This is a genomic window from Collinsella sp. AM16-21, assembly GCF_003471905.1.
Taxonomy (GTDB): domain Bacteria; phylum Actinomycetota; class Coriobacteriia; order Coriobacteriales; family Coriobacteriaceae; genus Collinsella.
The window spans coordinates 350-115692 of record NZ_QRKJ01000006.1 but is presented as its reverse complement, the minus strand read 5'-3'; the positions used below and the strand labels follow the sequence as shown (position 1 = coordinate 115692).

Genomic DNA, 115343 nt, shown 5'->3' with positions numbered 1-115343 from the left:
CCCGGCGAGCTCGTGGGCATCGTCGGCCAGAACGGTGCCGGCAAGACCACGCTCACCAAGCTGCTCACAGGCCTGCTTAAGCCCGCCTCGGGCAGCGCGCGCGTTACGGGGCTGGATACCGCCGCGGTCCCCACGAGCCGCATTGCCCGCGAGGTCGCAACGCTCTTCCAAAACCCCGACCGCCAGATCTGTAAGGATACCGTACTCGACGAGGTCGCTTTTGGCCTGGAGCTTGCCGGCATCGACCGTGCCGAGGCTCTGCGTCGTGCTCAACTTGTTATCGACCGCTTTGGCCTGCCTGCCGATGAGGCACCTTTCTCGCTTTCGCGCGGCCAGCGACAAATGGTGGCGCTTGCCTCCGTCGTAGTGGTTGAGCCCAAGATCGTCGTGCTCGACGAGCCCACGAGCGGCCTTGATTACCGCGAGTGCATGACCGTCATGGAAACAGTGCGCACCATGGCCGAGCGCGGTTGCGCCGTGATTATGGTCTGCCACGATATGGAAGTTGTTTCCGACTTTGCCGAGCGTATCGTAGTAATGGCCGACGGTCACATCCTCGACCGCGGCCGCACGCACGAGCTATTCTCGAACATCGATCTCATGCGGCGTGCCTACGTGGAGCCTCCCCAGGTTATTGAACTCTCGCGCCGTCTGGCATCCTCCGTCTCTCCCGTCTTTGCACAGGTGAGCGAGGTCACCGATATCGTTCGCATTACCGAGGAGATGGTCCACCGTGGTTAACGTCATCGACTATATGCCGGGCGACACACTGCTGCACCGCTTGAACCCGGTCGTCAAACTGGGCCTTGCCGCCGCCATCATCATCGGCATCTTCCTGTCCGACACCTACGTGGCGCTGTTGGGCTTTTTGGCACTCACCCTCGCACTGGGCGCCTATGCCGGTGTCGTCGACCGTCTGCTCTCGCTACTCAAGCTGCTGATTCCGCTCGCGCTTATCATGCTGGTGCTCCAGCTGGCCTTTATGCGCGACGGCAACATAGTGTGGGGCTTTATCACCGACACGGGCCTCATTACCGGATCGAAGGCCTGCCTACGCCTGTTGGGCGTGGCGTTACCGCTCATCCTCATGCTTATGGTGACCAAGCTCAACGACCTCGCCAACGCCTGCGTCGAGGTGCTGCACGTGCCGTATCGCTATGCCTTCACCTTTACCACGGCGCTACGCTTTGTGCCGGTGTTTGGTCAGGAGATGAACGCCATCATGGAAGCGCAGACCGCACGCGGCGTCGAGTACGACACCAAGAACCCCATCAAGAAGCTTAAGCTCATGCTGCCACTGTGCGTGCCACTGCTCATCTCGAGCGTGGGCAAGACCGATGCCACAGCCTTGGCGGCAGAACAGCGCGGCTTCTATCTGCGTACACGCGCCAGCTCGTACAAGCGCTACCCCATCAAGGTCCTGGACATCGCCGTGCTCATCGTCAGCATCGCCCTCATCGCCATCGGCTTCCTGTTCTAGTTCGCCACCGGCAGCAACCGCCCAACGCAAAAGGCCTCGGCTCGCACCAAACGAGCCGAGGCCGTTACTGTTTCACCAGATAAAACCTACCAAAATTAACCTGTCCCTTTTTGACAGGTCGGAAGCTAGAGGCGGTAGGGGGCGCCGCTGCGGATGATGGATTCGCGCACCAGGACATCCATGGCATCGAGGGTGATCTCGGGCATCTCTCGATACTTCTGCAGCACCGATAGCTCGGTGCAGGCCAGAATGACACGGTCGCAGCCGCTACGGGCGAACTCCCACATCACGCGGTCGAACTTATCCATATCGGGCTCACGTCCGGCCTTCACATCATCGTAGATAAGCGACATCACATCGTTCTGACGTTTCTCGCTGGGATAGACAACCTCAACACCCGCGGCCTCGCATTCGCGGCCGTAGACGCCCGCGCCCACGGTTCCGTCGGTGCCCATGATGCCAATCTTGCGCACCGGCTCGGCCGGCATACTCAGGTTGGGGTCGAACTCGCACTCCCCCATCACCGCACCCGCAAGGGCATAGCGCACCGACTCACGCGGCATGTGGATAATCGGCACCTTCGTAAACGACTGGATCTGGTCGTAGAAGTAGTGTGACGTGTTGCAGGGAATGGCAATGTGCGCACAGCCCAGCGACTCGAGTGCCTGGGCACACTCTTTCATGGTCGCCAGCAGCTTGGCATGCTCGCCGGTCTTAATGGCAAGCGTGCGGTCGGGCATGGTCGACTTGGAGAGCACCACCATGTCGATATGTTCCTGATCGCAGGCAGCAGCCGTATGGCGCACCACCTGGTCGTAGTAATACGACGTGGCCTCGGCGCCCATGCCGCCGATAACCCCCAGCTTTTCCATCGCCGCCTCCTTGGTGACGCTTGCGCAATTGCGCGTATCATACCCGCGCCCGCCCGATGTAAACCGGACGGGCGCCGCACTCATCTACTTGTAATACGTCTTGAACAGCTTAAAGTGGCGCAGCTTGGTGTGCCACATGCGCAGCCAGCGGTTAAAGACAAAGTCGCCCTTCATAAACGAAGGGTCGGCGCCCTTGCCTTCCTTGTCCAGGCGATGCACCTTAGCGCGCAGCTCGGGATCCTTGACGTACTTGTCGACGACGCCCATGGGAACGACCATCCACAGCGCCTCGTCCTGCGCCGTCACAAACTCCGGCTCAAACGGGCGGTTGAACACATACTCGTCCACCACATACTTGGCAACGTTAAAGCCGCTGTTGGTAACGTAGTAGTTGCTGCGACCTTGGCGCGTGTTGAAATCGAAGAACTTAAACGAGCCGTCGCGTTCGTCGTACTTAACGTCAAAGTTGGAATAGCCCACAAAGTGAAGGTCCTCGAGCAACTTGCGCACGCCATCCATAAGCTCGTCATTGGGCTCGGTGATGATGCAGGCGTGGTTGCCGACACCGTGAGGCTGATGCTCCTCGAGCAGCACGTGACCCAGGCACATCATGCGGACCTTTCCGTTGCGGTCGGAATAGCTGGTGAGCACGCGCATGTACTCGTCGTTGCCGGGCACGCGATCCTGCAAGATCAGGTCGTCGGTGTAGCCGCTGGCATACGAGTCGCGAATGACCTGTTCCAGCTCGGCACGGTCGGCAATCTCATAGGCCTTTTTCTGGCCCTCGAACTCGTGCTGCCACCACATGATGCCGTCGGAAGGCTTCAGGATCATCGGGTAGGGAAAATCGATCTGGTCGAGCACTTCGGCAGGTGCCTCGCCTTGGGCATTCAGCATCGCCATGGTGAAAGTAAAGGTATGCGGATAGGGCACGCCGTGCTTCTCGCACAGCTCGTAGAAGATCTCCTTCTTCTGGCACTGCTCAAGCATGCTATAGGGAGCGTAAGGCGCGACGATGTTATCCGCCAACTCATGGGCATCCTTGGCCTGAGCCACAAGGGCAACATAGTTATCGCCACAGCCCACAAGGACAATCGTCTTATCGGCATGCGCTTGGGCAATGCCGTTGACGGTCCTGAGCATCACGGGCATGGTATCGATATCCACGTTGGGCGTGTAGTCGATAATCTGGCTGCGGTACGCGGGACCCGTCTGATACTTGCCAAAGACCAGACTCTTGACCTGGTACTCCTCGTAGAAGGCACGCGCCACCGAATAGGCGTTGATGTCGCCACCGAGCAGCACGGGAATGAACTCGCGCTCTGTAAATTGCAATGCCATGGAAACTTCCTATCATGAACTGCCCACACAGCGGGCGGTCTTTGCGCAACTGATTTATTCTAGCGTGACGAGCCGCCGGTGCCCAAAGCTCCACCGTATCTATGGCAATCAGCGCAATTATCCAGCATGAAATCCGCCCTCGCCGTGATGGGACCCTGTAGTTGCAAAACCCCACATGAGGCGACTTTTGATAAACAAAAACCCTCTCGACAGGGTTCCGTAACGTTAAAGTTGAACTCTATGGTTTCTCAACAATTCATCATAACTGCAGGTCAAAGCCAAAGCCTCAAGTTCAACTTGACCCTTTGGAACCTTTAAGGTTCAAGTTGAGGTCGAAAGCAGTAGTAGAATACCGTTCGAACCATAACCTACGATTGATTGCAGAGGGACTGGATGCAGCATTCGAATCATCGCGCCGCAGCGCTCATTGCGTCGAAGCCGGCTCGTATCATCACGAGCGCCGCGCTCGCCGTTGCGCTGACGGCCACGCCGATGCTCTCCCCCGTTGCGGCGTATGCCGCCTCGCAGGCAACGCAGGACCAGCTTTCCGCAGCCCAGCAGAAGATCGAAGCCGCCACGAGCGCCTACAACGACGCCCGCACCAAACTCGATGACCTGCAAAAGCAGATTGACTCCAATGAGGCAAGCATCGAGGAAATCGAGGCTAAGCTTCCCGAGCAGCAGGCCAAGGCAAGCTCCGCCATGCGCGATCTGTACAAGTATCAGAAGGGCACCAACCCCATCGTGAGCTTCCTGGTCAACGCGCAGAGCCTGGGTGAGTTCATCACGACCTGCAAATACACCAACCAGATCACGAGCTCGAGCGTCGACGAGATCGAACAGCTCAATAACATGCAAACCGAACTCGAGCAGAACAAGGCTGAGCTCCAGCAGGCCAAGTCTCAGCTTGAGGCAGAGCAGAAAAACGCCGAGGATGCGTTGGCTCAGGCCCAGCAGCTCCGCAGCGAGGCACAGGCAAAAGCCGAGCAGGAAAATGCCGCCGAGCTTGCCAAGCTTGAGGCCGATAAGGCCGCTGCCGCCGAGAAGCTCTCGGGCGAGGGCGTAAGCGGCAGCAATTCCAGCAGCCAGGCCACCAACACCAACACCACCATCGACACCACGGTGAACAACGCCAATACCGGTAGCTCCGATTACGATTCGTTCATTAATGAGTGGACGGGCCGCATCGACAATTATCTCGCCGGCTCCCCCATGGCAGGCCAGGGCTATAACTTTGCCGTCGCCGCTTGGAATACCGGTGTCGACCCCCGTTGGTCCCCCGCCATCGCCTGCATCGAGAGCACCAAGGGTGCTTATTGCGCCAATTCTTACAACGCCTGGGGCTGGAGTGCCCGTGGCGGCGGTTGGCGCAGCTTTGGCAGCTGGAGCGAGGGCATCTCCGCTCACGTTGCCTATCTGGGCGCCAACTACGGCTCCACCCTTACCCCGGCCGCGGCCAAAAAGTACTGCCCGCCCACGTGGCAGGACTGGTACAACAAAGTCGCCGCTCAGATGAACCGCATCTAAGTGCAACTGCAAAGGGCCCCAATGGGGCCCTTTTCTTTTAGGTAGCGGAAGTATCGACGACGCCGGTCGCATTGGCAACCGCGACTACGACGATCATGCATAGGAGCAGCACGCCCAATGCCTTGAGCCAGAGTTTCGCGAGTTTCATGCCGCGATAGCTGTCGAGCAGTGCAAATCGCCGACGAAGACGGCGCTTATCGAGCAGCGCAAAATGCATAAGCGCCATAAGGCCATCGACAAAGAAAAAATACTCGATTATGAGAAGCCACGTCGGGTAGCTTTGGTTTGCTCCCGTGGGGTGAAAGACGGCAAAGTGACTTCCGGCAAAGAACACAAGCAGCGAGAAACAGACAAGCGTATTCCAAATGCGGCCCAGAGACTCCGGAACGCGAGAGAGCAGGCCGCATGCAGCGGAGGCGGCGGGCCTAGGAAGCCCTGCGGGGTTCTGGAGCCCTTGGAGCGTCAACACCGTCTCCGAGGCCGGAGTACGGACAGGCGCAGGTGTAGGAGGCCGCACGGGGCGGCTCAGATCGTATGCCGAGCGCGTCGCCCGTCCCAACGCTTCCGCACTCGCAAAACGCTTGGCCGGGTCGAGCGCCATCGACATGCAGACGGCATCGGCAAGTGGAGTGGGAATGCCATGCGCCTCGCATTGCTCGCGCATGTCGAGCCCTGGTTTAGGGTCGACTCCCGTCAAGCAGAAGAACAACAGGGCGCCCAGTGCGTAGACGTCGCTGCGCACACTCGTCTGCCCAAACCCATACTGCTCGGGCGGCGCATAGGGTCGCGTGCCGAACTTGACGGTGTCGGCATCGGCGCCAGCGCGCCACACGCGCGCGATCCCCAAGTCAATAATCACCAGCGATGAAAACGTCATGCCGTTATCAGACGTATAGTTGGCACCCGTCACGATGATATTCGACGGCTTGAGGTCGCGATGGATCACCGGCGCCGACGTCTCCCCCGCCATTGCAAAACCGGCATGGAGCTCGCCCACGGCATCGCATAGGGCAGGATACATTTCGCGCGCATAATCGGGGGTAGCTCCCAGACGGTCCACCAGCACCCCGAGCGTCTCCCCTTCGATGTATTCCATAACCACGTTGAGCTCGTCGCCCACACGACGACAATCGACGATTCTGGGCAGGTGCTCAAAACGCCTGCCTGCCCGCTGAGCGGCAAACAGACGCTCGTATGCCCCGCCGATTTGAGCCGAGGCATCGATGCGTTTACGGACAAAGGGGCCGAGCGAACCACCACCGGTTCCTTCAAAGTACACGAGCTCGGTTGTTTCAACGGACGAGCGCTTAAGTACACGCTCCACGCGATAGCTGTCGTCGCGATCGAGCGACGCCAGGTGCTCGGCAAGCGCTGCGGTCAGCTCGTCATCGAAATATGTTGGGGTCTGAGTATCCATAGCCTCCATCATAGCGCAGGGCGCAGACACCCCATGGCATCCGCGCCCCGTTCGTTTGCATCCTTGTTCGGCAGCTCCGCCGGCTCAGATATCAGCCGCTAACTCACCGTCTCCTCGCCAAAGCGATACAGCTCCTCGTTGACCTTTTGGAGGCTGCACCCGCGATCGATGCAAAAGATGATAATCGCATCACGACGATCCTTGCAGTTAAGGACGCTTACCCCGGCAGCCGTCAGTGCACGGTTGGCCTCTTTGAGCGTCAGCGCCATCGCAAAGGCAATCTGCAGCACCTTATTGCGGCTCGGGTGACGCGCACCGGTAAAGATCTGATAGCCAAAGGTCTCATTGAGATCGGCCATACGAACCACGCGCGAGCGCTCCAAGCCCTTTTCCTGCAGCAGCTGCTTCAGGTAGTCCGAAAGCGACGGGGCGACAAAGTCGTGCTCCCTGATATAGCCATCGATGTTCGGCGCATCGAGAAGCTCATTGAGCAGCTCCTCGGTCAGCTTTTTATCGGGCATACGACTTCACCTCCCCCAGTGCATGCAACATGCTAGAAACCGCTTACGTCCGAACGCTCCCAGCTAGCAACCTGGTCGGGAGACACCGTACCCAGCGCCTCGAACTTCCAGGAGCCGCCCGCCTTCAGATGATTGGTGTTTGCAAGAGCCGTTCCAACCTGGTTGCCATCGGCATCATACAGAACATACTCAATCTGAATGTAGCTCTTTTCCTTGTCCGTGTTATTGGTCAGTGTGCCCGTGATCTTATAGGCAAACTGATTGGAGGTGTCTTCAGCCTCGTCAGCAATGGTATACGGTTCTTGCGGTTCTTTTTGCTCCTCAGCCTGCTGTGTCGCCTCGGCAGGTTTTGCCGAATCGCTCGCAGACGAATCGGTTGAATTGCCACCCATAGAGCCCACGGCACCGACGATAACCAGCACCACGATGACGCCTAGGACAATCTTGCCGATCGGCTTCTTTCCCTCTTTTGCCATTATTCATCCTTCCTACAATCCGGCTACCGTGCCGGCACACAGCACATCGTAGGAAGGATTGAATTTGAATTCATTAGCTGAGAGCTAAGGTTGCGGTAAACGGCCAATGCAGTTATCCAAACGCCGAGCAAACGCACTTTGCACGACCGTCTGCTGGCTGTGTATCAACCCAACGTGACGGATTCCCCGGTAAAGGTACTCGCAAGCAACAGGATAAAGAAAACTAAATAGCTGATGCTCAATAGGTAGGCGACGACTAAAAAGATGGTCCATCCAACATTGGTCTTACCATCGGTACGACGTTGCTCGCGAGAACGGCACAGCCAGACCGTCACGCCAATGGCCACAATCAGCAGCACGAGCGCCGCCGCGGCCAACCCGGCAAGCGCAAACATCACGCCAATGCTCACAGCAATAACCGGAAGCAGCAGCAAGCCACACCCGCATCCACCCGGACTATATACGGAAGACTGTCGGCGCTTCATCGTCACTCCAAGTTAAGCAATCGTTTGTAGACATCGAGGCCCTTGAGTAGAATTTCCTCGTCAAAGAGCATGGTATCGGTATGCAGAGCGCTCGTGGCATAGGCGGGACAGCCATCCGAATCGATCGGATTATCTTGTCCCTCCGGCACGCCCGTACCCAGGAGGAAGAACACGCCTGGCAGATGGCGCTGATAGAAAGCGAAGTCCTCGGCAATCAGCAAAGGCTCATCCACGAGTTGCAGCTCGGACAAGACAGGCGCAATGTGGGCGAACAGCTCGGGATCGTTATCGACCGGCGGATAGCCCTCGGCAAAATCGAGGTCATATGTGCAGCCCGTTGCGACGCAGGCATCGTCCAGCACGCGGCGCACGCCCTCGCGCGCGCGGTCGAACATGTCGTCCGTAAACACACGTAGGCTGCCGGCAACATGGGCCTCCCCCGCCACCGCATTGCAGACGGTGCCGGCCTGCAACAGGCCGAACTTACCAATGCAGGGCTCGTCGGCACCCAACTCGTCCATGAGTTCGCGCTCGGCAACCAAGAACTTGGCAGCCGCCAGCGCCGCATCGTGCGACTCCTCGACCGGAACGCCATAGGTCTTAGCGATATGGATGCTCGTCCCGTGAATATGGATATGCGTCTCGCTCGAACGCGCCAGCAGCGGACCGGAACAACTCGCCAACGCGCCGGCAGGCAGATCGGGCCACACATGGAAGCCAAAAATGCGGTCGGCCCCATAGCGCTCGAACACACCACTCTCGCATACCGTCTTGGCACCACCGGTCGTTTCCTCGGCCGGCTGGAACACAAAGAGAACGTTGCGCCTAATGGCGCCCGGCTGTTCGCGAATCGTACGGTCAACATACGTCGCGGCGGCAAGCGCCATGGCCATGTGTCCGTCATGTCCGCAAGCGTGCATCTTGCCGGGATGGGTTGAGGCAAAGGCCGCTCCCGTCGCCTCCACGATGGGCAGCGCATCCATATCGGCGCGAATCGCCGTGGCATGCGCGGCATCAACACCGGCGTCGAAGAAAGCACAGACGCAGCTGGGGCACGGATGGGTCACCTCGCAAGCGAGCGGTGCCAGCACGCCCTCGATATAGGCAATGGTTTGCGGAAGATCGAAATCGAGCTCCGGAATGCGATGGAGATCGCGGCGATAGCGACGGAGTTCTTGGAGCTCGGTCATAGAGGATCCCTTCGTGAGGCACATCTGTTGCAACTTATTGTGATACAGGATTGTGGCGCACATGTTTCCAGCATATCCCTGCATTTTTTAAACGTTATATACGAATACTCTTGTTTGGTAAAGTGCAACGTGATAGGGTCTTTACCACTTGATAGAGGCGCGGGCACGAAGAGCCGCGGGCGAGCCGGCAGGCTTTGACCCCGTGGGGAGGCGAAACCCGCCGAACTGGGTTTTTCGGGCACGAACAACCTGGTGGGCCTGTGGGAAACACCCACAGGACTGTCTGCAGCAATGCGGGAGCGCTATCCGGACATTGGGTCCACGCTATGCGGATTCGATGCGCAGATGGCGCCGTCTGGATAGCGAGGTTTACGGGACATGGCATTGACCCCCAACGAGGCATATGCGGCCAAGCAGCCGTTTGTGGACAAGGAGACACTCGAGCATATCGTCGAGCAGTTCCCCACGCCGTTTCATCTATACGACGAGGCGGGCATCCGCCGCAACATGCAAGAAGTGCGCGACGCCTTTGCATGGAACCCGGGCTTTAAGGAATACTTTGCCGTCAAGGCCAACCCCAACCCGGCGCTCATCTCCATTCTCAACGAATACGGCTGCGGCTGCGATTGCTCGAGCTATACCGAGCTCATGATCGCCCGCTCGCTGGGTATCACGGGACACGACATCATGTTCTCGTCCAACGATACGCCGGCTGCCGACTTTGAGCTCGCCGACAAGCTGGGTGCCATCGTCAACTTTGACGACATCAGCCACATCGAGTTCTTTGAGCGTGTTGCGGGACCCATCCCCAAAACGGTCAGCTGCCGCTTTAATCCAGGCGGCCTGTTCCAGCTCTCCAACGGCATCATGGACAACCCGGGCGACTCCAAATATGGCATGACCACCGAGCAGCTCTTCGAGGCCTTCCGCATACTCAAGGCCAAGGGCGCCGAGGACTTTGGCATCCACGCATTCCTTGCCAGCAACACCGTCACCAACGACTACTACCCCAAGCTCGCGCGCATCCTCTTTGAGCTTGCCGTACGTCTGGAGCGCGAGACCGGCGCACACGTCGCCTTCATCAATCTGTCTGGCGGCGTCGGCATCCCCTATCTGCCCGAGCAGCAGGCCAACGACATTCACGCCATCGGCGAGGGGGTGCACGCGGCATACGACGAGATCCTGGTTCCCGCCGGCATGGGCGATGTGGCCATCTGCACCGAGATGGGCCGCTTTATGATGGGCCCCTACGGCTGCCTGGTCACCAAGGCCATCCACGAGAAGCAGATCTACAAGGACTATATCGGCGTGGACGCCAGCGCCGTCGACCTCATTCGTCCCGCCATGTATGGCGCTTACCACCACATCACGGTGATGGGTCAGCCGGACGGTCCCGATAAAACCGCAGCCCCCGTCACGAACACGTACGACATCACGGGTAATCTGTGCGAGAACAATGACAAGTTCGCCATCGATCGTGAGCTGCCGCATATCGACATAGGCGACCTGCTTGTGATCCACGATACCGGCGCACATGGCTACTCCATGGGCTACAACTACAACGGACGCCTGCGCTCCGCCGAGGTCCTACTGCGTCCCGATGGCTCGGCCGACCTCATCCGCCGCGCCGAGCGCCCGGTCGATTACTTTGCCACACTCGACGTGCTGCCGTGCGGCCGAGAGTTGCTGGCCAAATCGCGCGCCGATGCCGCCCGCCGTCGCGCTCAGGACGAGCGCCTAGCAGTCGCCGCCCAATGGAACAAACGCATCCAGATCGCGGAAGCGAAGGAGAAGGACATGGACATCCGCAATCTCGAGGGTTCAATCGTCGCCCTTGTTACGCCGTTTAAAAAGGACGGCAGTGTCGACTTTGACGCGCTCGAGCGCCTTATCGATTTCCACCTGCAAAACGGTACCGACGCCATCCTCACCCTGGGCACCACCGGCGAGAGCGCCACGATGACCGACGACGAGGACAACTCCGTTGTCGCCGCGGTGGTCAAGCAGGTTGCAGGCCGCGTCCCCGTCATCGCCGGCTCGGGCTCCAACTCCACGCAGACCATGCTCACCAAGTCGCTCACCTATCAGGGCCTGGGCGCCGACGGTCTGCTGCTCATCACCCCCTACTACAACAAGTCCAACGAAGAGGGTATCTATCAGCACTTTAAGACCGTCGCCGATGCCGTGGACATCCCCTGCATCCTGTACAACATCCCCGGCCGCTGTGGCTGCGGCATCAGCGAGCGCAACGTAGAGCGCTTGGCCGCGCACCCCAACATCATGGGTATTAAGGAAGCCTCGGGCAACGTCGCCTACGCGGCCAAGATCGCCCACCTGCTGTCAGACGACTTCCGCATGTACTCGGGCGAGGACGCGCTGACCGTGCCGCTCATGAGCCTGGGCGCCTCGGGCACCATCAGCGTGTGGGCAGACGTTCAGCCGCAGCTCGTGCATGACATGTGCCGAGCCTATTTGGACGGTGACGTGGCGCGTGCCCGCGATATCCAAATTGCCGGCCAGCCGCTCATCAATGCCCTCTTTAGTGAGGTCAACCCCATCCCCGTCAAAGAGGCGCTCGCTCAGATGGGTATGATCGAGGCAAACTACCGCATGCCGCTGTGCCCCATGGCCAACGACACGCGCTCTGCACTTACCGATGCCCTGAAGGGAGCTGGTCTGCTTGATTAAGACCGTCATTATGGGAACGGGCCGCATGGGCTCGCTCATCCGCACCACCGCCGAGGGCGTTGTCGACGCCGCCGGTCAACCCGTTTTCGACATCGTCGCCCAGATTGGCTTCGATTTGAGCGAGCTCGAGAACGCACCGGCCGCCGATGTGATTGTCGACTTCTCGAACGTCGTGACCTTCGATGCCGTCGTCGCCTATGTCGAGCGCACGGGCGCGGCGTTGGTCTCGGGCACCACAGGCTACACCCCCGAGCAGATGGACCGTCTGCGTGAGCTGGGCCAGAACACCCGCGTTATGCACTCGGGCAATTACTCCATCGGCATCGCAGCCCTACGTCATCTAGTGACCCAGGCCACGCGTGAGCTGCCCGGCTTTGACTGCGAGATTGTCGAGACTCACCACAACCAAAAGGTCGACGCCCCCAGCGGCACCGCAAAGCTGCTGCTCGACGCCGTAGTCGAGGCCGAGCCCGAGGCAGGCTACCACCCCGTCTATGGCCGCGAGGGCATGTGCGGCGCGCGTGACCCCAAGGAGATCGGCATGCACTCGCTGCGCGGCGGCACCGTCGCCGGCGTGCACGAGGTGAGTTTCTTTGGCCAGGACGAGGAGGTCACGCTCACCCACCGCGCCACGAGCCGTCAGATCTTCGTCAACGGTGCCTTGGCAGCCGCGCAGAAGCTCATCACCCGCGAACCCGGCTTCTACACCTTCGACCAGGTCATGTTCGCCTAACTAGTTATCAACCATACCCCCTCAAAGGAGAGACAGCATATGAGCAACGCAGCCGAGATGGACGCACAGGAGATTATCAACTATATCGCCACCGCGCCCAAAAAGACGCCCGTCAAACTGTACGTGCGCGAGAAGCCGGGCATGAAGGTTGCCTGGGGCGACGCACATGTCTACGGCGGTCGTCGTGGCAAGACCGTCTTTGGCGACTGGGATGAGCTTAAGGCCATCCTGGACGCCAACGCCGATTCCATCGATTACTACGATGTGGAGAACGACTGCCGCAACTCCGCCGTGCCCATGCTCGACCTTAAGGGCATCAACGCCCGCATCGAGCCGGGCGCGATCATCCGCGACCGCGTCGAGATCGGCGACCGTGCCGTCATCATGATGGGTGCCATCATCAACATCGGCTCCGTTATCGGCGAGGGTTCCATGATCGATATGGGCGCCGTGCTGGGCGGTCGCGCCACCGTGGGCAAGAACTGCCACATCGGCGCCGGCACCGTGTTGGCGGGCGTCGTGGAGCCCGCGAGCGCTACGCCCGTCATCATCGAGGACGATGTCATGATCGGCGCTAATGCCGTGGTCCTGGAAGGCGTGCGCGTGGGCAAGGGCGCTGTTGTCGCCGCCGGCGCCGTGTGCGTCGAGGACGTCCCCGCCGGCGCCGTCGTGGCCGGTGTCCCCGCCCGCGTCATCAAGATGCGCGACGAGAAAACCAACAGCAAGACCGGTCTCGAGGAAGATCTGCGCCAGCTTTAATAGTTACGCGGGTTTACCAAACCGCGTAACGGCTCGACGCTGCAAGCGCCCCTAGGCGGCAATCTGACGTTCAATCGTCGGTCGCGTACCAAAGTACGCTTCCTTCCTCTTTCACGTCACCTTGCTCGCCTAGGGGCGCTTTCGCTGACGTAGGCTCAACCCGCAACGTAATTCAGCCCCAAGCAAAAAAGGCCGAAGTCCCGAGGGGCTCCGACCTTTGTTTTTCTGCAGCGTCCAAGCGCAGTTTATCGATTCTCAATTGACCCGATATTCTTGAGCTCGATGGAGATGAGGCCGTTGGGCTCGTTGACGAACTCGATGTACTCGGAATTCGAGCCCATCTCGGCCGGAAAGCTGATCTCGATACCCGTGTCGGTACGGATCTTGTGATTGCGCACCGCCGCACGCTCGACCTGCTTGCGCTCCACGGGCACACGCTCGGGCACCTTCTCTTCGGTCAGCGCCGCACGTACGCTCTCCTTGATGACCGGCTCGTCCTCAAAGACCTCATCGACGATGTCCCAGGGCGGCAGCTCCTCATCGTCCTCAACCTTCTCGGCAACGGCAGCCTTGACCTTAGCAAGCGCCACAGCAGTGTTGGCGCCGTGTTCCTCGGCGACTTCCTCGACCACGCGCGTCACGGTGTCGATGACCTCCTTGCCCGACACGCCCGTATCGCACTGCAGCAGACCGTCGGGAATGAGCATACGGTCTTCGCCGGCAATCTTGCGCTTCTTGTCCACATAGCCGATCTCCATGGTGCTCGCGCGCACGATGGCATAGCTTGGCACCTTTTGGGAAGGATTCGGCAGGATAGCATAGTGGCGTGCGATGTCGTTGCGTACCTCGCCCTCCTCGCGGCCCACCTCGTGCATAAAGGCCTGTTTGGAGCCCAGCAGCATCACGGCAAACCAGCGGGCATCCTCGTCGTCGTCAAAGTCGGCCACGAGCACATCGGTGGACTCGGCTTTTTCGGCCTTGGTAAGCTCGGAGGAAATGAACTCCGCAATCTGCTGCGACAGGTCTACGAACTCGCGCTCGCCAAAGAAATAGCCCTTGAGCTCGCCGCCAAACGCAGAGTTCTCGGCAAACGTGGCGCGCTTATTGTCGGCCGAGGTTCGTGCGCGGCGCAGATGCGTGGTCACAAAGTTGCGCACGGTACGGCTCTCGATATCGAGCTCGCGCTGGCTCATGACGTTGACGGCAGAGTCAAAGTCCAGGATATGCAGAATCGCGTGATTGATTTTCATATACGGCATTCCGTTCTAGATCGATTTCGGCACGAACCAGTATAGCGGTCGAGCCCGCCCCAGGCGCATCGAAGCTTGATGCATCGGGGACAGGTTGCTTTGCACCAATGGTTAGCGCAGGAGCTCGGACTGCCAAGCCTCGAGCTGTTCTGCCAAACTCTTGCCGGCAGCGGGCATGTCAATCTGGGGTCGTTTGGGCAGCAGCGCACATTTTAGGATTGCCGCGATGGTCTGCGAGACAAAGCGTCGCGTATCCTTGTCAAAGCCTTGCGCAGCCTGGAGCATCACGGGCAGGCTCTCGCGCAGATTCCCAGCGATGTCCGCAAACCGCTCAGCACACGTTGCCTCAAACACGGAGAACAACGCATCTACAAAACGCTCGCGCTCGCTAGGTGACACTGCAAGCAACATCTCGCGAATGGAGCCATCAACGTATCGAGCACCGGCGGACAGGCGCTCACAGTACACGAAGTCGCGACCATCAACCACCCAGCTAAAGGGATTATGCTGCAGCAGGCTGAACTCGGTGCTCTCAACGATGGCATAGTCCTCCTGTGTCTCGAACATCATGCCAAAGATCGACGACCGAGGTAGCGTCTTGTCGATTCGACCGGAAATATCGGCAAAGGCGTTGCCGTTCAGAAACTCCTCGACGAAGCCCGGACCATCATGGGAATACACCCGTTCAATTCGCTCACGGGCGACATCGGAGCACATCGCCGCACCGTACACCGCAAGGTTTCCACCCTTGGAATGACCTCCGCACAAAAGTGGCCCGTCAATCGCATCCACCGCCTCGTCCACATAACGCGCCGCGGATTCCTGGGCCGGCACAGGACACCGGAATGCCATGTTAAAGTCCTCTTTCCAGCCCACAATCGTACTGTCGGTCCCCCGGAAGGAAAGATAACTAAACCCCGCCGGAAACCGGAACGCCATGGCTGCAAACTGCTCTGTCGCTACCACATCGCTCACGGCACGATAGCCGCAAACGCGCACGCCACGGTAACGAGGGCTTGCTGCCACGGCCTCCAACAAGGCCCTGCTCCCCTCTGGGTCCCACAAGTCACCAATCATGTCCCGGTAGCACTCGGCACGCAGCAACTCGCGTACGTCTAGGCCCTGCCAGTTCGTCAGCTCCGCCATATCACCCGGCAAACGCAAATAGGACAACCACGCAAAGACCAGGCTATCCACCGCACAGAACCGCTGCTCCTCAAACGGATAAAACGCCGTCTGGGCATAGGTCAAAAAATTAGGCGAATCCGACATGGCCCTCCCATCAACTATGCTGCATTGGGGTCAGGTTACTTTGCACCAAAAAGGCGCCCGGGCCGTGTGGACCCGGACGCCTTCATTGTAGCTTTTCGCTCTAGCGAGCTTGATTTAGCAGGAGAAGTCGACGCTGTCGATGATGTCCTTGAGAGCCTTTGCGGAGGCGGTGAGCTCATGCTGCTCGTCATCGTTCAGCGGCACGGGGACGCGGCAGACAACGCCATCGCGGCCAACGACCGTCGGCATGGAGATGGCAAGATCGGACAGACCGTACTCACCCACCATGAGCGAGGAAACGGGCAGAACAGTCTGCTCGTCGCGCATAACGGCAGTGCAGATGCGCTTGACGGCCATGGCGACGCCGTAGTAGGTGGCGTGCTTCTTCTCGATGATGGTGTAGGCGGAGTTCTTGACATCCTCGGCGATGCGCTTCTCGGCAGCCTCATGCTCCAGATGACCGTGAAGCTCGCAGAAGGTGTTCAGCGGAACGCCGGCAACCTGAGCGCTGGACCAAGCAACGAACTCGGAGTCGCCGTGCTCACCCATGACATAGGCCTGGACATCGCGCGGGTCGACCTCAACGTGGGCACCAAGCATCTGCTGCAAACGACCGGTGTCGAGCACGGTACCGGAACCGATGACGTGGCCCTCGGGCAGGCCGGACATCTTGATGGCGGCGTAGGTCAGAACATCGACCGGGTTGGAGACGATGAGCAGAATGCCGTCGAAGCCGGACTTCTTAATCTCGGGGATAATGGACTTAAAGATGCTGACGTTCTTGTTGACCAGGTCCAGGCGAGTCTCACCGGGCTTCTGGGCAGCACCAGCGGTGACGACGATCATGGCGGCGTCGGCGACATCGGAATAATCGCCGGCGTAGATCTTCATCGGCTCGGCAAACGTCATGCCGTGCGCGATATCCAGGGCCTCACCCTCGGCGCGGTTCTTGTCCACGTCGATGAGGACCATCTCGGAGAACAGACCACTCTGCATCAGCACGAACGCCGAAGACGAACCAACGAAACCGCAGCCGACAATAGCGACCTTCTTCTCGTTAACCATTAGAAACTCCCATCTCTCTCCACAAGCAAGCCGCCCGGGAACGACCCGAGCGGCTTGCCGTAATCCCAATACATCCAATCGGGACTTTGATTATGCTCCTATTCGCAGCCAAAAATCGACCGTTTACCGAAATTGTTTGCAGTATTCGTAAAATAACTGCACGAAATCGGTTTCGAGCTATTGACGAGTCGAAATAGGTTTCTAATACAGGCCCGCCTCGCGAATGGCCTCGACAGCCAAAGCGATCTGATCGGGCGGCAGGACCAGTGCCATACGCACGTGCCCCTCGCCCGAAGGGCCAAAGCTCGCGCCCGGCGTCACCACAACGCCGGCCTTCTCCATGAGCTCCTCGCAAAACGCCATGGAATCGGTGCGACCACCGGGAAGCTTGGCCCACACAAACATAGAGCCATGCGCGTTGGGACGCTCCCAGCCCAGGCCCTCAAGACCGTCGCACAGGGCATCGCGGCGCTCCTGGTACTTCAGACGCTGCGCCTCGACCTCATCGCGCGGACCGTTCAAGCAGGCGATAGCAGCCTTCTGGATCGGGAAGAACATACCAAAGTCGATCTGGCCGCGCAGCTTGGCAAAGGCCGAGACCACATCCTCGCGACCGACCAAAAAGCCGATACGCGCACCGGTGACGTTAAACGACTTGGAGAGCGAGAAGAACTCAACGCCCACCTCGAGCGCGCCGGGATACTGCAAGAAGCTGCCGCCCGGCTCGCCGTCGAACACGATGTCGGAGTATGCGTTGTCGTGAACGATGAGCAGGTCGTGCTCGCGGGCGAAAGCGATGATCTCCTCGTAGACCTCGGGCGTGCCCACCGAGCCCACCGGGTTGGCGGGCAGCGACACAATCATGTACTTGGCACGATCGGCCACCTCGGGATCGATACCCGCCACATAGGGCAGGTAATTGTGCTCCGCCACCAGCGGATAGTACTCGAGCTTGGCATCGGCGATCTTGGCACCTGCCTCAAAGACCGGGTAGCACGGATCGGGAACCAGAATGGTGTCACCCGGATCGAGCAGGGCAAGGCCCAAATGGCCAACGCCCTCCTGCGTGCCGTTGCACGACTGCACCATAGACGGCGTAATGCCCGAAACGCCAAAGCGACGCTCGTAGTAATCGCACACGGCTTGCTTGAGTTCGGGCAGGTCGCGCAGGGCATACTTCCACATCTCGGGGTCCTGGGCCGCTTGCGTGAGCGCCTCGACCACGTGGTCGTACGGCTTAAAGTCGGGCGTGCCCACGCTCATGTTGTAAATGGTCTTGCCCTGAGCCTTCAGCGCAAGCAGTTTGTTGTTGAGCGAGGCGAAGACCTCCGCGCCAAAGCGGTCGAGACGCTGCGATGCCTGCATGGTGCCACCTTTCGATATGAAAAACGCGGCGCTCCGACAAGAGCGCCGCGCGATACGGGCCATCAGATTGCAAAAGTGTAACGCTTGCACCCGCTGTTTTGGTTCAATTTGGCAACCTTAGTCCATCGGATTGAGCGCGTCAATCTGGGCGAGCCACAGGCGCGAGCTGGCGTCACTCGGCATGCGCCAATCGCCGCGCGGGCTGAGCGTGACCGAGCCCACCTTGGGGCCATCGGGCAGGCAGCTGCGCTTAAACTGCTGGGCAAAGAAGCGACGGTAGAACGTGCGTAGCCACGTGTGAATGGTCTTGACGTCGTAGACGCCCTCGAAGCTCTTGAGCGCCATGCGGTAGATCTTGCCCGGCTCAAAGCCAAAACGCAGCAGGTAGTAGAGGAAGTAGTCGTGCAGCTCGTACGGGCCCACCAGGTCCTCAGTCTTCTGCGCAATCTCGCCGTCGCCCGTGGGCGGCAGGAGCTCGGGGGACACCGGCGTATCGAGGATATCGAGCAAGACCTCGGCAATACGCCCGCCAAAGACATCGGCCGCATAGCGCACCAGATGGCGCACAAGCGTCTTGGGCACGCTCGCGTTGACGGCGTACATGCTCATGTGGTCGCCGTTATAGGTAGCCCAGCCGAGCGCCAGCTCCGACAGGTCGCCCGTGCCGATGACAAAACCGCCAGCCTGGTTGGCCAGATCCATCAGAATCTGCGTACGCTCGCGGGCCTGGCTGTTCTCGTAGGTCACGTCCTGCACGGTCGGATCGTGCTCAATGTCCTTGAAGTGCTGCTCCACGGCCGCGTGGATCGAAACCTCGCGGAAACTCACACCCAGGTCGCGAGCAAGCGACTCGGCATTCGACTTGGTGCGATGCGTCGTGCCAAAGCCGGGCATGGACACGGCCGTGATACCGGTGCGCGACAGCCCCAGTGCATCGAAGGCGCGAACTGTCACAAGCAGCGCGAGTGTAGAATCAAGGCCGCCCGAAAGACCGATGACTGCGGCCTTGGTACCCGTATGGGCAAGGCGGGTCTTGAGGCCGGCGGTCTGCAGGTCGAGGATGGTCTCGCAACGCTCGGCCAGGTCGCCATGGTCAGCCGGCACAAAGGGCGCGCGGGGGAAGACACGGTCGATGTCGCAGGCGTTGCGCAGGGCGGGAGCCTCGGAGAGCGTGCCCTCAAAAGAGAACTCAACGGTCGTGGCCTCCGGCGCATCGTCCGCGCGCGTCCACGTCGTCGAGCGACGGCGCTCGGCGACCAGGCGGTCAAGATCGACGTCGGCGATGGCCATGTCGCAGGTAAGCAGTTTGGCCGCGGCGAGCTTGGAGCCGTTTTCGTAGACGAGGTTCTCCCCCGCAAAGACCATGTCGGTCGTTGACTCACCCTCGCTCGCATCGGCGTAGACATAGGCGCAGTACAGGCGCGCACTCTGATTGGAGATAAGGCTGCGGCGGTAGTCTGCCTTACCGATAATCTCATCCGAGGCCGACGGGTTGAGAATCACCGTCGTACCGGCAAGCGCCATCTCGGTCGAAGGGGGTGCCGGCACCCACAGGTCCTCACAGACCTCAACGCCCAGCACCAGGTCCTCGGCGCCTTCATCACAGCAACGGTAGACAAGCCCCGAACCCAGCGGGACCGGACCCTGACCGGCAAATTCAACCCACACGGGATCCGCAGGCGCCGGAGCAAACCAACGGCGCTCATAGAACTCGCCATAGTTGGGCAAATACTTCTTGGCCGTGAGGCCCAAAAGCTCGCCCGCGCAGCACACGGCGGCGCAGTTGTAGATATTCTCGGCAACTGCAACGGGAAGACCGATGGTAAAGACGACCGGCAACTCACGGGTTTCATCGAGGATGTGCACAAGTGCGGTCTCGCAGGCATGCAGTAATGTGCGGTTATGGAACAGATCAGCCGCGGTATAACCAGTCAGGTTAAGCTCGGGCAGCACGAGCGCACGAACGCCGCGCTCGGTAGCCTCGCGAACAGCCGCCAGCGCAACCTCGGCATTGCCCTCAACATCGGCCACGCGAATCTTGGGCGAGGCCGCTGCCAGGCGCAAAAAACCGTCGTTATCAACTTGACCGTTTAGAAAATCGTTCATGCGAGCTCCAGCACATCCGTTAGCCGCAACGAGCGGCGGCGATATAGTCCGCCTCCATTGTACTGTCAAGTTCAATCAGCACAGATGGGACAAGCTCATGATTAAAATTGGAAAAGAGAAGCCGGGATGACGTTTAGCAGTAGAACGAGATCTCGTCCACAAGGAAAAATGCCTTCCATTTAGAGCAAATCAATTCATGCTGAGCGGCGATGATTTCACAGAGGTCATCAAGCGTGCTCCGGGGGATCTTCGCTTTGTTATTAGCGACAATGCAGCCACCTCTTCGAGTCAGCCAGATTTTGGCCGAGTTATCTGAAGGCGCCCCCTTGCAAACATGGACATGGATTGGCTCGCCCGCTTCATTGGACCAAAAGAAGACCCGATAGCCGCCAATAAGAAAAAGGCTAGGCAACTTTAGCTCCTCCGTTTGCGGCGTAGCGATACAGCAGATGGGCGTTATTGCCCAGAAAAGTCTCAAAACCTCGCTTCTCCTCGTCGGTAAAACGCCCCTCCCACATGGTCCAATTGTAAGAAGGCAGCTCGCAACGAGCGGAGTCGAAACCCTCTGCCGTCGGTCGTTCAAAATGCACGATGACCTTTTCGATATCGCCATCTGTGATCAGGTCAGAATGAATGACCTCGGTACCATCTTCGAATGTCATATACGGGTACATCACGTAAACCACCTCGCAATCATTAATTCAGTTTAGCATCAAGCTAGTGCACCAATGATAGCAAGCCCCCTTGATGAGTTGATGGCATCTGTTGCCAGCACGATCGACGGCGGTCCGGATTGTTGGGCCCCGGCCATAATCGACCGCCACGAAGCGTTCATCCGCAGGTGCATGGCATAGCGCCTAGAACACTAGCTGAGACAAGGACACTATCGCTGGCATAGTGAACATAGACAGAAGGGTGGTAACACAGACTGTTCCACATGCATATCGATAGTCCTTATTATGCTGCTGGGCAAAGATGGCTACATTCGCGCCGGTGGGGGTCGCAGCCGCAATCAGCAGCGCCATCTTAATTGACCTATCACATGGAAAGAGACATAGGAACAGGAGCGAAAGAATCGGAATAACAAGCAGCCTGACCGATGAGACGGCAAACAAGCTTTTCGCCCTCAGGAGCGCCATCAAATCAGACTGAGCAAGATAGATACCGAGAGTCATCATTGCTAGCGGAGTGTTGAGCCCCGAGATATACGAAAGCACTGACTGTGCCAGAGGGACCGTTGGGACACGAAGGATAAAAATCAAGAAACCGCCCAATAAAGCCATGACCATTGGACTTGTCAGGATCGCTTTAGGACTCATACATTTTTTAGACCCCGACAGCAGATACTGCCCGTATGTCCATTGCATGGCATTGAGAAGAGCGATCGTGCACGTGATGAAAAACACGGCATCTTTTCCAAGCGCCGCTTCAACAAGGGGTATTCCCACAAATCCAGCATTCGAGAATGCCGCAGCAAAAATGTCGATGGGACGGCCCCTGAACAACAGGCGGGCAACAACGCAAGCGAGCAACAACATCGCCGCCGACAGCATTAAGGTCATTCCCAACTCATACATCCTCTGAAACGAATACTCGATCCAAAATGATTTGAGAATGATTGCGGGAATCACAAGGTTGATGAGCAACTTTCCGAATTCTATTGCAGCCTGCTCGCTCAATATGCCCAAGCGGTTTAGAGCGTAGCCCATTCCCATGAGCAAAAACATGATAAGGACTTGTTGGATGAGAGGTTCAATGATTGACACAATACATGCTCCGTATAATCCTGACCGGTTCATCTACCACGATGGTCTATAGCGCCTGCTATAGCGCGGCACCGACCGCCTGAATGATTCGCGCAACGAACGCATCGGCAACCCCGCGCGGCGTTCGCGAGTTGTAGGTTTCAAAATACTTGCCGTAGTCTTCCTGAGGCACAAGGTAGTTGCAGTACGTGTTCGCATAGCCGATAACAAAGACGTTGTATTGGCTAAACGCCCTCTTAAAATCCAAGCCTAATGTGCTACACGTATCGCATGGCATCGTGATAAAAATGCAGTTACCAATTACCGCAAACTGGCTCGGAAGCTCAAGCTCGATTTTCCCCATCGAGAGCTTAAGCTGTTGCCGCTTAAGGAGAAAGTCTCGCATCGGGCTCGCATCCATAGCCTCTATCCGATTGGTCATCTCGATCCAATCCGGATCTGTTTTTGCATCGTAGACACTCTTCATGCTGATAGAGCCCCAACGCGGAGTATCAACTCTGAGTGCCGCGCGCTCACGCTTGGATTCGATTTGAGCGCAAAGTTCGTTAGCCGTACGCTCGAGTTCGGCAACTCCCTCCCCTTGCCGATAGAAACGCGTCGACACATCCCCGCACGTTCCGTTGACGCAAAGTACAGGACAGCCATATTTCCTCTCCAAACGCTGCCTGACATGCCCAATCAAATCAGCAGAGAGGACGGCGCTTTTCCCATTAAGGATGGTAGGATGAGCGGACATGAACAGCATTTTTCCAATTGGGCGACCACCTTGAGCGTCCTCAAACGAGAAAATACTTACCTGTTTATCGGCCGGACCGCCCTGAACATTTCGATTCCCGTACAGTCCCTCGATGCCTAACATCTCCATCGATACGGTCGCCTTCGACCTGGACGCCCATGCAGATACCGCCGCCTCGGTAGCCAAGCCAATCAAATCACTCGTCAATTCGGTTTCAGGTAACGTGTCCTCGTAGGCAAGCTTAAAATAGCATGGTGCAGAATGGGTATGAATGCATGCGACGACGATATTGCTCGAATCGATGCCCGTTTTTGACGATACGGCGTTCTTGACCGAAAGGGAAAAATCTTTCGACACCATCATTGAATCGAGCTCGATAAGAATAAACGGGACAAGATCAACACAGACAGCGCTAGCGTTGACCTCAATAGGATCAAGAACATCCGTCCAGGCACCTTTTCTGTTGTAGCCGCCCATGCGGCAAGGAGACTGGGGTGTTACGTCAATCTTCGAGATTCCAAACTCTATGTTCATTCCAACTCCAACTCTTCGCGGCACACGCCGCCCAAACATCGGAAATAGAAATACAAAAAGAGAAGGGCGTCATGGACGCCCTTCCAATGCGTCCTGCCACACGCAGGCCGTAGAAAACTTAACGCTCGGAAACGGGACCATTCTCGAGCTCATCCGCCGTAAAGCCCAGGAAATACGTGCCCAAGGCGCTCACAAGGAAGCCTGCACCAGCAGCGATTCCAAAGTTGATGAGATTCTGGGTCCCGCCGCCCGCAAACGCGAGGAACTCCAAGAAGTTAGATGCCGCGCCGGCAGTATAAACCGTGGCTCCGAGAGCGATTGCAAGCGCACCGGCAACAAAGGATCCGATAATCTTCCAGACAAACACGCGGCGATAGCGCAGCATCATGCCGTAGATGAAAGGCTCGCCGACGCCTCCGACAATGTTTGCGACCAAATAGCCGAATGCCATGCTCTTCTCGTCTTTATCGCACAGCTTGAGCCAGGTCGCCACCTCGCAGCCGAAGGTCGCCCAAAGGCTAACGCCCGTCGCAACCAAAACAAAGCTGTCGGTTCCCACAGTCATATAGTTAGCGATGGCAATCATCGCAACCGCCACATGCATGCCGGTAATAATCATTGGGCACCAAAGACCCGCCAGAATACCTCCTCCGAGAATGGCGGCGATACCACCGGAAGTACCAAGGAACTCAAAACCGGCGGCGAGGGCATTACCGGCCCATGAACCAACAGGGGCGAGAGCGCAGAGAGACACAGGAACAGCGACGACCATGGTAAGGAAAGGCGCGAAAACCGTTGAAAGGGTATCTGGCACATATTTGCGGAAGAAGCGCTCGATATAACTCATCGCCCACACGGACAGAAGAATGGGAAGGACCGTCTTTGTGTAGTTTGCGGCGACGCAGGGAATGCCATAAACGGAGAACTGAGCTCCATCGGTCGCAAGCTGAATCATGGTCGGGTCGATAAGAATGCCGCCCATAAAGGCACCGAGGACAGGCGTTACGCCAATGTTCTTAGCCGCATTATAGCCAAGGTAGATGGGGATAAAATAGAACGCTGCGTCATAAACCATGTTCATCAGAACATAAAGGTCGCTTGTGTCGGACAGCACGCCCGCCATCGTAGGTCCCAGCACCACCGCTACGGTCTTGAACAGGCCAGCACACATTAGGACGGGGATCATAGGCACCATGGAGCTTGACAGGTAGTTGAGGATGTTATTGCCAATAACCTTAGGTGTGAGCTTCTGCTTAGGAGCATCAAGGTTCTCGTCGATGGCGTCCTGCTTGGCAAAGCCGCCGATCTTGCAGAGCTCGTCATAAACCTTGGGCACGTTTTGGCCCACGATTACCTGGAACTGCCCTCCGGAGATTTGAGCACCCAACACACCGCCAATCTTCTTCACTTCTTTGATATCGGGGGCATCGATATCTTTGAGGTTAAAACGCAGGCGCGTCATACAGTGCGCAACAAACGTCACGTTCTCCTTGCCACCGACGGCCTCGAGCACGTCCGCGGCGATTTTCTTATTGTCAGTCATAGCTGAACTCCCTTGCTTTTCTGTCTTCCCGTTTGCGCACACGCGAAGAACCGATTACGGCAGGCCTGACACGAGGCAAATCGAGAAAAGCAAGAAGAAGACAAAAACAGAAGAGCCCCAAAGCACAAAGCGGACAGGGAACTGTCTACGTCATGCTTCGAGGCTCTTCTCGAATAACACCTTATGTGACTATGAAACTACATCCAACAGTTGCTTTTACGAAAGTCGAAACCGGCCAACGGTCAAACTTCAGCGGCGAGCGGTCGATTAGGACCTAGATCCCGCGCAGACGCGATTGACGTGGAGCATCAGGTAGACCTTCTCTTCATCGGCGAGCCCGGCGTCAAAGCGCTCTTCGATAAGCGCGGCCATGCGGTCGACGCACACGGCCACGTCGGGATGCTGCTCGCAGAGCGGTCCGTAAAGCGCGCCGTTCTCCGTGTTGAGGGGCTCTCCTGTCTGCACGCGTTCTAACAGGTAGCGCACGTGCGTGGCATAACGGCAAAAGTCAAAGCCGTCGCGGTCCACGCAAACCCCCAGCTCGGATTCGATAATCTTGGTGAAGCTCTCGAGCATCACCTCGTCCTTACGCACCGTATTGGATTTGGCCTTTGAAGACGAGGCGACCACGCTGTTGACGATACAGAGCGCGATACCGCTCGCCTCCCCCCGCGGCATCTTGACGTTGAAGCCGCGATTGATGCCCTCGATCGCGAACTTGGCGATCTTGTACTCAATGGGGTACATCTGCTGCACATCATAGGAGAGCGGCATCTGCACAAACATATGCTCGCGGCAGCGTTTGATGGCAAAGGCGATATGGTCAGCCATGGTAAAGGGAAGGTTTGCCGAGAGCTCGCGCGAGATGTTGGAGCGAGCGATATCGGCAATCTGGGCGGAGAACTCCATCACCTGAGGATCGATCTCGTCGAGCAGCGCTAGGTAGCGCGAGTCGACACCGTAGAAGGTTCGCTCGATCTTATCGAGTGTGACCTCATCGGGGCCATTGGGAAACCCGATACCGCGGCCAATTGCCACGAGTTCACGGCCCTTGGCGTTTACGCAGATAACCGTATTGTTGTTGATCCGCTTAAGGATTTTCATGACGCTCCCTACCCGGCGCAAGCAACAGCGCCGCGAGCCCGATTATTCCACGGGATTTCAAATCCGGTCAACCTTCCTTTCGACATCCGAACGATTCGCCCCGTCTTCATTCGATCAGCCTGAGAAGAAATTTCGCGCTTTGGTGAGTTGATGGTGTTGCGGGCGAATCCATCTCCGGTTCACACCGACTGGGTACCCTGAGGGCTGAACAACCTGTCGCAGCACTAAACGAACCGGAAGGACCCCGTATGACGACTGAATATACCGACGCGCCGCGCACGCGCGTCATGACGCCGGCATCGCTCAACAACGGCGTGCACGAGAACCATTCCATCGGACAGACCATGGCCATCGCACCCAAAAAGGGCCTGTTTGACGACATTTCCATTCCCCAGATCATCGCCGGCGCCGCAGCTGCCGCCACGAGCGTCGCGCTTGCCTCCAAGATTGGTATCGCTGGTTCAGTAATTGGCGCCGCCGTGAGCTCGGTCATCACCGTTGTGTCCTCGCAGGTCTACCGCCACTTTATCTCTGCCAGCGCCGAAGCAATCAAGGGCACGCATGCCGCTGTCGACTACCCTGCCGGCGCCTACGAGCCCGTTGAACCCGATGTCGAGGAGCACCTAGGTGGCGCCGCGACCACGCAGGAAATGCGCCAGGTTGCGGGACGCGCGACCACGGCGCGCGTCGCCCCTAACAGTCTGCGCGCCAAGGCGGCGGCAGAGCGCAGCCAGACGCAAAAGAAGGTCATCGTCTTCTCGATCGCCATCGCCATCGTCGCGGTCATCGCCTGTACCGGCGCCATCCTTATTACCACCGCCGGTGAGGGTCTGGGCGAGCGCCCCGAGCCAATCCTTTCGTCGCGCACGACCGAGAGCGATGCAAATGGCAACACCCAGTCGCAAGATCAGCAGGCACAGGCGGACGGCACGCAAGACAGTTCTACCTCAGCCGATTCGTCCTCGAACACCCAAAGCCAATCGCAGGGCACCGATTCCTCTACGGCCAACAGTGGCGCGCCGTCCGGCACGACCGACTCAAGCCAAACGACTGACGGTTCGCAGCCGAGCACGGGCGGCCAGACGAGCGACACCGCTTCGGGAACGGGCACAGCAGACAGCAGCAACACCAACAGCTCGAACAGCTCGAGCGGAACCGCGTCCGGCACGGCATCTGACAACTCGAGCCAAGGCACGGCATCGGGCAACTAAGCACATTTGCCTCTCATAGATAACCGACCTGTACAACGGGCGCGAATCGAAAGCGGTTCGCGCCCGTTTGCCTTGGGCGCCGCCATGGCGAACGCTATGCGATGGTAAGATGCTTTACATGTGTAAAGAGGAGATTTGCCATGAGCAAGACAATAGTTAGGCCCACGCTTTCGCTGGGCAACCACATCTATCTGTATCGCCTGCTGCGCGACGCGATTGGGTGCGGCAAGCAAACGTTTATGACACAGGTCGAGGAGGCGCTCGCCGCCGGCGACATGACCGCTTATGACCTGGGCTTTGAGTCCACGCGTGAGCTGCTCGAGGAGCTCGACGACTGCATTAAGCTGACCGTCTTTAAGGGCGGTCGCCTGTATGCCACCGTCATCGCCAACGAGGCTTGGGATGCCGCCCTTGCCAAGGGCGAGGACAAGCCCAAGGCAGCCAAGGGAGCCAAGCAGTCCTACAAAAAGAAAAAGCGCGGCGAGAAGGACCTCAAGGCCGTGCGTCCCAAGCACGTTAAACATCCCAAGCCAGAAACCATGGTTGAAGCCGTGCCGGAGCCCGAGCCCGAGGCAGAGATCGAAGTCGCTATTGAGGTAACAGCAGAAACCGAAATCACCGCCACGACCGATCCCGAAGTCATATCTGAGCAGGAAACCACTGCGGAGCTCAACGAAGCTCCCAAGTCGACAACCGAAGAAGCCGCTGACCAGCCCGAGACGTCTGCATTCCAAAACAGCGATGTCTTTGGTGACAAGGCCGAGGACGATCAGTCCGACGAGCCCGCAGATCAAGACGCTACCGAGTCGACGCCGGAGCCCGAGGCACCGCAGCCCGCCATCTCGCTCACGGTCGTCTATGACCCCGAGAACGCAAACGCCGGCATCACCACCATGGCATCCACGCCGGTCGAGACAAAGCCGAGCATCGAGAATCAGAGCGCTCCGCAAGTCGAGTTCGACACCGCGACCGCAGACGCACCTGCCATCGTCGAGCCCGCAGATTCCGCGGCGATGCCGAAAGCGGACACCGAATCAGTACTCGGCGCCGAACCCGCGCCCGTCATCGAGGTGACGCCCGTCAATGAGCAGGCCTTCGCACCGACGATGGTACCGGCCCTCGCACCCGTAGCGCCCGCCATCCCCGAGGACTTCCCCGTCGATTTCGCAACCGAGGTCTTCTGCCCCGGTCCGTTGCTACACCAGCTGTCGACCTATCTCCCCTACGGCGCCGACACCCTCGGCATCGTCGGCGAGTACTACTGGATCGCCCGCGAGCGCGGTACCATCGAGGCCGCGCGAAACCGCGCAAGCTTCCCCCTGCGCTACACGCAGGCCGGCGAGCGCCACGAAGTTACCGTGCGCGTCCGCCGCAACACCACCGGTGGCCTCGGATCCACCTGGGCCATCGATAAAGTCGAAGAACCCGAGCAGTAACGACAAACGGCTCAAATCCAAATCAGGATTTGAGCCGTTTTTATTTGTTGATGTTGCGTAACCAACAGCGAGCGGGCCGCAAGTGCCCCAGGTTGCCGTGAAAGAGGAGCGACGCGTACTTCGGTACGCGAGCGACGGCTTGAACGGCAAGATGGGGTGCTTGCGACCCGCGCAGCGTCGAGCAGTTACGCGGTTTGGAAAACCGCGTAACGATCTAGTCGCGCGTCAGCTTACGGTGGATACGATGCGGCTGGGCCGCGTCCTCGCCCAGGCGCTCGATGCGGTTGGCCTGATAGGCCTCGAAGTTGCCCTCGAACCAATACCAGTTGCCCGGGTTCTCGTCGGTGCCTTCCCACGCCAGAATGTGCGTGGCGACGCGGTCCAGGAACATACGGTCATGGCTAATGACCACCGAGCAGCCCGGGAACTCGAGCAGCGCCGCTTCGAGCGAGGACAGCGTCTCGACGTCGAGGTCGTTCGTAGGCTCGTCGAGGAGCAGCAGGTTGCCGCCCTGCTTGAGCGTGAGCGCCAGGTTCAGACGGTTGCGCTCGCCACCGGAAAGTACGCCAGCGCGCTTCTGCTGGTCCTGGCCCTTAAAGCCAAAGCTCGCCACATAAGCGCGGCTCGGAACCTCGGTCTCGCCGACCATCATGTGGTCCAGGCCGTCCGAGACGACCTCCCATAGGTTCTTATCGGGGTCGATGCCGGAACGGTTCTGGTCGACATAGGAGATCTTGACGGTCTCGCCCACCTCAAGCTCGCCCGAAGTCAGCGGCTCCAGACCCACAATCGTCTTGAACAGCGTGGTCTTACCGACACCGTTGGGGCCGATGACGCCCACGATGCCGTTGCGCGGCAGGGTGAACGAAAGGTCATCGATGAGCACGCGGCCATCGAACTCCTTGTGCAGATGATGGGCCTCGAGCACCTTGTTGCCCAAACGCGGGCCCACAGGGATGCGGATGTCGGTCCAGTCGAGCTTCTGGCTTGCGCGGGCCTCGGCCTCCATCTCCTCGTAGCGAGCCAGACGGGCCTTGTTCTTTGCCTGGCGAGCCTTGGGAGAGCTGCGCACCCACTCGAGCTCGGCCTCCATGCGCTTGGCGAGCTTGGCGTCACGATTGCCCTGTGCCTCGATACGCGCGGCCTTGGTCTCCAGATACGTGGAGTAGTTGCCCTTGTAGGGATAAAGGTGACCGCGGTCGACCTCGCAGATCCACTCGGCAACGTTATCCAGGAAGTAGCGATCGTGCGTGACGGCAAGCACCGCGCCCTGGTAGTTGTGCAGGAAGTGCTCGAGCCACAGGATCGACTCGGCGTCCAGGTGGTTCGTGGGCTCGTCGAGCAGCAGCAGGTCGGGAGCCTCGAGCAGCAGCTTGCACAGGGCCACGCGACGGCGCTCGCCGCCGGAAAGCACGTTGACCGGCATGTCGGAATCGGGCAGCTGCAGGGCGTCCATGGCCTGGCCGAGCTTGGAATCGATATCCCAGCCATCGGCGGCATCGATCTCGTCCTGGAGCTTGCCCATCTCGGCCATGAGGGCATCCATGTCGCAATCCGGGTCGCACATCTCCTCGCCGATCTTGTTGAAGCGATCGACCTTGGCGATCATATCGCCAAACGCCATGCGCACGTTCTCGATGACGGTCTTGTCATCGTCGAGCGGCGGCTCCTGCTGCAGGATGCCCACGGTGTAGCCGGGGGTGAGCCTGGCATCGCCGTTGGAGACCTCCTCGATGCCGGCCATGATCTTGAGCAGGGTCGACTTGCCCATGCCGTTGGGACCCACGACGCCGATCTTGGCACCGGGGTAGAAGCTCAGGGTCACGTCGTCAAGGATCACCTTGTCGCCATGGGCCTTGCGAGCCTGATACATCTGGTAGATAAACTCCGCCATATGTCTGTTCTATCCTTTCTACCTGCTGTTTCCCTATTCTTGATTCGCTTTAGTGGAAACGAAATGAGGGAACCAGCTCTGAAACGTAACGAAAAAGGGGCATGGTTGCCCACACCCCCTAATACTACCTGGGAAAAGTCCCCCGGAACATACTATGAACTGCGTACGCTAGTTTTCCGCAACCTTAACGAGCGGCTCGCTGCGATTTGCGCCACAACAGATACGAGTAGACGTAGACGGCTCCAACCGAACCAAACGCCAGAACCGCAATCACCGCGGCGACGACTTCACTCGAAAGCACGCTGCCTGCCACGCCCATCACAATCAGGCCAATACCCAGCACCATAAAGCAGGCGCCGCCAAAACGCTGCGTACGGCGCCAGTTCTCGGGATCGGCAAGCGCCCAAGGTGTCTTGATACCGAGCGTATAGTTCTGCTTCACACGCGGCAAGTAGTTGCCTACGCCGATGAACAGCAAACCGACAACACCGGAAATCAGCACGTTAACCGAACCGACCGCCGGCACCACGCCCCAGACCGTAAGCTCTCCCAGCCAGCTTATGGCGCACATGAACAAGGTGAAGGCGATTACGAAGCCCTGATAGAACTTGCCCGAGGTTCGATATGCCTCACCTTTGGGGTCGATGCGCGGCACCACGCAGAACATTGCGAGAAGCGCCAGAGGCAGCACGCCGAGCGCGGAGGCCATCCAGCTAGGACCCCAACCGTCGACGGCGCCGTTCGCGCCCCAGTGCGTGGGAATCTGCGCAGGCAAGCTCGGCATCACCATGAGGTGCGCTACGACATTGGCGACGCACAGAGCGACCAGCACAATCCACACGCGCGACGATACCCCCGTGGGGTGAATGCCCTTGTTTTCGTTATTCATCCTTATCACCTTCCGTGTTTGTAAAGCCCATAAACCAGCCAATTAAATCCTGCATGACGGTGGTGTTTAAGCTGTATACGATGTTTTGGCCATGGCGCTCGTCGGTCACCAACCCGGCGTTTTTGAGCGTCGCCAAGTGATGGCTTAGCGACGGCTTACTGATATCGAAATGCTCGGCAAGCTCCCCCGCCGTGCAATTGCCCTCGCGCAGCAACTCCAAAATGCGCCGTCGCGTTGGATCGGCAAGCGCCTTAAAACCCTCTCCCGGCATAAGACCTCCTCTCATCATCTCTCATGACGCGCACACTATACTTGATATTTAGATGTTTGTCTAATTATCTAATAGCAATGTTATGTATAGAACATTCGTTCGTTTTTAGATACAATGGGTCCAGAAGCAGATGGGCCAGCTCCCTCTTCCCAAGAAGGAGATGGACTATGAGTATTAACGATGTCCTGACGTTGTTGTTGCTTGTAATCGCGGCTGTGGAGCTCGGCATCCACATTGGAGGTCGAATGAAATAGCCGCCCCCGCGTAATGCGAAGACGGCCACTTCTCACGCTACAAACGTGTTTGGGAGTTGGCTAACCCGCTGCAACGGGTGCCATCTGCTTCATCTTATGCGAATCCCTGCCTCATTTCAACAAGCCCCTAGGGCTCAAATGGAATCGCGATAATACCTATAATGGCGATAGCTAAAACACGATTCGCTTCCCCATCGGAGGATGTCTATGACCGAAACTGCTGCACTCGTCGAGACACGCGACACCAAGCTCGAGATCATCATGGGCCGCGAGGCACTCGACAAGCTCGCCAACACCACGGTGCTGATACTCGGCTGCGGAGGCGTGGGCTCTAACTGCTGCGAGGCACTTGCCCGCGGCGGCATCGGGCATTTTGTGATTCTGGACAAGGACATCATCGCGCCCAGCAATATCAATCGCCAGTCCATCGCCTTTCACAGCACCGTCGGCAAGCGCAAGGTCGATGTTATGGAAGCCATGATCCACGATATCAATCCCGCCACCACCGTCATCAAGCGAACTGAATATCTGCTGAGCGACAATATCGACGAGTTCTTTACGAGCGTTTTTGAGCAGACGGGCGGCAAGCTCGACTACGTCGTCGACGCCATCGACACCATCTCGGCCAAGCTCACCATTGCCAAATATGCTCAAGATCACGACATTCGTTTGGTTAGCTCTATGGGCGGGGCCAACAAGCTGCATCCCGAATGCTTGCGTTTTGCCGATATCTTTGACACCGTGCGCGACCCCATGAGCCGCATTATGCGCAAAGAATGTAAGAAGCGCGGAATCAAGAGCCTGCACGTGCTGTTTAGCTGTGAGGAATCGGTTAAAACCCAACCCCGCGACCCGTCCAACATCCACGAGCGTACCGAGTTGGGAACCGCGAGCTTTATGCCGCCCATCATGGGCCAGATGATCGCCGGCGAGGTTATCCGAGAGATCAGCGGACGCGGCACCGAGCACGTGCGCGCCGACGGCCAGCGCTTGGACTAGCAGGGATGCCGCGATGGAGCCGCAGTTGTTTGATGCACACTGTCATCTTGATTTGATGGCCTGCCCGGATACCGTTGCCGATGAGACGACGGCACTGGGCCTGGGTCTATTTGACTGCGGCGTCGACCCACGCGACTTCGCGGCAGCAAAAACACGCGCCAGTCACCACCCGAACATCATCGCGGGCGCCGGCCTCCATCCCTGGTGGCTCGCCGACGGCCGCTGCGGTCCTGCCGAAGTCAATCTGCTTTGCGAAGTTGCTGACCAAGAGCGCTATATCGGCGAGGTAGGACTCGACTTTTCCGCGCGCTTTGCCGGAAGCGAACCGCTTCAAATACAGGCACTTGACCGTCTCTGCGATGCACTCGTGCAGTACCCTCTCGCCGGGCGCGTGATATCAATTCACGCTGTTCGTTCGGCAGGAACCGTACTGGACGCCCTTGAGTCATATGGATTACTCACCCCAAGCCCCAACTCCCCCGCCATCATCTTCCACTGGTTTAGCGGCACCTCGGACGAACTCGTCCGCGCGCGCGATGCAGGCTGCTATTTTTCCGTCAGCGAGCGCATGCTCGCCACCAAGCGCGGTCGTGAATATGCCCGACAGATTCCACTCGACCGCCTGCTGTTCGAAACCGACGCTCCGGCCGAGCCGCAAGCGGATACAAGCGCACGGCAGCTCATCGCATCGCTAAAAAGCGTCTCCCGGCGCATCGCCGAACTTAAAAACTGCGCTGTGGAGAGCGTCGAATCGATTGCTTTGGGGAATTCGCACTCCATTTTTGACTTCCGCTGACCCCGGTGGGCAAAAAATGCCAAATATGAGTACTGTTGCAAAGCTAGTCACATTATTTTGCAACAAATTAGCGCCTTGTTAATGTACATCAGTTCATTAACAAGGCGCTTTAACATGGGCAAAGCCATATCAAGCAGACTTTAATCATCCCCAGACACTCAACTAGGGTCTCAAAGGCTTGATTTTGCTGTTACCAAAATAGTGACAGTACTCATATTTGGCATTTTTTGCCCACTCGCTCCCAGAAAGGCCCCAAAGACCCCCTAAGAAAGCTCAAGCAGCTCCGGCAGCTGGTCGATAATCTTGTCCGCGGCATCCTGGCTAAAGCCAAAGCGCTCCTCGCGCTTGGCAATGACCGTCAGGCCGGCTCGCTTACCCGCGGTAATGCCCGGAACGGAATCCTCAACGCAGCAGCAGCGATTCGCGGGCAGCCCCAGCAGGTCCAGCGCATGCAGGTAGATATCGGGCTCGGGCTTGCTCTCCTTAAACTGTTCGCCGCTCACCACGTACTCAAAGGCATCCGACAGACCACATGCATCGAGTACTTCCTCGATGCTGTCCATGGGAGACGAACTCGCCAACGCCACGCGAACGCCGCGGCGCGGCAACTCTCGAATCGTATCCACAGCGCCCGGGTTAATCAAAGCCTGATAGTCGCGCGGACGCTTATGCGCCCACTCGTCCCAACGGGCCAACGCTTCCTCGCCAGTGAAGTGCCCTTTACCGGCGCGCTCAAACCAATCGACCAGCATATGCAGGAAGAACTGATGCGAGGTACCGACCTGTCCATTCAACTCCTCTTGAGTCAGATTCAACCCAAGCTCCTTGGCAAACGCGGCAGTCTCCCCCAGGTAGTAATACTCGGTATCGACGATGACGCCATCCATGTCAAAGATAACGGCGTCGAACGGAAATGCGGACACGGCACCCTCCCTAACAAAAGGGCGCCCGCAAGCGGACGCCCGAACCATGCACTATCGGCGATTCTAACCCAGCAGCTTATCCAACGCCACCGCAATGCCATCTTCGTTGTTATTGGCGGTCACCATCTGGGCAACTGCCTTAACCTCATCGACGGCGTTGCCCATGGCAACACCGGTGCCGGCCCACTCAATCATGGACTTGTCGTTCTGGCCGTCGCCAAACGATACGACCTCACTGGCGTCGATGCCAAGCTTGGGCAGGGCACCATCGAGCGCACGGGCCTTGTCGATACCGGGCGCCGTGTACTCAAAGTACCAGTCGGCCGTAAACATGCCCGAAAGCGTCTGGGTAAAGGGCGCATACATCTCCTCGTAATGCGCCTGCAGATAGGTCGGATCGCCCGCCGTCAGCAGCTTGTCCACGGGATAAGTATCCACGACCTCATGCAAGCTCTCGACCTCACGGATCTTAAGGTCGCAGGCATCGCGCTCGTATTTGACGATGTTTTTCTGCGAGCCGTCAGGCAGCGTGACCATGCAATGGTACGAGTCCTCGACGTGCAAATCGCGACCGAGCGAAATCATAGGGATCACGTCAAAATTGCGCAGATGATCAATCAGACGGTGCAGCTCGTCAGCCGGCATGGCTTGGTCAAAAAGGACCTCATCGGTCTGAGCGTCGACCACATGCGCGCCATTAAAGGCAACTAACAGACCGTCATGGTTTTGAAGGTCGAGCTCCTGCGCCAAGGCGTGAAGACCCCAGGCGGGACGACCCGAAGCCAAGATGAGCTTAATACCCGATTCCTGCGCCGCGAGCAGCTTCTCGCGCGTACGCGGGCTGATCACCTTCTGGTCGTTGGTGAGCGTACCGTCGATATCCATTGCGATGGCCTTAATTGCCATATGCGCCTCCCTGTCATTGAGCAACCTTGTCTGAGCCATCATACAGAACACCCACGGCGGCGCTGTTTGCAACGGGAAAAATGTCATATTGTCCCGAACATGGCCGGCGCGCCTTCGACGATTGCGATGCCCGTCGAGGCGCCTCCCGATACATTCCATCCTATCCAAATAGCAAAGGGCCCGCATCCCAACGGATACGGGCCCTTGTCGGCTATGCGTTAGTTTTCGCAGCGAATCCTACTTGCGGTGAGCGCGGTAGAACTCGATAAGCGCCTGGGTCGAAGCGTCCTGCTCGGCCTTGGCGGCATCGTCGTGAAAGGCAGGGGTGATCTGCTTGGCAAGCTGCTTGCCCAACTCAACGCCCCACTGGTCGTAAGAGTCGATGCCCCAGACCGTGCCCTCGACAAACGTGATGTGCTCGTACAGGGCGATGAGCTCGCCGAGTGCGAACGGGGTCAGCGTGTCGCCGAAGATCGAGGTCGTCGGGCGGTTACCCTCAAAGCAACGAGCCGGGACGATCTGCTCGGGCGTGCCCTCGGCACGAACCTCGTCGGCTGTCTTGCCAAAGGCGAGTGCCTTGGTCTGGGCCAGGAAGTTGCCCAGGAACAGCTCGTGCACGTCCTGACCGCTATCGGTCGCAGGGTTGGCGGTATTGGCGAAGGCGATGAAATCGGCCGGGACCACCACGGTGCCCTGGTGCAGCAGCTGGTAGAAGGCGTGCTGGCCGTTGGTGCCGGGCTCGCCCCAGAAGATCTCACCGGTGTCGGAGGTCACGGCGCTGCCGTCCCAGCGGACATGCTTGCCGTTGGACTCCATGGTGAGCTGCTGCAGGTAGGCCGGGAAACGATGCAGGTACTGGCAGTACGGCAGCACGGCGTGGCTCTTGGAACCGAAGAAGTTGACGTACCAGACGTTGAGCAGGCCCATCAGCGCAACGACGTTGTTCTCGAGCGGCGTGTTGCAGAAGTACTCGTCGATGGCGTGGAAGCCCTCGAGGAACTGCTGGAAGCGCTCGGGGCCGAGCACGACGATCAGCGACAGGCCCACGGCGGAGTCGACGGAGTAGCGGCCGCCGACCCAATTCCAGAAACCGAAGGCGTTAGCGGGGTCGATGCCGAAGGCCTCGACCTTCTCGAGTGCGGTGGAAACGGCGACGAAGTGCTTTGCCACGGCCTCGGCGTTCTGCTCATCGGAGCCATCGATGGCGCCCTGAGCCTTGAGCTGCTCGAGCATCCAGGTCTTGACCTCGCGAGCGTTGGTGAGGGTCTCGAGCGTGGTGAAGGTCTTGGAGACGATGATCACGAGCGTGGTCTCGGGATCCAGGCCCTTGAGCTTCTCTGCCTGGTCATTGGGATCGATGTTAGAGATGTAGCGGCAGTCGATACCGGCGTCGGCATAGGGGCGCAGAGCCTCGTAAGCCATGACCGGGCCCAGATCGGAGCCGCCGATGCCGATGGACACCAGGTGCTCAATCTTCTTGCCGGTAACGCCCTTCCACTCACCGGAGCGCACGCGCTCGGCGAAGGCATACATGCGATCGAGGACCTCGTGCACGTCGGCGACGACATCCTGGCCGTCAACGATGAGCTGCCCCTTCTCGCTTGCCGGGCGGCGAAGCGCGGTGTGCAGGACGGCGCGGTCCTCGGTGGTGTTGATGTGCTCGCCGGAGAACATGGCGTCGCGGCGCTCCTCGAGCTTCACCTCGCGGGCAAGATCGCACAGCAGCTTGACGGTCTCATCGGTCACCAGGTTCTTGGACAGATCGAAGTGAAGGTCGCCGGCGTCAAAGCTCAACTTATTCACGCGGTCGGCGTCAGCGGCGAACCAGGCCTTGAGGTCGATGCCCTCGGCCTCAAGCTTCTCCTGATGAGCCTCGAGTGCCTTCCAAGCGGCAGTCGACGTAGCATCGATAGGTGCGGCAACAGTTGCCATAGAGTCCTCCTCAGCATACGGGCGCACGCCTCCATGCGCCCGGACATTCAGATGCCACTATTCTAGCGCAGGTCAAGACTACAATCAGCGAGCGTTGCCAATCGGCCCCCAAACGGCAACCGAACAAAAAGGGACAGGTTTATTTTGGCAGGTCAAACGCTTTACCAACCAAAAATAACCCGTCCCTTTATGGCAAATATTAGGCCGCAGCGCAGACGCTACCGAGCAACTCACGCAGAGGAGACCCGATGTCCTCCAGCAGTTCGGGCGCGATAATGGCAAAAACGGGGACCTCGCCGGTGCCCACGACAGCAGGCACCTTGCCCTCCGAGACAATGCATCCATAAGGCACAAAGCCGTCTTCGTCGGCATCGAGCGCCGCCATGCGACGCGCGAGCTCGCGCGCAAAGCCAGCAGTATCGGCATCGCCAATCGCCAGGACAAAGTTTACGCCTTCGTCGGTCGCCAGGGCCACGGCTTCGTCGATCAGCTCGTCTCCCCCGTCGCCCTCAAACGAGCCGCAGCGGAAAAGCACACGCTCGAGTAGGGCTCGATCAAGCGAGCCAAGTGCCGCCGAGACAAGCTCATCGCGCGTATGCTTGTCACCGCCCAGCACAACCAGCGCCTTGGTGCCACCGTAGTGAGCGACCAATCGTCCGCACCAGCGAGCCACATCCCCATCCGCAACCAAGCGCGTCGGCATACCAAACCCATAGTTGACCATTATCCCCACAACCCTTCCGTGCGTATAGGCGGTATCAATCGTTAGGCTCATGCTACGAAGCGAGGTTTTCCGAGCTGTTTCGCTCTCTTTAGAGCTGCGTTAAAAAACCCGATGCAACCGCACGACCATACCCGCCAAAGAGGGACAGGTTTTGACGATGTCCGCGCAAGCAGGTATTATCGAACATGTATTCGATAAGAACATGTGTTTGATGGGAGGACGCGTGGGACACGAGCGTCACACCTATATCTGCATCGACCTTAAGACGTTTTACGCCAGTGTCGAGTGCGTCGACCGCGGACTCGACCCACTCACTACGTGCCTGGTCGTTGCCGACGAATCGCGCGGGCGCACGACCATCTGCCTCGCCATCACACAGGCTATGAAGGACCTCGGGATACACAATCGCTGCCGTCTGTTCGAGATTCCCGACGGCATCGACTGCATCAAGGCCGTACCGCGCATGCAGCACTACATGGAGGTGTCGGCGAAAATCTACGGCATCTATCTGGAATACGTGAGTCCGCAAGACATTCACGTCTACTCCATCGACGAATGCTTTATCGACGTGACGCCCTATCTGGACCTCTATCACACCGATGCGGAAGGGTTCGCCTGCATGTTACGCGACGAAGTCCTCGCGCGCACGGGCATCACGGCAACGGTCGGGATCGGCCCCAACCTATTTCAGGCCAAGGTGGCGCTCGACATTACCGCCAAGCACGTACCCAGCCGCATCGGCATACTCGACGACGAGACCTTTCGCAAAGAGATCTGGCCTCATCGTCCCATTACCGATATCTGGGGCATCGGCCCCGGCGTGGCAGCCCGCCTCGAAAAGTACGGCGTCTACGATCTGATGGGCGTCGCCGCGCTCGACGAAAACCTGCTTTACGATGAGCTCGGCGTCAATGCCGAATATCTTATCGACCACGCCTTTGGGCGCGAGCCAACGACCATCGCCGATATCCAAGCCTATCGCCCGCAAGCGACCTCGACCACCACGGGGCAGGTGCTCTCGAAGGGCTATGCCTACGAGCAGGCCTACACCGTCTTGCGCGAAATGGTCGATGCCGCCGTGCTGGATTTGATCGACAAGCACGTGGTGTGCGACAGCATCTCGCTCTTTGTGGGCTATGCAAGCGAGCGCGCCGACATACGCCGGCTCAACGCCAGCGGCACGGCGCAGTATATAGACGGCTGCGGACACCTGCGCTCGAGTACCTCGGGCATCGAACCCGCAGCGACCGACGGCTCCGAGCTCGCGCCCCGTGCTCCCAAGCCCGTCCAGCGCGATGACGAAAGGCGTCGCCTGGTGCGCGAAGCGCAGGCAATCGATGGCATCTTTGTGGGAGAGCATGGCGGCAAACCGCGTGGTGGCTATGCCGCACTCTTTGCGCACTCCAACGCCTCGCGAAAGCTGCCCGAGCGCACTAATTCGTTTAAGAAAATCATGGGGTATTTCGATGACCTTTGGGCACAAACGGTCGATCCCAAACGACCGGTCAAGCGCATCAACCTGGGATTTGGCAACCTCATGCCCGAGGAATTTGCCACCATCGATCTGTTCAGCGATATCGAGGCCGATGAGCGCGAGCGCGATCTGGCGCGCGCCGTCCTGGCCGTGAAAGACAAGTACGGCAAGAACGCGCTCGTCAAGGGATTAAGCTTTACCGCCGGCGCCACCGCGCGCGAACGCAACGATCAGGTAGGAGGACATCGTGCCTAAGTCCCAACAACAGCCGATGCGGCCACCGACGCCTTTTGAACGTCTAGCGGACCCCGAGGGAAGACGTCGATCCGCCGACCCCAAGCTCACCGCCAACGGCGCCGTCCGTGCCGGCCGTGCCGCGCAGTTTATGCCCTTTGCCGCCCTCACGGGATACTACGAACTCGTGCGCAAGCAGGAAATCACCGTCGAGCCAAAACGTGAGCTCACGGAAGAAAAAGCCCTCGTGCTCTCTAAAAAACTCGAGGGTCTCAAACGTAGCGACTTGGTTCGTGTCACCTATTACGATACATACGGCTATCGCAGCCGCACCGGCATCCTCGACGAGGCGCTCCCCGCCTTCAAGCTCCTCAAGCTCCGAGACATCGCCATCGACTTCGACGACATCCAAGACATCGAGCTGCGCGGACGAGCCTAGCCAAGGAAGCGCACCCAGAGCGACGCTTACAGCGTCATGACGTAGTAACCCGCATCTCTCACGGCAGTCTCAAGGACACCGCGATTGATCGGCCGCTTGGAGCGCACACGCGCTGTGTGGTCCGCGTACGTTACCGTAGCCCACACACCATCCAGCGCATTGAGGGCATTGGCTACGTTCTGAGCGCAGCCGTCACAGCTCATGCCGCCGATGAGCAGCTCATCGCTATAGGGATAGTGTGACGCATCGGTATCCACCACAACAACCTTTTTGGCCTTCTTGCCGCTCGCACCATCGCTGCAACAACTCTTCCCGTGTGTCGAAGCGGCAATGCGACGCAGTCCAAAAAACATGCCGACGGCAATGACGGCCAGCACGATGAGATTCGCAGGGTTGAGCAAGTCACTCATGCGCCCCCCTTTCAAGTAGCACTATCTAGATACCCCCATGGGGTGTCCCCATCTTAACCCAAAATCATGTCTGTTCGGTCAATTAGTTTCCCTCTTCAAACTTTTTTGTTGACCATGGCTTACTTTCGTGTATAAGTTTTCCTAGGCTAACAGTTTAGATCCGTAAGGAGCGCCGTGACTCGAACCATAGACATCCCAACGTTTCAGGCAGCAATCGTGCGCAACTGCTCTCCCACGCTCGCGGGCATCAAGCCGGCATCGCTCTTTACCTATCCCGGCGTCTACGCAAGTCAAAACGGCAAGCCCGGCAACCCCCATATCGAAGTGCGTCGTACACATCTCCTTGCCGTCATAGCTCAATGCAACCGAGAACTCCAACCGTTCGGCATCCACACGAGCGTCTTGGTCTGGCGCCCCTGCGGAGCGCTCATCTATGTGTACCGCCCTGCGGACCTCATGCGATACCTCTCCGACCCCCGCGCCACGACGGCGCTTGCCGCCGAAGGTTACGATGTCCACAACCTGCCCGCATCCCTGGTGCATCTCGCCGCGCGCATCACGCTGGCAAGCAGCAATGCCACGGAAAGCGCCTGCGCCGACGGACCATGCGTTCTTGCGCAGAGCGAACCTTGCGGCGACGGCTGCACCTGCGAGTTTCCTCACGAAATTGGCTATTTTTTGGGATATCCCTACGAAGATGTGCGTCAATTTATCGTCCAGCATGGCGAGAACTACAAGGTCTTTGGACCTTGGAAGGTCTACACGAATGTCGGGCAAGCGCTTGCGACGTTCGAATCCTACCGCGCTTGCACGCAACACCTCACCCATGTCTATCAGCAGGGCCATAGCCTGGCAAAACTTGCCCAGGCAACCCGATAGAACATACAAACCGCGGCCGCACGCCGCACAACCGAAAGGACAACACATGAGCAAGATCGCGGTCGTCTACTGGAGCGGCACGGGCAACACCGAGGCCATGGCAAACCTCGTTGCCGAGGGCGCGACGTCAGTCGGCGCCGAGACAGATGTCATCTCCTGCGCCGACTTCTCCGCCGACAAGGCCACCGGCTATGACGCCTTCGCCTTCGGCTGCCCCGCCATGGGCTCCGAGGAGCTCGAGTACGATGAGTTCCAGCCGATGTGGGACGAAGTCAAGGAAACCCTCGGCGACAAGAAGGTCGTCCTCTTTGGCTCTTATTCGTGGGCCGAGGGCGAATGGATGGACAACTGGAAGGCGGATGCCGACGAGGCAGGTGTCAACGTCGTCGATTCCGTCATTTGCTACGACGCCCCCGACGATGAGGGCGAGGCGGCCTGCAAGGCTCTGGGAGCGGAGCTGGCCTAACGAAGCCGGCATAAAGTCTCAAAGCAGCTGACAGCCGAGCACCGCACAACAACAGTCGCTCATGCCCAAACAAAAACGGGGCCGGATACATATCCGGTCCCCGTTTGTTATATCGACAACCTCGAGGCGCCGCTACGAGATATTGCCCAAAAACGCCTTGGTGCGCTCGCTCTTGGGATGGTCAAAGACCTCGCTCGGCGTACCCTCTTCCACGATAACGCCGCCGTCCATAAAGACGACGCGATCGGCGACGTCACGGGCAAAGCCCATCTCGTGCGTCACGACGATCATGGTCATGCCGTCGCGGGCCAAGTCGCGCATAACGCCCAGCACGTCGCGGACGAGCTCTGGGTCGAGCGCGGACGTGGCCTCGTCAAAGAGCATCACGTGCGGGTTCATCGATAGGGCACGGGCGATGGCCACGCGCTGCTGCTGGCCGCCCGAAAGCTGACTCGGCATAAAGTCGATGCGCTCGGCAAGACCAACCTTGGTCAGTTCCTCGACGGCGATCTTCTCGGCCTCTTCCTTGCTGCGCTTGAGCACCTTTTGCTGCGCGAGCATGACGTTCTTTTTGACCGACAGGTGCGGGAACAAATTGAACTGCTGGAACACCATGCCCAAATGCGTACGCACCTTGTTAAGGTCGACGCCCTTGGCGCACATGTTCACGCCCTCAACGACGATCGAACCGCTCGTGGGGTCCTCCAGGCGGTTGATGCAGCGCAGCATCGTCGACTTGCCCGAGCCCGAAGGACCCAACACAACGACAACCTCGCCCTTATGCACGTCCAGATCGATATCGCGCAGAACTACGTTGTCGCCAAAGGCCTTCTGAAGGTTCTTGATGCTGACGACAACCTCGTTGGAATTCGTTTCACTCATGCCAGGACCTCCTTACAGACCGGCGATATGATCGGCGGGCGTGGCGACAACCTGCCCAGCGCTCTTGTTGGGACGCTTTTTCTTGGTCTCGGTCGTCCCCAAAAGCCTCGCCTCAAGACCGCTCACCAAGCGCGCAAGCGGCAGGGTAATAACCAGATAGAACAGGGCGGCAACCACATACGGCGTAATGGAGCCCGTCGTGGCCACGATGGTACGGGCGTTCATGACGATCTCGACCACGCCCACGGCGGCGAGCAGCGACGTATCCTTGTAGAGCAGGATAAACTCGCTGGTCAACGTAGGCAGAACATTGCGGAACGTCTGCGGAATCATAACGTAGAGTAGTGTCTGGAAGGCATTCATGCCCAGCGAGCGAGCAGCCTCGTTTTGACCCTTAGGAATCGACTGAATACCGGCACGGAAGATCTCGCACAGATACGCAGACGAGTTCATGGCCATGACGATGACGCCCAGGACATAATCATCCACCTTGACGCCGGCCAGTGGCAGGCCAAAGAACGCGATATAGATCTGCAGGAACGCCGGCGTGCCGCGGATGATATTCACGTAGATGCCGGCAAGGCAGCGCAGGATGCGCGACTTGGAGATGCGCATGAGCGACAACGCAAAACCGAAGGGAATTGCCAACGGGAACGCCACAAGCACGATCGAGAGCGACATGAGGAAGCCCTTGAAGACGATCGGCAGGCTCTGGACCAAAATAACCGGGTTCAGGAACAGGCGGAGGAACATATTTGAGTTCCACGCCTCGATCCACGGCTGCTCCTTAAGGTCGGCCAGGAAGTTATCGAATGCCGTCACGCCCTTGATCTCCACCGACGGAATCTTGGAGATCTTCTTGGTCGAGCCGTCAGCCAAGATGTAGGTTCCGCTAAAGGCCTCGTCGCCGCCCTCGACGGGGAAGGTCACGCCGTAGACCTCGACACGGAAATAGCCGCCGGCCGGAGCCGTCTCGCCAAAATCGATCTTGAGCGTCTGGCCGTCGACCTTGCACGTAGGCTTCATGGGCGTACGGTCCATGAGGTCATCGCCCGAGAGCATCGTCAATCGCGTGTCATCGGCACCAAACGTCGTGCCGTCGACAAACGTCAGCGAAAGACCGCTCAGCTCCTCGTCGGCATCGGCCTGAACTTCCCAGGTAATTCGCGTCTCGGTGCCGCCGACCACAGCGCTGCCCGAACCGGTATTGGGTCGGGCGGTGATCTTTGCGGTCTCAAGCGCCTGGGCGGTCGTGGGCGCATATGCCCCCGCGCACACCAGCGCGAGCGCCACGGCCATGACGCAGGCTAGCTTTTGGAGCAAGGCGGGCAGTGGAAAACGCTGCTCCGCGGCTCCTTTGTTCAGTCGAGACAAGGTGGCTCCTATCGTAGAAGTTGCCGGCAAAACGAGACGGAAACGCTCTCCGTCAAGAAAAGCGCAAAGGCCCTCTCCGCAAAACGGAAAGGGCCCGCGCGCAATCAAGTGACTATTTTACTTGATGTTGTACTTAGCCATGAGGGCGTCAACGGTACCGTCATCGGTCAGGTCCTTGATGGCCTGGTTGATGTCGTCCTTGAGCTTAGTGTTGCCCTGGTTGATGGCGATGGCGTACTCCTCGCCGGTGCTGATCTGCTTGATGGTCTGGCAGGTGTTGAACTGCTCGGCGGTCAGCTGGCTGGCGACGGAGCGGTTGGTCACCACGGCGTCACCCTTATCGGACTGCAGGGCGCTGAAGCACTCGGTGGCGTCCTTGTAGGGAACAATCTTGGCCTTGGGGAAGTTCTCCTGGGCAAAGGCCTCGGCGGTCGAGCCAGACTGGACGATGATGGTAGCGTCGGCGTTGTTGAGCTTCTCGCTGTAGTTGTCGGCCGTGATGTCGGTGTTATCGACCTTGGTCACGATAGCCTGATCGTCCATGTAGTAGGAATCAGAGAAAGTGACTTCCTTCTCACGCTCGGGCGTGTCGGTGATAGCCGCGATGGAAACGTCATACTTGGCGCCCGAAGCGACGCCCGGAACCAGCGTGTCAAAGTCATTGTTGACATACTCGACATCCAGGCCCAGCTTGTCGCCGATAGCCTTGATGAGCTCAAGGTCAAAGCCCTGATAATCGCCGTTGTCATCCTTGTACTCAAACGGAGCGTACTCGGCAGAGGTGCCGACGGTGAGCGTACCGTCCTTGACGAGTGCATACTCCTTGGAGCCGTCGACCTTCTCGACCTTCGCGTTGTCAGAGCTGCTGGAACCGGCATCGGAACCAGAGGTGGCGTTGGACGAACCACAGCCCGTCAGTGCAAGAGCGAGCGCCATGGCGCCCGTGGCTGCAAACGCGCCAAGCTTCTTGAGCTTCATAATCAGTCTCCTTCCAGTGACCCCGTTTGATTCAGAGGTCTGCAAAAACTGTTGGCTATTATGCACCCGGAATTACGAATCTGCAATGAGAAAACTGATTGAAACAAACCCATAACGTGAATGGAATACTCCACTTAGCAACAGTCATTACTGCTGCAATGACCTTAACAGTTTGATTTCAGCTGCATAACCTGCAAGTTCGTTCGGCGTCTCCAAAATAAATGGAAGTGCACGCAAGCGGCTATTCGATACAATATTCTGCATAACCTGCATACCGCCACCAAACTCTTCACTACCCAGGTAGCCCTTGCCAATGCACTCGTGGCGATCCTTATGGGCGCCGCAGGGGTTCTTGGAGTCATTGATATGCACGGCGCGCAAGCGCTCGATACCCACCACGCGGTCGAACTCGTCGAGTACGCCGTCCAGATCATGGATGATGTCGTAGCCGGCATCGCTCACATGGCAGGTGTCCAAACAAACGCCCAGCTTATCGGATAGCTCTGGACACTTGGCGGCAACGCCCTCGATAATGCACGCCAGCTCTTCAAAGCTACGGCCCACCTCGGTGCCCTTACCCGCCATGGTCTCGAGCAATACCGTCGTCTGCTGTCCCTCAAACATCACCTGGCACAGCGTGTCGACAATCATCTGAATGCCGGCGTCTGCCCCCTGTCCCACATGCGCACCGGGATGGAAGTTGTAGTAGTTGCCGGGCAGTGCTTCCAGACGCTGCAAATCTTCCGCCATAGCCTCCAAGGCAAACTCGCGCGCTCGCTCCTTAGCGGAGCAGGGGTTATAGGTATACGGGGCATGCGCCACCAGCGGTCCAAAGTCGTTTTGCGCCATAAGCTCGCGCAGAGCCGCCACGTCATCCATGTCAAGGTCTTTTGCCTTGCCACCGCGCGGGTTGCGCGTAAAGAACGCAAAGGTATTGGCACCAATGGACAACGCCGTCTCCCCCATTGCCCGATAGCCCTTCGTCGTCGAAAGATGACACCCGATCGTTAGCATCTCCAGCTCCCCTCATCAGTTGCGGTGAAATACGGTCTATTGGTGCCTTATTTTGGCGCAAACAGACCGTATTCCACCGCAAGATATAAAAGGGGCATCAGGGGCACGGTCCGCCGAGCCCCCTTGAGCAGCAGCACCGCAGCCTAGAGCGTCAAGCGAATCGCATCGATGATCTGCGCGCAGCGCTGTGTGGCGGCAAGGGGCATGACGGGACTCTCGAGTTTCCCCGCCCGGATGAGCTGAGTCGCATGCGAAGCTTCGCCGTAAAAATCATCGACCTCAAATGGGGCGTCGATTTCGAGCACTCGACCGTCGGAGTACTTCACATGGGCGAGCTCGGGGCGATGGAGGCGCTCGATTTCCAACGAACCCCGTTCGCAGGCAATCGTTAAGCGGCTTTCATATGCTGCTTTGCCGTCGCACACCATATGAATGGGTATACCGCCGACACTCATATGAATCTCATCGGCCCAATCCACGCGGCCGCCCGATACGTCACGCCAGCGAACTTCACGAGACGAAACATCGCACGCACCCGCAAGCAAATCCTCAAACCACCCGACCGCATAGCAGCCCATGTCATATAGACAGCCGCCCTGCAACGGATCGAGCAGATAACTCGAAGGGGACTCACCATAATCGAGTTTTTGCACGCTTTCGATCGAGACGATACAGCCGAGCTCGCCCGACGCAAGCAAGTCCTCCACGCGAGTGCGCATCGGGCAAAACCGATTCTTCATCGCCTCCATAAACAGCACGCCGCACTCGCGAGAGGCGGAGGCAATCGAGAGAGCCTCTTCCTCACTCAAAACGGCCGGCTTTTCGCACAGCACGGCCTTTCCGGCGCGCAGCGCGCGACAGGCCCAACGCGTATGCATACCATGCGGAAGAGCCAAGTAGATTGCGTCGACATCGGGGTCGGCAATCAGCGCATCATAAGCCGCATCGCCGCCATCGTCAGCCGTGACATAACTGTGCGCAGCATCGATCGAAAACGCCCTGCAAAACTCCTCAACATGCGAAGGAGTGCGACCGGCGGCAGCCACAAGCCGTGCCCTGTCGACCTTCTTGAGCGACGATGCAAATCGATGCGAAATGTGCCCAGCGCCCAAAACGCCCCAACGAACCTCACGCAAATCATCACATGAATCCCGATGGCCCACGACAGCTCCCTTCAGTTGCGACGAAATAGTTCCTGCTATCGCCCTATTCTGCCGTAAACAGGAACTATTCCATCACAAGATATAAAAGGGTCATGAGGAGCGAGTTTTGCTGAAGACTTTAAGCGCGGCCGTTACGGGGCCAGGCTGGAAACGTCGGCGCACATCGTCGAGACGCTCGGGAATATCGATGTGCTGCGGGCAGTGACGTGCGCATTTGCCGCACTTGACGCAATTGCTCACGAGCTTGGGCTCGCTCGTGCGCACCGCGCTCGCCGTAAAGTATTGCGACAGCCCCGTAAACCAGCTGTGCGCATAGCTCGCGTTGTAAGCGGCAAAGCAGCCGGGAATGTTAATACCCTTGGGACATGGCATGCAGTAGCCGCATCCCGTGCAGGGCACGCGATTCGATTTTTCAAACTCCGCCAGCACACGTGCGATGGTATCGAGCTGCTCTGTCGTCATCGAATTCGGCAGTGCGCGATCCGCCAATGCCGCGTTCTCGTCCACCTGTGCGGTATCGGTCATGCCCGAAAGCAGCATCGTGACCTGAGGATGGTTCCACACCCACGAAAGTCCCCAGGCGGCAGGAGTGCGCAAATGCGGGTCACGGGCGCCATCGAGCGCGGCGCGGGCCCGCGGAGGCAGCTTGCCCGCCAGGCGTCCACCCAAAAGCGGCTCCATCACAAACACCGCGAGCCCGCGCTCCGCAGCCGCCATGAGTCCCGCCGTTCCCGCTTGGTAGCGCTCTCCAGCGTAGTTGTACTGGATCTGGCAAAAATCCCAGTCATACGCGTCAAGCATCGTGAGGAAGTCCGCGGCGCTGCCGTGGTACGAAAAACCTATCTGGCGAATACGCCCCGCAGCCTTTTGGTGCGCAATCCAGTCCTCGATGCCCAACGCCACCACGCGCTCCCACTGGGCGGGCGAGGTGATGTTGTGCATAAGGTAGTAGTCAATATGGTCGGTCCGCAAACGGTGCCGCTGCTCGTCAAAAAAGCGGTCGAAATCCTCCGCACATTTGCACGAAGCGTGCGGCAACTTAGTCGCCAGCAACACCCGGTCGCGCAGCCCCAAGCGCTCAAGTGAGGCGCCCACGCACACCTCGTTACCGGGATAGAGATACGCGGTATCCAGATAATTAATCCCCTGCTCCACCGCACGGGAAATGATGGCATCGGATGTCTTCGCATCGGGGTGTCCCGGCGCACCGGGAAATCTCATGCAGCCCAGACCCAGAGCGGATATTCGGTTACCACTTTTGGGGTCAACGCGGTATTGCACGGCCCCTCCTTTCGCCATCAGCACCCCGGCAAGACGAAACACAATGGTCACGCGGCCGAAACATCGTGGAATCGCAATCGAGAACGTATCGTAACGCAGCAGAAATCGAGCTGTCACGGCACCGCTTTAACATCAGCAAAAAGCCCGATGAAAGGAACCGCCCATGCCCGCGCTCGACCTTTGGAACCTCGCCTCCCAGCTCAAAAGCAACGATTATCGCTGGGTCGACCTCACCCACACGCTCTCATGCGACACCCCGCACTGGTTTGGCTTTAAGCCATTTGAGTCCACCAAGCTCTTCGACTACCTGCCCGGCACGCCCGAGGACATGCTCGCGCCCATGCGTTGCTTCCAGTATTCGGTCGCCTCGCAGTACGGCACCCACGTCGACGCGCCGCGCCACTTCCATGTCGAGGGTCGTTCCCTTGGCGAGATTGAACCCATCGAGTTTATGCATCCGCTCTGCGTGATCGACAAGCATGAGGAGTGCGCCGCGAATCCCGACTTTATCCTGACCATCGAGGACCTCAAAGCCTGGGAGGATGAGCACGGTCGCATTCCCGAGGACGCTTTCGTCGCCTTCCGCTCCGACTGGTCCAAGCTCGCCGACCTCGAGAACAAGGACGAGGACGGCCAGCCCCACTACCCCGGCTGGGACCTCGGCGCCATCAAGTGGCTCGTTGAAGAGCGCGACATCGGCGCCATCGGCCACGAGCCGGCTGACACCGACCCGGCGAGCGTGACCACGCGTGAGGACGCCTACCCCTACCCCGGCGAACAGTACATCCTCTCGGTCGACCGCTATCAGATCGAGGTCATGGACCATCTAGACGAGCTTCCCGCCACGGGCGCCGTCATCTTCTGCACCTTCCCCAAGGTGCGTGATGGCGTCGGATATCCCGCACGTGTCTTTGCGGTCTGCCCCGCGTCATAAGTTCCCATGCGTTTGTTCTTCTAAATACGGCCATCCGGTGCACGCGACATGGCCCGGCGGCATACAATCCATCAGGCGCCCCATACGCGGGCGCCTTTTTATGGGGAGATGATTCACATGCAGATCAACAAGGTCGCCTTCATCGGCAAGGGCGGCGTGGGCCTGCTCTACGGCAGCATGATCGCCCAAGCGCTCGGCAACGACGCCGTCGAATACGTTATGGACGACGCGCGCTTTGAGCGCCACGCAGGTGATGCGCTCACCGTCAACGGCAAGCCCTGCGCGCTCAAGTCCGTCCGCGCGAGCGAGGCGACGCCCGTCGACCTGGTCATCCTCACGGTCAAGACAACCGGGCTCGATGTGGTGCTCAAAACCCTGGAAAGCGTCGTGGGACCCGACACGCTGATCGCGTCGCTGTGCAACGGCATCACGAGCGAGCAGAAGATTGCCGAGCGCTTTGGCTGGGAGCACACCGTCCTTGGTATCTGCCAGGGCATGGACGCCGTATTCCTCAACGGGGAGCTCACCTATACCAATGCCGGCGAGATCCGCTTTGGTGCGGCAGCGGGCACCGACCCCGCAACCGTTATCGCCATCGACGAGCTCTACACGCGTTGCGGCATCGCCCATACCGTCGAGCACGACATCGCACATCGCATGTGGGCCAAACTCATGCTCAACGACGGCATCAACCAGACCTGTATGGCCTACGGCGGCACCTACGGAAGCGCTACGGAGCAGGGCTCCGAGCAGCTCCGCAGTTTTGTCTCCGCCATGCGCGAGACGCTTGCAGTCGCCAATGCCGAGGGCATCGAGCTCACCGAGGCAGACCTAACGCAGATGGTGCGTCTCATAAAAGGGCTCGATCCCGCCGGCATGCCCTCGATGGCGCAAGACCGCATCGCTCAACGCAGAACCGAGGTCGAGGAATTTGCGGGTACCATCTGCCGCCTCGCGGCCAAGCACGGTATCCAGGTGCCGCAAAACGAATGGCTCTATTCGCGCATCCGCGAAATCGAGGCCAGCTGGTAACGCCGCCGCACCGCATCCAACAGTCTCAATAGCAAAAACCGCCGCAAAGGGCACTCCCCTTGCGGCGGCTTCCTTCTTCATCTATGGGCAAAACCAGCTTCACAACGGCTAGCGCCGCACCTGCGGCGTCTCGTCCTCGTCATCGCGGCAAAGGGTCACGCCCGCACTTCCCAGCAGCGCTGCTGCGATGAGCGCGCCGACCACAATAGGAGCAGCCCCGCACGAGCCCTGCATGCCTACGACAAGCGCAGCTGTAGGGCCAAGACAGCCAAGTACCAATGCGACGGCGGCGATAGCGATATCTCGAGCGTTCATGAGACCACTTCCTCCACGGGAAAGACTTTGTTTCTCATGACTTAGTGTGCCCCGCGCCCATATGCCCAACGTAGTGCCACGGTAAGGGCTCTGTTAACCCAAATACAAATATAAAACGAGCGCCTTTACGTTGCCCGAAAGCTCGATAAAGACGCCCGCCCATCATGTGCCTATTTTGCTCTGATGGCAGATTACCAACCGGTGTAGTAGTCGGTGGTTCCGGCGGCGCAGCCGGAGTCATAGACCTTGCAATCACCCTTGGAGCCCGTAAAGGTCGAGCCCTGGGCCATATCGCCCGCGGCAACAACGTAATAGCCGTCGGAATCGCGCCAGAAGCCCTCAGAATCCTGCGTCCATTCGCCCGTGCGGTGGTGATACAACACGTTGCTGCTGTAATAGGTCTCACGGCGCCCGTTGTAGTTATTGACACCCGCAGAGCGCGTCAGGCCCGATCCGTTCGCGTAGGACGCGGCAGACGCGTAGGACGGAGTGTAACCGGCGTTGTAGTACGAAGCCTGGGCGGCCTCGGCAGCCTCCGCCTCGGCTGCGGCGGCCTCGAGCGCTTCGCGCTTGGCATTCTCAAGCGCAGTGCGCAGCTCATCGAGCTCGGTCGACTTCGCGTCGACCTCCCCCATCGTCAACAGACTACCCGCACCGTCGATACAACCCTGCAGCACAGCGCGCTCGTCATCGGTAGCATAGTCGCCATACATATTCATAATGATCTGAGCGCGCATCTCAAGGGAATCGCGCTTGGCCTCCATCGAGGCGTTCCACTCCTGCATGGAACCATAACCATCGCCGCGATAATCAACGGGCTGTACCAGCGTCGCCTCGGACGGCGTAGATCCAACCGTATCGGACAGTGTTGCCGCGTGGGCATCAGTTGCGCCGGCGCCTGCCAAAAGTGCCACGGTCAGAGCGGCGGAAAGGGCAGCGGCTTTCGGTTTTCGTGAATCGATCCTCATGTAGCTGGAAACCTCCGTAGTGCGTTTTTGCTGCGTTTGAGCTGCGTGTGATTCGATCGCGCTGCATAGTACCTCGAGCAAATCGCGACCTGCGGTTTTACTCAAAAGGCGCACGTCAATTGCGTAAAACTCACATCCTCTCAACAGGAGTTTTCCACAACTCAAATGCATAAAGCATGCCAAAAACCCTGTAATAGCGCCCTTCCTATGCAAAAAAGACGCCTGCGCAACCATTGCTTGCGCAGGCGCCTTGAGCAGGCATTTATGCAGTTATACCTATCGAGTCGCAAGGGGTCCTTGCACAAGTCGCCTTACTCGTCCAGCACGGCGAAGGCCTGCTTCAGATCCCAAATGATGTCCTCGGCGTTCTCGGTACCGATGGAAAGACGGATCGTGGAGGGCGTGATGTTCTGCTCGGCGAGCTCCTCGGCAGAGAGCTGGGAGTGCGTGGTGGTAGCCGGGTGCACGACGAGCGACTTGACGTCGGCCACGTTGGCGAGCAGCGAGAACACCTGCAGATGATCGATGAACTTCCAGGCAGCCTCCTGGCCACCCTTAATCTCAAAGGTGAAGATCGAAGCGCCGCCGTTGGGGAAGTACTTCTGATAGAGCTCGTGATCGGGGTACTCAGGCAGGCTCGGGTGGTTCACCTTGGCAACGTGGCTGTCGCCGGCAAGGAACTCAACGACCTTCTTGGTGTTCTCGACATGACGGTCAACGCGCAGCGACAGGGTCTCGGTGCCCTGGAGCAGGACCCAGGCGTTGAACGGGCTGATGCAGGCACCCTCGTCACGCAGCAGGATGGCGCGGACATAGGTTGCGAAGGCGGCGGGACCGGCAGCCTCGGCAAACGAGACGCCATGGTAGGAGGGGTTGGGCTCAGCGATCTGGGCGTACTTTCCGCTCGCCTTCCAATCGAAGTTACCGCCGTCGACGATCACACCGCCCAGCGAGGTGCCGTGGCCGCCGATGAACTTGGTTGCGGAGTGGACAACGATGTTGGCGCCATGCTCCAGCGGACGGAACAGATACGGGGTGCCGAAAGTGTTGTCGACGACAACCGGCAGACCGTGCTTCTTGGCGATCTCGGAGATGGCGTCGATGTTGGGGATGTCAGAGTTGGGGTTGCCGAGCGTCTCGAGATAGATGACCGTGGTATTGTCCTTGATGGCACCCTCAACCTCTTCCAGGTTGTGGGCATCGACAAACGTGGTCTCGACGCCAAACTGGGAGAGCGTATGCTCGAGCAGGTTGTAGGAACCGCCGTAGATGGTCTTCTGAGCCACCACGTGGTCACCAGCCTGGGCAAGAGCCTGCAGGGTATAGGTGATGGCAGCGGCACCGGAGGCGACGGCAAGACCGGCCACGCCACCCTCGAGCGCGGCGATACGGTCCTCAAAGACGCCCTGGGTGGAGTTGGTCAGACGGCCGTAGATGTTACCGGCGTCGGCAAGACCAAAGCGATCGGCGGCGTGCTGGGAGTTGCGGAACACATAGCTCGTGGTCTGGTAGATAGGCACGGCGCGGGAGTCGGATGCGGGGTCGGCGCTCTCCTGGCCAACATGAAGCTGCAGGGTATCGAAACCAAAGGTGTGCTCGGGGTTGTTGATGAACTGGCTCATGATGATCTCCTTGATCGAACGAAAGTAAATAAAAAAGAGAGAAGTAAGATGCTGTCTCCTGATCACGCCGACGGGCGCAAACAGGAGCCCGGCATTCGTCTTGGTAAGCAGTTCATATGCGGTCCTCCTTTTGACATCCCGGTTCCGTGGTCGGCTTAATTACCTACCGCCTTTGTGTGTTTTGAATAGTACGAGCATTGTTTCGCTCGGTCAATCACTTAAAAGCGCTAACCTGTTATCGGTTTTTTAGATAGCTATCGAAAGGACGGGCACCGATGACACTCCAGCAGCTTCGTTTTCTTATCGCCGTGGCAGAGTCCGGCTCAATCAACGCCGCAGCTCAGCGCCTCTATACCGCTCAGTCCAACATCTCAAACGCCGTCAAAAGCCTAGAACAAGAGCTCCATCTGGAGATCTTTACGCGCTCCAGCCGCGGCGTCACGCTCACCAACGACGGCACCGAGCTTTTGGGCTATGCGCGCCAGGTCGTAGAGCAGGCCGACATGCTCGAGGCACGCTACGAGGACGGTGGCACCCCGCAAGCCCGCCTCGCCATTTCCGCCCAGCACTACGCCTTTTCGGTCGAGGCCTTTGTCAACGTAGTCGAGCGCTGCCGCGACAGCAAGTTCGAGTTCATCATGCGCGAGACCACCACATCGCAGATCATCGATGACGTCCGTGCGTTTCGCAGCGATATCGGCATTCTGTATCTGGATGACTTTAACGCCCGCGTTCTGCAGAAGGCCTTCGCCGATGCCCGCGCAAGCTTCCATCCCCTCTTCGACGCGACGGTCCACGTCTTCGTTAGCGAGCGCCACCCGCTCGCACGCCGCCCGCAGCTGTCCCTTGCCGACCTCACGCCCTATACGCGCTACAGCTTTGAGCAGGGAACCTCAAACTCCTTCTATTACGCCGAGGAACCTTTTAGCTATATCCCTTGCGACCGCAACATACGAATCTCGGACCGCGGAACACTTACCAACTTACTTATCACGTCGAACGGTTACACCCTGTCGACCGGTGTCCTCTCCAATGAAATGCAATGGGGCATGGCATCGATCCCGCTAGCAGACGCCCCAACGATGCACGTTGGCTACATCATGCACGACGAGCGCAAGCCCTCTCTCCTCTTGCAGCAATACCTCGACGAGCTCAACCGCATCATCCATGCCAACTAACAGTCGGAAGACGGGGTAGAAATCGTAGATTGCTGGCCCCCGGCGGGCATGGCGCTACAATGGTCACTCACACGAAACGTACCCAACGAAAGGAAGCCCGTGAAGGTCATCATCTATACCGACGGCTCGGCCCGATCAAATCCGGGACGCGGCGGCTACGGCGCCGTGCTCAAATACACCAACCCCGCCGGCAAGACCTTTACCTCCGAGCTTTCGCGCGGCTACGCCAAGACCACCAACAACCGCATGGAACTCATGGCCGTTATCGTGGCGCTCGAGGCGCTCAACCGCCCCTGCGAGGTCGAAGTCCATTCTGATTCGCAGTACGTCGTCAACGCCTTTAACAAGCATTGGATCGACGGCTGGAAAAAGCGCGGATGGAAAACCGCCAACAAGCAACCCGTCAAGAACCGCGACCTGTGGGAGCGCCTACTCACCGCCAAAAGCAAGCACAAGGTTGAGTTCATCTGGGTTAAGGGTCACGCCGGTCACGAGCTCAACGAGCGCTGCGATGAGCTCGCCACCACGGCGGCCGACGGTAGTAACCTCGATATCGACGCCGGCTTTAACGAGAGCGATCTGTAACGGCGTTTTCGCACGCTATTTCCTGCCTCCTCGCGCTACACTCATCCTGTAAACCGAACGGCACGAGGGGGATACATGCTGCGTATAGCGACCATCGGCACATCCATGATCACCGACGACTTTATCCAGGTCGTCAACGCCAACGACCAAGCTGCGTTTGTGGGCACGCTCTCGCGCGATGCAGATCGCGGCGCCGCCTTTACCGCCGAGCGCGGTGGCGAGCGAAACTTTACTTCACTCGATGAGCTCGCGGCAGCCGCCGACGTCGACGCCGTCTATATCGGCAGCCCTAACGCACTTCACTACGAGCAGGCCCTTGCCTGCATCGCCGGTGGCAAGCACGTCATCGTCGAGAAGCCCTTCTGCGCCACCGAAGCGCAGGCGCTGGAAGTCTTCCGCGCTGCCGAGGCAGCAGGTGTCGTGGCCCTCGAGGCCATGCGTCCCCTCCACGACCCCGCCTTCCACGCCATCGAGGACGCCCTAGGCGAGATCGCCCCCATCCGCCGCGCCTCATTGCGCTTTGGCAAATATTCCTCGCGCTACAACGAGATTCTCGCGGGACGCGCCACCAATATCTTCGACTGCAATATGGCATCGGGTTCCCTCATGGACATTGGCGTCTACACCGTCGAGCCCATGGTCGAGATTTTCGGCATGCCCTCCGGTCTCACCAGCATGGCCACGCTGCTCGACCCCTCAACGCAAGAGCTCACCCATGGCCCCATCGACGGTTGCGGCTCCATTCTCGCCAGCTATGGCGGAGGGCGTATCTCCGTCGAGCTCGCGCACTCCAAAATTACGAATGACCTGCTGCCCTCGCAGATCGAAGGCGAACGTGGCACTATCCAGATCGACCATCTGTCCACGCCCCGCAACGTCCGCATCGACTATCGCGGCGACGTCGTACGCGGCTCGGCGACCGAGGCACCGCGCGAACAGGGAGACAACGGCCGCGTGCTCGACCTGCCCAAATCGAGCAACACTATGGAATACGAACTCACAGACTTTATCACCGCCATCGGCGGCATCGATAACGTTAAGGAAGAGATTTGGGAGACCCCGGCGGGACGCCACGAGCTTGGCCACTACCGCGATGTCACACTCGTCTCACTGCGCATCATGGATGCCGTGCGCCAGCAGGCCGGCATAACCTTTCCGGCCGACGCAGGCAAGCAGGCATAGCTATGGGCCTCTTCGATACGTTCTTCTCCAGCGTCACCGGCGGCAGTCGAGAGCCTCAAAAACCATCAAACGTCGAGCTCGAGCTGCGCCGCAGGCTTACTGTGCTCGCAAGCGACGAGGCCACTCAAGACACTCCCCTGCGCTATTTCCTGCGCTGGGCGGGGCAAGTCCAGGGCGTTGGCTTTCGCTTTACCAACACCAACCTCGCGCAGGCACGCGCGCTCACCGGCTGGGTGCGTAACATGGAAGACGGCTCAGTCGAGATGGAGATACAGGGAGCTCCGGCAAATATCCTATCTCATCTCGAGGCGCTTCATGCCTCCTACGAGCGTATGGGAACGCGTTTTCGCCTCGTAGACGCCCAGGCCCGAGCCCCACTTGCCAATGAAGACGGTTTCACGCCTCGTTATTAGTATTGTGTGCTAAATACGGTATCATTTACCTACGACCGTTGATAGAAAAGAGGCGAGGCGCATGGCGGTGCAAAGAAGGAATACCAGGCAGCGAAAGCTGGTTCTTGACGCCGTGCGCCAAAGCTATAACCATCCCACCGCCGACGAAATCTACAACGTCGTGCGCGCGCAGGATGACAAAATCAGCCGCGGTACGGTCTACCGCAATCTCAATCTCTTGGCCGACGCCGGCGAAATCCTCTCCATCAAGACGCCGGGCGGCAGCCGCTTCGATCGCACGATCGAGCCGCATGCGCATATCATCTGCACCTCGTGCAGCCGCGTCATCGACGTACCACTCCCCTTCGATGCCCAGCTCGACGCCAAGGCGTCCGAGCAAATCGGCTGGCACGTCACGTCGCACTACACCATCTTCGAGGGTCTCTGCCCCGACTGCCGGTAGATGTTTGGGACATGCCTACTCGGCAAGCAGGCGACGCAGTTCTTCTTCGACCGTGTACACATAGCGGACGCGGTCGTTGATGCCACGCATAGAGGGATTGCAGCTCTCCATTAGATAAGGATGGCCCACTACGTTGAGCATGTCGCGGTCGTTCTCGTTATCGCCAAACGCCATCATCTCATCGGGCGAAATACCCAGGGCACGACCGTAATCGGCAAGCGCGGAACCCTTACCCGAATCAAAGCCGATAAAGTCCGTCCATTCGGTTCCCGATGTCATGACATCGACTCGATCGCTAAAGTGGCGCTCAAAATACTCCAGCGCCGCCGGCTGATTCACCTCGGGCGTCTGGAAGGCAATCTTAATGACGTCCTCTTCGATGTCCTCGGGACGGTCAACCACCGCCACATCGCAGTGGACCTCATAGCGCAAATGGTCGACGAACGCATCGTTGCCGCTCATGGTGTAGAGGTGTCCCTCACACGAAAGGGTCACGTCGGCATGGGGATACGCAACCACGGCATTCGCGATATCCATAGCAAGGCTACGCTCCATGGAGCGCTTGACAACGGCACGCCCCTCGCTCATCACCAGGGCTCCGTTTTCGCATACATAGGCGAGCTCATCGGCCACCGGGGCAAACAGATGGCGCAAGCTCGCATATTGACGGCCGCTCGCCGGCATAAACACGATACCGCGACGATGCAGCTCATCAATGAGCTCAAAGGCCTCGGAACGCGGCTCGCGCTCCCCCGGATGCAGCAACGTGCCGTCCAAATCGCATGCAATCAGCTTGATTCCCTCAAGACCCATATGCTTCCCCCAAAGCCTCCTATCAACAGCAAGACGGACTTTGATTGGTCGCCCCTCAAAGCCCGTCTTGCGCATACGCACGCTTAGCCGCGCGTCTTTTTTACGATGGTAAAGTCGGGAGCCATGCTCACGACGACATCCGCCGCGCTCGATGCAAAGCGTCGGTCCGCATCGAGTTCGCGGGTAACCACCGAGAGCCGAACACCCTCGACACCCCGGAGCATACGGCCCAAAACAGGCTGCACCGGCGTATACATGCGCACGGTATGCTCGTCCGAGTCGCCCCGGAAGAGCGGCGCATGCATGTTGCCGATCTCCCAGCACGCATGCGCGAGCGCAATCGGATCCATGCGGTCGACTTCGACCAAATAAACCTCGGCGCTGCGCAGGCGCACGACAACCGCCACGGGCACCATGCCCGAACGGTCAATGGCGAGCACGTCGCCATCGGCAAGACGACCGCCGTCGGTAGCATCCAGCCGAACATCAATCGTGCGCCCCAGCTCCGTCACGCCCACAAACGCGCATACATCGGCCTGGTCCCAATCGAGCAGCAGCTCGTCAACTTCAAAGACGCCGCCCAACTTCCGGCGAAGCAGGAGTTCATAGGACGGATCGTTGAGATTTCCCAAGCATGTCGTCGAAACCAGGCGTTCAGACATACTCTAACCCTCGACCTCAACGAGCTCGATATCAAAGTTGAGGTCCTTGCCGGCCAACTCGTGGTTGGCGTCGAGCGTCACAGCCTCGGGCGTCACGTCAATGACGACGGCGGGAACGGGCATGCCGCTCGGCGTGGACAGGAAGAGCTTCATGCCCTTCTCGATCTGCTCGATGTTGGGAACCTGCTCGGCCGGGAAGGTCAGAACCATCTCGGGATTGTGCTCGCCGTAGGCATCGGCAGCAGGAATGTGCACGGTCTTCTTCTCGCCCACCTGCATGTCGACAACAGCGGCGTCGAAGCCCTTGATCATCTGGCCGGCGCCGCAGGTGAACTCCAGCGGCTCGCCGCGATCGTAGGAGCTATCGAACTGCGTGCCGTCGTCGAGCGTGCCGCGATAATGAGTCTTGACCTTCTTGCCCTGGTTGGACATGGTAACCTCCGTGATAAGGGCGGCGCACAACGCGGGCCGCCGTGAACATATGGCGCTAACTATACCCTAGTCATACAATTCAAGGACAGTTTGCAAAGAAACGCTGCAACCGGAGGAACCATGGCATATCCCGTATTTGACCTACACTGCGACACCGCCGACCGCATCGGCTGGGCCACGCTCGATCTCGACCTGCGCTTTACCGCCGGCACCGACGGTTATTTCCCCGGCGACGAAACGCATCCGCAAGATTTCGACCTCATCGAGGGCAACGCCTGCGCCATCTCGCTCGCAAAGATCGGCAACACGCCGTGGGCACAGTGCTTCGCCACGTTTGTCCCCGACGAGATTCCCACCGCCCACGCCGCGCGCTTCCAGGCGCAGATCATGGCACACATGAGCGGCCAAGCAATGCTCAACCACGACCGCATGGTCAACGTACGCAACGCCGCAGACATTCGCCCCGCGCTCAAAGACGGCAAGGTCGCCTGCATCCACACCATCGAAAACGCCACGTTCTTTGCCGAGGACCCCGCGCTGATCGAGGTGCTCAAGAGCCTGGGCGTACTCATGTCGTCACTCAGCTGGAATGCGCAGGGACCGCTCGCGAGCGGCCACGACACCCACGCCGGTCTCACCGCCGCCGGTATCGAGGCGCTTACGCAGATGGAGCACGCCGGCATGGTGCTCGACGTCTCCCACCTCAACGATGAGTGCTTTGACGAGGTTGTCGCCCATGCCACGCGCCCCTTCGTCGCCAGCCACTCCAACTCCCGCACCGTCTGCGGCGTCAAGCGCAACCTCACCGACGACCAGTTCCGCACCATTCGCGACATGGGTGGCATCGTCGGCCTCAACTACTGCAGCGAGTTCCTTTCCAACGACGCAACCGACAAAACCGCCGCAGACGTCACCTTCGACCAGCTGGCGGCACATATCGAGCACTGGCTCGACCTGGGCGGCGAAGATGTCATCGCACTCGGCGGCGACTGGGACGGCGCCAAGGTACCCGACTTCCTCTCTGATGCCAGCAAGATGCCCGAATTCCAGAACATGCTCTCCAAGCACTTTGGCAAGACCGTGATGCAGAAGCTCTGCAGCGACAACGCGCTCGCCTTCTTCGAGCGCTATTAAGAGCGCAATTAATTTCGCATCCCTTGAGCGGGCCGGCATGCCGAGCGGTCGACATGCCGGCCCGTCCCCAATCTGAAGGATCACATTTGACGCAGCAATTTACGATTTCCGTACCCCGACCGGATGGAACGCTCATCCCCGTCGTCGTTACCAAAAAGCGCGTCAAGAACTTTAACCTACGCGTCACATCGAGCGGCGAGGTCCACGCCAGCGCACCGCTCGGCGCCAGCCACGAGCGCATCGAAGCGTTTGTGAAGCGCAACAGCGCCTGGATTATCAGCCGACTTGCCCAACGTGAGCAACGTCAGGCGACAGCGCGAGAGCCGCTCAGCCCCTCGTCCATCATTGCACTTTGGGGCAAGCCCATCACGGTGCAGGACGCACTCGATCACAACTTTGCATCGCCCGCACCGCGACCCAAGCAGGCCACCTTCGCAAGTTTTATGGGTACCGACGAATCGGACGAAAGCCCACAGGCCAAGCGGCGCGCAATCCTCGACGGCCTAACGTCCGACGAGCTCCAAGCCCACATCGACCAGCTCTACGCGTCCGAGGTCACCGCAGCGCTACGCGACATCGTGCACGCGTACGAAATCGCAATGGGCGTCACCGTGGCCCGCGTCTCCGTGCGCAGCATGAAAACGCGTTGGGGCTCCTGCACACCCAAAACCGGCGCCATTCGCATCGCGCGCGAGCTCGCCGCCTACCCTGTCGAATGCCTCGACATGGTTGTCGCCCACGAGCTCGTCCATCTGCTCGAGCCGAGCCACAATCAGCGCTTTCACGCCCTGCTCGACACGTACTGTCCCAACAATAGAGCACTGTCTCAGCGGCTCAAGCAGCCACCCCTCAACAAGCTCTAGCGTCGACTAGCGCACGCGCTCGATCTCGACGCCGCAGCTTGCCAGGGGCAGGCCAACAGGAGCCCACGGCTTATCGAGCTTTATGCGCACACCAAGCAGCGAGGGATAACGGCGCAGCAGCATCTGGGCTGTCCCCTCGGCTGCCGCCTCGATGAGCTTAAACGTATGCTCGCGCAGATAGCCATCGACATCGTGGCACACCGAGCCGTAGTCAATCGAGGCGTCCAGGTTATCGTGCTCCCCCGCCGCGCGCAGGTCGGCATAGAGCACCAGAGAAACGATGAACTTCTGACCCAGCGCGTTCTCCTCGGGATACACGCCATGGTTGGCAAAAACCTCCAGGCCGTCAATGACAATACGATCGGCATGGCGCAAATCGTCATAGCTCACGTGAGGCACCGCCGTTGCGGTGGATATTTCGCCCCTTCCACGGCGGGCGAGCTCGGCGCCTTCGGTCTTGGTTGCATTCTCGGGCAGTTTCTTGTTACTCAACGCGATCGTCTCCTTCGTTTAGAACCCCGACCGCGCAAACTAACTACACGCGAATCGACAGGTTCTTTTTATCATCGCTCCAGTTGCAAGCGTTGCGCGCGGGGCATGCAAAGCAGGCACGCGACGCTTTGTCGGCTGCATAGAGCAGACGCTCAAGCGGTTGGCTGTTCACGCGCAGCTTTCGATGGCCCAGAATGGCCGTCTTAATGGCTGCGGCATCGGCCGGCTCAAACGCCACGTCATCGGGCATGCCGCCGAGAATCGCATCAGCGACGCGTTCGCTTGCAACATCATGGGATATACCCGATTCATACTGTTCATCTTTGCCGATATCGTGAAGAAGTGCCGTGGCGTAGATGACCTCGCGGTCAAATTCGAGCTGCTCCTCGAGATTCTTGATCCACATAATGCGAGCGACATCGAGCAGATGGTCAATACCGTGGCGGCAGAAGATGCGCCCCGATTCCAACTGTGCAATGTTGCCCAGGTGCCGCCGGAACAGCCCGTTGGTACAAATGTAATCAATGCGAGGCATGGCGCCAAAGGGGGCCAGGCCCGAAGCCATAAAGCCGCGACGCGACGTCCCCTCATCGGTCTTCGATGTAAAGTCGTTGACGACTCTCATGGTTAACGGTCCAGCATCCTAAAGAAACGCTCCTCGAGCGCGGGATCGGTCTCAAAGACGCCGCGGCGAGCGAGCGTCACGGTCTTGGTGCCGGGCTTTTGCACGCCACGCATCGTCATGCACATATGCTCGGCCTCCATCAACACAATCGCTCCCTGGGGAGCGAGATACTCCATGAGGGCATCGGCAACCTGCGCACACAGCTGCTCCTGCAGCTGCAGACGGCGGGCATAAACCTCAACCGTGCGAGCAAGCTTGGAAAGCCCGGCCACCCGACCGTTAGGGATATAACCAATGGCGGCCTTGCCATAAAACGGCAGCAGATGATGTTCGCACAGCGAGTAGAACGTGATGTCGCGCTCGATAACCAAATCGTTCGAAGCGACGGCAAAGGTTTTGGACAGGTGCTCCTCGGCACTCTGGTCCACACCGCCGGCGATCTCGCCATACATACGGGCAACGCGCGCCGGGGTCTCCAGCAGGCCCTCACGAGTTGGATCCTCGCCTATGCCCTCAAGCAACAGCTTAATGGCGGCCTCGACTTTTTCCTGATCGACCATCTGGGCCTCACTTTTCCGATTTCACGTTCGCGCTATGGTACCACGCCCTCCGGCATCGACCACAAGCTACATAGTATGGGTCGAATAGACCGGATCATCGCGCCAAAGTTCAACCGCATCACAAAGTGCAACGCCCTCGCGCTCAGCACGGGCGCGCGTAGCGTTCATATCGATCACGCGCTGGTTGCTCGAGCCCCTAAAGCGCAGCGTGATATCGTACAGGTCCTGAACAAACGGGCCGTCCACCAACATGTCGAGGCAGGCAAGAATGCGGTCCGTCACCTCGGTATGATGACGACCACCCGGCATAAGCTCCTCGAGCACGTCACCGGTAAAGCACCAAATGGTCTTCCCCGACCCCACTGGATAGGCCGCGCGAACACGCTCAATGAAATCAACGAGCCCCGCCTGATTCTCGGGCTCCATGGGCTCGCCGCCCAGAATCGTCAGACCATCGATAAAGGGATGATCGAGACTCTTGATAATCTTGTCCTCGACGGCACGATCGAACGGCTCACCCGCAGCAAAGTCCCACGCAACAGAGTTAAAGCAATTCTTGCACCCACGACGGCACCCGCTTACAAACAGAGAAGTACGAACGCCTTCTCCATCAGCAATGTCGAAATACTTAATGTTCGCGTAGTTCATAGGTAACTCTCCCGGGAGGCCGGGACATATCATCCCGTCCTCAAACATTCTCGGCCTGCGGCCTGCGAAACTGCGGGCGGGACGATATACTCCAGACCCCTCGCGAGCGATACTCAATGAACTCAGCGAACATCGAGTATAGGGTTCGAGGTCCAATAAAAACAATGCTGCAGCTCAACCGTTATCGCAAGCAGACCGTTGTCGCAGGTCAACTCATTTCCGCTGAGAACTTCGAGGAGTGAGCAGACCGCATGCTGCATCTCAGCTACATCAACTTGGCTGCCCCGTAGCGAGGCCCCGGACCTTTGCTCGATATGAGTTCCGCACGAACAGGAGGCGCCAGTGGCGCCTCCGTCGTGAGCCAGGACTGTCCGAAATAGCGAGTAAAGGTCCGGGGCCTCGCTACGGGGCAGCCTGGGATGGTTATTAGAGATGCAGCACGCGGTCGCGGATCTCCTCGGTTCGACCCTGGTTCCAGAACTGGGTACCGATGTAGCCGCACGTACGACGAGCGACGTTCATTTTCTCCTGGTCGCGGTTGCCGCAGTTGGGGCACTCCCACACCAGCTTGCCATCGTCCTCAACAATCTTGATCTCGCCATCGTAGCCGCACACCTGGCAGTAGTCGCTCTTGGTGTTGAGCTCGGCGTACATGATGTTGTCGTAGATGTACTGCATCACGCGAATGACAGCCTTGAGGTTGTCCTGCATGTTGGGAACCTCAACGTAAGAGATAGCACCGCCCGGCGAAAGCTGCTGGAACATGCCCTCAAACTTAAGCTTATCGAAGGCATCGATCTCCTCGGACACGTGGACGTGATAGCTGTTGGTAATGTAGCCCTTGTCCGTCACGCCCGGGATAATACCAAAACGGCGCTGCAGGCACTTGGCGAACTTGTAGGTCGTCGACTCCAACGGCGTACCGTACAGCGAGAAATCGATATCGCTTTCGGCCTTCCACTCCGCGCACTTGTCGTTCATGCGCTGCATGACGGCCATGGCAAACGGCGTGCCTTCCTTCTCGGTGTGGCTGTGGCCCGTCATGTACTTGACGCACTCATACAGGCCGGCATAGCCAAGGCTGATGGTAGAGTATCCGCCCACGAGCAACTTATCGATCGTCTCGCCCTTCTTCAGACGCGCTAGGGCACCGTACTGCCAAAGAATCGGCGCGGCATCCGAAAGCGTGCCCATCAGGCGCTCATGACGGCACAGCAGAGCACGGTGGCACAGCTCAAGGCGCTCGTCGAAGATCTTCCAGAACTTGTCCATGTCCTGATGCGAGCTCAGCGCGACATCGGGCAGGTTGATGGTCACAACACCCTGGTTAAAGCGGCCATAGTACTTGGGTTTGGTCGGGTCATAGTTCAGCGCGTTGGCGACATTGTTAAAGCCGTTGCCCGAGCGGTCGGGCGTCAAGAAGCTGCGGCAACCCATGCAGGTGTAGCAATCGCCGTTGCCGGCGGTCTCGCCCTTCGACAGCTTGAGCTCGCGCATCTTCTTCTCGGAGATGTAGTCGGGCACCATGCGCTTGGCGGTGCACTTGGCAGCAAGCTGGGTCAGGTAGAAGTACGGGGAATTCTCGTGAACGTTATCGTCCTCGAGTACATAGATAAGCTTGGGGAATGCCGGGGTAATCCACACACCGGCTTCGTTCTTAACGCCTTCATAGCGTTGACGAAGCGTCTCCTCCACGATCATGGCAAGGTCGTGCTTCTCCTGGGGCGTACGGGCCTCATTGAGATACATAAAGACCGTCACGAACGGCGCCTGGCCATTGGTGGTCATAAGGGTCACGACCTGATACTGAATCGTCTGGACGCCGCGACGGATCTCGTCACGCAGACGGTCCTCAACGACCTCACGGACCTTTTCGGCAGATGCCGAAACACCGAGCTCCTCGAGCTCGCGGGCAACCTCGCCGCGAATCTTTTGACGGCTCACCTCAACAAAGGGGGCGAGATGGGTCAGCGAAATAGACTGGCCGCCGTACTGGGAGGAAGCAACCTGGGCGATAATCTGCGTCGCGATGTTGCAGGCAGTCGAGAAGCTATGCGGCTTCTCGATCAGCGTGCCCGAGATAACGGTGCCGTTCTGGAGCATATCCTCCAGGTTCACCAGGTCGCAGTTATGCATGTGCTGGGCAAAGTAGTCGGAATCGTGGAAGTGGATCAAGCCCTCGTTGTGGGCATCCACGATCTCCTGGGGCAGCAGCACGCGCTGAGTCAGGTCCTTGGAAATCTCGCCGGCCATGTAGTCGCGCTGAACGGAGTTGACGGTCGGGTTCTTGTTAGAGTTCTCCTGCTTGACCTCTTCGTTATTGCACTCGATCAACGACAGGATCTTGTCATCGGTCGTGTTCTTCTGGCGCTTCAGGCTCTGAACATAGCGATAGATGATGTAGTGGCGGGCGACCTCGTAGCAGTCGAGACGCATGATCTCGTCCTCGACCAAATCCTGGATCTCCTCGACCGAAACGGTGTGGCCCGCGTTCTCGCATGCCTCGGCGACGTTTTGCGCCGCATAAACCACCTGGCGGTCGGTTAGACGAGAGCTCTCCTCGACCTCCAAGTTTGCGGCGCGAATCGCATTGACGATCTTATCGATGTCAAAGACAACCTCGGTGCCGCTGCGCTTGATGATCTTCATCCTCTTGCCTCTTTCGCGTCGTAGTCTCATTGCGCTTCAGAGCCAAACGATGCCCGGCAGGGCTTGCCCCTGTCTTGCGGCGCCGTCGCGCAATCTGTGTTCTCGATAAACCATAGGTCCTCATGCGGACAATCCTCGCGGCCGATCAAGCGGCTCAAAGATCTATCCAAATGGGGCAAATAAGGTCCTCGTTCTCTGTCCGCCATCTATCATACGACAAAGAGGCATCTATATCCTGTATTCTTTTTTTAGTTCAAACACAACATATAGTGTTTCAGCAGGTCAAAGCAATTGGTCATTTTGCAGACGCATTAATTATGAGGGGTTCTTGGCAAGTCGGTAAAACGTTACCAACACGGCTACCTGCATGGCAGTTATAAAACCCCCTTAGTCAAGCCGCTGACAAATCCTACCAAAACCAAGCCGCTCACGCCAAAAGAATCCAAAAGATTATGCTTGACCAACATGTTGCGGTCGTGCCTTGCCGAGCCCCATGTAACCGCGGCACGAATCCTTGAAAGATATGTGTATGCAAACAGAGAAGATGAGAGTTTTCTCGGATGACTACTGAGAAGCATCCCAGAAGATCAAAAAACTCGAAATTTGGTGACGTATTTGGCGACCCATTTGGCGAACAAAACAAAACAGCCCAGAGGCTAAGCCTCTGGGCTGCGAACATTTGGTGGGCGTTAGAAGATTTGAACTTCTGACCTCTTCCGTGTCAGGGAAGCGCTCTCCCCCTGAGCTAAACGCCCAAATGGAGCGGACAACGGGGCTCGAACCCGCGACCCCAACCTTGGCAAGGTTGTGCTCTACCAACTGAGCCATGTCCGCTTACGGGGATTAATCTTACGTGATACCCGCATCCTATGCAAGAACTTTTTTTGAAAAGTTTTGCGACGCCCTCTCGAACCTCGCGAAGACATCAGCCACCACGGAAAGCGCGAGCAAACGCAAACTCGCCGCAAGAGGCCCCCTACAACTCAGCGAGCATGATCCAGGCAGAGCTGTCCTGCGCAAGTCTGCCGTCTGCAAGCGGTGATGAGGTGAGCAGGACCTTGCCCGCCGGCAGCTCCACGGGTGCTGCACCGAAGTTCGTCACACACGCCCAGCCGTTGTCGCGGCGATAGGCGATGACGCCGCCCTCAGCGCCCTCGGCACCATCCGCAAGGCCGGTGCGCCCGTCAAGATCGAGCCACGCAAGATCGTTAGCGCACCCGCGCAGCTTGCGCCGCAGCCAGAGGGCGTCACGATAGAGCGCAAGCATCGATGTCGGGTCCGCCTCTTCCCTATCGGCAGCGTAATCGGAAAACCATGCAGGCTGCGGCAGATGGGGCGCCACATCGGCGTCCATCGGCGAAAATCCAAACGATCCGCCCTGCGCGGGATCGTCCGTCGCCACCCACGGCAGGGGCACACGACAGCCGTCGCGCCCCTTCTCGCGCTTCGATCCGTGCGTATTGGTCGCAGTGGGATCTTCGAGTGCAGCCCACGGGATGTCAGCCACCTCAAAAAGGCCGAGCTCCTCACCCTGATACACGTATGCCGAGCCCGGAAGCGCCAGCTCAAGCAAAAGGGCCGCCCGCGCGCGGCGCTCGCCGAGTTCACGGTCCTCGTCATAAGACGACCCGTCGCGTAAGAGCCAGTCGAGCGCAATCTGGTGGTAGCGCGTCGCCTTGATCTGCGGCAGGGCGAAGCGCGTCGCCACACGAGGCACGTCGTGGTTGGAAAGTACCCAGGTCGAGGCGGAATCGGATTCGATGGCTGCCTTCAAGCCCTCCTCGATTGCAGCGTGCATGTCATCATAGGTCCAAGTGGCCTTGGCGAACTCAAAGTTAAATGTCTGGCCAAGCTCGCTGGGGCGCGCGTAGAGATACTGGCGCTCGGGCAGCACCCACGCCTCGGCAACAGCGCTGCGCGGCGGATTATAGCGGTCGAACACGCGGCGCCACTCGCGATAGATCTCGTGAACCTCGTTGCGATCCCACAGCGGATGGGTGCCGTCGTCAACCATGTCATCGCCCTCGGCGAGATGCCACTGGTCGAGATCATCGCGGTCGAGATCCTTGGCGAGACCGTGTGCCACATCAATGCGAAAGCCATCAACGCCTCGATCGCTCCAAAACGCTAGAACGTCGCAAAAGAACGCGCGAACCTCGGGGCATGACCAGTCAAAGTCCGGCTGCTCGGGCGTAAACATGTGCAGATACCACTGACCGTCCGCAACACGCGTCCAGGCACGGCCGCCAAAGTTGGCATTCCAATTGGTGGGAGGCAGCTCGCCATGCTCGCCGCGACCATCGCGGAAGATATAGCGGGCGCGCTCGGGCGATCCGGGGCCGGAAGCAAGAGCGGCTTTGAACCAGGGGTGCTGGTTGGACGAATGGTTGGGTACGATGTCGACGATGACCTTGATGCCGCGCGCGTGAGCCGCGGCGATCATGTCATCGAAGTCGTCAAGCGAGCCGAGACGTTGGTCGACATCGCAGTAGTCCGCCACATCATAGCCGCCATCGACAAGAGGCGATGGGTAAAACGGACTCAGCCAGATGGCCTCGATACCCAGCCGCTCAAGATAGTCCATCTGCTGGGTAATGCCCGCGATATCGCCCAGACCCGAACCAGTCGAATCCTTAAACGAGCGCGGGTAGATCTGATAAATCGCGGCATCGGACATCCATGAGCGCGAAGAGGACTTTTCTGTAGCCATGGGATGAATCTCCCTTGCAACGAGGTTTTGCGAGATGCCCACGATGATACGCCCAAAGCTGACATTCACGGCAATCAACGCCGCAGCCACGCCCCAAACGCTCGCCCCCTCTCGGGCTCGAGCCTCCTGGGACGAATCGATCGATTAGTGAAAAGAACGGAAGACTTACTCCCCCGGCCACGACAGCGAGCGGGCTCCGGGTGCCCCAGGTTGCCGCGAAAGAGGAGGGAAGCGTACTTTATGTACGCGACCGACGATTGGGGGGCAAGATGGGGTGCCCGGGGCCCGCGCAGCGTCAACAAAAAACGCGGTTCGTTAGAACCGCGTAAGATAGTTGGAGCGGACAACGGGGCTCGAACCCGCGACCCCAACCTTGGCAAGGTTGTGCTCTACCAACTGAGCCATGTCCGCATATGTAAAACAAAACGGGCGCCGGAGCGCCCGGATGTTGCCTGGAGGCGAAGCCCGGATTCGAACCGGGGGTAAAGGCTTTGCAGGCCTCTGCCTTACCACTTGGCCACTTCGCCGAAAAAGGACCGCTTGAGACGGTCCGGAAATGCAATGGAGCGGACAACGGGGCTCGAACCCGCGACCCCAACCTTGGCAAGGTTGTGCTCTACCAACTGAGCCATGTCCGCTTGCGGGTTATTAATTTACGCGAGTTGCCCAAAAGACGCAAGTACTTTTTTCAAAAAAGTTGTTCGCCACATGCTCTTGGCAGATATACATGCCAAAACGATTTACTAGGCGCACGATTCCAATGTTCCGCTAAACAGCTTTACCATCCGAACGCGCGTACCGGCACCATCAGTACGACGGGCAACCTCCACGTTGTCGACTAACATGCGCATGAGCTTGATCCCACGCCCGCGCTCCTCAGTCGTAACCGGTTCACTCGACCCGTCAATCGAATAGCCCGCCCCACGGTCGACAACCTCAATCACGACACGATCGCCATAGGCCTGAACCGTCAGGATGCATCCGATACCGCCCGCATGGTCATACGCGTTGCCCAGCGCCTCGCCCGATGCCAACGCGACGTCATAGCGCTCATCCCGCCTCAGGGGAAGCGGTTCGAGTAGCTCGGCAATACGATGACGATAGTATGGAAGGTTCTCGATACCCTGGCGCACCTCGACACTCTTGCTCCAGCGAGGCAATTCCCCCACCGGAATGGCAGGAATCGACTCCCGAGCGAAGCCCGCAACATGGAGGATGTCGACAAGTCGGGCAATCTCCAAAAAGCGGATGACCTCATCGGAGGCGTTAACGAGCGAAAGCAGGCCCTCTCGCCTCATGAGTTCTCTGGCACGTGTAAGCAAAAACGCCAAACCCGTCGAGTCGATAAAGCCCACGGCCTGGCAATTGATGACAACGCGACGAACGCCCCGGTCGATCAAATTGTCCAACCGTCGGCGCAGCACGGGCACCGAGGCGATGTCGACATCACCCGGTGGCGTCAAAACCGCTATGTCATTCCACTCATTCATACGACCATGGTTCCCCAAAAAAGCCCACTCGATGCATTCGTTTCCCCAACCGTCCGGATTCAACCCGCCCAGCGTCGTCTATGAACGACCCCGTAAAAACTCAAGGGACACCAATGCAATGTCATCGTCCAGCGCCGAATCGGTAAATCGGTCAAGCTCGCCCAAGACCTTGCCGCAAATGCCCGATACGCCCTCACCCGAGACAGAGAGCAGAAGGTCGCGAAGGCGCTGTTCGCCAAAGAAAGCACCCGAGCGATCACGTGCTTCAATCGTTCCGTCGGTATACATAAATAGCATGTCACCAGGAGCGAACGTAAAGGCGCCCGTCTCGTAGACCATGCTCTCAAAGGCACCGATCACGCCCGATTGGCACCCAAGGAGCTCCACTTCTCCCCCTCGGGTTTCTCCGCCGCCAAGCGGCGTCGACGACGGCCTGATGACCATGGTGGGAGGATGGCCAGCCGAGCAATAGGTCGCGCGCCCGGCTTTAAGGTCAATCTTAGCGATAAAGGCCGTCACGAACGTCTCGACCCTCGAAAAGCCCATGAGCATGCTATTGAGCGAGCGGGCCATGCGGGCAGGCCCCGCACCCTCCCAGGCATAGGCCGTCAGCGCCGTCTTGACGAGTGCAGACATGGATGCCGCCTCGATGCCCTTGCCGGACACATCGCCCAGGATCATGACGGCGCAATCGTCGGGAAGACGGATGAGCGTATAGAAGTCACCACCGACCAATGCAGAGTTCGTGGCTGACAGGTATACCGAATCGGTCGCGATGCCCGGAACGTCACCAAGCGAATTTCTCATGCCAATCTGAAGCGTCTGAGCAATATGACGTTCTTCGCGCTTTTGAGACTCGCCCTCATAAATCAACTCAAAGTCATGCGCCAAATGCACCATGTAGTCGTATTCGAGGTCATCAATGGGCTCCTGGCTGCCATCGCGGAGCAGCAAAGCACGCCTCGTCGGCCCCTTGGCGATATCAGCGGGAACAATTGCATCGTTGCTTCGTTTGCCATCCGATTCCGAGTTGTAGCGCCCTGCTTCGATGCCGGAGTCGACATAAAGTCCCTGACACGGTAGGCCGTGGGCCCTCAACCATGCACCCATAGACGTGGATTCGTCCACACGTGTAAGGCGCACGTGCCTGAGATCGTCGGCACTCGTCCCGCCCAGCACCGATGTCTCGAATCCATCAGAAGATGTCCCCAGGCGCGCCGCCGGCGTCGTGACGGAAAAGAAGAGTGACTCTGGATCGCCCGGCAACGCCACACGGCTACCGCCCTCAAAATCGATAACATAGGCTTCGAGGCCCGCATCGTACTCCACGGGGCAAAAATGGCAATTTAGCACGGCACAGATTTCGGACGAGACGGCGTGCGAAGCAGCGACCGGATCATCAAGATAGGTAAAAAGCTCATCGCGCAGCACGTTGAGCGAACGACCAAGTTCTGCCGTGCGGCGCGAACGCAAGCTCGACGCCATGCCGACCATCTGAATAGACAGGTAATCGCAGATGACCTCGAGCACGTTAAGGTCATAGGCAAGTGGCGCCTGTGGACGTTTCCAACCGACCTCCAACACACCGAGCACCTGCGTGCCGTAAAACACGGGAAGACAGATCTCGCTGCGATACGGGGGCATATCCTGCACGCGCAGCAAGTGCTTGGAACGATTGTCCAAATCCATGAACATACCCGAAGCAACCCGGTCGCCCTCAAGGTCCTGCTGAATCGACAGGCGGCAGGCACGCGACTCGCGAAGAACATACGTCGGAATGCCAGCGCCATACGGCAAAAACTCGGGCAGGTAGCTATCATGCAGCTCCTTGGAAACACCGCGAAGCTTAAAGCCGCCGCTCTCAGAAAAATAAATCGCAGCTCCAGAGGCATCGAGCGTTCCGACGAGCTGATTCAAAACGATATCGAGCAAGCTGGGGAGCTCATTGGAGCCCACGGTACTCATAATGACCGAAAGGGTACCCGAAAGGCGTTTATTCGCCACCCTAAGCTCCGAAAGCGCACGTTTGAGCTGACGATCGTGGGAATACTGCTCTTCGATACTGTGAAGCGCCACCAGGACACGTGGTGCGCGGCGCCCAAAGATGCGTGGAGGCGTTACGGAGCCCGCACGAACCAAGACGGGAATAAAAGAGCCGTCACTCAGCTTGAGCATCAGTTCGTTCTCGGAGCCATCAGTTTCAAATGGTAGACGATGTTCCGTCGCACGTTCAAAAGCGGACGAATACAGGACGTCTTTAACATCTCCACCGATGACGTCGGCGCGTTCCTCGCACATCAAACCAAGTAAGCGATTATTCACATGCAGAATGGTTCCGTCGAGCTCACAAATGATGACAGCATCGCTCGTGATCTCGACCAGTTGGGCAACGTCTGCCCACTCGTTGCGCTCAAGCGTTTCCATCGTGGACCTCACCGTCTATCGGTAACAAAAAAGCCTCCGAAGAGGCTTCTCAAATGCGATGGTGTCGGAGGCGGGACTTGAACCCGCATGACCAAAAAGCGGTCACTAGCACCTCAAGCTAGCGCGTCTGCCAATTCCGCCACTCCGACATGCTATGTTGTTGATTCGCGGTTCGTTTTCTTGGACCCGCGCGTTCAACGAGAAAGATAATAACCTATGATTCGAGAACTGTGCAAGCACTTTTTTCAAAAAAGTTTACGAATTTGTAAATGCGCTGGTAAACGTATACGTCCGGCCCCGAATCGATGTTGCCTCCCGGCGCGTCCTCGGGCATGAGCGATATTTTGCCACGCACTTCGTGCTGCAAAATATCGCTCCCCCTGCGGAGTGCGCCGGGAGGCAACACCGATTCGGGGCCTGCAAATACGTCCTTCAGGCACAGTTCTCAAATATGTTCTGGGGCTGATGCAAATTTGGTGGCTCGGCTTTGCCGAGCCCTAATATGGGGAGGCCGGAGCTAAAGCTCCGGCCTCGCTCAATTTCCTATTAGATTAAGTGAGCGATCGAGGAATCGCACTCCCCCTGCCGAGTTACCGCAGGGCCCGCCCTGGAGTTGCTTTTCAGAACATTCCGCAGGGCTTCCGACATGTCCGAGGACGTTCTGAAAGGCAACTCCAGAGCGGGCCCGGACAGTTCACCGACTACAGGTCGATGTGCGATTCCTTGATCGGGAACGGCTCGGCGAAGTGGCAGGCACAGCAGTGACCCGGTGCAACTTCCTTAAACTCAGGAAGCTTCTCTGAGCAGATACCCTGCGCGATCGGGCAACGCGTGTGGAAACGGCAGCCGGTCGGCGGATCCAGCGGCGACGGCGGATCGCCGGCGAGGATGATACGCTTGCGGGTCTTCTGGATATCAGGATCGGGAACCGGCACGGCAGACAGCAGCGACTGCGTGTACGGATGGTGAGGCTCGCTGTAGAGCGTCTTCCAGTCCGAAACCTCGACCATCTTACCCAGATACATAACGGCAACGCGATCGGAGATGTGCTGCACGACGGAAAGGTCGTGGGCAATAAACAGATACGCCGTACCGAACTTGTCCTGCAGTTCCTTGAGCAGGTTCAGAACCTGGGCCTGAATGGAAACATCCAGAGCGGAAACGGGCTCGTCGCAGATGATCAGCTTGGGCTTCAGAGCGAACGCGCGGGCGATGCCGACACGCTGACGCTGACCGCCCGAGAACTCGTGCGGATAGCGGTTGATGTGCTCGGGGTTCAGGCCGACGACGTCCAGCAGCTCGCGGACGCGCTCAATGCGCTCCTCCTTGGTACCCACGCCATGAATGGTCATGGGCTCGGAGACGATCTCGCCAATGGTCATACGAGGATTGAGCGAAGCATAGGGGTCCTGGAAGATGAACTGCATCTCGCGACGCATGTCCTTAATCTCATGCTTGCTCATCTCGGCAACATCTTTGCCCTGGAAGAACACTTTGCCGGCCGTCGGCTTGGTCAGGCGCATGATGGTGCGGCCCGTGGTGGACTTACCGCAACCAGACTCGCCGACCAGGCCAAAGGTCTCGCCCGGATAAATCTCGAACGAAATGTCATTCACAGCAGAGACGACACGCTTAGAGAAGCGCTTGGCGAACATGCCGGACTCAGCGGGAAACTCCTTAGAGAGGTGCTCGACCTTCAGCAGCGGAGTACGCTCGTTGGTATCTGCCATTACGCCTCGCCTCCCTTCTTGGAATCCTTGCGCGTACGGGACGTCTCAGGAGCGTTCTTGAGGAACTCGGGGTCACCGGAGTAGTGGCACGCAGAGTAATGACCAGACTCGGTGACAACGCGCTCGGGGCGCTGCTTGCGGCACTTGTCCGTCGCATAGGGGCAACGAGGAGAGAAAACGCAGCCCTCAGGCAAGTTCATGAGCGAAGGCGGGTTGCCGTGAATCGGCGTAAGAGGCTTCTTCTCATCGATGGCCTGTTCCGGGATGGAGCGGATAAGGCCCCAGGTGTAGGGGTGGCGGCTCTCGTAGAAGATTTCCTCAGCAGTACCGAACTCGACAGGACGGCCGGCGTACATAACCATGATCTTATCGGCCATATCGGCGACGACGCCCAGGTCATGGGTAATCATGATGATGGCGTTGCCGTTCTTCTCCTGCATTTCCTGCATAAGCTCAATAATCTGAGCCTGAATGGTAACGTCCAGGGCAGTCGTGGGCTCGTCGGCAATCAGAATATCGGGATCGCAGGCAAGGGCCATGGCGATCATGACGCGCTGACGCATACCGCCGGAGAACTGGTGCGGGTACTCGTTGACACGCTTCTCGGGCTCGGGAATGCCAACGAGGTCCAAAAGCTCGGTGGCACGCTTGAGCGCCTCCTGCTTGGAATAGCCACGGTGCAAGCGAAGACCCTCGCCCACCTGCTTACCGATCTTATAGACCGGGTTCAGGGAGGTCATAGGATCCTGGAAGATCATCGCGATATCGTTACCGCGAATGTGCTGCATCTCTTCCTCGGTCATCTCAAGGATAGAACGACCGCGATAGCGAACGTCACCGCCCTCAATCTTTCCCGGAGGCATCGAGATAAGGCCCATGATGGTCATGGCGGTCACGGACTTACCCGAGCCGGACTCGCCGACGACGCCCAGGGTCTCGCCGCGATCGAGCGTGTAGGACACACCGTCGACAGCGCGAACCACGCCATCCTCGGTGTGGAAATACATCTTAAGGTCATCGACCTCGAGCAGATGCTGGCCCTCGGGAACCGGCTGGTCCTTCAGGTCCACATAGTTCTTGTTCTTCTTCATCCTTATGCGTCCTTCATCTTGACGTCGAGGGCGTCGCGCAGACCGTCACCCAGCAGGGTGAAGGCGAGCACAGTCGAGAGAATTGCCAGACCGGGCATGATCATCATCCAGGGAGCAGTCAGAAGATACTGCTGACCGTCCTGAATCATGGAGCCCCACGAAGGCGTAGGCGGAATAACGCCCATGCCGAGGAAGGACAGAGCGGACTCGGTCAAAATGGCACCACCAATGTTCATGGTCGCGTAGACCACGATGGAGGCGACGGAGTTCGGGAAGATGTGACGCACGACGATACGAGCATCGGATGCGCCCATCGCGCGCGCAGCGTCAACATAGTCGTTTTCCTTGACCGTCAGGATCGCGGATCGGAAGACGCGCGCAATCGAGGGCCAGCCGAGAATACCGATGGCGATAAAGACGTTCTGAAGACCACGGCCGATAACGGCGATCATGGCGACAACGAACAGCACGTACGGGAACGCCAGGAAGATATCCGCGAAGCGCATGATGATCGTATCCCAGATGCCGCCATAGAAACCGGCCAGGGCGCCCATGATCAGACCGATCACCGTGGAGATGGCGGTGGCCATAATACCGACGGAAAGCGAAACGCGCGCGCCGTAGATAACTCGGACGAGAATGTCGCGGCCAAGGGCGTCGGTACCAAACGGGTGCTCGGCACACGGAGCCAGCAGCGAAGTCTCGGCCATGGTCGTCGAGTCAGAAGCCGTCGGCGACCCGAGCCAGGGCTTAGCCCACAGGTCTGCGGTCAAGGCAACCAAAACGACGATGATAATCCAGCAGATACCGATAACGGCGAGCTTATTCTTGCGAAGACGCTTGAAAGCGTCGCCCCACAGCGTGCGGGACTTGGCGGGAGCAGATGCGGCCTTAGTGGCGGTAGCCTGCTCCTGAGACTGAGAATCAGTTTCCTGCATGAGACGTACCTCCCTTAGGCCTTATCCGACGGACCGCCGAGGCGGATACGCGGGTCGAGGAATGCATAGCTAATGTCGACGAGAAGGTTGATCACCATAACGACGACAACGATGAGCGTAACGCCGCCCATAACGATGGGCCAGTCGCGCATGCTAATGGCGCGGTAGACCTCAGAGCCGATACCGGGCCAGTTAAAGACCGTCTCGGTCAGGATGGCGCCCGAAAGCATGCCGCCGAAGTCGACACCAATATAGGTAACAACGGGGATGAGTGCATTCTTAAGCGCATGCTTGACGATGATCGCGCGATTGGAGAGACCCTTGGCCTTTGCCGTGCGGATGTAATCCTGATTCATGACGTCGAGTAGCTGCGAGCGCATGATGCGGGCAGCATAGGCGGTCGAAACCGAAGCCAGCGTAATGGTCGGAAGCACATAGTGCATCCAATCCTGATACTGAGAGCTGGAGCCGCCGGCACCCGAGATCGGCATGGAGAATGCGCCGCCGGTGGCATCCTTAAGGATGACGCCAAAGAACAGCTGCAGCAGCATACCGAGCCAGAATGCAGGAACGGCAACGAGGATCGACGTGGTCAGCGTTACCAAAATATCCCAGAAGGAATAGCGCTTTACCGCCGAAATGATACCCGCACCGATACCCATGATTGCCTCGAGCACAATGGCGCACGCGGCGAGTTTAACCGTATACGGATACTTCTGGGCAAAGATTTCCGCAACCGGCAGCTTGCGCTGATACGAATTGCCCAGATCGCCATGAAGCAGACCATTCATGTAATTCAAGTATTGGTCCACAAGCGACGTTGGAACGGGATCGCCGTTCTCGTCAAGGATCGCGTTGCCGTCCTCGTCCGCCTGGACCAGGTGATAGCGCACGCGAAGTTGAAGCTCTACCTCGGGGGACAGAGCCTTGTCTCCACCGATCAGCTTGATCGGGTCTCCCGGCACAATATTCTGGAGGGCGAACAGAATCAACGTAACGCCCAAAAATACCGGGATGAACTGAAGCACACGTTTAACGATGTACTTACCCATACCACTCCCCTATCTAGGGATTAACCTAAATGGGATGCCGATCGCCAGACCGGCATCCCAAAATTACCATCAGCCAGTTTACCCCAGGTTAGGGAGAACTGTATGTTTCCCATGAGGTCTACGTAAATACTTGACCCTCATGGAAGCTGCAAAACTCTTAGGCGAGCTCAGCGGTACCCAGATCGGCGTGCTTCTGCGGATCGACATAGAGGTACTTGACGCGATCGGAGCCGACGATGGTGTGCGTGTAGAACATCACCGGGATAACCGGGCAGTCAGCGGCGACCATAGCGTCAGCCTCCTGCATCTTGGCGATGCGCTCGTCGTCGTCAACCGTGGCACGGGCCTCATCGACCTTGGCATCGAACTCGGGGTTGTTGTAACCAGAGCGGTTGTCGCCACCGAGGGAGTCGGAGTGGAACAGCGGGTACAGGAAGTTGTCCATGATCGGGTAATCGGCGATCCAGCCCAGACGGCCGAACTGATAGTTGAAGTTCTGATACTGCTCGAGCAGGGCAGACCACTCGGGAGTATCGGAGACGGCGGTGACGCCCACCTTGGCGAGGTCGCCGATGATGGACTCCATGATCTCCTTGTGGCCACCGTCCTGGTTGTAGGACAGGGTCACATTGATGCCACGATCGCCGTTAGCGCCAGCGGGAGCGACCTTGTCGAGGTACTCGTTAGCCTTGTCGACGTCATAGGCGCAGAACTCCCATGCGCCCTCCTTGTAGCCGGCAATTCCCGGAGGAACGATGCCGTCAGCGGGGGTACGGGTGCCCTTGAAGATGGTCTTGCAGATGGCCTCACGGTTGATAGCCAGGGAGATGCCCCTGCGCAGGTCAGCGTTGTTGAACGGCTCGGCCGTGGTGTTGCACGTCAGATAGTACGTGGAAGGCTCGGAGCCGAGCAGCATGCGCTCGCCGTCACCCATGGTGTAGCCATCCTTGGACTCGCCGCGGTCCTTCTTGGCGGCGTCGATCTGAGCAACGGGAACGTCGCAGACATCGAGGTTGCCGGCCTGGAACTCCTTGTAAGCGGTCTCCACGTCCTTGATGACCTGGAAGTGGATGGCGTCGATCTTTGCCTTGTCGCCATAGTAATCGTCAAACTTCTTGAGGTTGATCTCCTGACCATCCTCCCACTTGCCGTCCATCATGAACGGGCCGTTACCGACCGGGGCAAGGTAGAAGCTCTTGACATCGGACTCGGCGCACTCGGGAACCGGGGACAGAGCCGGGTGAGAGGCGACGAACGGGAAGTCGGCGTAGGCGGAAGTCAGCTTGACGACGAGGGTCTCGTCATCCGGGCAGGTAACGCCGGACAGCTCGGTAGCGTTACCGGCAAGCAGATCATCATAGCCCTCGACCATGGAAAGGTGGTAGGAGACCTCGGAAGGACCATACTCGGTAGCGATGGCCGACTTGGTGTTGACCAGGCGCTCCCAACCGAGCTTGAAGGACTTGGAAGTAACGTCGTCACCGTTGTGGAACTTGGCCTTCTTGATCTTGAAGGTGAACTCGGTGGCGTCGTCGTTAGCCTCGAAGGACTCGCAAGCCAGCGGAACGATCTCGCCCTTCTCGTTATCGTACTCCGTCAGAGCGTCGAAGAGCTGGTACTCGACCTGAGTGCCCTGATCCTCCTGGACGTTGTAGGGGTCAATGCAGACCGGGTTGTTGATGTAGAAGTTCAGCGTCGAACCGGACTCAGAACCGGAAGCGTCGCCGCCCTTCTTGCCGCATGCGGCAAGAAAAGCCATGGAGCTCGCAGCGAGGGTGCCGCCAACAAAGGCGCGACGACCCATAACGGGCTGGTGGAACATAGAATCAGCCATGCCATCCTCCTTATGAGATAGGACAAAGTGAATTCGGCCGGGCAACGTCGAGACAGCCCGATCGAACCATTCAAACGCGGTCCGCCGTTATGGCTGGTTATGCAGTGCGGACCAACGTTTCGCAATACAGTAGCGCATTTTATGCACAATATGGCGCTAATTCCGGTTAACGGTCGAGAATTTCTTTAGTTAGGCGAAGTATGTGGGGATATTTTGACTCTATTACAAGTCTGTAAACAAAAAGGGCCCCGCACATGCGGGACCCTTTACAAACGTATATACGCCGATGCTTAGTAGCCGACGATGCCCTGCGGGAAGAAGAACATGCACAGAACGACACACACAGCAAAAACGACGGCCATAATTACCGTCAGGCGATCGAGGTTCTGCTCCATGACGCCCGTGGCAGAGCTGGAGTTATACAGCGAGCTAGCGATCATATCCGAAACGCCGGTACCCTTACCGGAGTGCATCAGGACGAGAATCGTCAGCGCCACGGCAGAGATAGCCCAAACGACAAACAGAAGAATCTGGAACGGACCCATAGATAAGCTCCTTAATAGAACAATTTAAACTCCAGTACTGTACCACAACCTCCAACACTCCCCCATCCGCCATTTAGGGACGGGGTAGAAATGGCAGAAATACCAAAAAAGGGGTCGTCCGGTTGTGGACAACCCCCTTACTAGAAAACGGTATTTGTTTTCTATTAGGCCTCGGTGGCGAGCACGCGACCCGTCATCTCGGCGGAAGGCTCAAGACCAGCCATGGTGAGCATGGTCGGAGCGATATCGGAGAGACGGCCGTCCTCGATACCGGTGAGCTTGGCCTTATCATCAACGATGATGAACGGCACGCGGTTGGTAGTGTGAGCCGTGAACGGATGCTTGGAACCATCGGAAGCGACGTCAAACATGTGGTCGGCGTTACCGTGGTCGGCGGTGATCAGCGCAAAGCCGCCCTTGGCGAGAATCGCCGGGACAACCTTGGACAGAGCATCGTCAACAGCCTCGACGGCCTTAACGGCGGCGTCGAATACACCGGTGTGACCAACCATGTCGCAGTTCGCGAAGTTCACGATGTAGAAATCAGCGCGATCCTCGTTGATAGCGGCGACAAGCTTCTCGGTAACCTCGGGAGCGCTCATCTCGGGCTGCAGATCGTAGGTTGCGACCTTGGGGGAAGCGACGAGCACGCGCTCCTCGCCCTCCTTGGGCTCCTCGATGCCGCCGTTGAGGAAGAACGTCACGTGGGCGTACTTCTCGGTCTCGGCGGTGTGCAGCTGCTTCAGGCCATTGGCGGCGATAACGTCGGCCAGGACGTTCTCGGGGAACGTCTTGGGGAAGGCGACCTCGACGTCAAACGTCGGATCATACTCGGTCATCGTCACAAAGTGCGAGAGCTTAATCTGCTCGCGCTCAAAGCCGTCGAACTCCTTGTCCGTGAACACGCGAGACATCTGACGAGCGCGGTCGGGACGGAAGTTGAAGAAGATGGCCGCGTCGCCCTCGTGAATGCCCTCGTTGTGGGCAGCGAAGGGCTCGACGAACTCGTCGCCGCGCGGATCCTTCTCGTAATAGGCCTTGATACCGGCAACGGGGTCGGTATCGGCATCGGACGCGTTGACCATGACGTCGTAGGCACGCTGGATGCGCTCCCAGCGGTTGTCGCGGTCCATAGCCCAATAGCGGCCCGAAACGGTGGCAACGCGAGCGTCGCAACCGGTCTCCTCGGAGATCTTAGCCAGGAAGGCGCAGAACTCGCTCATGTAGCCGGCACCGGACTGCGGGTCGACGTCGCGGCCATCCATGAAGGCGTGGACGCGAACGGTCTTGACGCCATGCTGGGCAGCCATCTTGACCAGAGCCTCGACGTGGTTCATGTGAGAATGAACACCGCCAGGGCTCATAAGGCCCATGAGGTGCAGGGTCTTGCCTTCGGCCTTGACGTCGTCCATAGCCTTGACGAAGACCTCGTTCTTGGCGATGGAGCCGTCCTTGATGGCGTTGTTGATGCGCGAAAGCTCCTGGAACACGATGCGACCGGCACCGATGTTGAGGTGACCCACCTCGGAGTTGCCCATCTGACCGTCGGGAAGGCCCACGTCCTCGCCCGAAGCACCGAGCGTGGTGTGAGGATACTTCTCGTACAGGCTATCAAGGAAGGGCGTCTTGGCAGCGGCGACGGCGTTCTCGCCATCAGCCGGAGCAAGGCCGCAGCCATCCATGATGATCAGGAGTGCAGGAAGATGACGCTGTGCCATATGTCCTACTCGCCTGCCTTGACGACCATAGAGGCGAAGTCGGCAGCCTTGAGCGAAGCGCCGCCCACGAGGGCGCCGTCAACGTCGGGCTTGACGACGAGCTCGGCAATGTTGCCGGGCTTAGCGGAACCGCCGTAGAGAACGCGGATGCCGTTAGCGAGCTCCTCGCCGAACATCTCCTTGAGGGTCTCACGGATAGCGCCGCAGACCTCCTGAGCGTCCTCGGCGGTAGCGGTCTTGCCGGTGCCGATAGCCCAGATGGGCTCGTAGGCGACGACGACCTGCTTGGGGCAGGTGATCTCAAGACCAGCAAGGCCAGCCTTGACCTGGTTCACGACGTGCTCGACATAGGTGCCAGCCTCGCGGACCTCGAGGGACTCGCCGCAGCAGAAGACGGGAACAAGACCGGCGGCAACGAGGGCCTTGGCCTTCTTGTTCTGGTCCTCGTCGGTCTCGTGGAAGTAGTCGCGACGCTCGGAGTGACCGATGATGCAGTAGGTGCAGCCAGCGGACTTGAGCATGTCGCAAGAGGACTCACCGGTGAAGGCACCCTTGGCCTCCCAGTACACGTTCTGTGCACCGAGGGCGATGGGGGCAGCCTGAATGCGGTCATGAACCGTGGTGATGTCAATGGTCGGAGGGCAGACGAGCACCTCGACGCCAGCCGGAACCTCGGGCAGAGCCTGAGCCAGCTCGTCGGCGAGCTTGGCGGCCTCGGCGACGTCGTTGTTCATCTTCCAGTTACCAGCGATAAGAAGGGTGCGATTAGGCATCGAGAAGCGCCTCCACTCCGGGCAGGGCCTTACCCTCGACGAGCTCCATGGAAGCGCCACCACCGGTGGAGATCCAGCTCATCTTGTCGGCCAGGTTGAACTTGTTGACAGCCGCGACAGAGTCACCACCGCCGATGATCGAGGTGCAGTCGGCCTCGGCGACGGCCTCGGCGATAGCCTGGGTGCCGTGAGCGAAGTTGTCGAACTCGAAGACGCCCATGGGGCCGTTCCAGAACACGGTCTTGGCGCCCTTGACGGCCTCGGCGTAGAGCTCCTCGGTCTTGGGGCCGATGTCCATGCCCTCACGATCGTCGGGGATAGCGTCGGAAGCGACAACCTCGGGGACAGCGTCCTCGCCAAAGTGATCGGCAACGCGGTTGTCGATGGGGAGCAGGATCTTGACGCCCTTTTCCTCGGCCTTCTTGAGCATCTCGCCGGCGCGCTCGACCCAGTCCTCTTCCTTGAGGGACTGACCGACGGTCAGGCCCTGAGCCAGGAAGAAGGTGTAGGCCATGCCGCCACCGATGATCAGGGTGTCAGCGGAGTCGATGAGGTGATCGAGAACGCCGATCTTGGAAGAAACCTTGGAACCGCCGACGATAGCGACGAAGGGGCGCTCGGGCTCGGCGAAGATGCCGGTCAGCGTGTCGACCTCCTTCTCGAGCAGGAAGCCGGCGACGGCAGGCAGGTAAGCGGCGGGGCCCACGACGGAACCCTGGGCGCGGTGAGCGGTGCCGAAGGCATCGAGAACGAAGACGTCACCATAGGAAGCGAGCTTCTTGGCGATCTCGGGATCGTTCTTCTTCTCACGCTTGTCGAAACGGACGTTCTCGAGAACGAGGACCTTGCCCGGCTCGACGGCGGCGACAGCCTCAGCAGCCTTCTCGCCGTAGGTGTCGGCGACAAAGGCAACATCGAGACCAGAGAGCTCAGCGAGCTTCTTGGCGACAGGCTCAAGGGAGAGCTCAGGCTGGAAGCCGGTGCCCTCGGGACGGCCGAGGTGGCTCATGAGGATGACGCGAGCGTTGTGCTCAACGAGGTAGTTGATGGTGGGCAGGGCAGCCTTGATGCGGGTGGTGTCGCCAACGACGCCATCCTTGATAGGCACGTTGAAGTCAACGCGGACGAGAACGCGCTTGCCGTCGACATCGATGTCGCGGACGGTCTTCTTGGTAAAGGCCATGTTTGCTTCTACCTTTCGTACGTGTCTGCCTCCCATTACGGCAGACGATTTCCTATAAAAAGGGCGCGACCCTAGGGTGTAAGCCCTATAAGGCCGCGCCCTTCTTTAGACGCTCAACGAGCTATTCGCTAAAAGCTAAATTAAGCAACGAACTTCTCGAAGTACTTGATGGTGCGGACCATCTGAGAGGTGTAAGAGTTCTCGTTGTCGTACCAAGAGGTGACCTGAACGAGGGTCTGGCCGTTGCCGAGGTCAGAGCACATGGTCTGAGTGGCGTCGAAGATGGAGCCGTGGGTCTCGCCGATGATGTCGGTGGAGACGATGTCGTCCTCGTTGTAACCGAAGGTCTCGGAGATGGTGGAAGCGTAGGCCTTCATAGCGGCGTTGACCTCGTCGACGGTGACCTTCTTGTCAACGACAGCGTAGAGGTTGGTGATGGAGCCGGTCGGCGTCGGGACGCGCTGGGCGGCACCGATGAGCTTACCGTTGAGCTCGGGGAGAACCAGGCCGATAGCCTTGGCAGCACCGGTGGTGTTGGGGACGATGTTGACGGCGCAGGCGCGGCTACGACGCTTGTTGCCTTTGCGCTGCGGGCCGTCGAGCGGCATCTGGTCGCCGGTCCAGGCGTGAATGGTGGTCATGATGCCGGACACGATGGGAGCGAAGTCGTTCAGACCCTTGGCCATCGGGGCGAGGCAGTTGGTGGTGCAGGAAGCAGCGGAGATGATGTTGTCCTCAGCGGTCAGCGTCTCGTGGTTGACGTTGTACACGATGGTGGGCAGATCGCTGCCGGCCGGAGCGGAGATGACGACCTTCTTGGCGCCAGCGTTGATGTGGGCCTGAGCCTTAGCCTTGCTGGTGTAGAAGCCGGTGCACTCGAGAACGACGTCGACGTCGAGGTCGCCCCAAGGCAGGTTGTTGGCGTCGGCCTCCTTGTAGATCTTGATCTCCTTGCCGTCAACGGTGATGGAATCCTCGCCAGCAACGACCTCGTGATCGCGAGCGTAGTTGCCCTGCGTGGAGTCGTACTTCAGCAGGTAAGCGAGCATATCGGGAGAGGTGAGGTCGTTGATAGCGACAATCTCGGAGCCCTCATGACCGAACATCTGACGGAAAGCCAGACGACCGATGCGACCGAAGCCGTTAATAGCAACCTTTACTGCCATTGTGTCTCCTTTCGTAAGGCCCCCGCAAGCTACAGCGCCCGCCGTTGAGGCCCACAAACTAACCACTCGCCTAATATACCTTTTTTTTGACTTGAATTTCACGAGAATGCTCGAAATTGAAAATCAAATTTACGTTAAAACGTTTTAAAGAATAAAATAGCAGCTAAATCCGTATATACGTCAATACTTTAAACTACTTGTTTGCTTCAATGAGCTTTTCAAGACGTAAAACACGATGGTAGAGGGCCGACTTCGACAAGGGAGGGTCAGCCATCTCCCCTAAATCACGCAGCGACAGATCGGGATAGCGCTCGCGCAGGTCGCAAAAGACCGCCAAGGCATCCGGAAGCGCATCGCGAAGGCCGCGCTGCTCGAGCTCATCGATAAGCGCAAGCTGATGTTGGGCAGCACCGGCGCTTCTGGTCTGGTTGGCGAGCTCGGCGTTCACGCGACGGTTCACATCGTTCTTAACCAACTTGACCGCGCGCGCCTCCTCAATCTCGGCAACGCTGCGCTTGGCACCAATCAGCTTTAATAGATGCTCGATTTCCTCGGCGCTCTTAATGTACACGGCATATGACCCCCGCCGTGCATTAACACGAGCATGGACCCCAATCTGCCCCAACAGGTCGCAAAGCCCCTTAGCATATTGCTCGCCCTGCACCGCGATCTCCAAATGAAAATCGCCGCGCGGATCGGCCACGAAGCCACCCGCGATGAGCGCGCCGCGGATGTAGGCAAGCCTGCAGCAGGGACGGGCAACGATGTGTCGGGGAACACCAGCGACGAGCCCTCCCCTGCGGTCTAGAATGCCCAGCAGCACCAGAGCCTTGTCCAGGTCGGGTTGATCGGGCAGGGTAATGAGATAATTACGGACCTTATGCAAGACCGATTTACGAACGGTGAATTCCGTTTTGAGCTTAAGGATGCGATGTGTCAGCGTGATCATCGTGCGTGCGACGGCTCCCGTCTCAGTCGCAACCGTCAAACGATACCGCCCAGAGCCGGTAAGCGAGAGCGTACCACTCACGCGCGTGAGGGCGGCAAGTGTCGACAAGTCGCAGTATTCACATTCGGGTTCGCAGCGCGCAAGCTCGTCGCGCACCTCAGCGGTAAACGACATGCAGGCCTATGCCTTCGTGTTGGCGCGCGACAGATCGCGGTGGGAGATGCTCACGTGATACTGGGCGCCTTCCAGGTAACGGGCCGTGGCCTCGGCAATGGCGACGCTACGGTGCTGTCCGCCCGTGCAGCCGATGGCGATAGAAAGCTGCGGTTTACCCTCCGCGATATAGCCCGGCATCACCGTATCGAGTAGCCGTGTCCAAGCCTTCCAAAACTCCTGCGTCTTGGGATGGTCCAGAACAAAATCCGAGACCTTTTTATCGAGACCGGTCATCGTGCGCATCTCGGGATCGTAGAACGGATTGGGCAGGAAGCGGACGTCGATCATAATGTCCGCCTCGACGGGCATGCCGTGCTTAAAGCCAAACGAGAACACATGGACGTCCATGAGCTGTTGGTCGGACAGTTCGGAAAATGCCATACGTAGCTTGTTGCGCAGCGCAGAGGTGCGCAGACGGCTCGTGTCGATAATCATATCGGCTCGATCGCGCACGCCCTGCAGCTGAAGGCGCTCGCGCTGAATGGCATCGGCCGTAGTCTCCCCCGGTTTGGCAATGGGATGACGGCGGCGGTTTTCGCTATAACGACGGATCAGCACCTCGTCAGAAGCCTCTAGGAACACGATGTCGCAGCTCATCTCGCGTTCTTCGAGCGCGGCGACCGCATCGAGCAACTCGTCAAACAGTCCCTGGCTACGCAAATCGCAGGTGACGGCGAGATGCCTGCCCACGCCCGTATTGATGCCGACGAGCTCGGCAAGCTGGGCGATCAGACGCGGAGGCAGGTTATCGATGCAAAAATAGCCCATGTCCTCGAACACGTGCATGGCCTGCGTGCGGCCCGATCCGGACATTCCGGTGATGATGACGATATCGGGGATGCGCTCCGAGCGCTCCGCCGCATCCATGGCATCTCCCTTTTGCATGTGTTGCCTCCCGAAAACAAGCGCGGGACCCAGCAACCCGGATCCCGCGCGGTCAATTGCCTATATTGAGTATACCGCCCCGAGCGGATACGAGGCCTGTCTTACGCCTCAAGCGCAGCCTTGAACCAACTCGTAATACTCGTGGGATGCGTGATGGCAGTGCCGACGACAACGGCCCAAGCGCCAGCATCGATCGCGGCGCGAGCCTCCTCGGGCGTGTGCACACGGCCCTCGCAGATGATGGGAAGACCGGGGAATTCCTCGGTCGCCTGACGCAGAAGCGGAAGATCGGGGCCATCGGCCATGGTGCAGTCGATGGCGGCGACACCATGAGAAAGCGTGGTGGATACAAGGTCGAAGCCCATATCAACCGCACGGCGAATGTCCTCGATGGTGGCACAATCCGCCATCAGGAGGACACCCTCCTCGTGCAGCGGACGGAAGGTGTCCTCGACGGTCTTGCCATCGGGACGCGGACGATCGGTGGCATCGATCGCCACGATATCGGCACCCGCGGCAACGCAGGCGCGAGCGTGACGCAGCGTCGGCGTGATGTAAACGCCCTCGCGCCCATCCTTCCACAGGCCGATAACAGGAACCTCACAGCGACCCTTAATGGCGGCAATGTCGGCAAGGCCCTGACAGCGAATGGCGGCGGCGCCGCCAAGCTCGCAAGCGCGAGACATTTGAGCCATGGTCTCGGGCGTACGAAGCGGCTCGCCCATATACGCCTGAACGCTCACGACGAGCTTGCCCTTCAGGGATTGAATCAAAGGATCGACGGTCATAAGGCTGCAACCTTTCTCAGAACAGCCTCCCGAGGCGTGTTGTCTCGGGAGGCTCCTACAGCAGATACGTTTACTTCAACGAGGCAAGAAGATGCTCAGCGGCACCGATGAGCGGAGCATCGCCCTCCAGAGAACCGATGAGGATCGGCGTGTCCTGAAGCGGATCGAGCGCCTGGCTGGCATAGCCCTCGTGCACCGAATCCTTCCACGTCTGCGAACGCCAATCGGGACCTTGGTGAATCACGCCGCCCGAAAGCACGATGACCTCAGGGTCCAGGATGTTAGCGAGCGAGCCCAAGCTGGCACCCAACGCAAAGCCGGCATCATGGATGACCTCGGTCGCCTTTGCGTCGCCTGCACGGCACAGGTCGTTCACATCGCGACCGACCGAAGGACGGCTGGGGTCGACACGGCCAAAGCGCTCATCGTACATACGACCAATGGAAGTGCCCGAAGCAACCGACTCCAGATGGCCGGAACGCCCGCAGGCGCAGGGAATGCCGGCGGCAGCCGAGCACTCGATGTGGCCCATATGGCCAGCAGCACCATGGAAGCCCTGCATCACGCGGCCGTTCTCGACATATGCGCCGCCGATGCCCGTACCGATGCCAAGACACAAGACGGAGAACTTGCCCTTGCCGACGCCCCAGTGGGCCTCGCCCAGAGCATGAGCTTGCACGTCGCCTACAACGGCAACGGGAAGACCGAGATCCTCGCGCAGACGCGGCCCCAACTGAACGCCGGACCAGCCGGGCATGATCTCATTGGCATACGCGATGGCGCCCGTCTTGGGATCGACGACGCCGGCGGCACCGATACCGACGCCAAGGACCTCGACATCGGGATTCGCCTCGAGAGCAGCCTTGATGGACGCCTCGATACGCTGGAAGACGGCCTCGCCGCCCTCTTGGGCCTCGGTGGGAACCTCGGCCTCAAAAACGGGATGGGGCACACTACCGTCAGCCGGGTACTCCATGATGGCAGTCGCGATCTTAGTTCCGCCGATATCGACAGAACAGACGTACTTGTTCTCCATGTCGCTCTCCTTCGGAGATAAAAAACAACTATAGGAAATGCGCCGTCAGGCTAGCCGTCACAGCGCAGTAAAGGTTTTCCTGGTGCCCAAGATCGCCGAGAAACCGTGTGGCCATTGACCTAATAGTCATGGCCACACGGTTGAACGGCGAGGTCGGGTGCCTGGGAAAGCTTTACAGGAGGCCGTTGTCCTGGAGGACCTTCCTAATAGCCTCGACGTTCTCGCCGGTCATGGCCTTCACCGGGCGCGGCATGGTCGGGCTGTCGAAGATACCCATGAGGTTCATAGCGGTCTTGAAGGCGCCGACGCCACCGGCATAGCCCTGGACGCCCGAGGTGACATCCCAGATGTGCGAAATCTCATTGAGGCGATCCTGCTCGGCCTTGACGGTAGCCCAGTCACCAGCCTGAGCGGCCTTCCACTGACGAACGTAGCCCTCGGGCTCAACGTTGGCGAGACCCGGGACAGAGCCGTCGGCGCCACCGAGGTAAGCGCCGTCGACAACAACCTCGTGGCCGGTGAGGATGCTCATCGGATGGCCGTTCTTCTCGTTCTCCTGAACGAGGTAGCGGAACGAGATGTCATCACCCGAGGAATCCTTGACGCCAGCAAGGACGCCCTCGGCGCCGAGCTTGGCAAGGAGCTTCCAGGGGAGCTTGGTGTGAACGCAGACGGGGATGTCATAGGCAAAGATGGGCAGGTCAAGCTCCTCGTGCAGGATGCGGAAGTGCTCCTCGACCTCGGTCATGCCCTGCAGGGCATAGAACGGGCAGGTGGCGACGAGGGCATCGGCGCCCAGCTCCTGAGCGACCTTGCCGTGCTCAATCATGCGCTCGGTCTCGGTATCGATGATGCCGACCAGAACAGGCACGCGGTGGTCGACGATGCGGACGGCCTCGGCGATGATCTGGCGACGACGCTCGTCGGTGGAGAAAACGACCTCACCCGAAGAGCCCAAGAAGAACAGGCCATCGACGCCGGCATCGATCATGCGGTTGATGCTGCGCTCAAAGGAGGCAACATCGAGCTGGTGATCTTCGGTATCGGGAACAACGACGGGAGGGATAACGCCGGTGAATTTCTGAGTTGCCACAAGAATCTCCTTAGTTGTCTGGCGGGCGGCCCTATGCCACCCACTCTTGTTGGCAGTGTCCAGGCCGTCTAGGCCAAAGAACACGAGTGGAACGTTTGGTTAAAAAAGTCTACGACTTCGTTTTCGAACGCATTGATGCGCTCGTGAGCGTATTTTGCATAGATGATATGCCTCCGGTCACACTCAAGACCGTTGAATACGGCAAACTGATCCTTGGGATCGCTCACGGTATCCATAAGCGATGTGCCCATGAGCACCGATCCGCGCACCCGAGACGACAGCACCTCGAGGCCGCCAGGAAGCGGATTGGCAACCGCCGTGCGGGCGAGGCCCCGCTCGTCCAGAGCAGAAACCGCCAGCGCGACTCCGCCGCCAAGACCCTCGCCCCATGCAAAGATGCGGTCGGGGTCCATGCCATCAAGATTGCGCGCGACCTCCGCCAACGCGCAGCCCCAACGGACGCGCCTGACAAAAGCAGGCGAGGTAATCCCCTGCCGCAGATCGCTGGGTCCAATCGCCTCATCGTCCGGCGCAAGCACGGCATATCCCATGGCCGCAAACCTCGTCATGTGATGCCATCCCCGCACGGGTCGGTCGATGTCGTGAAACATCAGACATAGCGGCACAAGCTCGGATGCTCGGGCGCGACCGGCAGGCTCGATCAAACGTGCGTGGACCACATCGCCACCAAGCTCAAAGGAAACCTCGGAGTAGCGGGCATACGGATTGGCGAAATCGATCGCCGTAATGGCCAGGCCTTGAATCTCAAGATTCATAGCACATGTCTCCAAATCAGAAACATCTGCCTGAACATCACCGTGCCAGTCCCGATATTCAGAGAGCCTTGACGAAACCGTCCCGGGAATCCCCACAAGGTCGGGGACAATCAGCTCGCCGACATTGCTCTCGCACTTAGACATGAGCCTCCCCTCCCTTGCAGAAAAACGGAATGATCAGATCGTCAAAATCCTGAATCTCCTCGTGGCCAAAGCCTTCAAAGAACTCATGACGCTTTTCACAGGTCAGGTTGTTATAGACCGCAAACTGCGTCGCTGGCGGACAGACGGTATCGGCTGTGCCGGTGCCAAACAGCACGGGGCATTTGACCATAGGGGCAAAGTTCTTGGAATCGAAGTACGCCAGCTTGGCATAGGCTTCGTCGATACGAGTCGAGTCCTCGTCAAACCAGCGAGACCAATAGCGCAGGCCCTCGTAGGCAATGTCGTCGGCATCCAAGTCCCAGACCAGGCGGAAATCCGACAGGAAGGGATAGAGGATGGCGGCGCGATTGATAAGCTCGCTGTTAAGTGCACAGGTCGCAATGCCCAAACCGCCGCCCTGCGACGCGCCGTTCACAAACACACGGGCAAGATTGATGCCCTCGAGCTCGCGAACGATGCGACACAGGATGCGAATATCTTGGTGCAAGCGGACATAGTAGAGGTTGGCCGGGTCGCCGTCGATACCGGCGACGATATGGCCCGCGACCGTTGTGCCCTCAAATCCACCAATGTCCTCGGAGGGACCTCCTTGACCGGGGCAGTCGAGGGCGATGAGTGCCATGCCCATGCCCGCAAACGACGCCTGCTCAAACCAGCTGCGGCTTGCACCCGGATATCCATGGAACTGAAGTACCAATGGCACGGGCTCGTCCGAGACGGGTTTAAGGTACTTGGCATGCAGGCGAGCGCCACACATGCCGGTATACCAGAGGTCGAAAAGCTGGCAGGTCACGGCATCTGTGACCGATGCCGTCTCGATCGCATAGTCAAGCCCGACCGCGTCGGCCTCGGCCATGCGATCCTTCCAAAAGAGATCGAAATCTGATGGACGGGGCATGGCGCCTCGATATTCACCAAATTGATGTTGTAGCTCCTGAGCACTTGGCATGGCTCGTGAACCCAACCTTTCGAAATCGCAACGGAGGTGCGCCCGGCAAGGGAACCGGGCGCACGGGAGGGAAAGCGAGGCTACTCGCCGAGCTTGGGATGCAGCAGCGACGGCGCAGCGCCGAGCAGCATCTTGGTGTAGGGGTCCTGGGGGTGCTGGAAGACCTGCTTGGCCTCGCCCTGCTCGACGATCTTGCCGCCATTCATAACGATGATGTCGTCAGAGATATAGCGGACCGTCTGGATGTCATGGCTGATGAACACCATGGCCAGGCCGAGCTCCTTCTTAAGGTCGGTCAGCAGGTTCAGAATCTGCGCGCGGACCGAAACGTCCAGAGCCGAGGTTGGCTCGTCGGCGATGATGGCATCGGGGTTCAGCGACAGGGCACGGGCAATTGCGACGCGCTGGCGCTGGCCGCCCGAAAGCTGGCCGGGAAGAACCTCGGCGGCGGAGCTGGGCAGACCGGTGAGCTCCAAGAGCTCCTTGACGCGCTTCTCCTGCTCGGCCTCGGTACCCAGGTTGTGGACGCGCATGGGGTCGAGCAGTTGCTCGCGAACGACCATGCGGGGGTTGAGTGCCGTGGCCGGGTTCTGGAACACGACCGAGATGACGCGACCCATGTGGCGACGGTCCTCGGCGGTACGTTTGGTAACGTCCTTGCCCTTAAAGTAGACCTTGCCGCTCGTGGGGGCCTGCAGGCCGCACATGACGTTGGCGGTGGTGGACTTACCGCAACCGGACTCGCCGACGATGCCGATCGTCTGACCGGGCATGAGCCTAATCGTTACACCCTGGACGGCGTGAACCAGGTTAGGGTGCAGAATCGAGCCGGTACGGGTCCTAAAGGTGACGTGGACGTCATCAAGGAAGATGATCGGCTCGACGCCGTTGACTGCGGTCTCGCTCATCTACATCACCTCCGCGTGAGGGGTCAAACCATTTGCCTTGAGCACCTCGTCGGGGAGCTCGGAATAGAAATGCTCGGTGCCGGGCACGCGCTTGAAGACCGGACGGGTGTCCAGGCCAATACGCGGATGGCTCGAGCGGGGCGCGAAGCGATCGCCCTTGGGGAAATCGCGCGGGCTCGGAACGGCGCCGGGCACCTGGTGCAGGCGGCCCGAACCGCTCTCGATGGACAGGACGGAACCCAGAAGACCGCGGGTGTACTCGTGGATCGGGTTGGTGAGCAGCTCCTTGGTGGGCGCCTGCTCGATAACCTGACCGGCGTACATCACCGTGATGTTATGGGCGACCTCGGCGACCAGCGCCAGGTCATGCGAGACGAAGATCATGGCAAAGCCGAGCTTGGCCTGAAGGTCGTTGAGCAGCTTGATGACCTGCTTCTGGACGGTAACGTCCAGGGCGGTCGTGGGCTCGTCGCAGATGACCAGCTTGGGGTCGCGGGTAAGGGCCATAGCAATCAGAACGCGCTGACGCTGACCACCGGAAAGCTCGTGCGGATAGCTCTCGAGCGTACGCTTGGGGTCGAGGCCCACGAGCTCCAGGAGCTCCTCGGCGCTACGGGTGCCGCCACGCTTGGTGAGCTGCTTCATCTGGGCAGAGATGAGCATGGAGGGATTGAGCGAGGACAGGGCGTCCTGATAGACCATAGCGATATCGGTACCGCGCAGGCCGAACCACTCCTTCTTACTCATCTTGAGCAGGTCGCGGCCCTCCCAGAGGACCTCGCCGGAAAGGTGCTCATCGTCGTCGGTCAGGCCCATGATGGCCAGCGTGGTGATGGACTTACCGCAACCGGACTCGCCCACCAGGCCCATGGTCTGACCAGGACGGACGTCAAAGTTGACATGGTCGACGACGTTGATATCACCGTGATGCTCAAACTGAATGCAGAAGTCACGGACCGAGAGAATCGGTTCGACAGACTCGTCGGGCACATGGCGATCGTCACGCTTGAGCTCGACATCGCGCAGGGCGCCAAGGCGAGCGGAGAGGGACTGGGCCTGCTCCTTGTAGGCGCGAACGGGGTCGGAGACCAGCAGGTCGGCCTCGCGGCGCTTGGAGGAATCGGTCGGATCCAGGGCGGCGGAGGGAGCAGCGGCCATGGCGTCGGTAATGCCCTCGGAGAGGATGTTGAGCGCCAGGCAGGTGATCATGATGGCCAGGCCCGGGAACAACGCCTGCCACCAACGGCCGGCGAGCACGCCGCCGCGGGCGTCGGCGAGGATGTTGCCCCAGGTAGCGGTGGGCTCCTGGATACCAGCGCCGATGAAGGTCAGCGAAGCCTCGAAGATGATGGCGTCGGCGACTAGGGTAACGGTGAAGACCATGATCGGGGCGATGCAGTTACGCAGAACATGCTTGATTAAAATCCACGGAGCCTTGGCGCCGGAAACGATGACCGCGCGGACATAGTCCTCGCCGTACTCGGACACGATGTTGGCGCGCACGATACGGGCAATCTGCGGAGTGTACATAAAGCCGATGGCGAAGATGATCGACGGCACGGAGTTGCCCAGGATGGAGACGAAGACGGCCGCGAGGGCGATGCCCGGGATGGACATGATGATGTCCAAGATACGCATGATCGTCTCGGAGACGGCCTTGCGCGAAACCGCTGCAAGGGCGCCCACGACCGAGCCGCAGACCAGAGCCATGGCAGTGGCGCCAAAGCCGATAATCAGCGAGTAACGACCACCGTAGAGCATACGCGACAGAATATCGCGACCCTTATCGTCGGTACCGAAGATAAATCCGTTGCCGGGAGCCTGGCGAGCCGTAAAGATCTCGACCGGGCTATAGGGGGCAAGAAGGGGCGCCAGAATCGCAGTCAGGGCGACCAGCACCAGCACGACGGCGGCAATCTTAGAAGACAGCGTCATCTTCTTCCAGCCACCGAGCTTGAGCCCCTTGGAGGCAGCCTTCTCGAGCTGCTCGGTTTGCTTCTCTCGAATCTTTACCATAATCTACACCGTCCTGATGCGCGGGTTGATGAGCAGGTAGAGCATGTCAACCACGATGTTGATGATGATGAAGGCAAGAGCAACGACGATAACGACGCCCTGAACCAGGTTCGCCTCGTTGCCCTGAACGCCCTGCAGAATCGCGGTGCCCATGCCGGGGAGGTTGAAGATAACCTCGATGACGACGGCGCCGCCCATGAGGTAACCGATCTTAAGACCGAGGGTGGTGACCGGGGTGATCAGCGCATTGCGAAGAACGTTGATACCGACGACGACCTTCTCGGGAACGCCGGCACCGCGAGCCATACGGACATAGTCCTTGTCGAGCTCCTCGACCATGGCGGTACGCACGATACGAGTCATCTGGCCCGTCAGCGGAAATGCCAAGGCGATGGCGGGCATAATCATGCGGCCCAGATAACCAGCCGGATTCGTGGTGAAGTGAGGCAGAGCACCCGATGCCGGGAGCACCTTAAGGTAGGAAGAGAACAGCAGGATCAACAGAACGGCAAGCCAGAACGACGGGGTTGCCAAGCCGGCGATGGAAAAGACGCGGATCACTTGGTCCGGCCATTTGTCGCGATACAGTGCCGCGATGACGCCGAGCAAAAACGAAACGACCGCACCGATGGCAAGGCCGATGAAGGTCAGCTGCATCGTGACGGGCAGGGCCGTGGAGATGCGCTTGGCAACGGAGTTGCGAGCAGCACCATAGGTGCCCATGTCGCCATGGATCAAATCGCCCATATAGCGCACGTAGCGCACGGGCCAGGGGTCGTCCAGACCATACTTCTCATGGTACTCGGCAACCGCCTCGGGCGAGGCACCGTCACCCAACGCCGTGTAGGCGGGGTCGGTCTTGGAGAACGACATAAGGAAGAACACCAGGACGGTGACGCCCAATGCCATGATCGGCAGCGCCACAAGACGCCTTCCAATCAAACGTAGCAAGTTGTTCACGTTCTCTCCCCTTTCTTTTGTCGGTAGGACCAACTGGTATATGAGTACGGATACTCATTACAAGACCCGAGCGACATCGAGGTCGCCCGGGTCTTTGTTTCAACTATGAGGATACGGTCCCAACGACCGACATCCTGCATACAGACTCAAGCGAGTCTTACGCCTTGACGGTCGCAACGCCCCTGAAGGACATGCTCGTCGTGCCGATGCCCTTGAAGCCATCGAGGGCCTCGCCGTTGGGCGCAGTGGACGGATCGTCCCAGGAAGCGGAGACGGTCTTGACGTGGACAACGGGGTACAGAACGGCGTTGTCGGCAATGATGTCGAAGCACTCGTTCCACTTCTTCTGCTGCTCGTCGCCCTCGGCGGCAAGAGCCTCGTCCATGAGACTGTGGAGCTTCTGCCACTCAGCGGACTCCTTCCACGGGCAACGGGTCTGCATCCAGACGTTGTCGCCGTACCACCAGTTGAGCAGCAGGTCGGGGTCGGCGCCGAAGCAGGAAGGATCGCCAGGGGCAAGGAGGATATCGTAGGCCTCGCCGCCGTCGATGGCAGCGTAGGTGGCCGGCGAGGTATCGGTCTGGATGGTCACATCGAAGCCGAGAGCGTCGAGGTCGTTCTTGACCTGGGCGGCCATGCCCTTAATCTGCTCGTTGTCGGTGGTGCGCAGGGTGATGGCACCCGGGGTGATGCCAGACTCCTCGATGAGCTTCTTAGCCTTCTTGGCGTCGGTCTTGTACACCGTGGAAGCCTCATGATAGTTGGTGAAGCTCTTGGGCAGGTAGCAGCTGGCAGCGGTGGCAAGGCCGGCGAAGGTGTTGCTGACCATCTTCTCGGTGTCGAGCGCATACATGACAGCCTGACGGACCTTGACGTTGTTCCAAGGCTCCTTGGCGACGTTGAACATGATGAAGCGGGTGCCGAAACCCTGAACGTTATCGATCTTGCAGCCGGCGCTCTCGAGCTGGTCGACGGCGTCAGCGGTAACGAGCTCCATAACGAGCGTGGAGCCCTCCTGCTGAGCGGTAACGCGAGCGGTGGGGTCGGTCAGGATGCTGTACTGGATCTTCTTATCCTCAGCAGCATACTCACCGTTGTACTCGGGGTTGGGAACCAGGGTGATCTCGGTATCGGAGATAGAGTCGTACATCCAGGGGCCGGAGCCGATCGGCTGCTTGGCGCGATCCTCCTCGGTCTGGGTGGCCGGGGTAACGCGGACGATGGCCAGACGATCCTTGAGCAGGGAGAAGTTGGGGACCTTGGTCTTGACCGTCACGGTGCTGGCGTCCTTGGCCTCGATGGACTCGAAGGGCTGGAAGAACGGAGCATAGGTAGCGGAAGCGGCGCAAGCGGTGTAGGAGGCAACGACATCATCAGCGGTGACCTCGGTGCCATCGGAGAACTTGGCGCCCTTGCGGATGGTGACCTCGAAAGTGGTGTCGTCCACAGACTTGGGATCGTCGGTGGCGAGCTCGTTGAAGGTGCTGTAGTCGTGGTAATCGATGCCGTAGAGGCCCTCGACGACGTGCCAGTTAGCACCCAGGCCCACAGCGGAGCCGGTGCTGGCGGGATCGAAGCTGGACGGAGCGTAAGCGGAACCAGCGGTGATCACGCCGCCGCCACGGTTGGCGGAATCGGTGGAACCGGAAGCGGAACCCTCGTCGCTAGAGCTGCCACCGCAGCCGGTGAGACCAAGCCCTGCGACAGCAGCGACGCTGCCGGTGAGGCCGAGGAACGAACGCCTGGATATACCCTTGTTGATGATGGCCATGTCTTCTCCTATCAATAGAGAATCTTACCCGGGAGCACCTAGACGCGCCCCCGCGCAACTTGCGGACGATATATACCTTACCTACCGACGAGCCCAACTGAGGTGCCGCGCTCGGCGACCGATACATACATACGCTTGAACGGTATTTACTACCGTTCACCGAATTCATTGACAAACGATTCGCCAGACAGTATGTATCGACGAGGTGAGATATCAGTCTTCGTCAACCCGCAGAATAGCAGGGTTGTTCACCATGGCTAGTCAAACGTTTTAGCGTTAATAAAACCCGAAATCGGCTGGTAATCGCCGTGAAATACATGATTGAAAATCACGCAATCATGTATATCAGTGGTTTAGAGGCGTGTTTAGTTTTCGGATTGCTTTGCCGCCGCCTCGGCGCGCTCGGCATTCCATGCAACGAGCGCCTCGTGAACCGCTTTGGCGACATCGGCAGGAATGCCTCGAACTTCCGCGATCTCTTGCTCGCTCGCCGCGCGCAAACGCTTCATCGAGCCAAAATGGCGCATAAGGGCACGTTTTCTGGTGGGTCCCACGCCTGGAACGTCATCGAGTACCGAAACCGTCATGGCTTTATCGCGCAATTCGCGATGGAACGTGATGGCAAAACGGTGCGATTCATCGCGCACCTGTTTAATTAGATAGAGCGACGCGGACCCGGTCGGCAGCACGACTGGAGTCTCGTCCCAAGGTACGAAAACCTCCTCATCGGCCTTTGCCAAGCCACAAACTGGTATATCGAGCCCAAGAGACTCAAGTTGCTTGATCGCAGCGGTCAATTGCGGCTTACCGCCATCGACAACGAGCAAATCGGGGCGCGAGCCAAAGCGCTCGTCGGCCATACGCTCTGGAGCATAACGTCGTCCCAAAACCTCGGACATCGACACGAAGTCGTTTGCCTCGTCCAATTCGGCCTGAATTTTAAAACGACGATACTGACTCTTGTCGGCGCGCCCGTTGGTAAACACCACCATCGAGGCGACCGTGAAGGTGCCATGCAGTGTAGAGATATCGAAGCACTCGATACGCAACGGCGGCGATGGCAGCGCCAACGCACTTTCGAGCTCCAGGAGCGCTTGATTGGTGCGGTCGTCAGCGTACCCCGTTCGCATCATGTAGCGCATGAGAGCATGGCGCGCATTTTTGGATGCCATATCGAGCAGACGGTGCTTTTCGCCACGCTGCGGCCTATGGAGATGGCAGGAACGCTCACGCTTGCCCGCAAGCCACTCCCCCAGCGCCTCCGCATCCTCAAGCTCGACGGAAAGGTTGACCTCAGCTGGAATATCAGCCGTCTCGTCGTAATAGCGCTTAAGAAAGCCCGACTGGAGCTCTTCCTCGTCAACATCAAGACCCTTGTCGAGAATGAACTCGCAGGTGCGAACTGTTCGGCCCTCGCGAACGACGAAGACGCAAGCGGCGGAGATGGTCTCCTCGCGATAGAAACCGATGACATCTATATCGACACTGGAGGGAAAAACGACTTGCTGACGATCGTCCAGACCCCTGATGACCTCCAAACGACGTTTGACGCGTGCCGCGCGCTCAAAGTCGAGCGCCTCAGCGGCATCCGTCATCTCGGAGGTCAGCTCATCGACGACATCCTTGCGATGGCCCGACAAAAAGCGCTCGACACGCTTGACGTTCTTGGCATAGTCTGCCGGGGAAATCGCGCCGACACACGCACCCGGGCCGCGCCCGACATGGTAGTCAAAGCAGGGGCGCCCGTTTTGCGCGCAAATCATATTGACGATGTCTTCCTCGCCCTTGTGGGACTCGACGATACGGCGACAACGACGCCACTCCGCACAGGATGCGGAGCAGATGGGGATAACCTTGCGCAGCGTATCTATCGTCTCACGTGCCGCGCGGCTATCGGTATAAGGTCCAAAATAGCGCGTTCCCGGCTTATGACGCTCACGCGTGTATTTGATAGCGGGATACAGGTCGCCCTTTGTAATGGCGATAAAGGGGTAGCTCTTGTCATCCTTGAGGTCGACGTTAAAGTACGGATGGTACTGACCAATCAAATTGCGCTCGAGCACCAACGCCTCGTGCTCGGTCTCCACCACGATATAGTCAAAGCTCGCCACCAGCTGCATCATCAGCGGGATCTTCTGGCGCTCGTCCTGCAGCGTCACGTACTGACGCATACGGGCGCGCAGGTTTTTCGCCTTGCCCACGTAGATGACATCGCCCTTGGCGTCTTTCCAAAGGTAGCAGCCGGGCTGCGTGGGAACGCGCGAAACCTGCTCGGCAAGCGTTGGAATGTTGTCGTGACCGGCCACGCGCACCTACTTGCGACGAATCAGCGCCGAGACCTCGGGCATCTTAAGGACGACGGCAAGGCCAAAGGTAACAGCAAGCGAGACGACACCCGCAACGCAAACGTAGCCAAGAGTAATCAGAATCGAGCCGCCAAGTGCCCCGACAAAGTGCTCAAGCGCCCACATGACGCCGGCGCCTGCGGCAGCACCCAGGCCACCGAGCAAAAGGCCAAAGAAACCGCCATGCAGGATAGATTTAACCTGAAGACCACGCAGACGACGACGCAGCCACCACAGCGAGCAACCGACCAAGATCACGTAGTCGACGACATACGAAAGCGCGATTGCCGGCATACCGAAGCCCAGCACAACGCCAAACAGCAGAACCGAGCCGGCCTGGCCGATGGCGGAATACAGACAATAGCGGCTATAGGGCTTCATGTCGAGCAAGGCAGAGAAGCTCTTCTGCATCAGCACGACCACGCCGTAGAGCGGCAGGGAAAGTGCCAGGTAGATAAGGAACTCCGACACCAGCGCCACACCGGACTCATCGAACTTGCCAGCGCAGTAGATCATGTTGAGCGGACGCGCGAAGACAATCAGGTACAGCGCGAATGGAATCAGGAAGAACAGCATCTGGGCGACGCCACGCGAAATGCCCGTGCGGACGCTGTCGTAATCCTTCTCCTGTGCGTCGTGAGAGAGCTCGGTATAGAGCGCCGTCGAAAGCGAGGCGGCAATCAGCGCGTAGGGCAGCGTGTACCACAGGCGCGCATAGGCGATGACGGAAGGACCAGTCTCGGGCTGGACCACCAGCGCAGCAGCGTTGGTGATAGAAGTCGAGACAAACATGCACACCGTGGCGAGCAGCGTCGGGATACCGAGCGCAATCGTCTGGCGCAGTGCGGGGTCCTTAAAGTCGATATGGATATGGGGATGCACGCCGTGCTTGCCAAGCGCGGGGATCTGACATGCCATCTGAACAAAGACACCGAGGGTCGTACCGGCCGCAATCAAGATGATGCCGGCACGTTCGCCAAACTGTGCGGACACGGGCGCAAAGCCCATAAAGCTCGCAATGACGATCACATTGTTGAGGACCGGGGCAAACGTCGACCAGAAGTAGTCGCGGTGTGCGTTGAGGACGCCCGAAAACACCGAGCCCAAACCATAAAACAGAATCTGGATGGCAAAGAAACGGAACATGAACGCAGCGGTATCCATGCTGCCGCCGTCACCCGAAAGGAACGATTGCGTCCAGATAAAGCCCGGGGCGAACACGGTCCCCAGCAACGAAATGCCACCCAGCACCAATAGCAGAATACCGAGCAGGTTGCCCACGTACTCGTTAGAGGCCTCGCGACCCTGCTCACGCCTCACGCCCATGTACACGGGCAAAAACGCCGTCACGAGCATGCCGCCCATCACGAGTTCGTAGAGCATATTGGGCAGATTGTTGGCGACCTGATAGGAAGACGAGAGCAGCGACATGCCGATAGCGGCCGCCATTGCCCACGTGCGGATAAAACCGGTGACGCGAGACACGATGGTCAGGATGGTCATAAGCCCGGCGGAACGACCAACCGTGGAGTAGTCCGACGAGCCCATGTCGTCAGTGTCGTCTCGCGACGAAGAAGCTTCGGATGAGGGTGTCTGAGGCGCAGATTCTTTTGCAAAATGAGCTCCGCACTTCAATTCTTCCTGCGGCATCGCTCAGTCCTCTCTCGTAATCGGAGCGACCGTCGCCCCGCAAAATGCAATTAAATCATCAGGTGCAAGCTCAAGCTGATAACCACGCTTGCCTCCCGAAATAAAAATGGTATCCCAAAGGACACATGTCTCATCAATGAGCGTCCGGTAGCGTTTTTTCATACCGACCGGACTGCAGCCGCCGCGAACGTAGCCAGTCGCCGCAAGCAAATCCTTCACATGCATCATGGCCAAGGACTTCTCCCCCGCGGCACGCGCGGCGGACTTTAGATCGAGCTCGTCGGCAACAGGGATGCAGCACACGACATGGTCGTTGGACGGCGTCACGCAGACCAAGGTCTTAAATCCTTGTCCGGGCTCCTCGCCAAGCTGCTCCGAAATCGCGACCCCCAGGCCCGCCGACTCATCACCATCGTCTTCGTACGTATGTAGAACATAGGAAATGCCGGCGCTTTCCAGCTCGCGCATCGCATTGGTTTTTGGCGTCTTTACAGCCTTTGCCATGGCATATCCTTTCCCTCGCATTCGGACGCAAAGATTAAGTATATGTCCAATTCGGCTGCATACGTCACTTCGACACAGCAAGCGCCATCGAATCACAAGGAGTCGATGGCGCCCATAAACTGAATCGCCTATTTATTGAGCATCAAGTTGAGCCTGACGCTCCCGGTCACGCCTGAGCAACGGCGCTAAAAACTTGCCCGTATAACTCTGCGGACAGTCCGCAACCTGCTCCGGTGTGCCCGAAACCACGACGGTTCCGCCGCCGTTACCGCCCTCGGGGCCCATATCGATCAGGCGGTCGGCAACCTTGATGACATCAAGGTTGTGTTCAATCACCAGCACCGTGTTGCCCGCATCGACCAAGCGCTGCAGCACATCGAGCAGCTGGCGGACGTCCTCAAAATGAAGGCCGGTCGTCGGCTCATCCAAAATATAGAACGTCTTGCCCGTCTGGCGTCGATGAAGCTCCTTGGCGAGCTTCACACGCTGCGCCTCGCCGCCCGAGAGCGTCGTAGCGGGCTGGCCCAGGCTCACGTAGCCCAAGCCTACATCGTACAGCGTCTGGAGCTTGCGCTTAATCTGCGGGATATTCCCAAAGAAGGCCAGTGCCTCGGTGACGCTCATGTCGAGCACGTCCGAGATGGTCTTACCACGGTAGGTGACCTCAAGCGTCTCGCGGTTATAGCGTTTGCCGCCGCAGACCTCACAGGGGACATAGATATCGGGAAGGAAGTGCATCTCGATCTTAATTTGTCCGTCGCCCTTGCATGCTTCGCAGCGACCGCCGCTCACGTTAAAGGAGAAACGTCCCGGCGAGTAGCCACGCGCCTTCGACTCCGGCGTACTCGCAAACAGCGCGCGAAGATCATCCCACAGGCCAATGTACGTAGCAGGGTTGGAACGCGGCGTGCGACCAATCGGCGACTGGTCGATATCGATCACCTTATCGATACACTCGATGCCCTCGATTTTCTTATACGGACCCACAGGGCGCGTCGAACGGTGAATGGCATTCGTAAGGGCAGGTGCGATGGTGTCGGTAACCAGGGAGCTCTTACCCGATCCCGACACGCCGGTAACGACCGTAAGCGTACCAAACTCGATCTTGGCGGTAACGTTTTTGAGGTTGTTGGCGCGGGCGCCCGTGATCTTAAGGCAGCCGCGACCGGGCTTGCGGCGTTCATCGGGAACCCGAATCATTCGCTTGCCGGTCAGGTAGGCACCCGTCATCGAATCGGGGCACGCCATGATATCGGCAGGCGTTCCCGCGGCGACCACGTGTCCGCCGTTCACGCCCGCACCGGGGCCCATGTCGATCACATAGTCGGCAGCACGAATCGTATCCTCATCATGCTCGACGACGATGACGGTATTGCCGATATCGCGTAGGCGCTCAAGCGTCTTGATCAGGCGCTCGTTATCGCGCTGATGGAGGCCGATCGACGGCTCGTCCAAAATGTACAGCACACCCATGAGGCCGGCGCCGATCTGCGTTGCCAGGCGAATGCGCTGGGCCTCGCCTCCGGAAAGCGTCGCCGAGGCACGGTCGAGGGTCAGATAGTCGAGTCCGACATCGACCAGAAAGCGCAGGCGCTCCAGGATTTCCTTAACGATGCGCCCGCCGATAAATTGTTGGCGCTCGGTAAGCTCCAAGCCCTCAAAAAACTCGAGCGACTCGCGGCACGATAGGCAACAGACCTCGTAAATGGACTTACCGCCTACGGTAACAGCGAGCATCTCGGGGCGCAAACGAGCGCCGTGGCAGCTCGAGCACGGCTCCTCGCGGATGTACTTCTCCAAGCGCGCCTTGGTGTTCTCATTCGTCGTCTCGGTATAGCGCTCGTACAGGATATTGCGCACGCCCGAGAACTTGGTGTCCCACTGGCTGCGGCGCCCATCGAGCTTTTGATAGTCGACCGAAATCTTCTGGTCGCCCATGCCGTCTAAAAACGCGCGACGCACCCGCGGAGGCAGATCCTTCCACGGCGTATCGACGCTCACCTTAAAGTGTTTGCAGACCGCAGCGAAAATCTGCGGATAGTAGTTAGAGTTGCCAAACAGGCTGCCAAAGACCCCGTCGGCGATCGACTTCGAGGGGTCTTCGATTAGGGCCTCGGCATCGACCGTCTTCTTAAAGCCCAGGCCATCGCACTCTGGGCACGCGCCATAGGGCGCGTTGAACGAGAAATCACGCGGCTGCAGGTCATCGATGGAGTGCCCATGCTCCGGGCACGCTAACGCCAGCGAATACTCCAGCAACTCGCCTTCGGTCCCCTCGGGAGCGTCGCGGTCGGGCAGCAAGTATACGTTCACATTGCCGTGCGCCAGCGCGGTCGCCTGCTCAACAGACTCGGCGATACGGCCCAGAGAGTTCTCACGGATCACGATGCGGTCGACCACGACCTCGATATCGTGCTTGAACTTCTTGTCCAGATCGATCGGATCGTCGAGCGAGCGCACTTCACCGTCGACACGCACGCGGCTAAAGCCCTCGGCGCGAAGATCCTCAAACAGTTTGGTGTACTCGCCTTTTCGCCCGCGCACCACCGGTGCCAGCACAAACGCGCGGCGGCCCTCCCCCGCCGTCAAGACCTTGTCGGCAACCTGGTCGGTCGTCTGGCGCTCAATGACACGGCCGCATTCGGGACAGTGCGGGGTGCCCACACGGGCGAACAGCAGGCGCAGATAGTCATAAATCTCGGTTACGGTGCCAACCGTCGAGCGAGGGTTTTTAGACGTCGTCTTTTGGTCGATCGACACCGCCGGCGAAAGGCCGTCGATTGAATCCAAGTCGGGTTTGTCCATCTGTCCCAAGAACTGGCGCGCATAGCTCGAAAGACTCTCGACGTATCGACGCTGGCCCTCGGCATAGATAGTGTCAAATGCCAGCGAACTCTTGCCCGAGCCAGAAAGACCGGTAATGACCACGAGTTGGTCACGCGGAATGGAAACATCGATATCACGGAGGTTGTGCTCACGGGCGCCGCGAATAACGATAGAAGAATCAGACATGGAAGCTCCTTGCCTCCTATTGCATCGAATCATACTGCCGATGAGTTTAGCGCACTCGACGCGCACAGATGTTCGTAATACAAGATTCGCAGACCTTTAGCTTTGCGTATCGGGCGCTTTGTTTCTCGAAATGCCGTGGAAAGGTTACAGTAGTCTAATACTGAACTTAATTTGCTGTACCAGAGGAACGTCCATGACCGAAGATATCCCCCTTGAAATCACTTCGAGCGACATGGCCAATCTGCCCATATTCATCGCCGTCCTTATCGTGGCCGCCGTCGTCGTGCGCGTGTATTTTTCAATCAAACGCAACGAAAAGCCACCCATTGCCCGCGTCTTTTGGTGCGCGACGCTCCTCATCCCGCTCGGCGTGGCAGCTGCATGGGTTACGAATCAATTGCTCGTAAATGAGGGCAGCTCTCTATGGGTCCTTTCTTATTCGGCGCTCGGTGCTGCCGCCGTCATGCTTCTTGTCGAGCCCTTGGTTTCGGGACTTATCGACCAAACCGACCTTGCGACGGGAACGGTTGCCTGTATTTGCCGTGACATCCTTGTCATCGCCGCTGTTTCAGCGCTCTCGTTCGTTTCACTCGAAATTGCCTGCAACGAAACGTTCTATCGCATTCCCGCCAACTCATTCGGGTTTTCCGTCGGGCTGCTCGCGACGGTTCTGCTCTCCCTTTATTTGCTGGGACAGCGTCATGGAGGCGTCATGGCCCTCGTGCCCGTCGTCTGCTGCATCCTTGGCATTGCCGAGCACTTCGTCATAACGTTTAAAGGCGAAGCCATCCTGCCAAGCGATATCTTGGCCCTTGGCACCGCAATGGAAGTGAGCGAGGGATACGAGTTTACCTTTACCGCCGGAATCGTAACCTCTCTCGCCCTGCTGGAGATTTCCCTGGGGCTTCTTTCGCTCATCCGACCGCGAAAGCTCCGTACGCCCACCCATGTCTTCCCCGCTATCGCCTCTAACCTCTGTGCTTTTCTGCTAGTGACCGTTGTGGGGCTCTCAGGCTTTTCCAACATCGACTTGGAGCAGGCGCTGGATTTTGGATTTGACCGTTGGCAGCCCATCACCACGTATGCGTCTCAGGGTTTTATCACTTCGTTCACCGAAATGGTCAACGAGTTGCCCATTGAGAAGCCCAAAGACTATACGCCCGATGAGGCGCAGAGCATCGAGCAGGAGCTCGCCGCCGTCTACGACAGCACATATGGCTCGAGCGAACAGCGCGCGGCGGCCGTTGCCCAGTTCAATGAAATCAAGCCGACGATTGTTGCCGTCATGAACGAGAGTTTTAGCGACCTTTCGTGCTTTGAGCAGCTCCAGACGGACGGGTACACCGGCCCCGCATTCTACAACTCGCTTCCCGACACACTTGTTCGCGGCACCATGCTCGCTTCGGTCGCCGGTGGCGGAACGGCGAACTCCGAATTCGAATTTTTGACCGGAGCGACAACGGCCTTTGTCGGATTAGGCAAAATCCCCTATCAGCTGTATCAGATGAATGGCGTCAACAGCCTGGCAAAGGACCTTAAAGAGCTTGGGTATACCGCTACCGCTATGCACCCGCAAAACCCCGTCAACTACCATCGAGATAAAATCTATCAGCAGCTGGGCTTTGGAGACTTTCTTTCAATCGGCGATTTCGAAGGTGCGCCCTATTACCATGCCGGCGTATGCGACTACGCCACCTACGACAAGATACTCGACCTGCTTAGAACTAACGAAGCCCCGCAGTTCATCTTTGACGTCACGATGCAAAATCACGGCGGCTACGACTATGGCACCGTTCCCGCCGAAGAGCTGACAAACTATTGGGTCGAGGGAGCCAGTGAGGGTGCCAACAGCGCGCTCAACACCTATCTCACCTGCATCAACGCATCCGACCGGGACCTCGAGTACTTTATCAACGAGCTCCGCAATATCGGCAGACCGGTTGTTCTTGTCTTTTTTGGCGACCATCAGCCGAGCGCCGCAACGACTCTCAACGACGAGCTGTACCCTCAGGAAGATACGGCAAGCCACGCTTTCCGTATCTATCAGTCGACATATCTCGTCTGGGCTAACTATGAGATCGCCGGCAATACCGAGCTCAACGTCTACGACACCGTCGGGGCAAACGAGATTGCAGCCATTACCCTTAATAAGATCGGCGCCCCGCTCACCAATTACCAAAAGGCCCTGCTTGCGACAAGGTCAGATGTGCCCACCATCAATGTCGCCGGCTATCTCGGTGCCGACGGGCTGCGCTACGACTTGGAATCGAAAGACAGCCCCTACGCCTCGACGATCGACAAGCTGCAGCGCATGCAATACCTCGAGTTCGCCAGCAAAGTTCAGTAAGCCCGCCCATTCGCTTGGGCCCATCGTATTGCAAGCACGCTCGGCCCAAACGCATCGCAAATGACTCCCGCTCGCAAACGAGGGTACAATGACGCTCGTGTCACATCGCGGGGCCCCGGCCCCAGCATATACAAAGGAGTCATACATGGGTTGCGAACACGCACAGGCCGCCGGCGGGCAAACGTCGCCGTCGCAATTTGAGGAGAATACGCTGTCCGAGGTCAAGCGCGTTATCGCCGTGCTTTCCGGCAAGGGCGGCGTCGGCAAGTCATTCGTCACCGGCGCCATCGCCACGGAGCTTTCCCGCCACAGTCACAAGGTCGGCGTCCTCGATGCCGATATTACCGGCCCCTCTATCCCTAAGATGTTCGGCATGAGCGGACGTCACGTCCATGCCCTCGGCAACCTTATGCTTCCCGAAATCTCCGAGCACGGCGTTAAGGTTATGAGCTCTAACCTGCTACTCCAAAACGAAACCGACCCCGTCCTTTGGCGCGGTCCGGTTATCGCGGGTGCCATCAGGCAGTTCTGGAGCGAAACCTCATGGGGCCCCATTGACTACCTGCTGGTCGACATGCCTCCGGGAACGGGCGACGTCGCCCTCACCGTCTTCCAGTCGCTGCCCGTCGATGGCATCGTCATCGTCACGAGCCCGCAGGATCTGGTCTCGATGATCGTCGCCAAGGCGGTCAACATGGCCGAGAAGATGAACGTCCCCATTCTGGGAATCGTCGAAAACATGAGCTATATCGAGTGCCCCGATTGCGACAAGAAGATCGAAGTCTTTGGCAAGAGCAAGCTCCCCGAGGTCGCCGAGCGTTACAACCTCGAGATCCTAGGGCAGCTTCCCATCAATCCGGCACTCGCCGAGGCTTGCGATAAGGGCGAGGTTGAGACCGCACTGCCCGCACACATGCTGCCCCAGGCCGTCTCTGCCGTCGAGGCCATTGCCCCGCACGAGACCGCCGAGGCCTAAGTGAACGCGAGCGCCTTCTATGACGTCCTGGTAATCGGCGGCGGGGCCTCGGGTCTCGCCGCCGCCGTTACGGCCGCACGCGCAGGCAAAAGCGCCTGCATCGTTGAGCGCGATGTTGCCTGCGGCCTTAAACTTCTTGCGACCGGCAACGGCCGCTGCAACCTTTCCAACGAATCAATTGATTTCCAGCGGTACAACCACCCCGCATTCGTCGAATCCGTCATGGGTCCCCAGCCTGAGCAAGAGCTCGGCAGTTTCTTCTCCTCGCTGGGCATCATGACGACCTCCGAGGAGGGCCGGCTGTATCCGCGCTCCCTTCGTGCCGAATCGGTGCGCGATGCGCTTCTCAACGCTTGCAATCGTCTGGGTATCACTTTGATCTGTGGAGCAAACGTTGTCTCGGCATTTAAAGCCCCCGAGGGCTGGGCGCTCCAAATAGACCGTCCCGCGCGAGCACTCAAGGCAAAAAAGCACGACGACCGAAAATCGGAACTCCGCTCGCTTCGGAAGGCACTCGCCGACACCCCTCGCACGAACGAGACGCTGCAGGCAAAGGCCGTAATTATCGCTACGGGCGGCAGCCCTGCCGACATCGCGAAGACGTTCAATCTTCCCCTCACCCCGCAACACCCCGTCCTCTGCCCTGTGTCGGCATCGGTCTTCGGCGACCAGACTGCGCTCAAGACGCTGGATGGCCTGCGCGTTCGCGCCCGTTTGACGCTCACCCGCAATCACGAGGAGCTCTGGCACGAAGACGGCGAAGTGCTCTTCCGAACCTTTGGCATCTCGGGCGTTGCCGCCTTTAACCTCTCCCGTCGCGTCCAGCGCGGCGACACGATCCTGCTCGACGTTTTCCCCGACCTCTCCAAAGACGAGTTACTCGATATGCTCAACCAGCGAGTTGAGTTGCTCGGCGGCTTTTCGCCCCGCGACCCCCACTGGCTCGACGGCATGCTCGCCCCGCAGCTCTCTCACGTTGTCTGCGCCGCATTCGAACAGTGCCACCCCGGGTCGTACGACGTCATCCATCTGGTCTCAATCCTCAAGCACTTTAAGCTGCTCGTCGAGGGAACGACAGAGGAGCGTTCAGCCCAGGTCACGCGCGGCGGCGTGCCCATCGAAAGCGTCTCAGCTCCCGACCTCTGCGTGAGCAACGCGGCAGGCGCCCCACTTTACATCTGTGGCGAGGCGCTTGACATCGATGCCGATTGTGGCGGTTTCAACCTTGCGTGGGCTTGGATCTCGGGCATTCGCGCTGCAAGCAGCCTATAGCCGCGCAGTCTATAATCAAAACGCATTCGGGCCGTCTGGGACACCGGGCGGCCTCTTTCTTGCATCTAAGGAGACCTCGATGATCGAAATCACCCAAGTCACTGCGTCGCTCGATGAGGCCGGCGATGAAAAAGCTTGCCTCATCGTTGGCAAGCGAGTCGTCAAACGCGTCCTACGTTGCAAAGACTCCGAGATCAAGTCCATCGAGCTCCACCGCAAGTCCATCGATGCCCGCAAAAAACGAGACGTTCATTTCATCCTGAGCTTTCGTGTTGAGCTGACGAGCCCAGACATCGAGCAGACAGTGCTCGGCAGCGTGGCCGAGCGCGACCGCTCACGCGTGCGCACGATAGACGACAGTGAGCCTTCATTCCCCTCCCCCGTTTCCGGCGCACCCAAAGAGCGCCCTGTTGTCGTCGGCGCCGGATGCGCTGGCCTTTTCGCCGCACTCACCCTTGCCGAAGCGGGTCTGAAGCCCTTGCTCATCGAGCGCGGCGACCCCGCACTTCGCCGCTCGGAAGCGATTGACCTCTTTCTTAAGGAGCGCACCCTCGACCCCGAATGCAATATTCAATTTGGCCTGGGCGGCGCAGGGACCTTCTCGGACGGCAAGCTCAACACGGGAACCAAGAATCCCGCCCATCGACTGATTCTTGAGACCTTCGTCGAAGCGGGCTCACCTCGCGACATCCTGTGGGATGCCAAGCCGCACATTGGCTCCGACATCCTTCCCACGGTTGTCACCGCTATATCCCAGCGCATCGAGCAGCTCGGAGGTGTCGTCCGTTATCGAACAAAGCTCGTCAATATTCGAACCGATGGATCTGGCGCCATCACCGGCGTAGATGTCCAACCGCCCCAAGAAACCGCAAGCGAGACAATCGCCACAAAGCGCCTCATTCTCGCCTGCGGCCATTCCGCCCGCGACGTATTCGAGCTTCTCAAGGAGCATAACGTTGCCCTCGCGCAAAAGACCTTTGCCATGGGTGTGCGCATCGAGCATCCACAGCGCGACATCGACCGTGCCCAATATGGCCCTTCGGCGGGGCACCCGGCACTCGGAGCAGCCCCCTACAAGCTTGTCGCCCATCTCCCCAACGGCCGCAGCGTGTTCTCGTTTTGCATGTGCCCCGGCGGACAGGTTGTCGCGGCTTCTTCCGAGCAGGGCCATCTGTGCGTCAACGGCGCCAGCCTCAATGCCCGCGACGGGCACAACGCGAATGCCGCCCTACTCGTTAACGTCACACCTGACGACCTTCCCGGCGATGACCCGCTCGCAGGCATTGAACTCCAGCGCGCCTGCGAGCGAGCCGCCTATCGCCTGGGCGGCTCCAACTGGAACGCGCCGGCTCAGCTCGTCGGAGATTTCCTTGCTAGACGCGCCAGCACGGCACCCGGAAAGGTAAAACCAACCTATCCACTTGGCGTGACCTGGACGGCGATCGACGATGCCCTCCCGCAGCATATCGTCGAATCGCTTCGTTTGGGAATTCCCTTGCTCGGTAAGAAACTGCGTGGCTACGACCGCCCCGATGCGGTCCTCACTGGCGTGGAGACGCGTTCGAGCTCCCCGGTCACCGTTACCCGCGATCGAACATGCCACGCCGTGTCGACTCCGGGCCTTTACCCTTGCGGCGAGGGTGCCGGATATGCCGGCGGCATCATGAGTGCCGCCACCGACGGCATCCGTTGCGCTGAGGCGCTGATAGCAGACCTCTAGTGCACGAACTCCCGCGTCCGAACGATGCAGGCCCCGAGCTCCACAGGGAACTCGGGGCCTGTTTGCTACTTCCTGAATCGTGCACCCTGGCGTTTTCTGCCCGAAGCAAAGGTAGAGCCCTTGCGAGCCTGCGAACGCAAACGCTCGATCGTTTCGTCCTCAGATGCGCCCTCAAGCATCGCTCGAATCTGAACGACGGCATCGCGCAGACGTGCCGCCTCCTCAAAGTCCATGGCGGCGGAAGCGTTACGCATGTCTTCCTCCATGGTCTCGACAATCCGCACGAGCTCGTCATGCGGTAGCCCTTCCAGCTGCTCGGCAAGCGTCTGCTCGGGTGCCACCGTCTCCGGCACGGCGCCCTCACCGTTTTCGTCGGGTGTATAGAATGCGCCGTGACCCAGAGAGTCGCCCTTCGAGCGTCCCTTCGAGCCCACAGTCTTTTCGGCCTCGGCAATAAAGCTCGAAATGTCGTTGATAGCCTTGCGGACCGTCTTGGGCACAATGCCATGTTCTTCGTTATATGCCATCTGAATCTCGCGACGGCGCTGCGTCTCCTCGATGGCCTCTTTCATCGAATCGGTCACAACGTCCGCATACATGATGACTTCGCCATCGGCGTTACGGGCCGCGCGTCCAATCGTCTGAATCAGCGAACGGCGGTTGCGCAAGAAGCCTTCCTTATCGGCATCGAGAATTGCCACCAGTGAGACCTCGGGAAGGTCTAGGCCCTCGCGGAGCAGGTTGATGCCAACGAGAACATCGATCTTGCCCTCGCGCAGCGTTCGCAGGATCTCGACACGATCCATTGTCGCTGTATCAGAGTGCATGTAATTGACCTTAATGCCCGCATCAAGCAGATGGTCGGTCAGGTCCTCGGCCATGCGCTTGGTCAACGTGGTCACCAGCACGCGCTCCTTGCGGGCAACGCGCTCGCGAATCTCGTCCTCAAGATCGTCAATCTGCCCACGAACCGGACGCACATCGATCTTGGGGTCGAGCAGTCCGGTCGGACGAATGATCTGCTCAACGTCGTTCTGGCTAACCCGCAGCTCATAGTCGCCCGGCGTGGCCGAAACGTAGATGAACTGGGGAATCCTCGCCTCAAACTCATCGAAACGAAGCGGGCGGTTATCGAGTGCCGAAGGCAGACGAAAACCATGCTCCACCAGCGTCACCTTACGCGAGCGGTCGCCTTCGTGCATGCCGCGGATCTGCGGCACCGTTACATGGCTCTCGTCGATGATGCAGAGCATGTCCTTAGGAAAGTAATCGATCAGGGTAAACGGCGGCTCGCCCGGTTTTCGACCGTCCAGATGACGCGAGTAGTTCTCGATACCGTTACAAAAACCCATGGTCTCGAGCATCTCGAGATCATAGTCGGTGCGCTGCTGCAGACGCTGTGCCTCGAGCAGCTTATCAGTCGCCTTGAGCTCGGCCACACGCTTCTCGCACTCTTCGCTGATTGATTTCAGAGCCGCTTTGACCTTAGGCTTCTCAGTCACGTAGTGCGAGGCCGGCCACACGGGAATGGCCTCGTACTCACGCAGCATCTCGCCGGTGACCTCGTCGATCTCGGCAATCAGCTCGACCTCGTCGCCAAAGAACTCAAACCGCAACGGATGCTCGGCATAGGGCGGATACACGTCGACGACATCGCCGCGCACGCGGAAGGTACCACGTGCCAAATCATAGTCATTGCGATCGTACTGGATATCGATAAGCGCATGGATAAAGTCATCGCGCTCGAGCGGCACCTTCTTGTCGACGTTCGGCGCCAAGCCCGCATAGTCCTCGGGAGAACCGATGCCATAGATACACGAGACCGATGCGACGACGATCACGTCGCGTCGAGAAAGCAGCGATGCGGTCGCCTGATGTCGCAGCATCTCGACCTCTTCGTTAATCGAGGAATCCTTCTCGATATACGTATCACTCTGCGGTACATACGCCTCGGGCTGATAATAGTCGTAGTACGAGACGAAGTAGACCACGGCGTTGTTGGGAAAGAATTCCTTGAGCTCGCTCGCGAGCTGGGCGGCGAGGGTTTTATTGGGAGCCATGACCAGCGTCGGCTTACCGAGAGCTTCGATGGTCTTGGCCATGGTAAAGGTCTTGCCCGAACCAGTCACGCCCAGCAAAACCTGATAGCGATCTCCGTCCCTCACGCCCTTCACAAGCGACTCAATGGCCTTAGGCTGGGAACCAGCGGGCTCGTATGGAGACACGACCTCAAACGGCACCTCAGAGCCCTCAACGCCAAAACGTTTGAGCTCTCCTCCAACACGCTCAACTTCAAATTCCGCCATGGATACTCCTAACTCATATATCTGCAGTATACGCAGGCGGCAGGCATAGTCCTATACGAACCGATCGGGATAGAGGGTCTTGTAACGAACCCAGGCATTATTGACACGAATCAGATACGCCTGCGTCTCGGGAAAGGTGATTGCATTATGAAGCGACGTGCTCTGCTGCGCCCATCCGTCGACATTGCCCATGCCGGCGTTATAGGCGGCAATGGCGCTGTCAGTCGACCCGTTAAAATACGTTAGAAGATACGAAAAATACGCACAGCCAAACTCGATATTCGTAGCGGGATCGTTAAGATCGTCGGCTGAATACTCGCTGCCATCGACAAGACCCTTGGCAATCATATCTTGGGCAGTCTCGGGCATCAGCTGCATCAATCCCCGAGCGCCTTGATTCGACTCAGCCTCGGGATCCCAATTCGATTCCGACTTTATGACAGCACACACCAGAAAAGGATCAAGATTGTGCGAAATGCTCGATTGCTTTACATACGCCTCGTAGTCAATTGGATACAAAGGCTTAAAGAAGGCGGCAGGAGCATACGAGTAGACGAGCGAAATAAGGCCGAAGACGAACACAACGGCAAGTGGCGCCACGCGATACCACGTAAAGAAACGTGTCTTAGGCATCGGTCTCCTCCTTATCCGTTACATCCCCGAAGCCATGGCGCGCAAGCCATGCGTCAAGTTGTTCAAAGAGCGAATTATCGCCTGCCGCATTATCGATTACCGTCGTAGCGAGATGGCAAAGCGAAGCCTCATCAGGTTGGCATGCAGAGCGCGCATCAAAATCAGAGGACTCCATACCACGATGAATGGCACGCTCGCGACGAACTGCCAAAGGAGCACTGATAACCAGAATTTCATCAGCCAGGCCAAAAGCATCCTCAAACCCAGTCGGGGCAGAAACCTCGACAACAGCAAAGGGATAACGGGGGGACGAAACCGTGCAGCAAACCGGATCAAGAATCCTCAGTGACAGCTGTTCGATGAGAACCGGATGAACGATGCCGTTGAGCCGCGCAACTGTATCAGGAGAGGCGAAAGCTCGAGCAGCGAGTACATCGCGGCGAATGCCGCCCTCCCCGTCTAGAATGTCCCAACCGAATTCTTCCGCGAGGGCATTGACGATATCGGAGCCTGGCACATACAGCGATTTGGCAAGCTCGTCCAGATCGATAAGCATGGCGCCATGAGATTCGAGATAGCGGCAGGCAGTAGACTTACCCGAAGCTATATTGCCCAAGACAAATACGGTAAACATCAAGCCCTCCCTAACGCCAATGGGAGTTATTATCGCGCAAATACAAAAGAAGAACTCAAAATACAGCCAAACAGTAAGACAAGCTAAACGAAGGCGAGTTTGTTAGATCAGGCTTTAAACGCAAAAAAGGGGGAGGCCGCGAGGCCTCCCCCTTCTTCAAGTCTTGCGAC

General features: G+C 58.8%; 101 protein-coding genes, 6 tRNA genes and 1 riboswitch (1 of these 108 cut by a window edge). Of the genes, 27 read left to right on the top strand and 80 right to left on the bottom strand.

What is annotated here, in order from left to right; genetic code table 11:
* Together DW180_RS04890 and DW180_RS04885 are read left to right on the top strand one after the other, a co-directional pair.
* Positions 1–741, top strand: partial view of an ABC transporter ATP-binding protein gene (locus DW180_RS04890; RefSeq protein ID WP_118237707.1) — the final stretch only. Its footprint begins 1011 nt before the window's first position; only the last 741 of its 1752 coding nucleotides appear in the window; its start codon lies off the left edge, out of view; the stop codon is at positions 739–741.
* The gene (locus DW180_RS04885) at positions 734–1480 is read left to right on the top strand and encodes an energy-coupling factor transporter transmembrane protein EcfT (RefSeq protein WP_118237705.1); all 747 of its coding nucleotides are present in this window, start codon (positions 734–736) and stop codon (positions 1478–1480) included. Before DW180_RS04890 ends, DW180_RS04885 begins: the two co-directional genes overlap by 8 nt.
* A 125-nt stretch (positions 1481–1605) precedes the next feature.
* On the opposite strand, the gene DW180_RS04880 is transcribed toward DW180_RS04885, so the two are convergent.
* Positions 1606–2352, bottom strand: coding sequence for an aspartate/glutamate racemase family protein (locus DW180_RS04880; protein ID WP_229028173.1), 747 nt, complete (start codon positions 2350–2352; stop codon positions 1606–1608).
* A gap of 84 nt (positions 2353–2436) precedes the next feature.
* On the bottom strand, positions 2437–3693 hold the full coding sequence (locus tag DW180_RS04875; RefSeq protein WP_118237703.1) for an ATP-grasp domain-containing protein: 1257 nt from the start codon (positions 3691–3693) through the stop codon (positions 2437–2439).
* 393 nt (positions 3694–4086) lie between these two features.
* On the opposite strand from DW180_RS04875, the gene DW180_RS04870 reads away from it, so the two are divergent.
* Complete coding sequence (locus DW180_RS04870) at positions 4087–5220, top strand: glucosaminidase domain-containing protein (RefSeq protein ID WP_118237701.1); 1134 nt, start codon at positions 4087–4089, stop codon at positions 5218–5220.
* Positions 5221–5257: 37 nt separating this feature from the next.
* Here the strand turns inward: DW180_RS04870 and DW180_RS04865 are convergent, their stop codons facing one another.
* From DW180_RS04865 to DW180_RS04845, 5 genes are all read right to left on the bottom strand, one after another.
* Positions 5258–6637: a protein kinase gene (locus DW180_RS04865; protein ID WP_158570931.1), complete on the bottom strand. Its 1380-nt coding sequence runs from the start codon at positions 6635–6637 to the stop codon at positions 5258–5260.
* 98 nt (positions 6638–6735) lie between these two features.
* Positions 6736–7158, bottom strand: coding sequence for an XRE family transcriptional regulator (locus tag DW180_RS04860; protein WP_118237697.1), 423 nt, complete (start codon positions 7156–7158; stop codon positions 6736–6738).
* Positions 7159–7190: 32 nt separating this feature from the next.
* Positions 7191–7634: an FxLYD domain-containing protein gene (locus tag DW180_RS04855; protein WP_055309781.1), complete on the bottom strand. Its 444-nt coding sequence runs from the start codon at positions 7632–7634 to the stop codon at positions 7191–7193.
* Between the two features lie 164 nt (positions 7635–7798).
* On the bottom strand, positions 7799–8068 hold the full coding sequence (locus DW180_RS04850; RefSeq protein WP_158570930.1) for a hypothetical protein: 270 nt from the start codon (positions 8066–8068) through the stop codon (positions 7799–7801).
* 53 nt (positions 8069–8121) lie between these two features.
* The gene (locus DW180_RS04845) at positions 8122–9309 is read right to left on the bottom strand and encodes an N-acetyldiaminopimelate deacetylase (RefSeq protein ID WP_233545181.1); all 1188 of its coding nucleotides are present in this window, start codon (positions 9307–9309) and stop codon (positions 8122–8124) included.
* 144 nt (positions 9310–9453) lie between these two features.
* Positions 9454–9622: riboswitch (Lysine riboswitch) on the top strand.
* A 65-nt stretch (positions 9623–9687) separates the two neighbouring features.
* On the opposite strand from DW180_RS04845, the gene dapA reads away from it, so the two are divergent.
* The 3 genes from dapA to dapD are packed head-to-tail and all read left to right on the top strand — an operon-like array spanning position 9688 to position 13489.
* On the top strand, positions 9688–11997 hold the full coding sequence (gene dapA, locus DW180_RS10465; protein WP_118237693.1) for a 4-hydroxy-tetrahydrodipicolinate synthase: 2310 nt from the start codon (positions 9688–9690) through the stop codon (positions 11995–11997).
* Positions 11990–12730 (top strand): 4-hydroxy-tetrahydrodipicolinate reductase, encoded by a 741-nt coding sequence (gene dapB, locus DW180_RS04835; protein WP_199569880.1) that lies wholly within the window; start codon positions 11990–11992, stop codon positions 12728–12730. The genes dapA and dapB overlap by 8 nt, the downstream gene beginning before the upstream one ends.
* A gap of 39 nt (positions 12731–12769) precedes the next feature.
* Positions 12770–13489 carry a 2,3,4,5-tetrahydropyridine-2,6-dicarboxylate N-acetyltransferase gene (gene dapD, locus DW180_RS04830; RefSeq protein ID WP_118237691.1) on the top strand — a complete coding sequence of 240 codons (720 nt, stop codon included), beginning with the start codon at positions 12770–12772 and terminating at the stop codon, positions 13487–13489.
* A gap of 245 nt (positions 13490–13734) precedes the next feature.
* Here dapD and DW180_RS04825 read toward each other — a convergent pair whose 3' ends face one another.
* The 11 genes from DW180_RS04825 to DW180_RS04775 all read right to left on the bottom strand — a co-directional run bounded on the left by DW180_RS04825 (position 13735) and on the right by DW180_RS04775 (position 26230).
* A complete protein-coding gene (locus DW180_RS04825) occupies positions 13735–14739 on the bottom strand; it encodes a nucleoid-associated protein (protein WP_022094136.1) in 1005 nt (334 codons plus the stop codon).
* A gap of 111 nt (positions 14740–14850) precedes the next feature.
* Positions 14851–16011, bottom strand: coding sequence for a DUF2974 domain-containing protein (locus tag DW180_RS04820; protein WP_118237689.1), 1161 nt, complete (start codon positions 16009–16011; stop codon positions 14851–14853).
* 114 nt (positions 16012–16125) lie between these two features.
* A complete protein-coding gene (locus DW180_RS04815; RefSeq protein ID WP_118237687.1) occupies positions 16126–17076 on the bottom strand; it encodes an L-lactate dehydrogenase in 951 nt (316 codons plus the stop codon).
* 201 nt (positions 17077–17277) lie between these two features.
* Positions 17278–18441, bottom strand: coding sequence for a pyridoxal phosphate-dependent aminotransferase (locus DW180_RS04810; protein ID WP_006234344.1), 1164 nt, complete (start codon positions 18439–18441; stop codon positions 17278–17280).
* A 117-nt stretch (positions 18442–18558) separates the two neighbouring features.
* Positions 18559–20547, bottom strand: a complete 1989-nt coding sequence (locus DW180_RS04805) for an NAD(+) synthase (protein ID WP_118237685.1) — start codon at positions 20545–20547, stop codon at positions 18559–18561.
* A 133-nt stretch (positions 20548–20680) separates the two neighbouring features.
* A complete protein-coding gene (locus DW180_RS10645) occupies positions 20681–20959 on the bottom strand; it encodes a DUF4160 domain-containing protein (RefSeq protein ID WP_117635420.1) in 279 nt (92 codons plus the stop codon).
* Positions 20952–21209, bottom strand: a complete 258-nt coding sequence (locus DW180_RS04795) for a hypothetical protein (RefSeq protein WP_233545180.1) — start codon at positions 21207–21209, stop codon at positions 20952–20954. The genes DW180_RS10645 and DW180_RS04795 overlap by 8 nt, the downstream gene beginning before the upstream one ends.
* Positions 21210–21404: 195 nt before the next feature.
* Positions 21405–22346: an AEC family transporter gene (locus tag DW180_RS04790; RefSeq protein WP_118237683.1), complete on the bottom strand. Its 942-nt coding sequence runs from the start codon at positions 22344–22346 to the stop codon at positions 21405–21407.
* A gap of 25 nt (positions 22347–22371) precedes the next feature.
* Positions 22372–23583, bottom strand: a complete 1212-nt coding sequence (locus DW180_RS04785; RefSeq protein WP_118237681.1) for a hypothetical protein — start codon at positions 23581–23583, stop codon at positions 22372–22374.
* Positions 23584–23701: 118 nt separating this feature from the next.
* Complete coding sequence (locus DW180_RS04780; protein ID WP_117635424.1) at positions 23702–25126, bottom strand: PTS transporter subunit EIIC; 1425 nt, start codon at positions 25124–25126, stop codon at positions 23702–23704.
* Between the two features lie 267 nt (positions 25127–25393).
* Complete coding sequence (locus DW180_RS04775) at positions 25394–26230, bottom strand: PRD domain-containing protein (RefSeq protein WP_117655301.1); 837 nt, start codon at positions 26228–26230, stop codon at positions 25394–25396.
* A 248-nt stretch (positions 26231–26478) separates the two neighbouring features.
* Between DW180_RS04775 and DW180_RS04770 the strand changes: the two genes are divergently transcribed.
* Positions 26479–27441: a hypothetical protein gene (locus DW180_RS04770; protein WP_118237679.1), complete on the top strand. Its 963-nt coding sequence runs from the start codon at positions 26479–26481 to the stop codon at positions 27439–27441.
* A 140-nt stretch (positions 27442–27581) separates the two neighbouring features.
* Positions 27582–28877 carry a hypothetical protein gene (locus DW180_RS04765; RefSeq protein ID WP_118237677.1) on the top strand — a complete coding sequence of 432 codons (1296 nt, stop codon included), beginning with the start codon at positions 27582–27584 and terminating at the stop codon, positions 28875–28877.
* A 214-nt stretch (positions 28878–29091) separates the two neighbouring features.
* On the opposite strand, the gene ettA is transcribed toward DW180_RS04765, so the two are convergent.
* The 3 genes from ettA to DW180_RS04750 form a co-directional block, all read right to left on the bottom strand.
* A complete protein-coding gene (gene ettA / locus DW180_RS04760; protein ID WP_055251458.1) occupies positions 29092–30771 on the bottom strand; it encodes an energy-dependent translational throttle protein EttA in 1680 nt (559 codons plus the stop codon).
* 184 nt (positions 30772–30955) lie between these two features.
* Positions 30956–31660, bottom strand: a complete 705-nt coding sequence (locus DW180_RS04755; RefSeq protein ID WP_117803847.1) for an SdpI family protein — start codon at positions 31658–31660, stop codon at positions 30956–30958.
* Positions 31653–31931 carry an autorepressor SdpR family transcription factor gene (locus DW180_RS04750; protein ID WP_022094448.1) on the bottom strand — a complete coding sequence of 93 codons (279 nt, stop codon included), beginning with the start codon at positions 31929–31931 and terminating at the stop codon, positions 31653–31655. Before DW180_RS04750 ends, DW180_RS04755 begins: the two co-directional genes overlap by 8 nt.
* A 461-nt stretch (positions 31932–32392) precedes the next feature.
* On the opposite strand from DW180_RS04750, the gene DW180_RS04745 reads away from it, so the two are divergent.
* Together DW180_RS04745 and DW180_RS04740 are read left to right on the top strand one after the other, a co-directional pair.
* Positions 32393–33184 (top strand): ThiF family adenylyltransferase, encoded by a 792-nt coding sequence (locus DW180_RS04745; protein ID WP_369831519.1) that lies wholly within the window; start codon positions 32393–32395, stop codon positions 33182–33184.
* A 13-nt stretch (positions 33185–33197) separates the two neighbouring features.
* Positions 33198–33980 carry a TatD family hydrolase gene (locus tag DW180_RS04740; RefSeq protein ID WP_118237673.1) on the top strand — a complete coding sequence of 261 codons (783 nt, stop codon included), beginning with the start codon at positions 33198–33200 and terminating at the stop codon, positions 33978–33980.
* 263 nt (positions 33981–34243) lie between these two features.
* On the opposite strand, the gene DW180_RS04735 is transcribed toward DW180_RS04740, so the two are convergent.
* The 4 genes from DW180_RS04735 to DW180_RS04720 all read right to left on the bottom strand — a co-directional run bounded on the left by DW180_RS04735 (position 34244) and on the right by DW180_RS04720 (position 38465).
* Positions 34244–34903: an HAD family hydrolase gene (locus tag DW180_RS04735; RefSeq protein ID WP_369831518.1), complete on the bottom strand. Its 660-nt coding sequence runs from the start codon at positions 34901–34903 to the stop codon at positions 34244–34246.
* A gap of 63 nt (positions 34904–34966) precedes the next feature.
* Positions 34967–35809 (bottom strand): Cof-type HAD-IIB family hydrolase, encoded by an 843-nt coding sequence (locus tag DW180_RS04730; RefSeq protein WP_199569879.1) that lies wholly within the window; start codon positions 35807–35809, stop codon positions 34967–34969.
* 237 nt (positions 35810–36046) lie between these two features.
* Positions 36047–37741, bottom strand: coding sequence for a glucose-6-phosphate isomerase (gene pgi, locus DW180_RS04725; protein ID WP_118237667.1), 1695 nt, complete (start codon positions 37739–37741; stop codon positions 36047–36049).
* Positions 37742–37940: 199 nt separating this feature from the next.
* Positions 37941–38465 carry an iron-containing alcohol dehydrogenase gene (locus tag DW180_RS04720; RefSeq protein WP_158561608.1) on the bottom strand — a complete coding sequence of 175 codons (525 nt, stop codon included), beginning with the start codon at positions 38463–38465 and terminating at the stop codon, positions 37941–37943.
* 202 nt (positions 38466–38667) lie between these two features.
* Between DW180_RS04720 and DW180_RS04715 the strand changes: the two genes are divergently transcribed.
* Positions 38668–40194, top strand: coding sequence for a DNA repair protein (locus DW180_RS04715; protein ID WP_369831521.1), 1527 nt, complete (start codon positions 38668–38670; stop codon positions 40192–40194).
* Positions 40187–40612 carry a hypothetical protein gene (locus tag DW180_RS04710; protein WP_233508865.1) on the top strand — a complete coding sequence of 142 codons (426 nt, stop codon included), beginning with the start codon at positions 40187–40189 and terminating at the stop codon, positions 40610–40612. Before DW180_RS04715 ends, DW180_RS04710 begins: the two co-directional genes overlap by 8 nt.
* A gap of 26 nt (positions 40613–40638) precedes the next feature.
* Here the strand turns inward: DW180_RS04710 and DW180_RS04705 are convergent, their stop codons facing one another.
* Positions 40639–41022, bottom strand: a complete 384-nt coding sequence (locus DW180_RS04705) for a heavy-metal-associated domain-containing protein (RefSeq protein WP_117758553.1) — start codon at positions 41020–41022, stop codon at positions 40639–40641.
* A 174-nt stretch (positions 41023–41196) separates the two neighbouring features.
* On the opposite strand from DW180_RS04705, the gene DW180_RS04700 reads away from it, so the two are divergent.
* Positions 41197–41901: a DUF3793 family protein gene (locus tag DW180_RS04700; RefSeq protein ID WP_117758554.1), complete on the top strand. Its 705-nt coding sequence runs from the start codon at positions 41197–41199 to the stop codon at positions 41899–41901.
* Between the two features lie 46 nt (positions 41902–41947).
* Positions 41948–42367, top strand: a complete 420-nt coding sequence (locus DW180_RS04695) for a flavodoxin (protein WP_117758555.1) — start codon at positions 41948–41950, stop codon at positions 42365–42367.
* A gap of 132 nt (positions 42368–42499) precedes the next feature.
* Here the strand turns inward: DW180_RS04695 and DW180_RS04690 are convergent, their stop codons facing one another.
* The 6 genes from DW180_RS04690 to DW180_RS04665 all read right to left on the bottom strand — a co-directional run bounded on the left by DW180_RS04690 (position 42500) and on the right by DW180_RS04665 (position 49059).
* Positions 42500–43249, bottom strand: a complete 750-nt coding sequence (locus DW180_RS04690; RefSeq protein WP_118237665.1) for an amino acid ABC transporter ATP-binding protein — start codon at positions 43247–43249, stop codon at positions 42500–42502.
* Positions 43250–43261: 12 nt separating this feature from the next.
* Positions 43262–44623 carry an ABC transporter permease subunit gene (locus DW180_RS04685; RefSeq protein WP_233545178.1) on the bottom strand — a complete coding sequence of 454 codons (1362 nt, stop codon included), beginning with the start codon at positions 44621–44623 and terminating at the stop codon, positions 43262–43264.
* A 117-nt stretch (positions 44624–44740) separates the two neighbouring features.
* Positions 44741–45601, bottom strand: a complete 861-nt coding sequence (locus tag DW180_RS04680; protein WP_117637466.1) for an ABC transporter substrate-binding protein — start codon at positions 45599–45601, stop codon at positions 44741–44743.
* Positions 45602–45748: 147 nt separating this feature from the next.
* Positions 45749–46615: a deoxyribonuclease IV gene (locus tag DW180_RS04675; RefSeq protein ID WP_118237661.1), complete on the bottom strand. Its 867-nt coding sequence runs from the start codon at positions 46613–46615 to the stop codon at positions 45749–45751.
* A 143-nt stretch (positions 46616–46758) separates the two neighbouring features.
* Positions 46759–47778, bottom strand: coding sequence for a Gfo/Idh/MocA family protein (locus DW180_RS04670; protein WP_233539677.1), 1020 nt, complete (start codon positions 47776–47778; stop codon positions 46759–46761).
* A 90-nt stretch (positions 47779–47868) separates the two neighbouring features.
* Entirely contained in the window at positions 47869–49059 is a 1191-nt protein-coding gene (locus tag DW180_RS04665; RefSeq protein ID WP_118094508.1) for an aldo/keto reductase, read from the bottom strand.
* 163 nt (positions 49060–49222) lie between these two features.
* On the opposite strand from DW180_RS04665, the gene DW180_RS04660 reads away from it, so the two are divergent.
* Together DW180_RS04660 and DW180_RS04655 are read left to right on the top strand one after the other, a co-directional pair.
* Positions 49223–49993 (top strand): cyclase family protein, encoded by a 771-nt coding sequence (locus DW180_RS04660; RefSeq protein ID WP_117646577.1) that lies wholly within the window; start codon positions 49223–49225, stop codon positions 49991–49993.
* Between the two features lie 117 nt (positions 49994–50110).
* On the top strand, positions 50111–51025 hold the full coding sequence (locus DW180_RS04655) for a ketopantoate reductase family protein (RefSeq protein ID WP_233539676.1): 915 nt from the start codon (positions 50111–50113) through the stop codon (positions 51023–51025).
* A 108-nt stretch (positions 51026–51133) separates the two neighbouring features.
* Here the strand turns inward: DW180_RS04655 and DW180_RS04650 are convergent, their stop codons facing one another.
* The 3 genes from DW180_RS04650 to DW180_RS04640 form a co-directional block, all read right to left on the bottom strand.
* The gene (locus DW180_RS04650) at positions 51134–51340 is read right to left on the bottom strand and encodes a hypothetical protein (RefSeq protein WP_118094506.1); all 207 of its coding nucleotides are present in this window, start codon (positions 51338–51340) and stop codon (positions 51134–51136) included.
* A 191-nt stretch (positions 51341–51531) separates the two neighbouring features.
* Positions 51532–52308, bottom strand: a complete 777-nt coding sequence (locus DW180_RS04645; RefSeq protein ID WP_117735792.1) for a hypothetical protein — start codon at positions 52306–52308, stop codon at positions 51532–51534.
* Positions 52309–52619: 311 nt separating this feature from the next.
* A complete protein-coding gene (locus tag DW180_RS04640; protein WP_118237659.1) occupies positions 52620–53930 on the bottom strand; it encodes an O-acetylhomoserine aminocarboxypropyltransferase/cysteine synthase family protein in 1311 nt (436 codons plus the stop codon).
* A gap of 275 nt (positions 53931–54205) precedes the next feature.
* Between DW180_RS04640 and DW180_RS04635 the strand changes: the two genes are divergently transcribed.
* The 5 genes from DW180_RS04635 (at position 54206) to DW180_RS04615 (ending at position 57730) form a co-directional block, all read left to right on the top strand.
* A complete protein-coding gene (locus tag DW180_RS04635) occupies positions 54206–55108 on the top strand; it encodes a LysR family transcriptional regulator (protein WP_055251412.1) in 903 nt (300 codons plus the stop codon).
* A 48-nt stretch (positions 55109–55156) separates the two neighbouring features.
* The gene (rnhA, locus tag DW180_RS04630) at positions 55157–55693 is read left to right on the top strand and encodes a ribonuclease HI (RefSeq protein ID WP_117862295.1); all 537 of its coding nucleotides are present in this window, start codon (positions 55157–55159) and stop codon (positions 55691–55693) included.
* Positions 55694–55768: 75 nt separating this feature from the next.
* On the top strand, positions 55769–56875 hold the full coding sequence (locus DW180_RS04625; RefSeq protein ID WP_118237657.1) for a Gfo/Idh/MocA family protein: 1107 nt from the start codon (positions 55769–55771) through the stop codon (positions 56873–56875).
* A gap of 2 nt (positions 56876–56877) precedes the next feature.
* Positions 56878–57288, top strand: coding sequence for an acylphosphatase (locus tag DW180_RS04620; protein WP_117583885.1), 411 nt, complete (start codon positions 56878–56880; stop codon positions 57286–57288).
* Between the two features lie 61 nt (positions 57289–57349).
* Positions 57350–57730 carry a Fur family transcriptional regulator gene (locus tag DW180_RS04615; RefSeq protein WP_172677978.1) on the top strand — a complete coding sequence of 127 codons (381 nt, stop codon included), beginning with the start codon at positions 57350–57352 and terminating at the stop codon, positions 57728–57730.
* A 15-nt stretch (positions 57731–57745) separates the two neighbouring features.
* Here DW180_RS04615 and DW180_RS04610 read toward each other — a convergent pair whose 3' ends face one another.
* From DW180_RS04610 to DW180_RS04600, 3 genes are all read right to left on the bottom strand, one after another.
* Positions 57746–58543 (bottom strand): HAD-IIB family hydrolase, encoded by a 798-nt coding sequence (locus DW180_RS04610; protein ID WP_158570928.1) that lies wholly within the window; start codon positions 58541–58543, stop codon positions 57746–57748.
* An 83-nt stretch (positions 58544–58626) separates the two neighbouring features.
* A complete protein-coding gene (locus DW180_RS04605) occupies positions 58627–59205 on the bottom strand; it encodes an urease accessory protein UreE (RefSeq protein ID WP_117564444.1) in 579 nt (192 codons plus the stop codon).
* 3 nt (positions 59206–59208) lie between these two features.
* Positions 59209–59637 (bottom strand): peptidylprolyl isomerase, encoded by a 429-nt coding sequence (locus DW180_RS04600; RefSeq protein WP_035138874.1) that lies wholly within the window; start codon positions 59635–59637, stop codon positions 59209–59211.
* 120 nt (positions 59638–59757) lie between these two features.
* Here DW180_RS04600 and DW180_RS04595 point away from each other — a divergent pair, with 120 nt between their 5' ends.
* Together DW180_RS04595 and DW180_RS04590 are read left to right on the top strand one after the other, a co-directional pair.
* Entirely contained in the window at positions 59758–60771 is a 1014-nt protein-coding gene (locus DW180_RS04595) for a dipeptidase (RefSeq protein WP_118237653.1), read from the top strand.
* An 86-nt stretch (positions 60772–60857) separates the two neighbouring features.
* Positions 60858–61634, top strand: a complete 777-nt coding sequence (locus tag DW180_RS04590; protein ID WP_158551976.1) for a M48 family metallopeptidase — start codon at positions 60858–60860, stop codon at positions 61632–61634.
* A 6-nt stretch (positions 61635–61640) separates the two neighbouring features.
* Here the strand turns inward: DW180_RS04590 and folB are convergent, their stop codons facing one another.
* The 39 genes from folB to uvrA form a co-directional block, all read right to left on the bottom strand.
* Positions 61641–62126, bottom strand: a complete 486-nt coding sequence (gene folB, locus DW180_RS04585) for a dihydroneopterin aldolase (protein ID WP_055251396.1) — start codon at positions 62124–62126, stop codon at positions 61641–61643.
* Between the two features lie 43 nt (positions 62127–62169).
* Entirely contained in the window at positions 62170–62751 is a 582-nt protein-coding gene (locus DW180_RS04580) for an HD domain-containing protein (RefSeq protein WP_187362376.1), read from the bottom strand.
* Positions 62752–62753: 2 nt separating this feature from the next.
* Positions 62754–63311: a GTP cyclohydrolase I FolE gene (gene folE, locus DW180_RS04575; protein WP_117564447.1), complete on the bottom strand. Its 558-nt coding sequence runs from the start codon at positions 63309–63311 to the stop codon at positions 62754–62756.
* Positions 63312–63377: 66 nt separating this feature from the next.
* Positions 63378–63959 carry an anaerobic ribonucleoside-triphosphate reductase activating protein gene (nrdG, locus tag DW180_RS04570; RefSeq protein ID WP_118237651.1) on the bottom strand — a complete coding sequence of 194 codons (582 nt, stop codon included), beginning with the start codon at positions 63957–63959 and terminating at the stop codon, positions 63378–63380.
* Between the two features lie 426 nt (positions 63960–64385).
* Positions 64386–66608, bottom strand: coding sequence for an anaerobic ribonucleoside-triphosphate reductase (gene nrdD, locus DW180_RS04565; RefSeq protein ID WP_117583876.1), 2223 nt, complete (start codon positions 66606–66608; stop codon positions 64386–64388).
* A 680-nt stretch (positions 66609–67288) separates the two neighbouring features.
* A tRNA-Val gene (locus DW180_RS04560) sits at positions 67289–67363 on the bottom strand.
* 3 nt (positions 67364–67366) lie between these two features.
* A tRNA-Gly gene (locus DW180_RS04555) sits at positions 67367–67442 on the bottom strand.
* Between the two features lie 142 nt (positions 67443–67584).
* The gene (locus DW180_RS04550) at positions 67585–69318 is read right to left on the bottom strand and encodes a glycoside hydrolase family 13 protein (RefSeq protein ID WP_233545177.1); all 1734 of its coding nucleotides are present in this window, start codon (positions 69316–69318) and stop codon (positions 67585–67587) included.
* A gap of 335 nt (positions 69319–69653) precedes the next feature.
* A tRNA-Gly gene (locus DW180_RS04545) sits at positions 69654–69729 on the bottom strand.
* A gap of 42 nt (positions 69730–69771) precedes the next feature.
* A tRNA-Cys gene (locus tag DW180_RS04540) sits at positions 69772–69845 on the bottom strand.
* 35 nt (positions 69846–69880) lie between these two features.
* Positions 69881–69956 (bottom strand) — tRNA-Gly (locus DW180_RS04535).
* 105 nt (positions 69957–70061) lie between these two features.
* Complete coding sequence (locus tag DW180_RS04530) at positions 70062–70808, bottom strand: anti-sigma factor antagonist (protein ID WP_118094501.1); 747 nt, start codon at positions 70806–70808, stop codon at positions 70062–70064.
* Between the two features lie 78 nt (positions 70809–70886).
* Positions 70887–73232, bottom strand: a complete 2346-nt coding sequence (locus tag DW180_RS04525) for a GAF domain-containing SpoIIE family protein phosphatase (RefSeq protein WP_118237650.1) — start codon at positions 73230–73232, stop codon at positions 70887–70889.
* Positions 73233–73291: 59 nt separating this feature from the next.
* Positions 73292–73381, bottom strand: a tRNA-Leu gene (locus DW180_RS04520).
* A 552-nt stretch (positions 73382–73933) separates the two neighbouring features.
* A complete protein-coding gene (locus DW180_RS04515; protein ID WP_022094888.1) occupies positions 73934–74962 on the bottom strand; it encodes an ABC transporter ATP-binding protein in 1029 nt (342 codons plus the stop codon).
* A complete protein-coding gene (locus tag DW180_RS04510; RefSeq protein ID WP_117564867.1) occupies positions 74962–76053 on the bottom strand; it encodes an ABC transporter ATP-binding protein in 1092 nt (363 codons plus the stop codon). The genes DW180_RS04515 and DW180_RS04510 overlap by 1 nt, the downstream gene beginning before the upstream one ends.
* Positions 76054–76055: 2 nt before the next feature.
* Positions 76056–76991 (bottom strand): ABC transporter permease, encoded by a 936-nt coding sequence (locus DW180_RS04505; RefSeq protein ID WP_117776113.1) that lies wholly within the window; start codon positions 76989–76991, stop codon positions 76056–76058.
* A 14-nt stretch (positions 76992–77005) separates the two neighbouring features.
* Positions 77006–78043 carry an ABC transporter permease gene (locus tag DW180_RS04500; protein WP_117635931.1) on the bottom strand — a complete coding sequence of 346 codons (1038 nt, stop codon included), beginning with the start codon at positions 78041–78043 and terminating at the stop codon, positions 77006–77008.
* Between the two features lie 157 nt (positions 78044–78200).
* Positions 78201–79877, bottom strand: a complete 1677-nt coding sequence (locus DW180_RS04495) for an ABC transporter substrate-binding protein (RefSeq protein ID WP_117776112.1) — start codon at positions 79875–79877, stop codon at positions 78201–78203.
* A 290-nt stretch (positions 79878–80167) separates the two neighbouring features.
* Positions 80168–80422 carry a preprotein translocase subunit SecG gene (gene secG / locus DW180_RS04490; RefSeq protein WP_117776111.1) on the bottom strand — a complete coding sequence of 85 codons (255 nt, stop codon included), beginning with the start codon at positions 80420–80422 and terminating at the stop codon, positions 80168–80170.
* 164 nt (positions 80423–80586) lie between these two features.
* Positions 80587–82140: a 2,3-bisphosphoglycerate-independent phosphoglycerate mutase gene (gene gpmI, locus DW180_RS04485; RefSeq protein ID WP_118237648.1), complete on the bottom strand. Its 1554-nt coding sequence runs from the start codon at positions 82138–82140 to the stop codon at positions 80587–80589.
* A gap of 5 nt (positions 82141–82145) precedes the next feature.
* Entirely contained in the window at positions 82146–82913 is a 768-nt protein-coding gene (tpiA, locus tag DW180_RS04480; RefSeq protein ID WP_118237646.1) for a triose-phosphate isomerase, read from the bottom strand.
* Positions 82906–84096 (bottom strand): phosphoglycerate kinase, encoded by a 1191-nt coding sequence (gene pgk / locus DW180_RS04475; RefSeq protein WP_099431437.1) that lies wholly within the window; start codon positions 84094–84096, stop codon positions 82906–82908. Before pgk ends, tpiA begins: the two co-directional genes overlap by 8 nt.
* Positions 84097–84236: 140 nt before the next feature.
* Entirely contained in the window at positions 84237–85262 is a 1026-nt protein-coding gene (gap, locus tag DW180_RS04470) for a type I glyceraldehyde-3-phosphate dehydrogenase (protein ID WP_099431436.1), read from the bottom strand.
* Between the two features lie 193 nt (positions 85263–85455).
* A complete protein-coding gene (gene whiA, locus DW180_RS04465; protein ID WP_117770486.1) occupies positions 85456–86385 on the bottom strand; it encodes a DNA-binding protein WhiA in 930 nt (309 codons plus the stop codon).
* A 6-nt stretch (positions 86386–86391) separates the two neighbouring features.
* Entirely contained in the window at positions 86392–87312 is a 921-nt protein-coding gene (gene rapZ / locus DW180_RS04460; protein ID WP_117770487.1) for an RNase adapter RapZ, read from the bottom strand.
* Between the two features lie 101 nt (positions 87313–87413).
* Positions 87414–88100, bottom strand: coding sequence for an N-acetylmannosamine-6-phosphate 2-epimerase (locus DW180_RS04455; protein ID WP_118237644.1), 687 nt, complete (start codon positions 88098–88100; stop codon positions 87414–87416).
* A gap of 70 nt (positions 88101–88170) precedes the next feature.
* A complete protein-coding gene (locus DW180_RS04450) occupies positions 88171–89136 on the bottom strand; it encodes an ROK family protein (protein WP_022094876.1) in 966 nt (321 codons plus the stop codon).
* Positions 89137–89308: 172 nt separating this feature from the next.
* Positions 89309–90229 (bottom strand): dihydrodipicolinate synthase family protein, encoded by a 921-nt coding sequence (locus tag DW180_RS04445; protein ID WP_089573615.1) that lies wholly within the window; start codon positions 90227–90229, stop codon positions 89309–89311.
* A 68-nt stretch (positions 90230–90297) separates the two neighbouring features.
* Positions 90298–91149 carry an acetylxylan esterase gene (locus DW180_RS04440; RefSeq protein ID WP_118237642.1) on the bottom strand — a complete coding sequence of 284 codons (852 nt, stop codon included), beginning with the start codon at positions 91147–91149 and terminating at the stop codon, positions 90298–90300.
* Positions 91142–92119, bottom strand: coding sequence for an acetylxylan esterase (locus DW180_RS04435; RefSeq protein ID WP_117564875.1), 978 nt, complete (start codon positions 92117–92119; stop codon positions 91142–91144). The genes DW180_RS04440 and DW180_RS04435 overlap by 8 nt, the downstream gene beginning before the upstream one ends.
* An 80-nt stretch (positions 92120–92199) precedes the next feature.
* Entirely contained in the window at positions 92200–93027 is an 828-nt protein-coding gene (locus tag DW180_RS04430; RefSeq protein WP_089573612.1) for an ABC transporter ATP-binding protein, read from the bottom strand.
* Positions 93028–95043, bottom strand: coding sequence for a dipeptide/oligopeptide/nickel ABC transporter permease/ATP-binding protein (locus DW180_RS04425; protein WP_035138893.1), 2016 nt, complete (start codon positions 95041–95043; stop codon positions 93028–93030).
* 3 nt (positions 95044–95046) lie between these two features.
* Positions 95047–96003: an ABC transporter permease gene (locus DW180_RS04420; protein ID WP_055251823.1), complete on the bottom strand. Its 957-nt coding sequence runs from the start codon at positions 96001–96003 to the stop codon at positions 95047–95049.
* A gap of 157 nt (positions 96004–96160) precedes the next feature.
* Positions 96161–97774 carry an ABC transporter substrate-binding protein gene (locus tag DW180_RS04415; protein ID WP_118237640.1) on the bottom strand — a complete coding sequence of 538 codons (1614 nt, stop codon included), beginning with the start codon at positions 97772–97774 and terminating at the stop codon, positions 96161–96163.
* A gap of 365 nt (positions 97775–98139) precedes the next feature.
* Entirely contained in the window at positions 98140–100080 is a 1941-nt protein-coding gene (gene uvrC, locus DW180_RS04410; protein WP_369831517.1) for an excinuclease ABC subunit UvrC, read from the bottom strand.
* 6 nt (positions 100081–100086) lie between these two features.
* Entirely contained in the window at positions 100087–101667 is a 1581-nt protein-coding gene (murJ, locus tag DW180_RS04405) for a murein biosynthesis integral membrane protein MurJ (protein WP_117564878.1), read from the bottom strand.
* A 105-nt stretch (positions 101668–101772) separates the two neighbouring features.
* A complete protein-coding gene (gene ybaK / locus DW180_RS04400) occupies positions 101773–102273 on the bottom strand; it encodes a Cys-tRNA(Pro) deacylase (RefSeq protein ID WP_089573609.1) in 501 nt (166 codons plus the stop codon).
* A 132-nt stretch (positions 102274–102405) separates the two neighbouring features.
* Positions 102406–105285 carry an excinuclease ABC subunit UvrA gene (gene uvrA, locus DW180_RS04395; RefSeq protein WP_117848723.1) on the bottom strand — a complete coding sequence of 960 codons (2880 nt, stop codon included), beginning with the start codon at positions 105283–105285 and terminating at the stop codon, positions 102406–102408.
* A gap of 193 nt (positions 105286–105478) precedes the next feature.
* Here uvrA and DW180_RS04390 point away from each other — a divergent pair, with 193 nt between their 5' ends.
* The 4 genes from DW180_RS04390 to DW180_RS04375 all read left to right on the top strand — a co-directional run bounded on the left by DW180_RS04390 (position 105479) and on the right by DW180_RS04375 (position 111600).
* Entirely contained in the window at positions 105479–107632 is a 2154-nt protein-coding gene (locus DW180_RS04390; RefSeq protein WP_158570927.1) for an LTA synthase family protein, read from the top strand.
* Between the two features lie 145 nt (positions 107633–107777).
* Entirely contained in the window at positions 107778–108608 is an 831-nt protein-coding gene (locus tag DW180_RS04385; RefSeq protein ID WP_118237634.1) for an Mrp/NBP35 family ATP-binding protein, read from the top strand.
* Positions 108609–109880, top strand: a complete 1272-nt coding sequence (locus DW180_RS04380) for an NAD(P)/FAD-dependent oxidoreductase (RefSeq protein WP_118237632.1) — start codon at positions 108609–108611, stop codon at positions 109878–109880.
* A 79-nt stretch (positions 109881–109959) separates the two neighbouring features.
* On the top strand, positions 109960–111600 hold the full coding sequence (locus DW180_RS04375; RefSeq protein ID WP_118237630.1) for an NAD(P)/FAD-dependent oxidoreductase: 1641 nt from the start codon (positions 109960–109962) through the stop codon (positions 111598–111600).
* Positions 111601–111665: 65 nt separating this feature from the next.
* On the opposite strand, the gene uvrB is transcribed toward DW180_RS04375, so the two are convergent.
* The 3 genes from uvrB to coaE are packed head-to-tail and all read right to left on the bottom strand — an operon-like array spanning position 111666 to position 115173.
* Positions 111666–113906, bottom strand: a complete 2241-nt coding sequence (uvrB, locus tag DW180_RS04370; RefSeq protein WP_118237628.1) for an excinuclease ABC subunit UvrB — start codon at positions 113904–113906, stop codon at positions 111666–111668.
* Between the two features lie 51 nt (positions 113907–113957).
* Positions 113958–114539: a lytic transglycosylase domain-containing protein gene (locus DW180_RS04365; protein WP_118237626.1), complete on the bottom strand. Its 582-nt coding sequence runs from the start codon at positions 114537–114539 to the stop codon at positions 113958–113960.
* Entirely contained in the window at positions 114532–115173 is a 642-nt protein-coding gene (gene coaE / locus DW180_RS04360; RefSeq protein WP_118237624.1) for a dephospho-CoA kinase, read from the bottom strand. The genes DW180_RS04365 and coaE overlap by 8 nt, the downstream gene beginning before the upstream one ends.
* Between the last annotated feature and the right edge of the window lie 170 nt (positions 115174–115343).

What these genes read in the sequence shown, in the direction of transcription:
- DW180_RS04880 (WP_229028173.1), bottom strand. Translation starts at nt 2,352, where the DNA reads ATGGAAAAGCTGGGGGTTATCGGCGGCATGGGCGCCGAGGCCACGTCG.
- DW180_RS04875 (WP_118237703.1), bottom strand. Translation starts at nt 3,693, where the DNA reads ATGGCATTGCAATTTACAGAGCGCGAGTTCATTCCCGTGCTGCTCGGT.
- DW180_RS04870 (WP_118237701.1), top strand. Translation starts at nt 4,087, where the DNA reads ATGCAGCATTCGAATCATCGCGCCGCAGCGCTCATTGCGTCGAAGCCG.
- DW180_RS04865 (WP_158570931.1), bottom strand. Translation starts at nt 6,637, where the DNA reads ATGGATACTCAGACCCCAACATATTTCGATGACGAGCTGACCGCAGCG.
- DW180_RS04860 (WP_118237697.1), bottom strand. Translation starts at nt 7,158, where the DNA reads ATGCCCGATAAAAAGCTGACCGAGGAGCTGCTCAATGAGCTTCTCGAT.
- DW180_RS04855 (WP_055309781.1), bottom strand. Translation starts at nt 7,634, where the DNA reads ATGGCAAAAGAGGGAAAGAAGCCGATCGGCAAGATTGTCCTAGGCGTC.
- DW180_RS04845 (WP_233545181.1), bottom strand. Translation starts at nt 9,309, where the DNA reads ATGACCGAGCTCCAAGAACTCCGTCGCTATCGCCGCGATCTCCATCGC.
- dapA (WP_118237693.1), top strand. Translation starts at nt 9,688, where the DNA reads ATGGCATTGACCCCCAACGAGGCATATGCGGCCAAGCAGCCGTTTGTG.
- dapD (WP_118237691.1), top strand. Translation starts at nt 12,770, where the DNA reads ATGAGCAACGCAGCCGAGATGGACGCACAGGAGATTATCAACTATATC.
- DW180_RS04825 (WP_022094136.1), bottom strand. Translation starts at nt 14,739, where the DNA reads ATGAAAATCAATCACGCGATTCTGCATATCCTGGACTTTGACTCTGCC.
- DW180_RS04820 (WP_118237689.1), bottom strand. Translation starts at nt 16,011, where the DNA reads ATGTCGGATTCGCCTAATTTTTTGACCTATGCCCAGACGGCGTTTTAT.
- DW180_RS04815 (WP_118237687.1), bottom strand. Translation starts at nt 17,076, where the DNA reads ATGGTTAACGAGAAGAAGGTCGCTATTGTCGGCTGCGGTTTCGTTGGT.
- DW180_RS04810 (WP_006234344.1), bottom strand. Translation starts at nt 18,441, where the DNA reads ATGCAGGCATCGCAGCGTCTCGACCGCTTTGGCGCGGAGGTCTTCGCC.
- DW180_RS04805 (WP_118237685.1), bottom strand. Translation starts at nt 20,547, where the DNA reads ATGAACGATTTTCTAAACGGTCAAGTTGATAACGACGGTTTTTTGCGC.
- DW180_RS04795 (WP_233545180.1), bottom strand. Translation starts at nt 21,209, where the DNA reads ATGACATTCGAAGATGGTACCGAGGTCATTCATTCTGACCTGATCACA.
- DW180_RS04790 (WP_118237683.1), bottom strand. Translation starts at nt 22,346, where the DNA reads ATGAACCGGTCAGGATTATACGGAGCATGTATTGTGTCAATCATTGAA.
- DW180_RS04785 (WP_118237681.1), bottom strand. Translation starts at nt 23,583, where the DNA reads ATGAACATAGAGTTTGGAATCTCGAAGATTGACGTAACACCCCAGTCT.
- DW180_RS04780 (WP_117635424.1), bottom strand. Translation starts at nt 25,126, where the DNA reads ATGACTGACAATAAGAAAATCGCCGCGGACGTGCTCGAGGCCGTCGGT.
- DW180_RS04775 (WP_117655301.1), bottom strand. Translation starts at nt 26,230, where the DNA reads ATGAAAATCCTTAAGCGGATCAACAACAATACGGTTATCTGCGTAAAC.
- DW180_RS04770 (WP_118237679.1), top strand. Translation starts at nt 26,479, where the DNA reads ATGACGACTGAATATACCGACGCGCCGCGCACGCGCGTCATGACGCCG.
- DW180_RS04765 (WP_118237677.1), top strand. Translation starts at nt 27,582, where the DNA reads ATGAGCAAGACAATAGTTAGGCCCACGCTTTCGCTGGGCAACCACATC.
- ettA (WP_055251458.1), bottom strand. Translation starts at nt 30,771, where the DNA reads ATGGCGGAGTTTATCTACCAGATGTATCAGGCTCGCAAGGCCCATGGC.
- DW180_RS04755 (WP_117803847.1), bottom strand. Translation starts at nt 31,660, where the DNA reads ATGAATAACGAAAACAAGGGCATTCACCCCACGGGGGTATCGTCGCGC.
- DW180_RS04750 (WP_022094448.1), bottom strand. Translation starts at nt 31,931, where the DNA reads ATGCCGGGAGAGGGTTTTAAGGCGCTTGCCGATCCAACGCGACGGCGC.
- DW180_RS04745 (WP_369831519.1), top strand. Translation starts at nt 32,393, where the DNA reads ATGACCGAAACTGCTGCACTCGTCGAGACACGCGACACCAAGCTCGAG.
- DW180_RS04740 (WP_118237673.1), top strand. Translation starts at nt 33,198, where the DNA reads ATGGAGCCGCAGTTGTTTGATGCACACTGTCATCTTGATTTGATGGCC.
- DW180_RS04730 (WP_199569879.1), bottom strand. Translation starts at nt 35,809, where the DNA reads ATGGCAATTAAGGCCATCGCAATGGATATCGACGGTACGCTCACCAAC.
- pgi (WP_118237667.1), bottom strand. Translation starts at nt 37,741, where the DNA reads ATGGCAACTGTTGCCGCACCTATCGATGCTACGTCGACTGCCGCTTGG.
- DW180_RS04720 (WP_158561608.1), bottom strand. Translation starts at nt 38,465, where the DNA reads ATGGTCAACTATGGGTTTGGTATGCCGACGCGCTTGGTTGCGGATGGG.
- DW180_RS04715 (WP_369831521.1), top strand. Translation starts at nt 38,668, where the DNA reads ATGTGTTTGATGGGAGGACGCGTGGGACACGAGCGTCACACCTATATC.
- DW180_RS04705 (WP_117758553.1), bottom strand. Translation starts at nt 41,022, where the DNA reads ATGAGTGACTTGCTCAACCCTGCGAATCTCATCGTGCTGGCCGTCATT.
- DW180_RS04695 (WP_117758555.1), top strand. Translation starts at nt 41,948, where the DNA reads ATGAGCAAGATCGCGGTCGTCTACTGGAGCGGCACGGGCAACACCGAG.
- DW180_RS04690 (WP_118237665.1), bottom strand. Translation starts at nt 43,249, where the DNA reads ATGAGTGAAACGAATTCCAACGAGGTTGTCGTCAGCATCAAGAACCTT.
- DW180_RS04680 (WP_117637466.1), bottom strand. Translation starts at nt 45,601, where the DNA reads ATGAAGCTCAAGAAGCTTGGCGCGTTTGCAGCCACGGGCGCCATGGCG.
- DW180_RS04675 (WP_118237661.1), bottom strand. Translation starts at nt 46,615, where the DNA reads ATGCTAACGATCGGGTGTCATCTTTCGACGACGAAGGGCTATCGGGCA.
- DW180_RS04660 (WP_117646577.1), top strand. Translation starts at nt 49,223, where the DNA reads ATGCCCGCGCTCGACCTTTGGAACCTCGCCTCCCAGCTCAAAAGCAAC.
- DW180_RS04655 (WP_233539676.1), top strand. Translation starts at nt 50,111, where the DNA reads ATGCAGATCAACAAGGTCGCCTTCATCGGCAAGGGCGGCGTGGGCCTG.
- DW180_RS04650 (WP_118094506.1), bottom strand. Translation starts at nt 51,340, where the DNA reads ATGAACGCTCGAGATATCGCTATCGCCGCCGTCGCATTGGTACTTGGC.
- DW180_RS04645 (WP_117735792.1), bottom strand. Translation starts at nt 52,308, where the DNA reads ATGAGGATCGATTCACGAAAACCGAAAGCCGCTGCCCTTTCCGCCGCT.
- DW180_RS04640 (WP_118237659.1), bottom strand. Translation starts at nt 53,930, where the DNA reads ATGAGCCAGTTCATCAACAACCCCGAGCACACCTTTGGTTTCGATACC.
- DW180_RS04635 (WP_055251412.1), top strand. Translation starts at nt 54,206, where the DNA reads ATGACACTCCAGCAGCTTCGTTTTCTTATCGCCGTGGCAGAGTCCGGC.
- rnhA (WP_117862295.1), top strand. Translation starts at nt 55,157, where the DNA reads ATGGCGCTACAATGGTCACTCACACGAAACGTACCCAACGAAAGGAAG.
- DW180_RS04625 (WP_118237657.1), top strand. Translation starts at nt 55,769, where the DNA reads ATGCTGCGTATAGCGACCATCGGCACATCCATGATCACCGACGACTTT.
- DW180_RS04620 (WP_117583885.1), top strand. Translation starts at nt 56,878, where the DNA reads ATGGGCCTCTTCGATACGTTCTTCTCCAGCGTCACCGGCGGCAGTCGA.
- DW180_RS04615 (WP_172677978.1), top strand. Translation starts at nt 57,350, where the DNA reads ATGGCGGTGCAAAGAAGGAATACCAGGCAGCGAAAGCTGGTTCTTGAC.
- DW180_RS04610 (WP_158570928.1), bottom strand. Translation starts at nt 58,543, where the DNA reads ATGGGTCTTGAGGGAATCAAGCTGATTGCATGCGATTTGGACGGCACG.
- DW180_RS04605 (WP_117564444.1), bottom strand. Translation starts at nt 59,205, where the DNA reads ATGTCTGAACGCCTGGTTTCGACGACATGCTTGGGAAATCTCAACGAT.
- DW180_RS04600 (WP_035138874.1), bottom strand. Translation starts at nt 59,637, where the DNA reads ATGTCCAACCAGGGCAAGAAGGTCAAGACTCATTATCGCGGCACGCTC.
- DW180_RS04595 (WP_118237653.1), top strand. Translation starts at nt 59,758, where the DNA reads ATGGCATATCCCGTATTTGACCTACACTGCGACACCGCCGACCGCATC.
- DW180_RS04580 (WP_187362376.1), bottom strand. Translation starts at nt 62,751, where the DNA reads ATGAGAGTCGTCAACGACTTTACATCGAAGACCGATGAGGGGACGTCG.
- folE (WP_117564447.1), bottom strand. Translation starts at nt 63,311, where the DNA reads ATGGTCGATCAGGAAAAAGTCGAGGCCGCCATTAAGCTGTTGCTTGAG.
- nrdG (WP_118237651.1), bottom strand. Translation starts at nt 63,959, where the DNA reads ATGAACTACGCGAACATTAAGTATTTCGACATTGCTGATGGAGAAGGC.
- nrdD (WP_117583876.1), bottom strand. Translation starts at nt 66,608, where the DNA reads ATGAAGATCATCAAGCGCAGCGGCACCGAGGTTGTCTTTGACATCGAT.
- DW180_RS04550 (WP_233545177.1), bottom strand. Translation starts at nt 69,318, where the DNA reads ATGGCTACAGAAAAGTCCTCTTCGCGCTCATGGATGTCCGATGCCGCG.
- DW180_RS04530 (WP_118094501.1), bottom strand. Translation starts at nt 70,808, where the DNA reads ATGAATGAGTGGAATGACATAGCGGTTTTGACGCCACCGGGTGATGTC.
- DW180_RS04525 (WP_118237650.1), bottom strand. Translation starts at nt 73,232, where the DNA reads ATGGAAACGCTTGAGCGCAACGAGTGGGCAGACGTTGCCCAACTGGTC.
- DW180_RS04515 (WP_022094888.1), bottom strand. Translation starts at nt 74,962, where the DNA reads ATGGCAGATACCAACGAGCGTACTCCGCTGCTGAAGGTCGAGCACCTC.
- DW180_RS04510 (WP_117564867.1), bottom strand. Translation starts at nt 76,053, where the DNA reads ATGAAGAAGAACAAGAACTATGTGGACCTGAAGGACCAGCCGGTTCCC.
- DW180_RS04505 (WP_117776113.1), bottom strand. Translation starts at nt 76,991, where the DNA reads ATGCAGGAAACTGATTCTCAGTCTCAGGAGCAGGCTACCGCCACTAAG.
- DW180_RS04500 (WP_117635931.1), bottom strand. Translation starts at nt 78,043, where the DNA reads ATGGGTAAGTACATCGTTAAACGTGTGCTTCAGTTCATCCCGGTATTT.
- DW180_RS04495 (WP_117776112.1), bottom strand. Translation starts at nt 79,877, where the DNA reads ATGGCTGATTCTATGTTCCACCAGCCCGTTATGGGTCGTCGCGCCTTT.
- secG (WP_117776111.1), bottom strand. Translation starts at nt 80,422, where the DNA reads ATGGGTCCGTTCCAGATTCTTCTGTTTGTCGTTTGGGCTATCTCTGCC.
- gpmI (WP_118237648.1), bottom strand. Translation starts at nt 82,140, where the DNA reads ATGGCACAGCGTCATCTTCCTGCACTCCTGATCATCATGGATGGCTGC.
- tpiA (WP_118237646.1), bottom strand. Translation starts at nt 82,913, where the DNA reads ATGCCTAATCGCACCCTTCTTATCGCTGGTAACTGGAAGATGAACAAC.
- pgk (WP_099431437.1), bottom strand. Translation starts at nt 84,096, where the DNA reads ATGGCCTTTACCAAGAAGACCGTCCGCGACATCGATGTCGACGGCAAG.
- gap (WP_099431436.1), bottom strand. Translation starts at nt 85,262, where the DNA reads ATGGCAGTAAAGGTTGCTATTAACGGCTTCGGTCGCATCGGTCGTCTG.
- whiA (WP_117770486.1), bottom strand. Translation starts at nt 86,385, where the DNA reads ATGTCGTTTACCGCTGAGGTGCGCGACGAGCTTGCGCGCTGCGAACCC.
- rapZ (WP_117770487.1), bottom strand. Translation starts at nt 87,312, where the DNA reads ATGCAAAAGGGAGATGCCATGGATGCGGCGGAGCGCTCGGAGCGCATC.
- DW180_RS04455 (WP_118237644.1), bottom strand. Translation starts at nt 88,100, where the DNA reads ATGACCGTCGATCCTTTGATTCAATCCCTGAAGGGCAAGCTCGTCGTG.
- DW180_RS04450 (WP_022094876.1), bottom strand. Translation starts at nt 89,136, where the DNA reads ATGGAGAACAAGTACGTCTGTTCTGTCGATATCGGCGGAACTAAGATC.
- DW180_RS04440 (WP_118237642.1), bottom strand. Translation starts at nt 91,149, where the DNA reads ATGTCTAAGTGCGAGAGCAATGTCGGCGAGCTGATTGTCCCCGACCTT.
- DW180_RS04435 (WP_117564875.1), bottom strand. Translation starts at nt 92,119, where the DNA reads ATGCCAAGTGCTCAGGAGCTACAACATCAATTTGGTGAATATCGAGGC.
- DW180_RS04430 (WP_089573612.1), bottom strand. Translation starts at nt 93,027, where the DNA reads ATGAGCGAGACCGCAGTCAACGGCGTCGAGCCGATCATCTTCCTTGAT.
- DW180_RS04425 (WP_035138893.1), bottom strand. Translation starts at nt 95,043, where the DNA reads ATGGTAAAGATTCGAGAGAAGCAAACCGAGCAGCTCGAGAAGGCTGCC.
- DW180_RS04415 (WP_118237640.1), bottom strand. Translation starts at nt 97,774, where the DNA reads ATGGCCATCATCAACAAGGGTATATCCAGGCGTTCGTTCCTCGGCCTC.
- murJ (WP_117564878.1), bottom strand. Translation starts at nt 101,667, where the DNA reads ATGGGCTCGTCGGACTACTCCACGGTTGGTCGTTCCGCCGGGCTTATG.
- ybaK (WP_089573609.1), bottom strand. Translation starts at nt 102,273, where the DNA reads ATGGCAAAGGCTGTAAAGACGCCAAAAACCAATGCGATGCGCGAGCTG.
- uvrA (WP_117848723.1), bottom strand. Translation starts at nt 105,285, where the DNA reads ATGTCTGATTCTTCTATCGTTATTCGCGGCGCCCGTGAGCACAACCTC.
- DW180_RS04390 (WP_158570927.1), top strand. Translation starts at nt 105,479, where the DNA reads ATGACCGAAGATATCCCCCTTGAAATCACTTCGAGCGACATGGCCAAT.
- DW180_RS04385 (WP_118237634.1), top strand. Translation starts at nt 107,778, where the DNA reads ATGGGTTGCGAACACGCACAGGCCGCCGGCGGGCAAACGTCGCCGTCG.
- DW180_RS04375 (WP_118237630.1), top strand. Translation starts at nt 109,960, where the DNA reads ATGATCGAAATCACCCAAGTCACTGCGTCGCTCGATGAGGCCGGCGAT.
- uvrB (WP_118237628.1), bottom strand. Translation starts at nt 113,906, where the DNA reads ATGGCGGAATTTGAAGTTGAGCGTGTTGGAGGAGAGCTCAAACGTTTT.
- DW180_RS04365 (WP_118237626.1), bottom strand. Translation starts at nt 114,539, where the DNA reads ATGCCTAAGACACGTTTCTTTACGTGGTATCGCGTGGCGCCACTTGCC.
- coaE (WP_118237624.1), bottom strand. Translation starts at nt 115,173, where the DNA reads ATGTTTACCGTATTTGTCTTGGGCAATATAGCTTCGGGTAAGTCTACT.